This window comes from Bradyrhizobium sp. C9 (assembly GCF_002532045.1).
Lineage (GTDB): Bacteria > Pseudomonadota > Alphaproteobacteria > Rhizobiales > Xanthobacteraceae > Bradyrhizobium.
On record NZ_NWTG01000007.1, the window covers coordinates 276,250 to 358,380 of the forward strand.

Consider the following 82,131-nt stretch of genomic DNA (forward strand, 5'->3'; position numbering starts at 1 on the left):
TCGCGCGCTCGCTCGATGCCGTGGTGGAAGACTGCGTGAACGCGGTCGGCGTCGATGCCAATACCGCCTCGGTGCCGCTGCTTTCGCGGGTGTCGGGCATCGGGCAGGGGCTGGCGCAGAGCATCGTGCAGCATCGCGACGCCAACGGCCCGTTCAAGTCGCGCAAGGCGCTCAAGGAGGTGCCGCGGCTCGGGCCGAAGGCGTTCGAGCAGTGCGCCGGCTTCCTGCGCATCAGCAATGGCGAGGATCCGCTCGATTCGTCCGGGGTGCATCCGGAGGCCTATCCGGTGGTGCGTCGTATCCTCGAAGCGACCAAGAGCGACATCAAGGCGCTGATCGGCAACGCCGACGTGGTGCGCGGGCTCAGGCCACAATCCTTCGTCGACGACACGTTCGGTCTGCCGACCGTCACTGACATTCTGCGCGAACTGGAGAAGCCCGGCCGTGATCCGCGTCCGGCGTTCAAGGCGGCGGTGTTCAAGGACGGCGTCGAGGAAGTCAAGGACCTCAAGCAGGGCATGATCCTCGAGGGCACCGTGACCAACGTCGCCGCCTTCGGTGCCTTCGTCGATATCGGCGTGCACCAGGATGGCCTGGTGCACATCTCGGCGATGTCGCGGAATTTCATCAAGGACCCGCGCGAGGTGGTGAAGCCGGGCGACATCGTCAAGGTCAAGGTGCTGGACGTCGAGGTCGCGCGCAAGCGCATTGCGCTGACCTTGCGGCTCGACGACGAGGTCGGGCCGAAGAAGGACAATGCGGGACCGTCACGCGATTTCTCGCGCGGCTCGGCGAAGATGACGTCGTCGGCTCCGCGCAAGCCGCAGGAGCAGTCCGGCGGCGGCGCGCTCGCCGAGGCGCTACGCCGTGCGGCCGAGAAGAGCGGGCGCGGCAAGCCGACCTAGGCAGCGGTCAAGAGGCGGCGAGCCGAGCTCGCCGCCTCTTCATTTTCCCCTAAAGCTTGCTGTCGGCAAACCGCGCGAGCGCATCCGCGACGCCCTTGCCGTAGGCCGGATCGGCCTTGCTGCAATTCGCAACATGCCGTTCCTGGATGTGCTTCGACGCCTGGCCAGCCTGGCGGGCGGTGTTGTCGAACAGCGCCTGCTTTTGCGCGGCATTCATCTTGCGGAACAGATCGCCCGGCTGCTGCCAGTGGTCGTCATCCACGCGGTGATCCCAATGCGCGGCCGCGCCCGAGATCTCGAGCGGCGGCTCGTTCAGCTGCGGCTGGTCGGTCCACTCGCCGTGGCTGTTCGGCCAATAGGTCAGCGTGGCGCCCAGATTGCCGTCGGTGCGCATCGCACCGTCGCGGTGATAGCTGTGGAACGGGCATTTCGGCGCGTTGACCGGGATCTGGTGGTGGTTGGCGCCGAGCCGGTAGCGCTGTGCGTCGCCGTAGGAGAACAGGCGGGCCTGTAGCATCTTGTCCGGCGAATAGCCGATGCCGGGCACGACATTGGCCGGTGTGAATGCCGACTGCTCGACCTCGGCGAAGAAGTTCTCCGGGTTGCGGTTGAGCTCGAAGTGACCGACCTCGATCAGGGGATAATCCGACTTCGGCCACACCTTGGTCAGATCGAACGGATTGAACGAGAATGCCCTTGCCTGCGCATCGGTCATCACCTGGACGAACAACGTCCAGCGCGGGAAATCGCCGCGCTCGATGCTGTTGAACAGATCGCGCTGGTGGCTCTCGCGGTCCTTGCCGACTAGTGCTTCGGCCTCGGCGTCGGTCAGGTTCTGGACACCCTGCCGGGTGCGGAAATGGAATTTCACCCAGACGCGCTCGTTGTTGGCGTTGATCATGCTGTAGGTGTGGCTGCCGAAGCCGTGCTGGTGACGGAAGCTCTTCGGAATGCCGCGCTCGCTCATGACGATGGTGACCTGGTGCAGCGCTTCCGGCAGCAGCGTCCAGAAGTCCCAGTTCATGTCGGGGTCGCGTACGCCCGTGCGCGGATGGCGCTTGATCGCGTGGTTGAGGTCGATGAAACGCAGCGGATCGCGGAAGAAGAACACCGGCGTGTTGTTGCCCACCACGTCCCAATTGCCTTCGTCGGTGTAGAATTTCAGCGCAAAGCCGCGGAGGTCGCGCTCAGCGTCCGCCGCACCGCGCTCGCCGGCAACGGTCGAGAACCGCGCGAACATCGGCGTCTGCTTGCCGATCTGCGAGAAGATGCTGGCCTTGGTATAGCGCGTGATGTCGTGAGTAACGGTGAAGGTGCCGTGCGCGCCGGCGCCCTTGGCGTGCATCCGGCGCTCCGGGATCACTTCGCGGTGAAAGTGCGCCAGCTTCTCGATCAGCCAGACATCCTGCAAAAGCGCCGGCCCGCGTGGACCCGCCGTCATGATGTTCACATTGTCGGCAACGGGTGCGCCGGAGGCGTGGGTCAGAAACGGTCTCTTGATCTCGTCGCTCATCGAAAGCTCCTTGCTGAAGGTCAGCACCCGTCGTCCCGGCGCCGAGAGGAGCCGGGTGAAGGACGGTTGCATCGCGGATGGGTTACGGCGCCGCGACGAGGAGACCCGGTGATCGACAAATTGTGAACCGGATCTGCGATCCCGCCGCGACGAAGTCGCTTCTTGGATGGGCGCAGGATTAAGAAACCCGTCGGATCAATTCAACGCGCGGCACCCGCTGATTCCAGCCAAATGTCCGTCGATCCCGGCCAACGCCGTCGCGGCGTTCTATCCGGTCGTTTGCTGCGCGCGCCGGCGCGTTCGCCAATCCTAAATCCGGCGTCAGAATCTGGCGCATTTGTCAGTTGAAGTCGGCCTCACGCTTGCGTCTTCTGATCATGCTCTGCATGCGGCGACACGAGGTTCGCCGCGGTCCCAATCAGGGAGGATTTCATGACGAACAGGCTCTTCACGGTTCTCACGGCGGCGACGTTCGCTGTCAGCGTTGCGCTTGCACCCGTAGCCTTCGCCAGAGGTGGCGGCGGTGGCGGTGGTGGACACGGCGGCGGCGGCGGCCATGGCGGCGGTTTTGGTGCTGCCATGGGCGGCGGCATGCACGGTGGCGGTTTCGGTGGCGGGATGCATGGCGGTGGTTTCGGCGGCGGGATGCGCGGTGGAGGTATGGCATTCGCCGCCATGGGCGGCGGCGGACACTTTGTCGGTGGGCATTTTGGCGGCGCGCGCTTTGCAGGTGCACCGGCATTCGGCCCGCGGTTTGCCGGCGCCGGATTCCATGGCTCGCGCTTCTTCCATCATGGCGGTTTCTTCCACCACCACCGCTTCCATCGCTTCGCCTTCTTCGGCGGGCCCGCCATCTATGCCGATTACTATGACGGCTGCTACCGCAGGGTATGGACGTCTTACGGGCTGCAATGGGTCAATGTGTGCGGGGACTATTGGTGATCGCCCAACGAACCGCACCGTTGTCGCGGTCGTCGCCAGGCGTTCCATCCAGCCCCGGAATGGGATAGTCTGGCGGCGACCGTTGCGGGGCGCTCGGAGAGTTTGAGAACTCGGGGAGTTCAGGACAACTCGGAGAGTTCAAGGACATGACCGGAGCTCACCGCCGCATTCTCGTCGTCGAGGACGATCCGGAAACCGCGGGTCAACTCGTCGAGGAACTCACCACCAGCGGCTATGATGTGGATCTGGCAGCGAATGGCCGCGAGGCGCTGAGCCAGGGGGCGGCCCGCGATTATGCCGTGATCACGATTGATCGCATGCTGCCCGACATCGACGGCATCACGGTGATGCGTCAGATGCGCGACGACGGCATCGCGGTTCCGTTTCTCATCATCAGCGCGCTCGGCGAGGTCGATGACCGCGTGCGTGGCTTGCGCGCCGGCGGCGACGATTATCTGGTCAAGCCGTTTTCCTTTGTCGAGCTGCTGGCGCGGCTGGAGGCGCTCGGCCGCCGCAGCGAGACCGTCGCCAAGGAGACCATCCTGCGGGTCGGCGATCTCGCGGTCGATCTGATCGCGCGGACGGCGAGCCGCCGCGGCCGCAAGATCCCGCTGCTGCCCAAGGAATTTCAGCTGCTCGAATATCTCGCGCGCAACGAAGGCCGTGTGGTGTCGCGCGCCATGCTGCTGCAGCACGTCTGGGATCTGCACTTCGATCCCTCGACCAACATCATCGACGTCTATGTCGGCCGGGTGCGCCGCAAGGTCGACGACCAGCAAGCCTATCCGCTGATCCACACGATCCGCGGCATCGGGTACTGCCTCCGTGCTCCTGGCTAAAACCCTCAGATCGTCGACGTTTCGCCTGGCGTTGATCGCCATCGGTACGTTCGGCCTCATGGTGTCCGTGATCTTCGCCTATGTCTACTGGTCGACGCTGTCCTATGTGCGCGACAGGTCCGACCGCGCCATCATGACCGAGCAGGCAAGCCTCGATGATGCCTATGCGCGGTCCGGCCGCGATGGCCTGACTGCATTGATTGCGCAACGGATCGCGAACAAGGGTTTTGCCGATCAGGTCTATCTGCTGGTCGGCCCCGGCGCCGCGGTGCTTGCGGGAAATCTCACGCAATGGCCAGCGGACACCGTTGGGGACGGCTGGACGGAGTTTCGAACCTCGCTGCCTGCGCTGCCTTCAGGAACTGCGCTCGTGCGCGCCGTGGCGAAGACCTTGCCGGGCGGTGATCGGTTGCTGGTCGGCCGCGACATCAGCGATCTCGACGGCTTCATGGCGCAGATCAGGGCCGCGGGCATCGCGGTCGTCGTGCTGATCATCGGCCTTGCGGCGGCCGCCAGCATCGGGGTCACGCGGCGAACGGTCGGCCGGATCGAGTCGATCAATGCGACCAGTCGCGCCATCATGCTCTCCGGCCTCGACCAGCGCATCCCGCTCCACGGCAGTCATGACGAATGGGATCGGGTCGCCGAGAACCTCAATCTGATGCTGGATCGGATCCAGACCCTGATGGGCGACGTCAAGCAGGTCAGCGAGAATATCGCCCACGACCTGCGCACGCCGCTGACCCGGATGCGCGGCCGGCTCGAGAAGGCCTATCACGCCCCGCGCAACGGCGAGGGCGATGCGGCGCTGATCGGCGACACCATCGCCGATCTCGATGCGGTGCTCGGGATGTTCGCATCGATCACGCGGATTTCCGAGATCGAGACGCGAGCCCGCAAGGGCGCATTCCGCACCGTCAATCTGGTCGAGATCGCAGGCGAGGTGGTCGAGCTCTACGATGCTGCCGCCGAAGAGGTCACCACCCATCTCGATCTTGCCGGCGATCCGGCGGTGCTGGTCACCGGCGATCGCGACCTCCTGTTCGACGCCATCGCCAACCTCGTCGACAATGCCATCAAGCATGGCCGTCCGGGCGGACGGGTGACCGTGACCTGCGACAACGACGAGGGCGGGCCGGTGATTTCGGTCGCCGATGACGGCCCCGGTATTCCGGCCGAGCAGCACGATCGCGTCTTCAAGCGCTTCTACCGGCTCGAGCAGAGCCGCTACACGCCGGGCAATGGCCTCGGCCTCAGCCTGGTCGCGGCGGTCGCGAGCCTGCATGGCGCGCGCATCGAATTGCGCGACAACGCGCCGGGACTGTTGTGCAGGCTCGTGTTTCCGCCGACGGAATCGTAGCATAGGTTGGTGCTGTCGCGAGACGTATGGCTCATAACTCCGTCCACACGCTCGCCGTCGTCCTGGCGAAGGCCAGGACCCATTACCCCAAATGACAATTGTTGTGCAGCGCTGGAGCCACATCTCGTTCACAATCAAATGCGGTGGTTATGGGTCCTGGCCTTCGCCAGGACGACGATACGGTGAGAGCAGGTCAAAACCGCGCCGCCATCTCCGCGAGTCTCCGATGCGCAGCATCGCGGGCTGCGTGGATCGGCTCCATCGGCCCGGTGGTCGGACCGATCGGCACGAAGCGGACGTCGCTGATACCGATGAAGCGCAGCACCTCGCGCAGATAGGGCGTGGCCATGTCAATGCGGCCGCGGTTCATGCCGGTCACGAAGTCGCTGCCGCTGGCGATGATCGCGACCGTCGGGCGGTCCTTGAGCAGCGGCAGATAGCCTTGCGCCGGGTCGAAGCGGAAGGTCAGTCCGGGCTGGATGATGACGTCGAGCCACTGCTTGAGCTTGTAGGGAATCGAGAAATTCCACATCGGCGTCGAGATCAGCACGCGATCGGCCAGCGACAGCCGCAGCGCCAGGCGCTCGGCGACGGCGAAGGCGTCGTGCTGCGAGTTGGTGAAGGTCTTGCCGCCGATCCGGGCGTATTTCGCCTCGAGCAGATAACCCTCGAACTCCGGCAACGGCTCGCGCCAGAGGTTCATGGCGTCGATCTCCCAGTCCGGCCGCATCTCGCGGAAGCGATCGAGAAAGACGCGCGCGCCGGCTGCCGATTCCGAATCGGCGCGGGGAGAGCAGCTAAGATGCAGCAGCTTCGGCACTGCGCCTCCTCAGCCGAGCGCCTTGATGACGGTGTCGGCGTTAGTCACGACGGAGACGTTCTGCAGCGCGAAATTGATCGCCGCGTTGTGCCAGTCGGCGTTCATGGTCGAGCAGCAATCCTCCGGCACGATCATGAAATAGCCCTTGTCGGCGCCGGTGCGCGCGGTGTGCTCGACCGACATGTTCGTCCAGGCGCCGGTGTTGATGATCATGTCGCGGCCGGTGGCTTTCAGGATGGTCTCGAGCCGCGTGCCTTCCCAGGCGCTCATCCGCATCTTCTCGACCACGAAATCGCCCGGGCGCGGCTCGAGCCCGGAGACCGGCGCCGCGCCCCAGCTGCCGCGCACCATCGCCTTGCTGTCGACCAGCCCTTCGAACAGCGGGGCGTTCAGTGTCACGCCCGGCGCGCCCGGCTCGACCACGAACCAGACATGGATGATGGTGACGCCGCGCGCACGCGCTACCTCGGCGACGCGGCGAACATTCTCGACGACATGTTGTTGGCGGGCATGGGCGGGCGCACCGGACTCGGCGAACGCGCCGCCGTCCATGATGACGTCGTTCTGCATGTCCTGGATGATCATCGCGCAGCGTTGCGGATCGATCTGCATCTCGCCGGCGGCGAGATTGGGTGCGGAGGGGGACGTTGTGGCCCCAGCGCTGCCGCGCTTGCCGGTCATATGGGGCTCGTTGCGCGGCCCGACCTTGGTCGGGATCGCGTAGACTGAATGGGTCGCGGTCAGGTAGAGGGTGCGGAAGTCGGCGCCGCCCCAGGCGAGGTTGGCGACGAGCTCGGGCAGGCGGACCTTGCCGAGCAGGTCGCCAGCGGGCGAATAGACCCACACGCCGCCGGGCGCGGTGACCCAGACATTGCCGCGCTGGTCGCATTTCATGCCGTCGGGCAGGCCGGGCTCGAGCTCGGAGCGGATGCCAGAGGCGAACACGCGCGGATTGCCGAGCGTGCCGTCGGCGCCGACATCGAAGGCGCGGATCAGCGCCTGCACGGTGTCGTTGACATAGAGGATGCGCTCGTCGGGCGAGAAGCACAGTCCGTTTGGTTGCTCGAACAGATAACGGTCGACCAGCAGTTTCGGCGCGCCGCCGCCCGACGGCACGCGGTAGACGCCCTGGAAGCCGAGCTGGCGCGGCCGCTCGACGCCATAGACCGGCATCCGGCCGTACCAGGGATCGGAGAAATAGATCGCGCCAGAGGAATGCACGCAGACGTCGTTCGGACTGTTGAGCTCCTGGTTCTCATAATGCGAGGCCAGCACCTCGCGCCGCCCGTCGGGCCGCTCGCGGATCAGCGAAGAGGTCGCATGCTCGCAGACGATCAGGTTGAGATCGGCATCATAGGTCATGCCGTTGCATTTGTTCGACGGACGCTTGATCTCGACCACGCCGCGCCGCGCATCCCAGCGCCGGCGCACGTCGCCGGGCATGTCGGAGAACAGCAGGAAGTGATCGACCGGGTGCCAGATCGGCCCCTCTGTGAAGTCGAAGCCGGTGCCGACCTGGCCGACCGGCGCGTAGGGGTCGATCAGGTCTTCGAACTCCGCACGCAGCGTGACATGTGTCATCGCGTTCATCCTCCGCGTCTACGCCGGGAACCAGCTGCGTTGCGGCAGGCTCTGCACGACCGGCCCGGGCACCTGGTCGTGCAGGCGGCCGACCACCATGCCGCCCTCGATCTTGGCGGGACGATCGTGCACCGGCAGCAGATAGCGCGAGCTCGAGAGCAGCTTCTTGATCGCGGCCTTCTCGGCGCGTTTGCTGGTGCCGTGGTTGCCGGTGGTGCGCGGCTCGGCGTCCTGGATTTCGTTGAACGGCGTCACGATCTGGTCGTTGAAATCATAGATCACGTCGCCGCAGATCGTGGCGATGCCGTCGGCGGTGTGGACGTGGATGTTCATCGAGCCTTCGGTATGAGCGTTGGCGGCATCGCAATAGACGCCGGGCATCAGCTCGACCGGACCGGTGGTCTCGAGATCGAGGAAGCGCAACGCGCTCTTGGTGTGCAGGCGGTCGATCAAATGCTTGATGTCGGGTGCGGGATATTGCGGGTGCATCAGGCCGGAGACCGAATATTCCAGCTCCTTGCGGTTGACGACGACAGTCGTGTTCATCGGGAACAGATCGTCCTTGCCGGCATGGTCGATGTGCAAATGGGTGTGGCAGACGAAACGGACGTCGCCCATCCGCACGCCGTGGCGGGCGAGCTGGTTCTCGATCATGTTCTCGTGGAACTGAAGACCGCGCATGCCGAGCGTTTCCATGATCTGGTTGGAACGGTAGCCGGTATCGACCAGCACGGGGTAGGGGCCGCCGAGGATCAGGAAGCCGAGCGTCAGCACGCGGCGGGTGCGGCCGCAATTGTGCCCGAGCACGAGAAAGCTCGATTCCAGCTCGATATCGCCATAGTCCAGAATCTTGATCTCCAACGGCATCTTTCTCCCTCCCGATTCGTGTTCGTTGTTGTGTTCGTGTTCGTGTTCGCGGCGCGCCTATGGTCCCAGCCGATAGACCCGCGCTGCCGTCGTGCTGAAGATCGCCTCGCGCTGCTCGCGGCTGAGCCGTTCGGCGGCCGCCTTGAACGCGTCGATGAGATCGCGGTAGCTGGTCCACAGTTTCTCGATCGGAAAGTTCGAGCCGAACAGGCAACGGTCGGCGCCGAAGATTGCGACCGTGTCGATCGCGACGCCGGCGATATGCGCGGCATCGTTACGGTGGATGAAGGTGCCGAGTCCGGACAGCTTCGACACCACGTTGGGACATTGCGCAAGCCGTGCCATGCCGGCGCGCCAGGCAGCGCGGCCCTGCGGCGACAGATCCTCCAGCATCCCGGCGTGCTGCAGGATGAAGGTCACGTCGGGGCAGGCTGCGGCGAGACCGGCGGCATCGGCCATCTGCGGCGCGAACACCTGCAGGTCGAAGCTCCAGCCATAGTCGGCGAGGTAGCCGACATTGCGCCGGATCGCCGGGTCGGTGCAGAGATCGGGACGGGCAGCGAAGCGATAGAGCGGGTTGTCGTGCCAGTGCAGCTGCATGCGCACGCCGCGCACCAGCGGATAACGCTTCAACCGATCGAGCTGCGGCCGGACGTCGTCGACGGAAAAATCGGCATAGGCGACGAGGGCGTGCGGCCAGCCGTGCCGATCGGCGGTCTGCTGTACCCAGGCCGCCTCGTCCTCGAACTGGCCGTTCGGCCAGTTGGTCTGGACATAGACCGAGCGGGTGACACCGCTGCCCTTGAGGTCGTCGAGATATTCCTCGATCGGATAGTCGCGGCGGATCGGCTCGTAAGGGCCGAAGATGCGCGGCTGCATCGGGCCGGACAGCCAGGCGAGATCGGCCTGACGCCAGATGTGATGATGTCCGTCGACAATGCCGGTCACGCAGCTCTCCTTGTTGCAAGCGACAGCAGATGCGCGACGACCGCCGCGCTCGATCCGCCGTCCACGAGATCATCGACGAAGCGCTGGATCGCGATCAGCGCCTCGGTTTGCGGCTTGAAGCCGGGCGCGGTCGCGAGCGGCGTCAGCCAGCTCACCCGCCAGGCCCGGCGCGACAGTTTTGCAACTGCATCGCGCAATGCGGCCGGATCGCCGCGCTCCAGGCCGTCGGAGACGATCACGACCGCGGCGCCGCGGGCATATCCGCCGAACCGCGGCACCGCGAGGAACGCCTGCAGCGCGTCGCCGATCCTTGTGCCGCCGTCCCAGTCGCTGACCAGGAAGGAAGCCGCGTTGAGCGCCTGCTCGCGCCGCTTCAGCCGCAGCGCCGACGTGACGCGGGTCAGCCTTGTGCCGAAGGTGAACACCTCGACATTGCCGGCCGCCTGCACCAGCACATGCGCGAGCCTCATGTTCTCCTCGGTGCGCGCCTTCATCGAGCCGGAGACGTCGATCAGGAACAGGATCTTGCGCGGGCGCTGGCGGCGGCGCATCCGTCCGAGCCGCAGCACCTCGCCGTCATTGCGGACGCTGTCACGCAGGGTGCGGCGCAGGTCGGCAAATGGGCCGCTCCTCGCGCGTCGTCGCCGGTGGCCACGGCGCCGTGGCAGCCGCTTTGCTGCCTCGCGCGCCAATCGGCGCAGCGGATCGCTGGTTGTGGTCTGGGCAAAGCGGCGCTCGACCAGTGCCTCGGTGCGCGCCGCGGCGAGGCCGGACTCATTGGCCTCGTCGGCAAGCGGCGGCTCGTCCTCGCCGCGGCCCTCCTCCTGCAGGCGAACGGTCTCCTCGTCCTCGCCCTCGGCCTGCTCGATCGCATCAGCGCCGTGGAAATGGACGTCGAACAGCCGGTCGTACGTCGCGCGGCGCTCCGGCGGGGGCGCCAGCGTGGCAAGCCCGGCCCGGCGGATGTGCTCGAGGCTGCGTGGCCCGAGCAGTTCGATCGCGGCGAGGAAGCTCGTCGTCTGCTCCGGCGCGACCAGGAAGCCGTTGGCGCGCAGCAGCGCGACGAATGATACGAAGATCCGCGCGGCACGCGGCAACTGGCGATCGTCACTCACGCGGCTGCCTCCGCGATGATCGCATCGAGCCGGGGTGAGATGAAATGTAGGTCTTCCTCGTCCTTCAGCGCGACGCCGATCGAGCGCTTGAAGGCGTCCGGCCAGCGCGCGCCGCCCTTGTTGAGCAGGGTTGCGGCCTCGGCCCAGTCGACCGCTTCGGCAATGCCCGGCGCCTTGCTCAGCGGCTCGCGGCGCAGCCGGCCGACCGCGGCGACCACGGCGCGGGCAGTCGCCTCGGCGACGCTGGAGGCGCGCATCATCACGATCCGCGCCTCGCGCTCGGCGTTGGGATAGTCGATCCAGTGATAGACGCAGCGCCGCCGCAGCGCCTCGTGCAGGTCGCGCGTCCGGTTCGAGGTCAGTACGACGACCGGATGCTCGGCGGCGCGGATGGTGCCGCGCTCGGGGATCGAGATCTGGAAGTCGGAGAGGAATTCGAGCAGGAACGCCTCGAATTCCTGGTCGGCGCGGTCGATTTCGTCGATCAGGAGTACGGTCGCGTCAGGCGCGCGCAACGCGGCGAGCATCGGGCGCTCGATCAGGAACGATTCGCCGTAGATGTCGATGCTCTCTTCGCCCGCCTGCCGGATCGCCAGCATCTGGCGCGGATAGTTCCACTCGTAGAGCGCCGCCGCGGCGTCGATGCCCTCATAGCATTGCAGCCGGATCAGCCGGCGGCCGAGCACGGCGGCGATCGCTTTCGCTGCTTCGGTCTTGCCGACCCCTGGCGCGCCCTCCAGCAGCAGCGGCTTGCCGAGCGCCAGCGAGAGATAGGACGCCGTCGCGATGCCGTCGTCGGCGAGGTAATAGGCCGCGCGCAGCGCCTTCTCCAGCGCCTCGGGGCTGTCGATGCCGACGATGTTGCTGCGGACCGGCATGAGTTGACCTCAGCGACGTGGCTGCGGTCGCGCGCCGCCCTGCGCCTTGATTGCGCGCAACACTTTCTCTGGTGTGATCGGCAGATCGTCGATCCGGACGCCGACCGCGTTGAAGATCGCGTTGGCGACCGCGGGTAGCACCGGATTGGCGCACATCTCGCCGGGCCCCTTGGCGCCGAACGGGCCATCGGGTGCCGGGCGTTCCAGCACCGCGATGTCGTGCGGGCAGATGTCGCCTGGGCCCGGCATCAGGTATTCGACGAAGTCGCGCGGGCCATGCACCGGCTCCGGATAATAGGGCTCCGGCGTTTCGTAAAGCGCGTGGCTGACGCCCATCCAGGCGCCGCCGACGAGCTGCTGCTCGACCAGCCGCGGATTGAGTGCGCGGCCAAGCTCGTAGGCGGAATCCATCCTGACCATGTCGACCTCGCCGGTCTCGTCGTCGACCTCGACCTCGGCGACGAGGCAGGCATGCGCGTAACATGTCGCCGGCGACATCTCGCCGGTTTCAGGATCGACGTCGGACAACGGCACCAGGAAGATGCCGCGGCCGGAGATCGTCTTACCTTGCTTGAACTGCGCGGCGATCGCGACGTCCTTGGTCGAGATCGAGCGGTGCGGTGCGCCCTTGACGTGGATGTTGCCGCGCCCATCAGTCTCGAGATCGGCGGCGTTAACCTCCAGCTCCTCGGCCGCGGCTTCCATCATCACGCCGCGCGCTTCCCGCGCCGCCGCCATCACGGCGTTGCCGACGCGATGCGTGCCGCGCGATGCGAACGAGCCCATGCAGTGCGGGCCGGTGTCGGAATCCGCAGTGTCGACATAGACGTCCTCGACCGGCACGCCGAGCGTCTCGGCGCAGATCTGCCGCGTCACCGACTTCATGCCCTGGCCGAGATCGATCGAGGACAGCGCCACGGTGAACTTTCCGCTGGGGTTGGAATGCACCAGCGCCTGGCTCGGATCGCCGCCGAGATTCATGCCGATGGGGTAGTTGACCGACGCAATGCCGCGTCCGCGATGCCTGGTCATGGTCAGCGCCTCCTGGTGCCGAAGACGGATGAGAAGCGGGTGGCGCCGTGCGACGGCGCGGCCGGCCGCGGAGGCGGAGACGATGGTGGCGGTGAAGAGGGCGGTGGTGGTGGCGGCTCGCGGGTCGCGGCCGGCGCCCGGTCATACGTCGTACGCTGCTGGATCGGTGCCGCCGCCGGCGCATGCGTCTCGCGCGGCGTCAGCGTCACGGCGGCGCGGATCCCGCCACCATCCTTGCGCGACGACATCCGCTTGAAATCCTCACGGAGCGGCCATTTGGCCTTCTCCGCGGCGACCTGCACGCATTCGATCAGCGCGGTGTTCTTGGCCTCGCGCCGATGCGCCTTCATGTCGCCGTCGCGATACGCATTGAGGATCCGGAACTCCATCGGGTCCATGCCGACGAGGTGAGCGAGCTTGTCCATCTGGCATTCGATGGCGAAATCCATCGCCGTGACGCCGAAGCCGCGCATCGCGGTGGCGGGCGTCCGGTTGGTGAAGACGCAGTAGACGTCGCCATGGACGTTCGGGATCGTGTACGGGCCAGGCAGATGCGCGGCGCATTTCACCGCCGCATAACTCGACAGCCGCGTATAGGCGCCGCTGTCGAAATAGGCGCGCACCTTGCGGGTGACGACGCGGCCATCGCGCATCACGCCGTCCTTGATGTAGATGCGCTCGGCGCCGCGCGGCGGGCCGTATTGCATCTCCTCTTCGCGCCCGAACACGTAGCGCACCGGGCGTCCGGTCAGCATCGCACCGAGGATGCAGAGCGGCTCGGTCAGCGTATCGACCTTGCCGCCGAACCCGCCGCCGACCGTGCCGCCAATGAAGTGGAAGGTGTTGGAAGGCACGTCGAGGATCTTGGCACAGGTGTCGACCGAGAAGAACAGCGCCTGCGTCGAGGTGTAGACGATGTAGCGGCCATTGGTGTCGGGTGCGGCAATCGAACCGTTGGTCTCGGTCGGCGCGTGCTCGATCGGCGACATCTGGTAGCGCTGCTCCAGCACATGGTCGGCCGAGGCGAGGGCGCGGTCGGCGTCGCCGAAGCGCAACTGCTGGCGATCGTAGGTCTCGTGATAGGTGAAGGTGTTCTTGGGATAGACCTCGTTGACCACGGGCGCGCCCGGCTTCAGGGCGTCCTCGACATCGAACACCGCCGGCAGCGGTTCATAGTCGATCTTCACCTTGGCAATGGCCTCAAACGCCTCGCGCGGGCTGTCGGCGACGATGGCGACGATCGGCTCGCCCTTGTAGCGCACCTTGTCGACCGCGAGCGACGGCTCGTCGTCCTTGCCGAAATTGATCAGGCTGAGCAGCGTGTTCAAATTGCGCGGCACGTCGGAGGCACGGATCACGCGCCGCACGCCCTGCGACCGCTCGGCCTCGGACGTATCGATGCGCCGCAGCCTTGCATGCGAATGAGCGCTGCGGACCACCTTCAAATGCAGCATGCCCTGCAGCTTGTGGTCGTCGAAATAGGGCGAGGTGCCGGTGACATGGCCGAGCATGTCCTGGCGCTGCGTGCCCTTGCCGATTTCCTTCAAATTATCGTCGCGCTCGTCGGCGAAGAGGTCCTTGCGCAGTTCCAACATGGCACTGTTCCCTTACGCGCGGGCCCGGCCGCCGGAAGCGGCTGCCAGCACGGCATTGATGATCGGCTCATAGCCGGTGCAGCGGCAGATATTGCCGGAGATCGCCTCGACGACCTCGGCGCGGCTCGGCTGCGGATTGCGGTCGAGCAGCGCTTTCGCGGCCATCAGCATGCCCGGCGTGCAGTAGCCGCACTGCGCGGCGAAATTGTCGGCGAACGCGCGTTGCAGCGGGTGCAGGTTGGGGCCGTCCTTGATGCCGTCGAGCGTCTCGACCGAGCGGCCGGCGACCGTCTCGGCGAGCGTCAGGCAGGAGAGATGCAGTTCGCCGTCGATCAGCACGCTACAGGTACCGCAGCCGCCCTGGCCGCAGCCGAATTTCGGCGTCATGTCGCCGATCAGCTCGCGCAGCGCGACCAGGAGGTTGGTACCGCCGTCGACAAAGATCGCGACGTCGCGGCCGTTGTGGCTGAATTGCAGAGGTGTCTTGGCCATGACGATCTATTCCTGACCGGACAACAGGCGCCGGAGATGGACGCCGACGATCTCGCGGCGATACCAGGCGCTGGCGAGCGCATTGTCGCCGGGGGACGTTCCGTCGACCGCTGCGGCAGCGGCCGCGCCGATCGTGGAGGCATCGAGCGCGCGGCCTTCCAGCGCGCGTTCGGCGGCGCGGGCGCGGATCGGTGTCGGCGCCATCGAGCCGAGCGCGACGCGGGCGCCGACTATGCGGCTGCCGTTGACCGGCAGATGCACCGCGAGCGTGATCACCGCGCCGCCCTTGGGCTTGATCCGCGCGATCTTGCGGTAGCGGAAGGCCTCAGGGCTCCCGGGCTTGGCAAAGGAGATCGCGAGCACCAGCGCGCCGGTCTGCCGGTCGCGCGATTGCAGGAATTCATCGATTGGAATTTCGCGGCCGCCGAGCCCGCCCTGCACCGACACGACGGCATCGAGCGCAAGCATCGCGACCGTGAAGTCGCCATACGGCACCGGCGCGAACAGGTTGCCGCCGACCGTGCCCATGTTGCGCACCGCCGGTCCGCCGATCGAGCGTGCAGGAGCGTGCAGGAAGCCAAGATCGCGCTCCGCCAGGATGCGCGCGAAGGTGACGCCGGCGCCGAGCGTGATGCGCGAGCCCGAGGCGTCGATCCTTGTCATCGCCTGGTCACTGGCGCGCACGACGGTCGAGATCGAGATGTCGCCCTCGTTCAGCGCCCGCATCACCAGCGTGCCGCCGCCGAGATAGCGAGCGCTGCGATCCGACGACAGCGCCGCCGCGGCGTCTTGGGTGCTGGTGAAGGTCTTCACCGTGATTGGCATGATGTCCTACCCCGCTTACGCGGCCTCCTTGAGATGCCGGCGGATGGCGTCGAAGCCGGCCTGGTAGATGTCTTCCGAAACCATGTGCGTGATGCGGTCCCTGTCCTCGGTCCGTGTCGTGAAGCGCGACTCCCAGTGCCAGAAGGTGCGGTCGCCGTCCGTGACCGGCAGCAGGCGGACATGCGCCACGTAGTTGAACATCGGGACGGGCGTATCGAGCAGGCAGTAGCTGAACGATTGTTCGAGGTCGGACAGCGCCAGCAGCTGCTCGCGCAGCTCGGCGCCATCCTTCAGCTTGAAGCGCCTGACACAGCCGATCCTGTCGGGCGGTTGTGCCCGCTCGATGCCGCTGGTCGCGACCGCCGGGTGCCAGCGGTCATGGCCGTTGAAATCGCGCAGCAAGGCCCAGACCGCATCGGTCGGTGCATCCAGGATCGTGCTTTTGACGATATGCGGCACGGCCTATCCCCCGAATGCCCGCTTCAGCGCGTCGAACCCGCCCTGGAACACGCCGCCGCCGATGTTGTTGACCAGTTCCGCCTCGCGCTCCGGCGCACAATCGAACTCGGCCGTCCACTCCATGAACGTCTGGTCGCCGTCGGTGACCGGCGTCAGCCGCAAGGTCGCGACGTAGTTCTCGACGCCCATCGGCGATTCCAGGATCGAGTAGGTGCAGAACATGTCGTAGTCGGACAGGCCGAGCAGCTTTTCCCTGATCCGATCGCCGTTGCGCAGACGGAAATCCCTGACGCAGCCGATCTTGTCCGAGGGTTCGCCGCCCTCGATCCGGCTTTCGGCGATCGCGGGATGCCAGTTCGGCAGCCCATTGAAATCGCGGACACGAGCCCAGACCCGGTCGTTGCGGGCGTTGACGACAGTGGAGACATAGACGCGTGCCATGTTGCGAGCTCAGTCCTTCTTGCGCGGCGTGCGTTCGGGGCGTGGCTCGCCGCCGCCTTCGGGCGCTGCCGGCTTGGCCTCACCGCCGCTCTTGCGTGCGCTCTCCTTGATGCCCTGCATGTCCCGGGCCTCGCGGATCAGACCGGGCATCTTGGCGAGGCTGCCGCCCTCGACGCCGATGTCGGAGAGGATGGAGTCGATCAGCGGCGCCTGCACGCGGTAGCGCAGCGCCGAGTCGATCACCTCGTCGGTGGCGCTGCGGCCACTGCCGCCGCCATTGCCGTTGCCGTTGAGGCCGTCGACCTGGAGAATCCGAATGCCCTCGATCTTCTCCATCGGCTTGACGCTCTCGCGCACGATGCCCTCGATCCGGTCGAGCAGCTTGCGGCGGAACAGCGAGTAGCGGGCCTGATCAGTCAGCACGTTCTCGGCCTCGTTGAGCAGGCGTTGCGCCTCGGCCTCGACCGTGGCGCGGACCCGTTCGGCGCCGGCCGCGATCCTGGTTTCCTCGGCCTGCTTCTCGGCGAGTAGAACCTCGACGGTCTTGCGCCGCTTGGCGATCTCGCTCTCGCGCGCGGTGACGACACGCTCGGCCGCCTCGGTGGCGTGGACCCTTGCGTCCTCGGCAGCGGCGCGCGCCGCCGATTCCTCCAGCGACTTCTGGTGCAGCGCGATGGCCTTCTCCATCAAGGCGGTCTCGACGTCCTTCTCTCGGTTCACCTCGAGCTTGCGCAGCTCGCGTTCGCGGCCGATCCTCGCCTCGTCGAGACCGCGATCGGAGGCGATGCGGGCGCGCTCGACTTCTTCACGCGCCGCGATCTCGGCTTCCTGCAGCGATTGATTGCGGGCGACTTCGAGCTGCTCGATCGAACGGCGGCGTTCGATCCGCGCCGCCTCCAGCGCCTGCTCGCGGGTCACGTCGGTGGTCTCGACCTCCTTGCGGGCCGTGATCTCGGCCTGCTTCACCTGCCGGTCGGCATCGATCCGCTCCGAGCGCTTGGCGGCGAGCGCAATCACGCGCTCCTCGTCGGCGAGCTCGATCGCCCGCTTCTGGTCGATATTGAGCACCTCGCGAGTCCTGGAGGAGGTGATCCGCTCGCTCTCCAGCGCCAGCTCGACATCGATCCGCTGCCGCTCGACCGCGTCGCGGCGCTTCAGCTCGGCGGCTTCGATCGCCCCGGTGCGCTCGATCTCGAGCGCGCGGGTCTCGCGCTCGGCACGGATGCGCTGCGCGGCGACCGACTTCTCCTGTGAAATGCGTGCCGCCTCGATCGATTCGCGCGAAGCGATGTCGGCCTCCTCGATCGCACGGGTGCGCGCGATCTCGAGTGCCCGGACATGTTCCTCCTGCGCGATCCGCGACGCCTCGGTGGCGTCGCGCGCGGTGATCCCGGCGATCTCGATCGCCTGGTTGCGCTCGATCTCGAGCTTGCGGGTGGTGTGATCGGCGGCGATGCGCTCGGCAGCCAACGTCTTCTCTCTGATAATCCGGGCGGCCTCGACCGACTTTTGTGCCTCGATTTCGGCTTCCTGGATGGTGCGGACCTGCTGGATCTCCAGCGCGCGGGTGCGCTCGTCGGAGGAGATGCGCTCGACATTGACCGTCATGGTCTGGGCGATGCGCGCCTTCTCGGTGGCTTCGCGGGCGGCGATCTCGGCTTCCTCGACCGCGCGGGTGCGCTCGATCTCGCGCCTTCGCGTCTCTTCCTCATTGGCGATGCGGGCATCGGTGACGACGCGGTCCTGCTGGATGCGGGCCTTTTCAATCGATTCTCGGGCGGCGATCTCTGCTTCCTCGACGGTGCGCATCCGCTCGATCTCGCGCTGGCGCACTTCACGCTCTGATGCGATACGCGTGGTGTCGACCGAGCGCTGGTTGGCGATCCTGGCCTTCTCGATCTCCTCGCGTGCCAGCAATTCCCGCTCCTCCACCGCGCGGGTGCGCTCGATCTCGCGATGCCGGGTCTCGCGCTCGGAGGCGATCCTTGCTTCGGTGATTGCCTGCTCGTTGGCGATGCGGGCCTTCTCGATGGCTTCGCGCGCGGTGATCTGGGCCTGCTCGGCCTCAGTCTCGCGCAGTGCGCGCTCGCGGGCGACTTCGGTGCGCTGCAGGGCGCGGCGCATCTCGATGTCGCGCTCCTGCTCCAGGCGTGCGGTCTCGCTCTCGCGCTCGATGTCCAGCGCCTGCCGTTCGGCCTCGAGGTTGCGGGAGCGGATCTTGATCATCGAGTCCTGCTCGATGTCGTTGCGCAGCTTGCGCTTGGCCTCGATGTCCTCCATCAGGCGGGTCAGGCCCTCGGCGTCAAAGCGGTTCGAGGGGTTGAAATATTCGAGGTCGGTCTGGTCGAGATCGGTGATCGCGACCGACTCGAGCTCGAGGCCGTTCTGCGCCAGCGCTTCGGCGGCATTGGCCTTGACGCGGGCGACATAGTCGCCGCGCTGCTCGTGCATCTGTTCCATCGTCATCTCGGAAGCAACCGAGCGGATCGCAGAGATGAACTTGCCGGAGAGCAGGGTGTGGAGCTGTTCCGGTTCCATGGTGCGGCGGCCGAGCGTAGCGGCAGCGATCGAGACGGCCTCGCGGCTCGCCTGCACCCGGACGTAGAAATCGGCCTCGATGTCGACGCGCATGCGGTCGCGGGTGATCACGGCATCCTGCCTGGAGCGGACGATCGCCATCGGCAGCACGTTCATGTTGACAGGCGTGTAGTCGTGGATGAACGGCAGCACGAAGGCGCCGCCGTTGATCACCACGCGTTCGCCGAGGAAACCGGTCCGGACGAACGAGGTTTCCTTCGACGAGCGGTGGTAGAGCCAGTTCACCACATAGACGATGATGACGATCGCGACGATTGCGACGATGAGCCAGAGGATCAATTCACCGACCAGCATCCCCGACATCTCTTCCTCCCTTGGTCACGGCGCGTTAGCGCGCGCCGATCGCCTTGAACTTGCGAACCTGATCCGTCAGCGCCCGCTCGACCGGCAGGCGCTCCATCGAGGAGGCGCCGTAGAAGCCGTGGCAGTTGCGGGTCTGCTTCATGATGAAATCGGCATCTTCGGGGTCGGCGATCGGACCGCCATGCGCGAGCACGATGATGTTCGAATTGACGCTGAGCGCGGCCTCGGCCCAGGCCTCGATGCGGGCAGGGCAGTCGGCAAGCTTTGGCGCAGTCTGCGCCCCGATCGTGCCGCCCGTGGTCAGCCCCATATGGCAGACGATGATGTCGGCGCCGGCGATTGCCATCGCGGTCGCTTCCTGTTCGCTGAACACATAGGGCGTGGTCAGCATGTTCTTGTCATGCGCCTTCGCGATCATGTCGATCTCGAGCGCGTAGGACATCCCGGTCTCTTCGAGATTTGCGCGGAAGGTGCCGTCGATCAGGCCGACGGTCGGAAAGTTCTGCACGCCGGCAAAGCCGAGTGTCTTGAGCTGGTCGAGGAACACGTCCATGTCGCGGAACGGGTCGGTGCCGTTGACGCCGGCCAGCACCGGCGTCCTGGTCACGACCGGGAGCACTTCGCCGGCCATCTCGACGACGATGGCATTGGCGTCGCCATAGGGCATCAGGCCGGCGAGCGAGCCGCGGCCGGCCATGCGGTAGCGGCCGGAATTGTAGATCACGATCAGGTCGACGCCGCCGGCCTCCTCGCATTTTGCCGATAAGCCAGTGCCGGCGCCGCCGCCGACGATCGGCTCGCCGCGTGCGATCATGGCGTGAAATTTCTTCAGGAGCGCCGCGCGTTCAAACCTGGGCATGGGTCACCTCGCCACTCTCCGCCGGCCACCGGCGCGTCCGAGCAAGGGACGGAACGCGCTGACGATGGCGGCGGTGAACTCGGGATCGTTGATGTTGCGCTTGATGCGGATGATCTGCCGGTTGCCGGTCTGGCGCACGGTGCGCTCCAGCGCGCCGAACAGCGCTGTGTCGGCGTCCGGGTCCCAGAACGGCTGGCCGGGCGCATCGAGCGCGGAGACGCCGCCTTCAGCCAGGAAGAAGCGCACCGGCCCGTCCATCTGGTTGAGGCGTTCGCCGATCCAGCGGCCGATGCGCTCGCTCTCTTCCGGCGTCGTCCGCATCAAGGTGACCTGCGGATTATGGACGTGGAATTTGCGCTGCCGGTAGCGCTCCGGAATGGTGTCGGGCGCGCCGAAATTCACCATGTCAAGCGCGCCGACCGAGCCGACATAGGGTACGCGGCTGCGGATGATGGCGCCGAAGCGGTCGTCGGTCGCCGGGAATACGCCGCCCATCAGCAGGTCGCAGACCTCGGTCGTGGTGAGGTCGATGACCCCGGCGAGCTGGCCGGACTCGACCAGCTTCTCCATCGAGCGGCCGCCGACCCCGGTGGCATGGAAGACGAGGCACTCGAAATCCTCGCGCAGGTCCGCCGCGATCTTCTGCACCGCCGGCGTGGTGACGCCGAACATGGTGATGCCGATGGCCGGAAGATGAGCGCCGGTATCGCGCGGCTTGCCGGCCTGTTCCTCGAGCCGCGCCTTGACCATGCCGACCAGGGCATGGGCACCGTTGCCGAGCACCGTGCGTGAGATCGAGTTGAGGCCCTGCACGTCGGTCACCGAATACATCATGGTGATGTCGGCCGGACCGACATAGGGACCAACGTCGCCGGACGCGACCGAGGAGATGATGAGCTTCGGCACGCCGACCGGAAGCGCGCGCATCCCCGGTGCGACCAGCGACGCGCCGCCCGAGCCGCCCGCGGAGATGATGCCGGCGACATTGCCTTGGCGGCGCAGCCACCGCTCGAATGCCTCTGCCATCGCCGTCACCGACGCGCCGCGATCGGCACCAAATACGCCGGAGCCGCCGCGGCCGTGGTTCAGTGCGATTTCCTGGGCGGTGACGTCGCAACTTGCCGCCTTGCCGCTGGTCGAGACGTCGACCAGTCGGGTGCGCAGCCCGCTGCCCGCGATGATGTCGCGGATGAAGCGCAGCTCCGCGCCCTTGGTGTCGAGCGTGCCGACGACCAGCACGACGGGAGGTCCCGATATCCTCGACGTTGCCGATTCACGCCGCGTGCGCGTTGTCTCCTCGAGACGTGTGACGGCGGCGGATTGCGTCCGTGCAGCGGCCTCGATACGGGCGATCGGCACCTGTTGCGACCAGCGCGTCGGCAGCACGGGATTGGAGACGTAGATGCGAGCCGGACCCTTGTGGTCCGGCTGCGGCGTGCCGGCCGCCTCAGCCTTTGCCGGCGCCGTCTCGGCATCGATCTCATCAGCGCCGTGGGTGCCGACGCCGAGCAGCCGCTGCTGCAACTCGCGGTCGGTCGCAAGCCGCGCGGAGTCGATGATGCGGTTGACGCGGCCATTGACCATGATGGCGACGCTCTGCGACACCGCTGTCGCCACGCCGATGTTCTGCTCGATGACCAGCACGGACATGTCGCCTTCGTCACCGAGGCGCAGCAGCATCTCCTCGACCTGCGTTACGATGACAGGCGCCAGGCCCTCGGTCGGCTCATCCATGATCAAGAGCTGCGGATTGGTCAGCAGTGCGCGGGAGATCGCGAGCATCTGCTGCTCGCCGCCGGAGAGCTGGTTGCCGCCGTTGTTCTTGCGTTCGGCGAGGCGCGGGAAGGTGTCATAGATGCGCTCGATGGTCCAGGCGCCGCGGCGCAGGCCGCCGGCGAGCGCAAGATGTTCGTCGACGGTCAGCGAGCGCCACAGCCGTCGGCCTTGCGGCACGTAGCCGACGCCGAGCCGCGCGATCCCCGCTGGATTGAGCCGCGTGACTTCCTCGCCGCGAATCCGGATCGAGCCGCTGCTGGCGCGCACAAGCCCCATGATGGCCTTACACAACGTGGTCTTGCCCATGCCGTTGCGGCCGACCACCGAGAACACGCCGGCATCGAGCGTGAGGTCGACGCCTTGCAGCGCATGCGAATGGCCGTAATAGACGTCGAGGCCCTTGACCTCGAGCGCGGGCGCGGCGCGGCGGTCATTCATGGCCGCCTCCGAGATAAAGCTCCTGCACTTCGGGATCGGACTCGATCTCGCGCGGCAGGCCTTCCTTGAAGATGCGGCCGTTGTGCATCATCGTCACGCTCTCGACGACGCGCAGCGCGACGTCCATGTCGTGCTCGATGATGATGTAGCCGATATGCGCCGGCAGCGAGGTCAGGATCTCGATCAGCTCGCGCCGCTCGGTCGGCGACAGCCCAGCGGCCGGTTCGTCGAACAGGATGAAGCGCGGCGCGCCGGCCAGTGCCAGTGCGATCTCGAGCTGGCGCTGCTGGCCATGCGCCAGCTCGGCGACGCGCTGGTCCTTCACGCCGGTCAAGTGCACCGCCTGCACGAGCGTCTCGGTCGCGTGCATCAGGGCATCGTTCTGCCCCGGGCGGAGAAACGAGAAGCGGCCGCGCGAGACGCCGCGGCAGGCGAGGTAGACGTTGTCCTGCACGGTGAGGCCGGGGAACAGCGCCGAGATCTGGTAGGTGCGGCGCAAGCCGCGGCGGATGCGCTCATAGGGCGGGAACTGGGTGATGTCCTCGCCGAAGAAGCGGATCGTGCCGGAGGAGGGCGGAAAATCGCCGGTGATGCAGTTGAACAGCGTGGTCTTGCCGGCGCCGTTGGAGCCGAGCACCGCGCGGCGTTCACCGGGACGCACGGTGATGGTGACGTCGGTCAGCGCGGCCAGCGCGCCGAACAGCCGGGTCACGCCGCGCAGCTCCAGCGCCGCGCCGGCGCCGACCACGGACAGTCGCTGCGCGACGCTATCCATGGCGACCTCCGCCTGAGCGTTGCGTCGCGGTTGTGCTACGGCGTCGCCAGCGTTCCCAGAGGCCGATCACGCCGTCCGACGACCAGAACACGATGGCGAGGAAGCCGAGGCCGATCAGTAGCCGGAAGCGGTTGCCGTCGAGCCCGAACTTGATCAGCACGTCGAGTGCGAATGTGCGCAGCAGCACGAAGATCAGCGCACCGATGAACGGGCCGATCGGCCGCGTGATGCCGCCGACCACGGCGATGATCAGGACATCGATGCAGGCGCCGACGCTGACCGAGCCGGGCGAGATCTGCCGGTAGTTCCAGACTTGCAGCACGCCGCCGAGTGCGGCGATGAAGGCGGCGAAGGCGTAGGCGGCGATGCGGTGGGCATTGGGATTGAAGCCGAGTGCCGCCATGCGGCGGGGGTTGTCGCGAACACCTTGCAGCGCGAGCCCGAATGGCGCGCGCGAGACATACTGGACGGCAAAGTAGCAGATCGCGGCGACGCCGAGCGTCACATAGTAGAAGGCGATATCGGAACGCCAGTCAACGCCCCAGAAATGCGGCGTCGCGACGGTGTTGATGCCGGTATGGCCGTTGAAGATCGCCCAGTTCTGGTTGGTGAAGTAGTAGAACGCCGCGCCGATCGCGAGCGTGATCATGATGGTGTAGATGCCCTCGGTGCGCACCGCGAGCGCGCCGCCAAGCGTGCCGAACAGCGTCGCCAGCGCCAGCGCCATCGGGGTGGCGAGCCACCACGGCCAGCCGAGGCTGATATTCGCATTGCCGCTCATGCCGAACACCGCGACCATGTAGCCGGCGAAGCCCGCGATGGTGAGCTGCATCAGGCTCACCATGCCGCCATAGCCGGCGAGGAACATCAGGCTGAGCGCGATGACGCCGAGGATCAGCGTGGTGGCGAAGATCTCGATCAGGAAGAATCCGTTGGCGATCAGCGGCATGATCACGAGGATCAGTGCGACCAGCCAGGCCGCCGGATTCTGGAATTCCGGCCAGGCGCGGATCAGGGCGCGGCGGGTCGCGTTGGCGGATGGGTCGGGGCGGAACTGGGTGCTCTGGAGCAACGACATCTCATCGCCTCGCGAGCAGGCCCTGCGGCCGCAGCGCCAGCACCACGACCATGATCAGGAAGGTGACGACGATGGCGTAGGTCGGGATGTAGACCGAGCCGAGCTGCTCGGCGAGCCCGATGATGACGGCGCCGAGCGCAGCCCCCGGGATCGATCCCATGCCGCCGACGATTACGACCACGAGGGAAGCGAGCAGGAAGCGGGTGTCCTCGCCCGGCGACAGCGACTGGAAGGTGCCGCCGACCACGCCGGCGATGCCGGCGAGCCCTGCGCCGAGCGCGAACACCAGCACGAACACGAGCTGGATCCGGACCCCGGTCGCAGCCAGGATGTCGCGGTCGTCGACCCCGGCGCGCACGATCATGCCGATCCGCGTACGATTCAGCGCCAGCCACATCGCGATTCCGATCACGACGGAGGCCGCGAAGATCACCAGTCGCACCAGCGGATATTGCAGATAGACCGGCTCGCCGGATGATTTGATCGCCGTGAGCAGCGGCAGCTGGACCGGGCCGATCAGCCAGCTCGGGGTCTGGACCTGGTAGAAGTCGCCGCCGAACACCCACAGCATCAGATCGGCGAACACGATCGACAGCCCGATCGTCACCATAGTTTGCCTGAGGTCCTGGCCCTCCATGCGCCGGAACACCGCAAGCTGCAGGATCACGCCGACCAGCGCCGCCGCGATGAAGGCGACGATGAAGGACAGGATCCACGATCCGGTCCAGGTGCTGATGGCGTAGCCGATATAGCCGCCGAACAGGTAGAGCGAGCCGTGCGCGAGGTTGACGTTGCGCATCAGGCCGAAGATCAGCGTGAAGCCGCTGGCCACCAGGAAATACAGCCCGCCGAGCGTGATGCCGTTCAAGACGGCGTTGAGGAACACGCGCTTGCGGCCGATCGCGGCTTCCAGCCCCGGCGGCCAGATCGCGAACACCAGCCACAGCAGCACCGCGACCGCGATGATCACGATCAGCGCCCAGGCCGGATGGCGTTCGATGAACCTGGCCATCTCCGTCGCGTTCCCTCTGACGTCGCGACCGCCTGCCGGGCCGCGTGTCCTTGCATCCTACCGAGGGCAAAAGCGGCGGATTTGATCGAGAGTATCTTTTATCGTCTGCTCTGGAACCCGTTACGGCCGCAACACTTTGGCGGCGCGGCGATAGTCGGTCGGCGCCATGCCGACATTGGCGGCGAAGAAGCGGGTGAAGCCGCTTTGCGAGGAGAAGCCGAGGTCGAAGCCGATATCGGCGATTGGCGCTTCGGTCGCCACCAGCGCATCCAGCGCCTGCTCCATGATCAGGGTGTTCATGTAGAGGTGAGGGGTGACGCCGGTCTGGGTCCGGAACAGCCGGTAGAAGTGCGGCCGCGACAGGCCGGCCTCGCGCGCGATCGCATCGAGCTCGATCTCGGCGCCGGGGCTTTCCGACATCAGCCTGATCGATTTGCGGACCCGGAAATCGGTCACCGCGGCGGCAGTACGTGCGTCCTGCGCCGCCTGCCAGCTCTCCTCGTAGCAGGAGTCGATCAGTTGCCTGAGCTCGCAGTCGAGGCTGCGCAGCGACGGCGCGCCGCACACCAGTGCTGCGGTGCGGCGGATCAGCCGGTCGAGCGCCTCCGTGCGCGGAAAGAAGGTGCGGCCGAACCGCAGGCCCTGCGCACTCGCGGGCTGCGGCGCGAACCATTCGGCGTTGACATAGAGCACGAAGAAGATCGCGCCATGGTCCATGTCGGTCGGCAGAAAATTGTGCGGTTCCCACGGGTTGACCGCAACCACGGTGTCGTCCTTGAGCAGCAGGCGCTGCTCGGAGACATCGATCTGCGCCGGCGTCCCGCCGACATGAAAGATCAGGTGCCCTTCGCGGTGCGCATGCACGTTGAAGGGGCGGTTCAACTGGTAGACCGTCGCGCGACCGAACCGGCCGTGGAAGACGGCAAGCGCCCTGCTCATGCCTCCCCTCCCGCGGGATGTTCTTGTCTTTTCGACAAGCGTTCATCATCCGCCCGCGGAAAGCAAGGGCGAGCAGGGCTGTTCATGCAACCGCGCGCCCTGGTCACGGCTGGCTTGCTCGCACCTGCAACAAATACGTCAGTACTTCTTGCACTCCGGGACCGTGCGGCTCGGCAGGCCGATCTTGGCGAACACCGCCGGATCGTAGCCCAGCGTCTGGTTGACGTTCGGGATCACCTTCACGACCTTGCTGAACAGCGCGCCCTTGCCGTCGTCGACCACCTCGGTGACGAAATTGGTGCCGATCGCCTGGCGGTTGGCGTCGAGCTTGATCTTGCCGTTCGGAGCGTCGATCTCGATCTTCGCCAGTGCGTCCTTCAGCTTGGCCTGGTTGTTGGAGAGATCGCCGTTGACCTGCCGCAGCGCCAGGATCAGCGCCATGGTCGAGCCATAGTAATTGGTGGCGAGCAGCGACGGGCTCGGGAAGCGTTTGCTCTCCGGGAAGGAGTCCTGATAGGCCTTCACGAACTTCTGCCAGCCCGGATCTTCCCAGGTATCGGCCTGGCCGCTGGCCGCGATGGTGCCGATCAGCGCGTTCTTGGCGCTGCCCTTCGACGACAGGATGGTCTGGTCGATCATGATCGAGCCGCCCATCAGATGCGCCTTGCCGCCGGCCTGCTGATACTGGTTGAGGAAGTTGACGGCGTCGGCGCCGCCGAGGCCGAGATAGATCGCATCGACATCGTCGGGCAGCGCTGCGATGACCGAGGCGAAGTCCTTGGTGCCGAGCGGCACCCATTGCCGGTTGGTGACCTGGCCGCCGGCGCCGCAGAACTCGAGCACGAGCCCGAACACCTGGGTGTAGATGAAGGAGTAGTCCTCGCCGACGGTCGCGATCTTGCGATAGCCCTTGGTCTCGTAGGCGTATTTGCCGAGGCCGACCTGCCACTGGGCGCCATCCATGTTGTAGCGGAAGAAGTTCGGTGCCGGATCGACATAGGTCGTCTCCTGCGCGCCGGAGGCGGCGTTGACGAAGGTCAGCTCCGGATGGGTCTTGGCGAAATTCTTCACCGCGATGCCTTCGTCGCCGGACAACGGCGACAGCAGGATCTGCACCTTGTCCTGCTCGATCAGTTTGCGTACCGCGCGCACCGCCGAGTCCGGCGTCGCGTCGGTCGAGGCGACGATGAATTCGAGTTCCTTGTCGCCGATCTTCTTGCCGAGCACGTTGAGCGCGGTCTGGTGGCCGCGCATGCCATCCTCGCCGAGCACCGTGTAGGTGCCCTCGAGCGTCGCGGTAACGCCGACCTTGATCTTTTCCTGGGCGAATGCCGTGCCCGAAAGCAACAGGCTGCTCAACGCAATCAGTCCCAAACTGCTTTTCAACATCGCTCTCCTCCCTCTGTGTTGTCGCCGGCGTCCACATGGCCTGACGAAGGCCGATGGGCGTCCGGTTGTTGCGGGCAAAGCTAGCCGAAGGCAGGCGCGGCGCGGATGTCGTCGCGGCGGGGGTGCTTAACGGGCAGTCTCATTTTGATTGTTGCGCCGCAGCGCGGTTCGCGGCGCAATGTCGCGGAGCTCATTCGCTGTCATCATCCGCGCACGCCGGTGATCAGCATTCCAGAGGCCGCGGTTATTGAGCCGATGGGTCGCGGCGCACTGCATCGCCCGGTCGAGCCGGGCGATGCAGTTGCGGCCGGGATACGGGCATCGCCCTGCTACGGCATGTGGTGGCCTGCGGCCTGTCCGCCGTCGACGTGGAGCACCTCTCCGGTCACGAAGCCTGCGTCATCGAGGTAGAGCACCGCGTCGACGATGTCGGAGATCTCCCCCATCCGGCCGACCGGATGAAGCGCCGCCAGCGCCGCATGCGCCTCCGCCGGATGCATCGGGGTCTTGATGATTCCAGGCGACACCGCGTTGACGCGGATTCCGGTCTTTGCATATTCGATCGCGAGTGCACGGGTTGCGGCGTTCAGGGCGCCCTTGGTCAGCGAGGCGAGGGCGGCGGGAACGCTGCTCATCGGCTGGTCGACGAGACTCGTCGTGATGGTGACGATGTGACCGTGGCCCTGCTTGCTCATCAGGTCCAGGGCACGCCGGGTCATGTTGAAAAAGCCGGTCACGTTGGTCGAGATGTAGCTGGCGTAGTCTTCCTGCGTGTAGGCCGTGAACGGTTTCGCCATGAAGATGCCGGCGTTGTTGACCAGCGTGTCGACGCGGCCGAAGCGCTCCAGCGCCGCCTTGAACACGTTCTCCGCTGTTTCTGCTGCACCGACATCGCCCGCCACCGTGACGATATCCGCGTCAGTAGCCGGCTTGATCGCGCGCGAGGTCGCAACGACCCGATAGTTGCGATCCCTGAAGGCCCGAACGATGCCGGCGCCGATCCCCTGCGATGCGCCAGTGACGACTGCCACTTTCCGCTCTGCGCTCATGGTTGTGCTCCTTATTCGCGCTACGCCGCGCCGCTCGCGGCGAGCGGGCTGTAGTCACGGCTCTTGAACATCGTGTGCAGTTGCCGCCGCCGGATGCCGAGATTGCCGCCGTCGAAGATCGGCAACGCGAGCGCGTCCTGCAGCAGGCTGCCGAATGGCGTCTCATGATCGTAGCTGTCGATCCCGACCACCCGCATCAGGTCGGTGATGACGCGCACGGCAGCCTCCGAGCCGAAGATCTTGGCCTGCACCGCCAGCTCCTCGGCTGCCGGCGACTGGGTGTCGAGAGCATGGCAGGCGCGCCAGCTCAAATAGCGCGCAGCTTCGATCGTAGTCTTGGCATCGGCGAGCGCGTATCCGACCGCCTGATGCTCGATGATGGGGTGGACGCCGCCGCGCTTTTCGCTGCGGGCAAAATCCAGCGCGAACGCAAACGCCGCCCGCATCAGCGCGACGCCGAAGATTCCGACCAGGGCCGCGGTGCCGGTGAATGCCGCCGCGGTCAGCGCCAGGCCGGCACCTTGCTGTCCGAGCAGATTGTGGTGTGGCGCCGTGACATTCTGAAAGCCGAATTGCGGGACGAGGTGGGCGCGATGACCGATGCTGTCGATGGCCCGCTCGAACACGAGACCGGTCACAGGACCCTGTACGGCAATGATCGAGATGGCTGCATCGGGCGCTGCTGCCGGATCGGTCCGGCACACGATGGTCAGAAGATCGGCGCCCTCGCGATTCCAGCCGGTCGCCGAGGACACCCATTTCTTACGGCCGTTGATCAGCCAATTGTCGCCCTCGCGACGGGCGGTGGTGCGGACGCCCTCGCCGGGCGACGGCGAGGCGGCGTTGGCGCTGCCGCCCGGTTCGCTGGAGCAGAAGGCGGCGAGCGGCGCGCCGCTGGTCTTCAGGAACGGCGCGAGCAGCCGCTGGCACTGCTCCGGCGTGCCGCCAAGCAGCAGCGGCAGCAGGCCGAGCACGCTGCCGAGCATGGTGAGCGTCACGCTCGGGTTCACGCTGTAGAATTCCTCGGCAAGGATCGCCATGTCGATCATGCCGGCATTGTCGCCGCCGGCGGGCGCCGGAATGCATCTACGCAAGTAACCAGCCGCCACCATCGCCTCATAGGTCGGTTTGGTGGCGAGGAAGCGCTGCTCCGGCGTTGCCAGCTTTTCGGCGGCCCTGGCCTCGGCCAGCACCTCCCTGGCAAACTTGCGGGATGCGAGCTGTAACTCGCGCTGCTGCGCCGTGAGCGTGAAATCGATCGCCATGCCAATGCCCTCCGTGTCGGCGGTTCGGGCTATGGCTATCGCGGCGTGGTTGGGAAATCTTGGACGGCAGTGCCCGATTTCTTGGCTCGGAGTGAACCTAATCTCGCGGCGCCTCAGTGTGCGGCGGCGCGGCGGAATTCGCGCGGGGCGAGGCCGTTGTGGCGCTTGAACAGGCGGTTGAAATGCGAGATGTCGCGGAAGCCTGCGGTAAAGGCGATTTCGGCAATGGTCCTGTGGGCAGAGGTGTGGTCGAGCAAAGCGCGCGTGCATGCGGCGATCCGCTGCTCGTTGACGTGTTCGCCCACGGAGCGGCCGGTGCTCGCAAACAGGCGGTGCACGTAACGCTCGGAGCAGCGGAATTTCGTGGCCAGCGCCGGCGCACCGAGCTCGGGGTCGTCGCTGTGGCGGGCGATGTGGTCAAGCATCATCGAGAGCAGCACCGGCGTATGTACGCGCTCGGCCGACATGTCAGCGAGGATGTCGGGTGCGTGCGCGATCAGCTCGGTGATATGCGTGCCCAGCATCGCCGACGTCGTTGCGAGGCGACCGCCGCTCAGGCAGAGCTCGGCGTAGCTTGCCAGCGTCCGCGACAGCGCGCGGCCGGTTTCGGTCGCAGACAGGCCGAGCCGCGGGTGGTCGAACAGCGTGTCCGGCAGCAGGCGCCGCGGCACCGCAAAGCAGAACAGCTTGAAGTGATGCCGGTGGGCGATCTCGAAGGGTTGCGTCGTATCGGCAATTGCGAGATCTCCGGGCGCGCTGATCTGCTCGTGGCCGCATTGCGAGGTGCGCCCCAGCCCTTCGAGCTGCAGGTTGACGAAGCAGAGGTCGTCGGTGCTCGCGGCGATGTGCGAGGCGAGCCGGTGCACGATATGCCCGCTCGCCGTGACCCGCGATATCTGCAGCGGCGCGGCGTCGACCTTGCAGATCGCGCCGGCAAACGATTCCTCCGCAATCCGGCGCGGCTCGAGGCGCACGAAGGCAGCTGCGAGGTCGTCTGCCCAACTGCCGAAGGGTTGATCCGGACGGGCCGGCCTGGTCGACCATTCCATGTGCGCCTCGAATAGACCGTCACTGCGAAGGGCCCAGCGAGGTGAACGATATCGCCGGCCAAACCGGCGGTCAAACGCCGCCGGCGGCCTGTTCCCCTGCAAGGTATGGCGCGTGCATGCAGAAAACGGCGATTTCACTTCGTGGTGTAGCCGCCGTTGACCAGAATGGTCTGGCCGGTCATCCACCAGCCGTCCGACACCAGAAGGCGAATCCAGGGCACGATATCCTTGATGTCGGTGAGACCGGTCTTCGAGAAACCGGACAGCGCAGCTGCCGATTTATGATAGGCGACCGCATCGGCGCCTTCGGCCGGATAGAAGAACGGCGTGTCCATCGGGCCGGGGCCGATCGCGGTCACCGAGATGCCGCGTGCGCCGAACTCCTTCGACGCCGCGCGGGTGAAATGCTCGACCGGCGCCTTGGTGCCGGCATAGGCGGCATAGAACGGCGTGTAGGCGCCGAGCAGCGACGTCACCAAGGTGCAGATCTTGCCGTTGTCGTTGACGTGGCGGCCGGCCTCCTTGAGGAAGAAGAACGCCGACTTGGCGTTGACCGCGCTCATCGCGTCGTATTCGGCCTCGGAGATCTCGACCATCGGTTTCTTCAGCACCTTGCCGACGGTGTTGATCGCGATGTCGGGACGGCCGATCGCAGCGATGGCATCAGTGAACAGCTTCTCCATCGCGCCCGATGTCGTGAGGTTGGCCTGGAACGCGACCGCGTTGGCGCCGGCTGTCTTGATCGCGGCGACGGTCGCGTCGGCGTCGGCCTTGCTCGCGGCGCTGTTGTAGTGGATCGCGATCGCCTTCGCGCCGTGTGCCGCGAGATCGCGCGCGATCAGGCCGCCGAGGTTCTTGGCGCCGCCGGCGATGATGACGGTCTTATCCTTGATGCTGTGGTCGGTCATGGCGTTGCTTCTCCGGATCGTGCGACTGCGCCGTGCGGCCGCTTTCTGGAGGCAACGATATCGTCTAGGATTTCCCGATAAAGCTGTGCATTCTGACCTCACTTGTCAGAAATGGCGAACAATCGGGGCCCGATCTTGGACCGCATCGACCTCTTCCGCATCTTCGCCCGCGTCGTCGAATGCGCGAGCTTCACGCGGGCGGCGGACACGCTGGGCTTGCCGCGCTCGTCGGTCTCGTCTGCGGTCGCGGAGCTGGAGCAGCGCGTCGGCGCCCGGCTGCTACACCGGACAACGCGAAAGGTGTCGCCGACCCATGATGGCGCGGCGTTCTACGAACGGTGCCTGCGTGTCGTCGCCGATGTCGAGGAGGCCGAGACCCTGTTCCGCCATGCCGCCGCCGAACCGTCTGGTAGACTCAGGGTCGACGTGCCCGGTCGGATCGGCCGACTGATCATTGCGCCGGCGCTGCCGACTTTCCTCGATCGCTACCCGCAGATCGACATCGATCTCGGTGTCACCGATCGCGCCATCAACCTGATCGCGGACTCCGCCGATTGTGTGGTGCGCGTCGGCCCGCTCGGCGATTCCGGCCTGATCGCGCGGCCGCTCGGCAATCTCGCGCTGATCAATGTCGCGAGCCCGGGATATCTCGCGCGTCACGGCGCGCCGCAGACGCCCGACGATCTCGGCGCGCATTGGGCGGTCAACTATGCCTCGCCATCCACCGGCCGCATCGAGGAGTGGGAATGGCGCGAGCAGAGCACGTCGCGCACCATCGCGATGCGCGGCCGTGTCACCGTCAACAGTGCGGAAGCCTATATCGCCTGCTGCCTTGCCGGTCTCGGCCTGATCCAGATTCCGGCCTACGACGTGAAGCGACATCTCGATGCCGGAGAGCTCGTTGAGGTGATGCCGCAGCATCGCGCCACGCCGATGCCGATGACGTTGCTCTATCCGCACCGCCAGCATTTGTCGCGGCGGCTGCAGGTGTTTGCCGATTGGCTGACGGCACTGCTGAGAGAGCAGTTGCTGGTCGCGGGCTAGAGCTTCAGCGCAATGCGGGCCCGAAGCCGCAGCGCGTCACGGCCTGCTGTTGGTGCCGCGGATCGAGGCGGTCCTCGTCGCGCGCTTCGCTTCGGCCTTGGGTTGGAAAAACAGGCCGGGCATCACCGAGACCAGTCCGAAGGTCATTCCGAGGAATGCCAGGAACGTATCGAGATAATTGATCTCCATTTCAGTTGTCTCCATTCAGCTTGCACCGGGCTCACCCGGTGCAATGTGTTCGATGAACCTAGATATGGTCCGGTACATTGGTCGGTACAATAGAAACATTGATCTCGGAGCAATACTTTCAATGCTCCGCGTCGAGGCAGCGATCCGGCCTGTCGATGAGGCCCTGACCGCTGTCGCGCAACTAATTGGAGAGTGCGCCCGACTTGCGGATGGTCAGGCCGTCGCCGCTCCGGCTGATTTCCACTGCGCCCGCCTGGTTCGGCGTCGAGAGCAGCGCGCGCTCACCGGGCGCCAGCATCGAGACGAAGCGGACCGGCGTTCCGGCCTCGCCTTGTGCGAGCGTGGTCACGACGCGATATCCGTCGGGCTCGACCGTGTAGTAGGCGACGCCGGACACGTCGCCGAGATGGATGCTTTGGGCCTCGATTGGCTTGAGCCCGCGCGCCTGCGCGGCGCCAAGCGAGACTCCAAGTGAGGCGAGGGTGACGGCGGCGGCGAGAATGGTGCTGCGGATCGACATGCGATCCTCCATTGGCTTGAGTGTAGGAACCTGGGCGGCGAGCGATTGCCCGTCTGCTCCCTTGCCGGAGGAGATGGTGAGGCTATGATCATCGATCAAACAGATAGGATCGATAATGGCTATCGATGTTATCAATTTGGGTCGGGTCGACCTGAATCTGCTTGTTCATCTCGATGCGCTGCTCACCGAACGGAGCGTGACCCGGGCGGCGGCCCGCGTCGGCATCGGCCAATCCGCGATGAGCCACAATCTCGCCCGCCTGCGCGAACTGTTCGATGACGAGCTGCTCACGCGCGGGGCCGATGGCATGCGCCTCACCCCGCGCGCGATGACCCTCGTCGATCCGGTGCGGACCGCGCTCGCACAGGTCGAGGCGGTGTTGCTGCGCGACCAGTCGTTCGATCCGGCCACGGCGGTGCGCACGTTCAGGCTCGGCCTGTCGGACAGTATGGAAATCCTGATCGTGCCGCGCCTGCTGGCGCGCATGCGCGAGATCGCGCCGGGCATTCACCTGCGGCTCTACAACGTCGATACGTCCCGGCTGCTCGATGATCTCGACGCCGACGACGTGGATCTCGCGCTCTCTTACGGGCCGATCCAGCAAGGGCAATTGCATCACAAGCAGCGCCTGCTGTTCACCGAGAGCTTCCTTTGCATGTTCAATGCGGAGAAGACGGGTATCACGCCGCCGATCTCGCTCGAGGACTACATCCGGCTTCCGCATGTGCTGACCAGCCTGCGGCCGGGGCGCACCGTGCGCGGCTCCGTCGATGAGGCGCTCGAAGAACTCGGCCTGCAGCGGTCCGTTGCGCTGACCACGCCGCGCTTCCTCACCGTGCCGTATCTGGTGGCGCAGGCGCCCGTGATCGTCACCATGGGCGCGCGGCTGGCGCGCCGCTTCGCCGCCGATCTCGGGCTCAGCCTCAGTCCGCCGCCGGTGAAGGTGAAGGACGTCACGGTGTCATTGCTGTGGCATGCGTCCTACCATCACGACCCGGCCCATGTCTGGTTGCGGGACCAGCTGGTCCAGCTGGTCGCCGAATTGTGAGCCGGCACGGCGGGCGCGCCTGATGCAGCGCGCCCTGGCCTGGTCAGAACTTCTGCGTGATGCCGGCGTAGAAGCCGCGGCGCGGGCCGTATTGCGGCGCGAACACGCCGATGCCGGAGCCGTCGCGGATCTGGTAGACGGTATCGAACAGGTTGACGACGTCGAAGCGCAGCGTGGTGGGCTTGTTCGGCGCGACGATGTTGAAGTCGTGCGAGACGCCGAGGTTGACCTGCGTGTAGGGCGGCACCGTGCCGATGTTGGCGAAGCCGTCGCGCAAGCCTGAGCCGTAGATCATCGAGGCGCTGAACTTGGTGTCGCGCCATTGATACCAGCCGCCGACCGATGCGGTCAGCGTCTGGGCATGGTCGGTGTTGACGTAATTATTGGCGATGTAGGCCAGCTCGTCCGGATCGAATAGATACTGGTTCGAGACGACCTGGGTGGCGACCTGTCTTGCGATCGCGACATTGCCGTAGAGATGCAGATTGTCGTGATCATATCGCGCCGTCAGCTCGACGCCTTCATTGGTGCCCTTTGCGTAATTGAAGGCGGTGAGGACGTAGGCCTGGCCGAACTGGCCGTCGTCGAGCAGATCGGTTGCGATCTTGTAATAGGCGTCCATGCCGACCTCGAGGCCGGGGATCGCATAGATTTTCTGCGTGATGCCGATGTCGAACACGTGCGAGCGCTCCGGCAGCACTGGGTCATTGGCGGTTGTCGCCGGCTGCGCCGTCGTGTTCTGCACCAGTGAGAGGTTGGTCGGGGCCGCCAGCACCTGCTCGGGCGGCGTGAAGTTGCGGGCATAGCCGGCATGGATGGTCGTGCCGTCGTAGGGTTTCCATGTCAGGCTGATCCGTGGGTTCAGCTGGTTGGCATCGACATATTGCCACATCTGGTCGAAGCGCAGGCCGGCGTTGAGCGTCAGCTGGTTGGTGATCTTCCACTCGTCGGCGATGTAAGTGGAGAACAGATATCCGGTCTTGGCGCTGGTATCGAACACCGAGAGCGGCGCATCGACCGGGTTGCCGGAACCGTCGAGCGGCAGCACGGTCGACCCGTTGTTGACCAGCGAGCGCTCGGCGCTGAACGCGACGCCGAACTTCAGCGTGTGCGCGAAGCCCAGCCGGTAGGAGGTGTCCTCCTGGATGCCGTTGATGAAGCTCTGGCGGTACACATCCGACGCGACTCCGTTGAAGACGAGATCGCCGATCGGATCGGGCATGAAGTGCAACTGGCTGTAGCGATTGAAATAGGCGACCTGGTAATCGAACCCGTCGCCCGCCTTCTGATAGGCCACGACGTTGAACTGGTTGAACTCCTGTTGCCGCTCGTTGAGCAGCGCGGAATCGAAGTTCGAGACGCCGTAGGCGTTGAAGGCTGGCGTCTGGCCCGGATTGTTGGGGATCTGATAGGCGCCGTTGGAGACGCCGCCGATATAGGTCAGCCGGCTGGTCGGATCGATCGCGGTCGAGACATAGGCAAAGCCCTTCTCCTGGTCGGTCCGGTCGTGGATGGCGCTATAGGCCGGCGTCGGGTTCTCGATGCCGACATCGCTGCCGAAATAGCGACCGGAGATATAGTACTGGGTCTGCCCGATCGTGCCGCCATAGTCGACGCTGGTGGTGAAGGTGCCGTGGCTGCCGCCATAGACGCTGATGCTGCCGGAATTGTTGAAGGCGTCGGCCTTGGTCTGGATGTCGAGCACGCCGGCGGTGCGCAGGCCATATTGTGCGGGCAGCGCGCCCGTGATCAGCGCCATGCTGCCGACGATCCCGGTGTCGATGATCTGGCCGAAGGCGCCAACGCCGTCGGGCAGCATGATGCCGTTGATGCGGTATTGCAGGTTGGCGTGCTCGTTGCGCACGTGCAGTTCGCCGCTTGCGGCGGAGTCCTGCGAGACCCCGGGCACCTGCAGCAGCGCCTTGTCCAGCGTGGTGTTGGTGCCCTGTGGCAGCGCCTCGAGGGCTTGCCGGCTCATCTGGTAGCTGTTGGCGCCGGTCGGTGCCAGCAACGCGGCGCGGGCCTGGTCGAGCCGTGTGTTCTGGCTTGCGATGGCTTGCGCCTCGGTCTGCTCCGGAGATTCCGGCGTCGCCGATACCGCGCCGGTTCTGCGCGCGCGGTGACCGGTGCCGGTCGCAACGCGCGTCTTCGGCTTGTTCGGTCCTGGTGGCGCAGTATGGCGCTGCGGCGCCGTCACCGTGATGTCGGGCAGTTCGGTGGTCGGCGCGCTGGTCTGCGCGAATGCGGCGCCGTTGATCCCGTAGACCAAAAGCGATGCTGCGCCGGCAGCGGCGCGTCGTTTGATATGTCCTGACATGTTGGTTCTCGATCTCACGAGGCTGCGATCCGGATCCTCAGTGAAGGACGCGGTCGAGCCCGCCGTCGATGCGCGACGGCGAAATTCCCCGTTGCTCAAACGGCAGCCGACATGTGGCCGCGTTCGAAGTTCACTCGTGCAGGGAGGTCAGGAGATCGGAGGCGCGCGCGGCTGATAGTGCAGCCGGCCGATGTCGAGCGGGGCCGCATGATTGTCGATGTGCCAGGCGAGCAGAGCTGCGGCATCCGGCAGCTGCAGGGGTGGCAGCGCCGGTGCCGGCGTTGCCGAGTTGACCATCGCGACGACGGCGCAGATCGCGCAAAGGTCCGCGGCCTGATCGGTATCAGGATTGGAATAAGGTGCGTTGTGCGAGGTGTTCTCGACATACGCCGCTGGTGACGTCGTCGCCTGTGCCGACGTGATGGCATGGAAATGGCCGAACGACAGCACGAACTGGATCGACAGCGCGAGCAGCGCCAGCCGAGCCCCGTGCCTGATGTTCGAACGAAACCACTTCATGACGACGCCATTTCCGCGTCGGGAGGTCACATGACCGATGGACGGCGCCTGCGACGCGGTGTCGCACAGTTTCGAAAACGCGTCGGCCTGTCAATCCGCATTGCCGGGCAATGCGATCAAATTCCAGGCGATCGGACGATTTTGCAACATCGCGACGTTGGAAAAATGGGGGCCCGGCTCGCGCCGCGCCCCCATGCCTCACTCTACGATCGCGGTGACCACGCCGGCACCGACGGTGCGGTTGCCTTCACGGATCGCAAAGCGCGACCGCGCTTCGAGCGCGATCGGCTTGTTGAGTTCGATCGTGAACTCGGCGCTGTCGCCCGGCATCACCATCTCGGCGCCGTTGCCGAGCTGAACGATGCCGGTGACGTCGGCGGTCCGGAAGTAGAACTGCGGACGATAGTTGGCGAAGAACGGCGTGTGCCGTCCGCCTTCGTCCTTCGTCAGCACGTACACTTCCGCACGGAAGGTCCGGTGCGGCGACGCACCACCCGGATGCGACAGCACCTGACCCCGCTGCACGAGAGCCTTGTCGACCCCGCGCAGCAGGCAGCCGACATTGTCGCCGGCCTGCCCCTGGTCGAGGATCTTCCGGTAGCTCTCGATGCTGGTTACGACCGACTTCTTGGTCTCGCCGAGGCCAACGATCTCGACCTCGTCGCCGATCCTGACCGTGCCGCGCTCGACGAGCCCGGTCACGACGGTGCCGCGCCCGGCGATCGACTGCACGCCCTCGATCGGCATCAGGAACGGACGATCCTTCGGCCGCTCGGGCAGCTCGATATAGCTGTCGAGCGCCTCGAACAGTTTGAGGATCGCCTGATCCGCCAGCGGACCGTGCTCGCCGCGCAGCGCGGCCATCGCCGCACCGCGCACGACCGGCGCGTTGTCGCCGTCGTACTGGTACTTCGACAACAGATCGCGCACCTCGATCTCGACGAGATCGACCAGCTCCGGATCGTCAGCGACGTCGCACTTGTTCAGGAACACCACGATGCGCGGCACGCCGATCTGGCGCGCGAGCAGGATGTGCTCGCGCGTCTGCGGCATCGGTCCGTCGACGGCCGAGACGACCAGGATCGCGCCGTCCATCTGCGCCGCGCCCGTGATCATGTTCTTCACATAATCGGCGTGGCCCGGGCAGTCGACGTGCGAGTAGTGGCGTGCCGCCGTCGAGAACTCGACGTGGCTCGTCGCAATCGTCAGGATCTTCGAATCGTCACGCGTACCTTGCGCTGCCGACGCCCGGGCAACGTCCTGATAGGAGACGAACGCGCCCCAGCCGTGATCGGCCGAAACCTTCGTCATCGCTGCCGTCAGCGTCGTCTTGCCATGATCCACGTGGCCGATCGTACCAACATTGCAGTTGGGCTTGAGGCGGAGGAACTTCTCTTTGGCCATGGGACACCTGTGGTGTTCGAGCTCCCGTGCTGGTTTGCACGACTCGAGGCACCGCGAGAGCTCGTTCGGCGCCCGGAGCCGCTTCCGCTCCGGGCTGCCTCACATGTCAGGTGTGACGTTGGGTCAGGTCCAAAACGGAATAGCGGCGGACGAGGGCATTAGCCCTCCCGTCATCAGCACTGCTGCTCGCTGTGACTGCCGCATGTTGGAAACCTGGGTCGCTCGCTCTGTAAAAGGAGGCGTGTACATAAGGGGTGACCGCGCGATTGGCAAGAGGCGGGGTCGTCGCGCCGAAGCGGCGCGCTGGCGTAGTCGACGTCCGAAGGGTATAGTTCGCGGGCACAAGTGACGGTCTCCCGAATGTCGATCTTCGCAAGCAAATCCGGTCTCGCCATCATCGCCGCGGTGCTCTGTCTCGGCGCCCAGCAGGCCAACGCCCAGGCCGGACCCGTGCGCTACTGGACGCCGGGCTCGCTGTTCGGCTTCGGCGGCAGCCTAGCCGATGGCCAGAAGGCGGACACCTACGGAAACTTTCCGGGCTTTGACGCCACCGCCCCGAAAGGCGGTGACTTCTCGTATCTGAACGGCCGTCCGGATGGCTGGTTCATCGGCGGCGAAGGCGGCCGCGTCGGCTGGAACACGCTCGGTCAATCGGCGGCGTTCGGCTCGCTCGAATATCAGGGCGCGCAGGTCGGCTACAATTTCAAGGGCGTCGGTGATACGCCGGTGACGTTCTTCGCCGGCTTCGACTCGTTGAAATACAATCCCCCCGGCGCCGGCGGCCCGCTGGCGCCGTTCAGCGGCAATCCCGGCGTCAACGCCGGATACACGGCGCGCGCCGGCCTGGAGTTCCGCCCGACCTCGAATGTCACCCTGTCGTTCGGCGCCGGTTTCACCCAACAAGGGGCGGAGCGCATGGACAGCGACATCCATTCGCAGCTGTTGCCCGGCCAGTCACCGGTTCTGTTCGGCGGCCGCTAGCGCGAGGCCCCCAGCCTGACGGTAGCGCGTCAGCGCAAGACCACAGCGTTGCGATCCTGATCCAACCAGAACTTCAACCAGAACCAAGAAGGCTCGAGCTCGCGAGCACAGTCAGGATCGAACCATGGATATGCAAGGCAAGATCGCACTCGTCACCGCCGCAGCATCAGGCGCCGGCCGCGCCGGCGCGCTCATTCTCGCACGCGAGGGCGGAGCGGTCGCGGTCGTCGACCAGAACGAGGCCGCCGCGAAAGCGGTGGTCGAAGAGATCAAAAACGGCGGTGGACGTGCGCTGGCGCTGGCCGGCGATCTGCGCGACGACAAGTTTTCGCGCGATATCGTTGCTGCGACCGTGAAGGAGTTCGGCGCGCTCGATTGCGTCTGGAATCATCTCGGCATTCCCGGTCCGTCTGTCATCGACGATCTGGAAGGCTGGGATCTCAGCGTCGATCTCAATCTGCGCTCGCAGCTGATCACCACCAACGCCGCGCTCGGGCAGATGACGGCGCGGCGCAAGGGCAGCATCCTGTTCACCGCATCGACCTCGGGCTTGGTCGGCTCGCCGTGGAGCCCGACCTATTCGGCGGCCAAGGCCGGCGTGATCGGTCTCGCGCGGGCGCTCGCCAAGCGTCACGCCAAGGACGGCGTGCGCGTCAATGCGATCTGCCCTGGCGCGATCGACACGCCGATGCTGCGGGTGTTCGTCAACCGGCCGGACCAGCCGGGCCACAACGAGGCCGACCCCGAGGAACTGATCAAGGCCGCGGTGACCCGCAATCCGATGGGCCGGGCCGCGCGCCCGGAGGAGATCGCGGAGGTCGCGGTGTTCCTGCTGTCGGACAAGGCCTCGTTCGTCACCGGCATCGCGATGCCGGTCGACGGCGGGACGGTGGCGTAGTCGTTTGATGGAAGTCGAGCTGTTCCCTCGAAAGGAACTGCGCGCTCTCTCCCGCTAGCGGGGGAGGTGCAACGAGCCTGTGGCTCGACAATTAGCGAACGAGATTTCCTCTAGGACTAGAACTTCGCCCTGATGCCGGCATAGGCGGCGAGCGGCATGCCGGGCACGAAGGTGCGGGGATCGCTCAGCTGCGCCATCAAATTGGGCAGACCGCCGGCGCTGGCAAAGCCGCCCGTTTGATAGAAAGCGCCGCTCAGATAGTAGCGCTGGTTGAACACATTGTTGATCAGCCCGAACACCTCGATGTTCTTCGTGAGCTGATATGACGTGTGCAGATTGACGACGGAATAGGCCGGCACCTTCGGGCTCTGATTGGTATCGTCGTGGATGATCCACTGGCTGCCCACGACGTTGAGGTCGGCGCCGACTTTCCACGCATCTGTCACGTTGTAGTCGACGCCGGCTTTGAAGCGGTGCGCGGGAATGCCCGGGATGTGGTCGCCCGGCATGACGTTGACGAATTGCGCGCCGGCATCGTTGGTCAGGGCATTCGGATTGTTCGGCGAAGACAGTGTAACCGCACTTCGATAGGTCGCGTCGACATAGGTGTAGTTGGCGTAAGCGTTCCAACGATCGATGCGATAGTCGAGCTTGGCCTCGATGCCCTGGCGCAGGGTCTGCCCCGCATTCTGGAAGAAGCCGAAATTGTTGACGCCGAGCGGGCTCGTCACCTGGATGATGTCGTCGTCGGACAGGGTGTGAAACACGCCCAGGCCCCAGCTCAGCATGCCGGTCCTGGCGTCGCGGCCCCAGCTGCCGCGCAGGCCGGCCTCGACGGTGTGCGATACCACCTGCTTGAGCGGCGGGTCGGCCACCAGGAAGGTGTCGATCATGCAGGGATGGTTGGGATCGGAGCAGCCGAGCTCCAGCGGCGTCGGTGCGCGATTGGCCTCCGAATAGCCGGCATAGGCGGTGAGGTTCGGGGTGATCTTGAAGGTGCCGCCGATTACCGGGTTGAAGCGCTGGAAACGATTGCTGCTGTTGAGCAGATCGTTGGTCCCGGTCTGGTCCTGCAGGTCGATCTGGGCATAGTTGAATCGTCCACCGGCGGTGACCGAGAATCTGTTCGTCACGTCGAACGTGTCGGTGAGGTAGACGCCGGTGTAGGTGTTGGTGGCGCGCAGGTCGACCGGGCTGAGGCCGGCGTCGGGCTGGTTGATGAAGACACCGGTGCCGGTCACGAACAGATTCTGGTCGACGGTGCCGAGCTCGCTGGTCGCAGTAAACTTGGTGTTGCCATGGTCGACGCTGACGCCCATGACGACGTGGTTGTCGTGTCCGAACAGCTGATCCGAGTTGGTCAATTGCGCGGTGCCGCCAAAGCTGTTGGTCGCAGCCCGGTTACGATCGAGTTCGCCAAGGAAAGCGTTGCCCAGCGTGTTCGGGGTCGCGGGACCGTCCGCGGGACCGAAGACTGGAAGGCCGTCGCCGATGCACAAGGTGGTGGGATCGTCGCACGGCGCAACGTCGGTGCCGTTGCCGTCGACATGAGTCTGCCGGAAGCCGCGGAAATAGGCGTTGCCCTGGAATGACCAGGTGTCCGAGAAATTATGGCTCAGCGTGGCATTGACGAAGGCGAGCTGCAGCATCGTCGATTGCGGCCAGGTGTAGACGCTCGACCAGCGCTGGTTGAGCATCTCGACCGGGGTTGCGGCGACGTTGCCGAGCAGATTGCTGGCGCCGGTGAAATTGACGTGGAATTCGGTGTCGTCGTTGCGCGCGCCGATGTCGACATACATGCGGTTGACGTGCGACGAATTGGCGTAGTCGCGCCAGCCGCGATCGTAGGCGGATTCGAACGCCGCATAGGCCGAGATATTGTCCTTCTGGCCGCCGGCCTGCACGCTGCCCTGCACGCGCCCAAAGGAGCCGCCGAACACTTCACCCTCGACGCCCTGATAGGTGAAGCCGTTCTTCATCTGGATGCTGAGCGCGCCGCCGATCGCGTTGAGGCCGAACACGGGGTTGTTGGGCACCAGCGATACCCGGTCGATGGCCTTTTCCGGGATGAAATCCCAGTTGACCACGTCGCCCCAGGATTCGTTGATGCGGACGCCGTTCTGATAGACCGCGATGCCCTGCGGCGTTCCCTGAACCGGCGAGGCGACGAAGCCGCGATAGTCGAGATTGCGCTGGAACGGGTTGCCGGTCTGGTCGGTCAGCGTGACGCCGGGCAGCTTGCGGTTCACCGAGTCGAGAAAGTTCGTCGAATAGTTGCGGCTGAAATCCGCCGAGGTCAGCACCTCGGTGTTGGACGGAATCTTGTCGCGATCGAGCAGGCTCGAATCGCGCTCGGAGGGGCCCGGGACCCCGGTTCCGCCCTCGGGCGCCGCCGCGGTTTGCGCCGGCGCGGCCCGGGTTCGGGCGGTTCGCGAGGTCCGCACCACCGGCCGGGAGGCGGGCTTGATGCTGCGCGTACCCGAAAGCGGCGAGGGGGCAATCACGGTGACCGGCGGCAGTTCGGTCGGGGCGGGGGTCTGGGCTTGCACCGTCGTCAGCGGCGCCGCGGCGCCGATGGCTGTGAGCATGGCCGCAGCGCCGCGCGTCGTGACCGAACCAGACCAAAACCGTGTTGCTGCACGCAACAACGCACCAGCCATAACGCCCACCCTGTTGTCCCGGTTCGGCTTTTATCCCCGACGAACCTTGGCTTCGAGACTGCGGGAGCGCCTTGGCTTTGGCAAACAAGATGTGTCCCGGAGGTCCGGGATTCTTTTCCATCTGCAATCGGGAAAAATTCCCGATGCTGGTCGACGGACGCGCCAACCGTTCGCGCGGCGGTGATTCTCGCCGGTTTTACGGAGACTTATGCCCAAGAGGCAGGCATCCCGCCTGCCGGGTAGCGGTGGCAGATCAGTCCTTGAACTCGCAGCCGAGGCGCTGCAGGGCTTCATCGACCCAGCGGCGGTCGCTGGTACCGGCGAGGATCTGCTGGATGGCCTTCTCCTCGGTCGCCTTCTTGGCCTCGGTCAGCTTGCAGACGGCCTCGGCGTCGTCATGGGGCACGCAGAGCACGCCGTCATCGTCAGCCACGATGAGATCGCCGGGTTCGACGATCATGCCGTCGATCGAGATGGCGCAATTGATCTCGCCCGGGCCGTCCTTGTAAGGGCCGCGATGGGCGACGCCGGCGGCAAACACAGGGAACGATCCGGCGCGGATCGCGCCGGCATCGCGGATCGAGCCGTCGATCACGAAACCCGCGACCCCCTTTTTCTCGGCCAGCGTCGACATGATCTCGCCGATGATGGCGTTGACCAGGACGCCGCCGGCATCGACCACGATGACGTCGCCCGGCTGGGCCAGGTCGATCGCCTTGTGCACCATCAGATTGTCGCCCGGCCGGGTCTTCACGGTCAGCGCCGGGCCGCCGAGCCAGCCGCCGGCATGCATCGGCCGCAGCCGGTTGGTGCCTGCGATCCGCGACATCACATCGCTGATATTGGCGACCGGCAGCGTGCGGTAGCGCGCGACGAGGTCGGGCGACACGTTCCGCTTCGCCTTGTGAATTGCAAATCCTATGGCCATCGGTGTTCTCCGGTGTGTTGTCGGCGCGGTCGTTCAGTGCGCGCGGCGGTCGAGATGGGCGTTGAGGCGCGGATAAACGCGGCGGGCGTTGCCTTCGAAGATCTTGGCCTTGTCCGCCGCGCTCAGCGGCAGCGCGTCGATGTAGCGGCGGGTGTCGTCGAAGTGATGTCCCGTTTCAGGGTCGATGCCGCGGACCGCACCGACCATCTCGGACGCGAACAGGATGTTCTCGACCGGGATCACCCGGGTCAACAGCTCGATGCCGGGGAGATGATAGACGCAGGTGTCGAAGAACACGTTCTTCAGCAGATGCTCCGACAGCGGCGGCAGCTTCATATCTTGCGCCAGCCCACGGTAGCGGCCCCAGTGATAGGGCACCGCGCCGCCGCCATGCGGGATGATGAACCGCAGGGTCGGGAAGCGCTTGAACAGATCGGAGGTCAGGAATTGCATGAAGGCGGTGGTGTCGCCGTTGAGGTAATGCGCGCCGGTGCCATGGAAGCAGGGATTGCAGGACGAAGAGACGTGAACCATCGCGGGCACGTCGAGCTCGACCATCTTCTCATACAGCGGATACCACCATTCGTCGGTCAGCGGCGGATCGCACCAGTAGCCGCCGGCGGGATCGGGATTGAGGTTGCAGCCGACGAAGCCGAGCTGCGTCACGCAGCGCTCGAGCTCCTCGATGCAGTTGGCCGGCTTGACGCCAGGGCTCTGCGGCAGCTGGCAGACGGGGACGAAATTCTGCGGAAACAGCGCGCAGACCCGGTGCACCAGGTCGTTGCAGATCGTGGTCCATTCACGGCTGGTTGCTTCCTTGCCGACATGATGCGCCATGCCGGCGGCGCGCGGCGAGAAGATGGTGACGTCGGTGCCGCGCTCCTTCTGCAGGCGGAGCTGCGCACCCTCGACGCTGGTGCGGATCTCGTCGTCGGTGATGCCGAGATTGGTGGTGAGCGGCCGGCGTGATTTGTCGGCGAGGCCGGCGAGCTGCTTGTCGCGGAAGATCTGCAGCTTGGCCGGCTCGGTGGTGTAATGGCCGTGACAATCGATGATCATGGTTGCGTCCTTGTTGTTCCCCTTGGCAGGGTTGTCAGTGTGCGACGGTTGACGGGATCGCGCCCGTCAATTCCGTCTCGCGCGGCTTGACGCGCATGGTGGCGGCGATGGCGGATGCGACGAACAGGAAGCCGGCGATGCCGACCAGCGCCCAGGAGAAGCTTCCGGTGGAGTCCTTGATCAGGCCGATGCACCACGGGCCGATCAGCCCGCCGAACTGCGCCAGCGTGTTGACCATGGCGATCGCGGCGGCGCCGGCCGCGCCGGTCAGCAGCGAGGCGTTGATGCTCCAGAACAAGGGATTGCCGGCGTTCAGACTGAAGCCGACGATGCAGAGGAACACGAAGGCCAGCACCGGGCTCGCGACATAGGCGCTGCCGAGCATGGCGACGGCGGCGAGCAGATAGACGGCCGCAAGATGAAACTTGCGGTCGCCAGTCTTGTCCGAGCTGCGGCTCACCACGATGGTGCCGACGACGCCGAGTAGCGGCGGGATCGCCGAGAGGAAGCCGACCTCGATGTTGCTCAGATTGCCCATGCCCTTGATGATCTGCGGCAGCCACAGCAGCAGGCCATAGATGCCGACCAGCGCGCAGCCGAACAGCGCCGCCAGCAGCCAGACCCTGATATCGAGCACGCATTCGATCAACCTGTGCTGCCCCTGTTGTTCGATCTCGGCCCGCTCAGTGGCGAGCTCGCCTTCCAGCCAGGCGGCCTGCTCTTTGGTGAGCCAACTCGCCTTGGCGGGACGCTCGGTCAGATAATAGAGCGTGAACAGGCCGAGCAGAATGGTCGGCACGCCTTCGGCGATGAACATCCATTGCCAGCCGTGCAGGCCGGACGTGCCGTCAAACCAGGTCATGATGCTGGTCGAGATCGGCCCTCCAAGCACGGCCGAGAACGAGCCGGCGATGATATAGCCGGCGACCGCGCGGGCGCGATAGCGTGCGGGGAACCAGTAGGTCAGATACAGCACCACGCCGGGCATGAAGCCGGCTTCCGCGATGCCGAGGCCGAACCGCATCACATAGAGGCTGAGCGGATTCCAGACAAAGGCGGTCAGCGTGGCGACGAGGCCCCAGGTGATCAGGATCCGCGCCAGCCAGATCCGCGCCCCGAGCCAGTGCAGCATCAGATTGCTCGGCACCTCGAGCACCATGTAGCCGAGGAAGAAGATGCTGGCGGCAAAGCCGAAGATCGCGGGGCTGAGGCCGAGGTCCTTGTTCATCGTCAGCCCGGCGTAGCCGAGATTGATGCGGTCGAGATAGTTGAAGAACATCATGACGAAGAGGATCGGGATCAGCCGCCAATAGACCCGGCGGATGGTTTGCTGTTCGAGCTCGCTGACGGACGCTTGGCCCATTGGAATCCTCCCTTGCTTCTTGTTCTCGCGCTTGTGATCCGAACCGGGCGGAGCGCCTGTTATTCGCGGCGATTTCGCATGGCTGACCGGCTGCGCGTGTTGCCCCTTGGAGCATCGGCGTTTTGCCGCCAAGATCGGGAAACGGCCGTGGGAGGTCAAATACCGCTTTGACCCGTCACTTATAGGGAAACGGAATAAGCGATGGATTACAGGCAGCTTCGCTACTTCATCGCGGTGGCCGAAGAACTCAGCTTCAGCCGCGCCGCCAAGCGGCTGCACGTCAGCCAGCCGCCGCTGAGCACGCAGATCAAGGCGATGGAAGAGGAGCTCGGCACCCAGCTGTTGTCTCGGACGCGGCGTGCGGTCGAGCTCACCCAGGCCGGCCAGTTGCTGCTCGAGCACGCACGGCGGGCCGTCAGCGAGCTCGACCTTGCGTCGGAGACCGTGCGCCGCGCCGCGCGCGGGGAGGCCGGCGCCGTTCGTGTCGGCTTTACCGACTCGGTTCCGATGCTCGATATGTTCGCCGAACTGTTCCGCAGCTTCCGCGGCAGCTATCCGCGGGTGAAGATCGAGCTCAGGCACATGTCGACGGCGAAGCAGCTGCAGGCGCTGGCTGACGCCGAGCTCGACGTCGCGATCATGCGGCCGCCGCTGGATTTCCGGCCCGCGGCCGATCTGCAGGTTCATGTCGTCTGGCGCGATCGGCTGATGGTGTTCCTGCCGATCGATCATCCGCTCGCCGCCGCGCCCTGCAAGTTGAGCGTTGCCGACCTCGCCGAGCACGAATTCGTCGGCATGGCCGAGAGCGGTTGCGGCGTCGGCGACCAGGCGGCGATGTTGTGCCGGCGCGCCGGCTTTGCGCCGCGGATCGCGCAGGAAGCTCATGAACTGCGCACGGTGCTCAGCCTCGTGGCCGCCGGGATCGGACTTTCGATCCTGCCATCCTGTTACCAGCAGGCTGGCGTCATGAACGTTGTCGCCAAAGCGCTGGACACGCCGGATGCGGAGAGCCGTATGCTGGTGGCGATGCGCTCGAACGCCTCGCTGCTGCCGCGCCGGTTCGTCGAATGCGCGCTGCAGGCGGCCTCGCGAAGTGCGCCGCCGCTGGTCCCCGAGGCCGCTGCGGCGATCCGCTGATCGAGCTGCGCCGAAGCTGGCCGCGCGCACGAGCAGGCGACCTGCCGTGCGTGGCGCGCTGCGGTTCGCGCTCCCATACTTTCGTCGGCCGTAGTCTCCCGGAATGCAGTCTGGCGTCGCTCTTGCATACTTGAATTCAAAGTGCTGGGGCGCCGATTCGTCGTGTTTCGCCGGCAAAAGCCGGCGAACAGCAAGTGATGCGCGCCCGCAGCTGGATCGACACTTGCGGAGACGACACCATGCACGCCATCACGCGTGCGGCACTGCTGCTTGGGACGATGTGGTTGACATCGCCGACCCTGGCGCGCGACGACGGCCGCTACGCCAACTCACCTCTGAAACCCTGGTTTGAAAGCCTGCACAGCGGCTACGGACAATGCTGTTCCGACGCCGACGGATCCGTGGTCGCCGATCCGGACTGGGAATCGGATCACGGTCATTATCGCGTGCACATCGACGACGAATGGGTCGTGGTGCCGGACGAGGCCTTGATCACCGAGCCGAACAAGGTCGGGCGAACCATGGTGTGGAAGCACTATATCGACGGCCACCCGCGCGTGCGCTGCTTCATGCCGGGCAGCATGACCTGAGGCGTTGTCTCACACAGACGCGCGGCCGGTGAGAAAGCGCGTGACCACGCCGCCCAGCGTCGTGTGGTCGAGCGGCCCGGTGAGCGATGCCTTGGCGGTGTCGACCACGGCGTCCGGCGCGAGGCCGCGGCGCAGGTCGCACAGCGCGTCGGCGTAGTCGGCGGTGAACTCCGGATGCGGCTGCACCGACAGCGTCGTGCCGTTGGCGTAGAGCAGCCCGGCATGCGGGGTGAACTCCGACGACATGATGGTGCGCGCGGAGGCGGGCGGTGTGATCACCTGGTCCTGGTGCGAGGCGGCCGCCGCGATCGTCTCGCCCGCGAGCAGCCCATTGTCCGGCGTCAGCTGGTAGACGTGGCGGCCGATGCCCCAGCCCTTCTCTGACTTGCGCACGGTGCCGCCGAGCGCCTGCGCGATCAGCTGATGGCCGAAGCAGACGCCGACCATCGGAACGCGTTTGTCGTGGGCTGAGCGCACGAAGGCTTCGAGCGGCGCGATCCAGGCGACATCGTCATAGACGCCGGCCGCCGATCCCGTGATCAGGATCGCATCCAATGTGGCCGGATCCGGAAGCGGCTCGCCGTTGGCGACGCTGACGACGTCGCAGGCGATCGACGGATCTGAAGTGGCCACCATCCGCTGGAACATCTGCGGATAGCTGCCATGGCGCTCGCGGAATTGCGGACTGACGAGCCCGGTTTCGATGATGGTGATGCGGGGCATGGAACGCGCGGATGGATGAGCAGGGATGATCCAGCCTTTACTCCGAAAGCGATGACGGCCACAAGCCGCGCGCGGGACCGTCGTTCAATTCCGTGACGGCGCCGCCGCGTCGATCGTTGCGGTGTGCTGCGCCGCCGGCGTCGGATTTTCGATCGCCTGCGTCGTCGCGACGATCGCGGGCTCGGTACGGTAGCGCGGCAGCTGATCCTCGAGCGAATAGCCGACGCAGAGCGCGAGGCTCGACCACACCGCCATGCTGAAATACAGCGACATCCAGGCGATCTCCTCGCGCCACTCGGCGATGTCGTGGGTCACGACCCAGCGCCGGCTGACATCGCGCAGGCCGTCGAGCGGATGCAGCAGCGTGCCGCCTGCGGCGAGATTGGCGCGCCAGCGGTTCAGGTACATCGGGACGTCGATGGTCATCAGGAAGGCGAGGAAGGCGGCGATGCCGACGATCGCTGTGATGAAGGCCCAGCGCACCGGGCCGTGAAACTCGGGCAGCAGCCGGCACAGGGCGATCCCGACCAGGAAGAACACCACGGCCCAGATCGAGTTCTCGATCGCGTTGCAGAGATAATGGGTGGTCAGCACCGCATACCAGGAGAAGCATTCCGCGATCACGATCAGCGGCACGATGATCCAGGCGATGTTCATCGTGGTCTCGGCGCCGGTCATGGTGCCGAGCTGATGCAGGATGATCGCCCATTGCGCGGCGAAGCAGACCTCGGCGACGGTGGCGACGGTACGGCCGACCACGACGCTGGATAGCCAATGGTCGAACAGGCAGATGCGCTGCACGTCGGCGCGCGGCAGCACCGAGCGGAAGGCGCAGCCGAACACATAGGCCGCGCACAGCAGCATCATCAGGCCGATGCCGGACGTGTTGCTGAAGCTGCCGTTGGACTGCTCGTGGAACTGGCGATACAGCGCGAACCAAACAGCGATATTGGCGGCGCTGACCAAGCTCAGAAAGCCCCACCACCGGACCACTGGATTCGACCAAGCCAGCGTAACCGGCCGTGCCCGCCGCTCCATGCTCATTCACCGCTCCGCGTGTAACCGAACTGATATTGAATTGTAGTAATTCTGTCATAGAAGGTGGCGAATCACGACTAAAAAATACGTGTGGCACGGGGCCGGGCAGGCTCCGATTGTGACAGCGTTTGTGACAGCGGGCGCGGTTTGTGACAGCGGGCGCGGTTTGTGACAGCGCGGCGTTTGTGACAGCGCGGCGTTTGTGACAGTGAGCGCGTGGCTGCGCGGATCCTCTGTTCGTGATTCCGGGCCTGCGTGCTGCGCACGCATCCCGGAATGATGAGGGGGTACCGGCCCTCCAGCCTTCGCGATCGTGATCGAGGTTGGCGCCCGCCCCGGTAGGCAGGCCTCGCGCGATCATCTATGGAACGGCCTTCCTTTTTCGGCCGAACCCGCACGGGCGGCTTCAAGCGAAGGCGCTTTGTGACGACGGACATGACGGCCAGCTACGATCCGCTGCTCCGCCGGATTCACTGGGCGACGGCGGTGCTGTTCATCGCGGCGATGCTGATCGGGCTCTATTGCGGGCTGCAGCCGGCGGGGACGTCACCGCGGCGCGAGCTGCTCGAGGTGCACAAATCACTCGGCGTCACCCTGTTCTTCCTGGCGATCCTGCGGCTGATGGTGCGCGCTGCGACCACGGCGCCGCCGGAGCCGGGCTCGTTCTCTCCGCTGATCAGGATCGCCGCAAGACTCAATCACTGGGCGCTCTACGCCATCCTGTTCGTGATGCCGGTGACCGGCTACATGTTCTCGTCGGCCGGCGGCTATTCGCTGCGCTATTTCTGGACCTTCAGCTGGCCGCGCCTGTTCGCCGACAACAAGGCGGTCGCGGAGGCGGGCGAACTCGCGCATGGCCTGCTGGCTTACTTCGTGTATGCGGTGGTCGCGCTGCATATCGCCGCGACGCTCTGGCATGTCGTCGTCAAGAAGGACGAGACGCTGGCGCGGATGTGGCCGCGCGCGAGCCGCCATCCATCCTGAAGTCGAGATTAGATCAGTCTAGCGGCAAAGTCGCTGCACCTCCCTCGCAAGCGGGAGAGGGGGCGCAATCCCGTCGCGGTCACAAGTCGACCATTCCGGTTCAGCCGCGCAGCGCGGTTTCCGGAATGGTGCGGCGGACCACCTCGCGCATCGCGAAGCTGGAATGGATGCGGGCGACGCCCGGCATCCGCGACAGATGCTGCTTGTGGATGCGCTCGAAGTCAGCGATGTCGCGGGCGATGACCTGCAAATGATAATCGTCGCTGCCCGACATCAGATGGCAGGACACGACGTCGGGGCAGCGCGCGATCGCGGCCTCGAAGGCTGCGAGATAATCCTCGCTCTGCTTCTCCAGCGTGATGGTGACGACGACGGTCGTCACGAGGCCAAGCGCTGATGGTTCGAGGTCGACACGATAGCCGCGGATCACGCCGATCTCCTCGAGATGGCGGATGCGCCGCGCGCAGGCGGTCGGCGACAGCCCGACCTTCTCGGCGAGCTCGATCTGGCTGGCGCGTGCGTCGGCGACCAGCTCGGCAAGGATTCTGAGATCGATACGATCGAGACCGTCCACGCAGTTTTCCTTCAAGAGCCGAGCCAAGAGCGAAGGATATGAGCGTATTTGGTTGTGAGCAAGCCGGAATTCGCTGAGAAACGCCGTGTGTCGGGGCATAGCCTTGAGCGTGGCGGAAACGAATCCAATGCTTCAAGGAGCGGACCATGCGCATCGGCGTGCCCAAGGAAATCAAGGTCGAGGAATATCGGGTCGGGCTGACGCCTGCCTCGGTGCGGGAATATGTGGCGCACGGCCACGAGGTGGTGGTCCAGCGCGGCGCCGGTGACGGCATCGGCGCCGGCGACGACGTCTACACCCAGGCCGGCGCACGGATTGCCGATACCGCCGAAGAGGTGTTCTCGGTTGCCGAGATGGTCGTGAAGGTGAAGGAGCCGCAGCCGTCCGAATGGAGCAGGCTGCGCGAGGGCCAGATCCTCTTCACCTATCTGCATCTCGCGCCCGACGTGCCGCAGACCACGGGGCTGATCGCCTCCGGTTGCACGGCGGTCGCCTATGAAACCGTGACCGACGCGCATGGCGGGCTGCCGCTGCTCGCGCCGATGAGCGAAGTCGCCGGCCGGCTTGCGATCGAGGCCGCGGGCGCTGCGCTGCGTAAATCCGCCGACGGCATGGGCAAGCTGCTCGGCGGCGTGCCGGGCGTTCCGCCGGCGCGCGTTGCGATCATCGGTGGCGGCGTGGTCGGCACCCACGCGGCGCGAATGGCCGCAGGGCTCGGCAGCGACGTCACCATCCTCGACCGTTCGTTGCCGCGGCTCCGCGCGCTGGACGACCTCTTCCTCGGGCGCATCCGCACCCGTTACGCCACGCTGGAGGCGATCGAGCAGGAGGTCTTCGCTGCCGACGTCGTGATCGGCGCGGTGCTGGTGCCCGGCGCCAGCGCGCCAAAGCTGGTGTCACGCGCACAGCTTGGAGGTATGAAACGCCGTGCGGTGCTGGTCGACGTCGCGATCGACCAGGGCGGCTGCTTCGAGACCTCGAAGGCGACCACGCACCAGGCGCCGACCTATCTGGTCGACGACATCGTGCATTATAGCGTCGCCAACATGCCGGGCGCGGTGCCGGTCACCTCAAGCCACGCGCTCAACCACGCCACCTTGCCGTTCGGACTGGCGCTTGCGTCGAAGGGGCTGCGCGCGCTGGTCGAGGACCCGCATCTGCGTGCCGGCCTCAACGTCCATCGCGGCCGCATCACCAACCGCGCGGTGGCTGAGAGCCAGCATCTGTCGGCCGTGATGCCGGAGGAAGCACTGGCGTCGTGAGATAGTTTGGATTGAAGCGCTTCGGATACACCTCTCCTCCCGGAGGTGAACTCCGTAGCCCGGATGCCGGTAGCGAAATCGGGAGCAGGCCTCTACGTTGAGGAACTGATCCCGATTTCGCTTCGCCGCAATCCGGGCTACGGCTTTGTCTTCCACCCGACGCGTCAAGCGTCCTCAGAGGTCATTTCTCGACGAATCTTGGTCCGGCTTCGCCGGTTAGTTCTTTCAGCCGGCTCTGCATGACATCAATGATCTGCGCGCGCTTTGCTGCGATCCGTTCGATTGGTCCGCCGATGCCGATGGCGAGCGGCGCGCGTCGCTTCGGCAGAGGAACGAGCATGCCAATTGTGTTCGCGCCCGGCGTCGTGCGGCCACCTGTCTCGGAAAAGCCGCGGCGGCGAATGCGCTCGACCTCTTCGAGAAAGACTGCTTCGCGAACCCGCGCCGACTGACTCGGCTCCTCGGCGTTGTTGCGCCGGATAATGCCGCGAATTTTGGTGTTCGGCATCTGGCTCAGCAGCACGTGGCCGAGCGCGGTCCGAACCATCGGTCGTATCTGGCCGGCTTGGGCAGTGTACTGAAGCTGAGAGCCGCCGGGGACAACGTGCAGATACTGCATCCCGGCGGCGCCGGCCTGTTGTCCAAGCATGACGGTTTCGCCGCCTGTCGCGGTCCAGAGTTCCTCCATCAGATCGGTGAGCTTGGTATCGCGGAACGGAGAACGACGGATCCAGTCGCCGAGCAGATTGACCCGGTAGCTCGGGATGAAACGCCGGCTCTTTCGCTCGTATTCGAGGTAGTTCAATTCAACGAGACAGCGCAGCAGCACCGACGTGCTCGATTGCGGCATCTCCAGCGCGGAAGCGATTTCAGTCACGGAAGCCGCCCGCTTTGTTTTCCGAAAGAACTCCAGAACTGCAAACGTCCGCATGGCCGATTTGACGATGGCCGTCTTATTCGGATTCGGCATGGCTGGCTCCTCGGCGGGTCAAGACCCGCGCCTCCATCACATATGTGATGTTAGGGCAAAACTGCTTCACTTGACGACAACTTTGGCACAGATTGGCGCCCAACAAGACCAAGCCATGAAAACGCAGAGAGCAGGGGAAGGCGGATGCCCGGCCGAAGTTTGCTCGAGAAGATCTGGGATCAGCACGTCATTGCTCGTTTGAGCGAGGACACTGACCTTCTTCATATCGACCGCCATCTGCTGCACGATCTCGGCGGCTCGCGCGGCCTGCTCGATCTCAAGAGCCGCGGCCTTAAGGTTCACAATCCCGAACTGACATTCGCGACGCCCGATCACGCGCTGTCGACGGCGCCCGGCCGCGCCGGAACCAGCAAGATCGGACAGGAATTGCTCGCCGCGCTGCGGGTCGAGACGGCGGCGAGCGGCATCACGTTGTTCGATGTCGACCAGCCCGGCCAGGGCATCGTCCACGTCATCGGGCCGGAGCTCGGCTTGAGCCTGCCGGGCGCGACGATCGTCTGCGGCGACAGCCACACCTGCACCCATGGCGGCCTAGGGGCACTCGCTTTCGGCATCGGGTCGAGCGAGCTCACCCACGTGCTGGCGACACAGGCGCTGATCCAGAAGCGTCCGAAGACGCTGCGAGCGCGCTTCGAGGGCAAGCTGCCGCTCGGCGTCACTGCCAAGGACATGATCCTCGCACTGATCGGGCATATCGGCGCCGCCGGCGGTACCGGCTATGCGGTCGAATATGCCGGCAGTGCGATCCGCGCGTTGCCGATCGAGGGACGGCTGACGATCTGCAACCTCTCGATCGAGCTCGGCGCCAAGATGGGCATGGTGGCGCCCGACGAGACGACGTTCGAATTCCTGCGCGGCCGTCCCTATGCGCCGCAGGGCGAGATGTGGGATCGCGCAGTCAAGGCGTGGCGCGAATTGCCGAGCGATCCCGACGCGGTGTTCGACCGCGAGGTCGTGATCGACGTCGAAAAGATCATCCCGCAGGTGACCTGGGGCATCAGCCCCGAGCACGTTGTCGGCGTCGATGGCGTCATTCCCGATCCGAAGTCGGTCGACGATCCCTTGCGGCGCGCCGCGATCGAGACCGCGCTTGAGTATATGGGCCTGCAGGGAGGTGCGCCGATCGCCGGCACGCCGGTTGATTGGGTGTTCATCGGCTCCTGCACCAACAGCCGGCTCAGCGATCTGCGCGCCGCAGCCGAGGTCGCGCGCGGCCGCAAGGTCGCGCCCGGGGTCCGCGCCTGGGTGGTGCCGGGCTCGGAGAACGTCAAGCGCGAGGCGGTTGCCGAAGGGCTCGACAAGATCTTCATCGATGCCGGATTCGAATGGCGCGAGCCCGGCTGCTCGATGTGCCTTGCCGCCAACGGCGAGGTGGTGGCGCCCGGGCAGCGTTCGGTCTCGACCTCGAACCGCAATTTCGTCGGCCGGCAGGGGCCGCGGGCACGGACGCATCTGGCGAGCCCCGCGAGTGCGGCGGCCTCGGCCATTGCCGGCGCGATCGCCGATGTCAGGATGATGGGGCGCTAAGATGCCGAAACCGTTCGACAAGCTCACCGCGACCGCTGCGCCGATCATGCGCGCCAATATCGACACCGACGTGATCATCCGGATCGAGCGCCTGGTCGGCAACGGGGTCCGTGGCACGCTCGGCAAATGGGCGTTCGGCTCGCTGCGCTATCTGGCCGACGGCTCGGAGAATCCGGATTTCATCCTCAACCGCGAGCCGTACCGGGAGGCAGAGATACTGGTTACGGGGCCGAATTTCGGCTGCGGCTCGTCGCGCGAGGGCGCGGTGTGGTCGCTGCAGGAGCGCGGCATCCGCGCCGTCATCGGCTCCAGCTTCGGCGACATCTTCTTCGCCAACTGTTTCCAGAACGGCATCCTGCCCGTCGTCGTCGACAAGGCGGTGGTGGATCAGCTTGCCGCCGACATCGAGGCGACGCAGGGCGCCGGCAAGGTCTCGATAGACCTCGAGGCACAGACCATCGTCTCGCCGTCGGGCGCGCGGCATTCGTTCGAGATCGACCCGCGGCGGCGCGAAGGGCTGTTGAAGGGGCTCGACGAGGTAGCGCTGACATTGCAGCGCGACGACGAGATCCACGCCTTCCAGGCTGCCGACCGCACGACGCGGCCCTGGATTCATTTTCAGAAGACACCCGCTTCAAGGACACCGGCATGAGCACGCAATCGAACATGGTCAAGGTCGCCGTCGTCGGCGGCGAGGGTATCGGCCCCGAAGTCACCGCGCAGTCGCGCCGCGTGCTGGAGTGGTTCGCAGCCAAACGGAACGTGCCGATGACCCTGCGCGAGGCGCAATACGGCCTGATTCCGTATCTCGCCACCGGCAAGGTGCTGCCCGAGGACACCGCGCAGGCGATGGACGAGGCCGACGCCATCCTGTGGGGCGCGACCGGTGGGCCCGAGACGACCGAAGTGCCGGCGGCGGCGCGCAAGGCCGGCAGCCTCTTGGGGCTGCGCAGCAAATACGATCTCTACGCCAATCTGCGGCCGATCGTGGCGAGCCCGGCGCTGTCGGCGTCGGCGCCGCTAAAGCCCGAGGTGCTCGACGGTGTCGACTTCGTCATCATCCGCGAATTGACCAGCGGCATCTATTTCGGCGAGCCGCGCGGCATCGAGACCTTGCCGGACGGCCAGCGCCGCGGCTTCAACACCGAGCAATACACCACCAACCAGATCCGCCGCGTAGCGCGTTCGGCGTTCGAGCTGGCGCGGACCCGGCGCAACAAGGTCTGCTCGGTCGACAAGGCCAATGTGCTGGAGACCAGCGTGGTCTGGCGCGAGGAGGTGATCAGGCTGCACAAGGAGGAGTTCTCCGACGTCGAACTGACCCATCTCTATGTCGACAACGCCGCGATGCAGATCGTGCGCGAGCCGCGGCAGTTCGACGTGATGGTGACCGGCAACATCTTCGGCGACATCCTGTCCGACTGCGCGGCGATGGCCTCGGGCTCGCTGGGCATGCTGCCGTCGGCCTCGCTCGGTCCGGTCGATCGCTTCGGCCGGCGCAAGGCGCTGTATGAGCCGGTGCACGGCAGCGCGCCCGATATCGCGGGCAAGGGTATCGCCAATCCGCTCGGATCGATCCTCAGCGTCGCGATGCTGCTCCGCCTGACGCTGAACCGCCCCGAGGATGCCGACCTGCTGGAAAAGGCGGTGCAGAGTGCGCTTGCCTCCGGCGCACGAACGGCCGACATTGCGGAAGCGGGTGCGAAGAAGCTGTCGACCGTCCAGATGGGCGATGCGGTGCTCAGCGCGCTGGACAAGATCTCGGCCAAGGAGCACGCGTGATGCCTGATGTCGCCATGCCCCACATTTCGCGGCGGTCGGCCCTGACGGTAATCGCCGCGGGTGGCGCGGCGATGGCGACGGCGCGGGCATGGGCGCAGGCCGCGACGGGGCGCGCGATCTATCCGGTCGCGGTGCCGGTCTATCAGACGCAATTCGTCGCGGACCGGATCGGCTACTTCAAGGAAGCCGGGCTCGACTGCAAGCTGGTGCAGGGCGGCAGTGGCGTGAAGACTCGCGAGATCATCGCCTCGTCGCAGGGCGACATCGGGATCGGCGACGTCACCCATCCGATGCAGCTCACCAATCACGGCCGCGCCGCGCGTGTGCTGCTGCCGGTCGACACGCGGTCGAACTCGGTGATGTTCATCCTGCGCAAGGATCTGAAGGACCAGGGCGTCAACTCGCTGGAGGCCTTCACGCAATGGAAGCGGCCCGACGGCCGCAAGCCGATCGTCTCGGTCTCCTCGCTCGGCGGCACCAACCATGTCTGGGCGTCCTACTACATGGAAACCATGGGGCTCGACGACAAGGTGACCTGGATCGGCACCGGCAATGTCGACACCATGCTGGGATCGCTGAAGTCAAAGCAGGTCGATATTCTGGTGTCTTCGCTGTCGCTGCTCAACGAAGCGCAGCAGCAGGGCTGGGGCGAGTTGCTGTTCGACGGCACCGACGAGGCGATCTGGAACAAGCATATCGGCGGCAAGGTGCCTGTGACCGCGCATTTCACGTTGCAGGCGACCATCGACAAGGATCCGGCCAAGATGCAGGCCTATGTCACCGCGCTGTGGCGCGCCTCGCAATGGATCAAGGCGCACAAGCCGACCGAGGTCTACGACGCCATCGAGCCCTATGTCGGCAGCACCTCGCGCGACGCCAACCTGCTCGAGATCACTGCGATCCAGAAGGTCGCAGACTATGAGGGCTCGGTCGATGCGGCGAGCTTCGCGCGAGGCGAGAAAGTCTGGTTCCGCGAGATGACCGGCATCAAGCCGCTCAAGATCGCCGACGTGGTCAACTCCAATCTCATCGACGCGGCGCGAAAGGCCTATCCGGGTTGAGCGCGCTCGAGACGAGCGTAACCGTGTCGCCGCGCGCCTCGGCCGATCGTCGCGTCGAGGTCAGGGGCCTGAGCAAGTCGTTTCAGCTTGCGAAGACGACGATCGAGGCCGTGCGCGACGTCAGCTTCGACGTCCGCCGCGGCGAGTTCGTCGCGCTGCTCGGGCCGTCGGGCTCCGGCAAGAGTACCGTGCTCAACATGATCGCCTCGCTGATCCGCCCGACCGGCGGCGAGATCCTGATCGACGGTAAGCGCGTCGTCCCCGGCAAGGCGACGCCTGATGTCGGCTATGTGTTCCAGCGCGACACGCTGTTTCCGTGGCGAACCGTCGGCGACAATATCGGCTACGGGCTGGAGCTATCGGGCGTGCCGGCGCACGAGCGGAAAGAGCGCATCGTGCAATGCGTCGCGCAGGCCGGACTGAAGGGATTTGAGAACGCCTATCCGTCGGCGCTGTCCGGCGGCATGCGGCAGCGCGCGGCGCTGATGCGGACACTGATCGTCGAGCCGCAGATCCTCCTGATGGACGAGCCGTTCGGCGCGCTCGACACCCACACCAAGATCGACATGCACGAGGTGCTGCTGCGGATCTGGGAGCGCGAGCAGCAGACCGTGCTGTTCGTGACCCACGATCTCGGCGAGGCGTTGACCTTGGCCGACCGCATCATCCTGTTCTCGGCGCGGCCGGGCCGCATCAAGGACATGTTCGAGGTCGACTTCACGCGCCCGCGCGATGCGGTGAAGGTGCGCGAGACCCCGCGCTATGCTGAGCTGTTCCAGCACATCTGGCACTCGCTCGGCGAAGAATTCGTCAAGGGCCGCAGCGCATGAGACGATATGGCATGCTCGGCACGGTCGGCTGGCAGCTCCTGATCTGCGCGGTCGTGCTGTCAGTCTGGCAATGGGGCTATGATCTCCGCACCAAGCTGCCGTGGCTGGTGCCCGATTTGCTCGACCCGTATTTCATCTCGAAGCCGTCGATGATCTTCGACAACTTCCTGATCCAGAGCTGCCTGACCTCAAAACTCGGCGTCTTCAACGGCTGGTTCAACGGCGACTTCGCAAAATGCCTGGCGCGCAACGAGAACAATCTCTGGGCCGCGACGGCGATCACGCTGAAGAACACCTTCTTCGGTTTCGTCACCGGCGTGGTCTCTGGCTTCGTCGCCGGGCTGATCCTCGGGCGGTCCGATCGTTTGAGCGCGATCTTCCAGCCCTTCATCACCGCGGTGAATTCGATCCCGCGGATCGCGCTGGCGCCGATCATCGTGCTGGCGTTCGGGATCGGCGACATGTCGAAGATCGTGACGTCCTGGATCGTCGTTGTGTTCCTGGTGTTCTTCAACACCTTCGAGGGCGCGCGCTCGATCGATGAAGGCTTTACCAACGCGGCGCGGCTGCTCGGCGCCAGCGAGTGGCAGATCACCCGCACGGTGGTGATCCCCTCGACCATGGCCTGGGTGTTCGCCTCGCTGACGCCGGCGATCTCGTTCGCGTTGATCGGCGTGATCGTCGGCGAGTTCATCGGCGCCGAGCGCGGCATCGGCCGCCTCATCATCGAGTCCGAGGCGCGCGGCGAGGCCTCGGGCATGATGGTCGCGGTCGTGGTCTTGATGCTGGTCGGCGTCGTGCTGTCGGCGCTCATCTGGCGGCTGCAGGCCTATCTGCTGCGCTGGCAGCGGCAGCGCAGCGCCGAATAGAAAGCGGCCCGCGGCGACATTCGATTGTCGCAGCGGGCCATTTCCCGACCTAAGTTGGTTCAGATTCGTGCTGCGGGTTCCGGCGGAGCGGCGATTGCGGTCTCCGACGGCGAGGTCTCGCCGTCGAGCCAATCTTGCTCCTTGGCCAGCGCGCGCCAGGCTGCTTCCATGCGCTTGAATCGGTTGTAGGTCGGCTCGTCGTCGGCGCGCTCGGCGAGCTGCGCGCAGTTCTCCGCATTGTCGAGGAAGTGCTGCGATTGCTTCATGGATTGTCCTCCTGTTGATGAGGACGTGGGCCATCAAATCGGGCTATTCAACGCGTGGAACATGAGCATTTCGCCACACAGGTGAATGTCTGTTCAGCGAGGTTCCCCACGCATTGTTCCCGCATCAGCGCGTGAGCATCTACACCAGGATCGATATAGGAACGCTATGTCGCACCCGACGTTCCTCCCCACATCGCCACGCGAGGAGGAGAGACGTCATGAGAAAGTATCTGTTTGCTGCGGCCATGGTGACCGCGATCGCATCGCCTGCGTTCGCCGATGAAATCGGTGTTCGTGCCGGCCCCGTCGGCGCCGGCGTGACCGTCGGCGAGTCGCATGAATATCGCGACCGCGATCGTGACCGCACCACCGTGATCAGGGAGCGCGAGCCGCGTCACGACCGGACCACGGTCATCAAGAAGCAGGACGAGCTCGGCAATCGCAGCAAGACCGTGATCCATCACGACGACGATTGATGCCGATCAAGCCCAAGAGAAATGAAGAGGACATTGAATGAAAGTCCGCCGCTGACTGCGTCACGGCGGACTTTTCACGTGCAGGTTGGCCTGCGCCGCTCAGGTCACCGGCGCCGGGTTGAACAGCGTGAGATCGTTGTGGATGCCCCAGCGGTCCGACCACGGCTTAGTCCGTCCGCTGGCGACGTCGAGGATCAGGCGGAACAGGTCCCAGCCGGTTTCCTCGATCGTCTTCTCGCCGGTCGCGATGCAGCCGGCGTCGAAATCGATGAGGTCCTTCCAGCGTCGTGCGAGCTCGCTGCGGGTCGCGACCTTGATGACGGGGGCGGCGGCAAGGCCATAGGGCGTGCCGCGGCCGGTGGTGAACACCTGCAAGGTCATGCCGGAGGCGAGCTGCAAGGTGCCGCAGATGAAGTCGCTGGCCGGGGTTGCGGCAAACAGCATGCCCTTCTGCCGCGCTTTCTCGCCCGGCGACAGCACGCCGGTGATCGGACCGGAGCCGGATTTCACGATCGAGCCCAGGGATTTTTCGACGATGTTGGCGAGCCCGCCCTTCTTGTTGCCCGGCGTCGTGTTGGCGCTGCGGTCGGCGCCGCCGCGGGCGAGATAGGCGTCATACCAGGCCATCTCGCGGATCAGCGCGCGGCCGACATCCTCGCTCGCGGCGCGGCGGGTCAGAAGCTGGATCGCGTCGCGCACCTCGGTCACTTCCGAGAACATCACGGTCGCGCCGACGCGAACCAAGAGGTCCGCCGCGAAGCCGACCGCAGGATTTGCGGTGACGCCGGAAAACGCATCGCTGCCGCCGCATTGCAGGCCGATCACGAGATCGGCGGCCGGGCAGGTTTCGCGCGTGCGGGCGTTGAGCACCTTCAGGCGAGCCTCGGCCTGGGTCATGATGGCGTCGACGATGGCGCCGAAGCCGTCAAAAGCCTCGTCCTGCATCCGCACGATGGCGTCGCTGACGCCTTCCGGCACTAGCCGCTCCGGCGCGAGCTTCTCGCAGCCGAGGCCAATGACCAGGATCTCGCCGCCGAAATTCGGATTCAGCGCGAGGTTCTGCAGGGTGCGGATCGGCACCACGGCATCGGGCGCCGTGATCGCGACGCCGCAGCCATAGGCGTGGGTCAGCGGCACGACGTCGTCGACATTGGGATATTTCGGCAACAGCTCGGCGCGGATGCGCTTGACGGCATATTCCATCGTGCCCTTGACGCATTGCACGGACGAGGAGATGCCGAGGATGTTCTTGGTGCCGACCGAGCCGTCGGGATTGCGAAAGCCCTCGAAGGTGAAGCCTTCGAGCGGCGGCAGCGCGGGCGGCACCGCGGTTGCGATCTCGAGCTGATCGAGCGGCGGCGCGTCGGGCATGCAGATACGCGCCTCGTCGACCCATTCGCCGGCCAGGATCGGCGACAGCGCGTGGCCGATCACCTCGCCGTAACGGATGATCGGCGCACCCTCGGCGATGTCTTGCAGCGCGGTCTTGTGGCCCTGCGGCACGAAGGCGCGCAGCGTCAGGCCGCAGGCGAAATGCGAGCCGGCGGGCAGGCCGAAATCATTCACGACGATCGCGACATTGTCGCGCGCGTTGAGCTTGATGTAGCGGGGCTGCTCCTGCGCGCCGATCGACTGGTCCATGACGCTCTCCTCTTGGCCTGGCTTCACCTCCCCCGCAAGCGGGAGAGGGGGCGCACTTCCCGTGCAAAGCATATCACCCCGGGAACGTGTAAGCCGTCTTCACCGTGGTGTAGAACTCGCGGGCATAGGCGCCCTGTTCGCGCGCGCCGTAGCTCGAGCCTTTGCGTCCGCCGAACGGCACGTGATAGTCGACGCCGGCGGTCGGCAGATTGACCATCACCATGCCGGCCTCGCTGTTGCGCTTGTAATGCGAGGCGTATTTCAGGCTTGACGTGCAGATGCCCGAGGCGAGGCCGAACTCGGTGTCGTTGGAGATCGCCAGCGCCTCCTCGTAGTCCTTGGCGCGGATCACGCAGGCGACCGGGCCAAAAATCTCCTCGCGGGCGATGCGCATCTGGTTGGTCGCCTCGGTGAACAGCGCCGGCTGCAGATAGAAGCCGGGGGTCTCACGGTTCAACAGCTCGCCGCCCCAATGCAGGCGGGCGCCTTCGTCCTGGCCGATCTTGATGTAGCGCAGGTCCTGGTCGAGCTGGCTCTGGTCGACCACAGGGCCGACATGCACGCCGCTCTTCAGCGCGTCATCCACCGAAAGCCCCTTCATGCGCTCGGTCATCGCGGCGACGAAACGGTCGTGAATGCCCGCGGTGACGATCATGCGCGAAGACGCCGTGCAGCGCTGGCCGGTCGAGAAATAGGCGCCGTTGACCGCGACCTCGACCGCGACCTTGACGTCGGCATCGTCGAGCACGACCAGCGGATTCTTGCCGCCCATCTCGAGCTGGAACTTCTTCATCGGATTGGAGAGCACGCAGGCCTGCGCGATCTTGCGGCCGGTCTGCACCGAGCCCGTGAACGAGATCGCGGCAACATCAGGATGATCGAGCAGGGTCTGGCCGACCACCGAGCCCGAACCGACCACGAGGTTGAACACCCCGGCCGGAATGCCGGAGCGCGCGATGATCTCGGACAGCGCGTGCGCGGAGCCCGGCACCAGCTCGGCCGGCTTGAACACTACCGTGTTGCCGTAGCAGAGCGCGGGCGCGATCTTCCAGGCCGGGATTGCGATCGGGAAATTCCAGGGTGTGATCATGCCGATGACGCCGACCGGCTCGCGGGTGATCTCGACATCGAGGCCGGGGCGCACCGATGCTCCCTTCTCGCCCATCAGCCGCAGCGCCTCGCCGGCGAAGAACGCAAAGATCTGCCCGGCGCGCGCCACCTCGCCGATGCCTTCGGGGAGCGTCTTGCCTTCCTCGCGCGCCAGCAGGCGGCCGAGCTCTTCCTTGCGGGCGAGGATTTCGACGGAGATCTTGGTCAGCGCGTCAAAGCGCTCCTGCGGCGTCGAGCGCGCCCAGGCGGGGAAGGCGGCTTTCGCCGCGGCGATTGCCTTTTCAGTCTGCGCCTTGTCGGCCTTGGCGTATTCGCCGACCACGTCCTTGGTGTTGGAGGGGTTGATGTCCCGCGTAATGCCCGTTCCGTCGATCCATTCGCCGGCGATGAAGTTCTTCTGGTGAGCGGTCATGTTTCCAACCTTTCTTGTTAGCGCACGAGGCAGGGACGCTTGTCGTCGAAGGTCCAGCCCGGGATCAGGAACTGCATGGCCAGCGCGTCGTCGCGGGCGCCGAGGCCATGTTGCTTGTATAGCGCGTTCGCCGCCTCGATGGCACCGCGATCGAGCTCGATGCCGAGACCCGGCCGGTCCGGGATCGCGATCTTGCCGCCCTTGATCTGCAGCGGATCCCTGGTCAACGCCTGGCCGTCCTGCCAGATCCAGTGGGTGTCGATCGCGGTCACCTTGCCGGGTGCGGCGGCACCGACATGGGTGAACATCGCCAGCGAAATGTCGAAATGGTTGTTGGAGTGCGAGCCCCAGGTCAGGCCGTTGTCGCGGCAGGTCTGCGCCACCCGCACTGACCCTTGCATGGTCCAGAAATGTGGATCGGCCAACGGAATGTCGACCGCCCCGAGCCGCAGCGCGTGGCTGAGCTGGCGCCAGTCGGTCGCGATCATGTTGGTCGCGGTCGGTAGCCCCGTGGCGCGGCGGAACTCGGCCATGATCTCGCGGCCGGAGAAACCGGCCTCCGCGCCGCAGGGATCCTCGGCATAGGCCAGCACGCCATGCATGTTGCCGCAGAGACGGATCGCTTCATCCAGCGACCAGGCGCCGTTCGGGTCGAGCGTGACGCGCGCGTCCGGAAAGCGCTTTGCAATTGCGGTGACGGCCTCGATCTCCTCTTCGCCCTTGAGCACACCGCCCTTGAGCTTGAAGTCGGCGAAGCCGTAATGCGCCTGCGTCGCCTCGGCGAGGCGCACGATCGCTTCCGGCGTCATCGCAACCTGATGGCGCAGGTTGAACCAATCCGGCTTGCGGGTCTCGCCCTCGACGTAAGGCAGGCTGGTCTTGCTGCGGTCGCCGACGAAGAAGAGATAGCCGAGCGTTTCGACGCTCGCACGCTGCTGGCCTTCGCCGAGCAAGGCTGCGACCGGGAGATCGAGATGCTGGCCGAGCAGATCGAGCAGCGCGGATTCCACCGCGGTCACTGCATGGATGGTGACGCGCAGGTCAAAGGTCTGCTTGCCGCGGCCGCCGGCGTCGCGGTCGGCGAAGGTCTGGCGCATCGACGCCAGGATGTTGTTGCAAGCGCCGATGGTTTGGCCGACGACGAGGTCGCGGGCGTCCTCCAGCGTCTTGCGGATCTTCTCGCCGCCCGGCACCTCGCCGACGCCGGTGTGGCCGGAGTTGTCGGTGAGGACGACGAGGTTGCGGGTGAAGAACGGCGCATGCGCGCCGCTCAGATTGAGGAGCATGCCGTCGCGGCCGGCGACCGGGATCACCTCCATCGCCGTGACGACAGGGGCGCCGGCAAAGCCGGTGCGGATCGCGTCTTGAATCATCTGCTCCTCCCTTTGTCTTTTTGCCGTTCGGTCTATTCTGCCGCCTGTTGCGCGGCGGCCTGCGGCAGCTTTGCCACCAGTGCCGCGAGCTCGGCGATCTCCTGCTCGGAGAGATCAGTCAGCGGCGGGCGCACCGGACCGGAGTCGCGGCCGATCACCTTCATGCCGGCCTTGATGATCGACACTGCGTAGCCCTTCTTGCGATTGCGTATCGCGATCAGCGGCAGGATGAAATCCTTCAGGCCTGCATGGATGGTCTGATGATCGCGCCGACGTACCGCGGCGTAGAACCTGGTGGCGAATTCCGGCACGAAGTTGAACACCGCCGACGAATACGTCGTGACACCCATGTCGAGATAGGGCAGCGCAAAGGTTTCCGCGGTCGGCAGGCCGCCGATATAGGTCAGGCGGTCGCCGAGCCTGGTGTAGACGCGGGTCATCAGCTCGATGTCGCCGATGCCGTCCTTGTAGCCGACGAGGTTCGGGCAGCGCTCGCAGAGCCGCGCCAGCGTGTCGGGTTGCAGGATCGCATTGTCGCGGTTGTAGACGATGACGCCGATCTTCACCGACGAACACACCGCTTCGACATGGGCGGCGAGACCGTCCTGCTCGGCATGGGTGAGATAGGGCGGCAGCAGCAAGAGGCCGTCGGCGCCGGCCTTCTCGGCGCCAACAGCGATCTCGCGCGCGATTGCGGTGCCGTAGCCGGTGCCGGCCAGCACGGGCACCCGGCCCTTGGTCTCTTCGACCGCGATCTTCACGACATGCGGAACTTCAGCCGGCGTGAGCGAGAAGAACTCGCCGGTGCCGCCGGCGGCGAACAGGCCGGCGACGTCATAGCCGCACAGCCAGTCCATGTTGGCACGATAGGTCGCCTCGTCGAATGAATAGTCCGGCTTGAACGGGGTCACGGGAAAAGACAGGAGGCCGCCGCCGATTCTCGCGGCCATCTCCCGAGGGGTCATCTTGCTCATGGCGCCACTCCTTGAATGATGTTGGATAAGGGATGCGCGAGCAGCGCGCGTCCATGGCCGAATTTTTAGGGAATGCTTCGATGCGCGTCCAAGCCAAACGCGGTATCGAGCGATGCTAACTCTGCATCAATCGCCGCGCAGATGCGGGGCGGCGATTTCGGTGGCGATCTCGATCAAGGACGGCAGCAACTGGTTCTCGTGATCGCGCCGCCATACCATGAACAGCTCGACCGGCACCGGCGTGCGCAGCTTCAGCGGCTTCAGCCGGACGTCCGCGATCTTCAGGCTGGCGGCGGCCTCCGGCACGATCGCAACGCCGAGCCCGGCCCGCACCATGGCGAGAATCGAATGAATCTGGCTGAGGTGCTGCACATAGCGCGGCAGCACGTCGGCGCGCGTGAACAGCGATACCAGGAGATCGTGGAAGTAGCGCGCCTCATAGGGCGAATACATCACGAAGGGCTGGTCGTCGAAATCCTTGATGCTGACGGTGTCGGCCGTGGCCAGCGGATGCTTCTTCGGGATCGCGGCCAGCAGAGGCTCGGCGACGACGCGCCGGCTGGCGAATTCCGGCCGCGCGATCGGCGGGCGCAGCAGGCCGGCATCGATCTGGCCGGTGGTGAGCGCCTCGAACTGATCGCCGGAGACCATCTCCTTCAGGGAAAAATCGACCTCGGGCAGGCGGGAGCGGGCGGCTGCGATCAGATCGGGCAGGAAGCCGTAGGCGGCCGCGGCCGTGAAGCCGATCTTGAGCGAGCCGGTCTTGCCGAGCGCGATGCGGCGGGCGACCTGCGAAGCGGATTCCGCGAGCTTGAGGATGCGCCGCGCCTCGGGCAGGAAGCTGCGTCCCGCCGGGGTCAGCCGCACCGAACGGCTGGTGCGCTCCAGCAGCGGCGCGTCGATGATGTGCTCGAGAACCTGGATCTGCCGGCTCAGCGGCGGCTGCGTCATGTTGAGCCGCGCCGCGGCGCGGCCGAAGTGCAGTTCCTCGGCCACCGTGACGAAACAGCGGAGCTGGTTCAGGTCGAACATCGATGCTAGCCTGGAATGGATCGGTCGAGGATTTGTACGTTCTAGCATCGATGCCTCCCACTGGCCAAGAAGACAAAAGCAGACAACCAAGAAGACTAAGACGGCGGCCGAAGCCGCCGTTGATCTGTTGCTGCTGTTGCGGCCCGCTCAGGCCGCCTTCAGCTGCACCCGCTTGATCTCGCCGACGATGAACAGATAGGCGATCGCTGCGACCAGCGCGTTGGCGCCGACGAACACCAGCGCGCCGTTGAACGAGCCGGTGGCGGCGAGGATGTAGCCGATGATGATCGGCGTCGTGATCGAGGACAGATTGCCGAAGGTGTTGAACAAGCCGCCGGAGACGCCGCTGGCTTCCTTCGGCGAGGTGTCGGAGACGACGGCCCAGCCGAGCGCGCCGATGCCCTTGCCGAAGAAGGCGAGCGCCATGAAGCCGACCACCAGGGCCTGGCTGTCCACGTAGTTGCAGGCGATGATCACCATCGACAGCAGCATGCCGCCGACGATCGGAATCTTGCGCGCCATCGTCAGCGAGCCGGTGCGGCGCAGCAGGTAATCCGAGATCACGCCGCCGAGCACGCCGCCGACGAAGCCGCACAGCGCCGGCAAGGTCGCGACGAAACCGGCCTGCAGGATCGAGAGCCCGCGTTCCTTCACCAGGTAGACCGGGAACCAGGTCAGGAAGAAGTAGGTCAGCGTGTTGATGCAGTACTGGCCGATATAGACGCCGAGCATCATGCGGTTGGCGAGCAGCTGGCGGATATGGTCCCAGCCGGGGCCGCTGTCCTGCGTCTTGCCGGCCTTCGCCGCGTCCATGTCGACCAGCGCACCGCCCTGCTTGATGTAGTCGAATTCGGCCTCGTTGATCCCAGGATGGTCCTTCGGCTCGTAGATCGTCTTGATCCAGGCGATGCCCATCACGATGCCGAGCCCGCCCATCACGTAGAACACGTGGCGCCAGCCGTACTCGTGCGCGATCCAGCCCATCAGCGGCGCGAAGATCACGGTTGCGAAATACTGTCCGGAATTGAAGAACGCCGATGCGGTGCCGCGCTCATAGCCGGGGAACCAGGCCGCGACGATGCGGGCATTGGCCGGGAACGACGGTGCTTCGGCAAAGCCGACCAGGAAGCGCAGCCCGAACAGCAGCACCACGGCCGCGCCCGCGGAGAGGAACCCGACCAGGCCCTGCATCGCGGTGAAGATCGACCAGACGATGATGCTGATCGCATAGACCCATTTGGAGCCGTAGCGGTCGAGCAGCCAGCCGCACGGCACCTGCGCGATCACATAGGACCAGCCGAACGCCGAGAATACGTAACCCATCGCGACGGGGTCGAGATGCAGTTCCTTGGAGAGGGCAGGGCCGGCGATCGAGAGCGTGGCGCGATCGGCATAGTTCACGGTGGTGACGAGAAACAGCATCGTCACGATCAACAGCCGGACGCGGGATCGCCGCGCGTCCGTGGCGGACACTATTGCGCTCATTCGCGCCTCCTTGAAAGATTTCCTCAGGGTCTGTCCTAGAGAGATGACGGCAATGGGTCCAAGCCGAAACGGGTATTGATCGATGCCGATTTTGAATGGATCGGCCTGGTGTCATTCCACCTTCGGCGCTCTTGCTCCGGTTCCCAATTAGTGTACGATAAGTACAGTTATTGAGGGCGCAGTGTCGCGCCCTGCCGATCGAGGTCGAATGCGCATGACCACACCACGCAACTATGAGGTGTTCGAGGCAGGCAGGGTGACCTTGCAGGGTGGCGCGGTGTTTCCGCAGCTTGCGCTCGCCTACAAGACCTACGGCACGCTGAACGCGGCCAAAGATAACGTCATCCTCTATCCGACGTCGTTCGCCGCGCAGCATTACGACATCGAATGGCTGGTGCAGCCGGGCGGGGCGCTCGATCCCGAGCGTTACTTCATCATCATCGCGAACCTGTTCGGCAACGGCCTGTCATCCTCGCCGTCGAATTCGAGCGAACTGCTCGGCGGCGCACCGTTCCCGGCCTTCACCTATCATGACGCCGTCGCCATCCAGCGTAGGCTGCTGGTCGAGCGGTTTGGCGTGACCAAGCTCGCGCTGGTCTATGGCTGGTCGATGGGCGGCATGCAGGCCTATCACTGGGCCGCGCGCTATCCCGACATGGTGGAGCGCGCGGCGGTGGTGTGCGGCAGCGCGCGGTGCTCGCCGTATAATCATGTCTTCCTCGAAGGCGTGAAGGGCGCGCTGACCGCCGATCCCGCTTATCAGGATGGCTGCTTCGTCACCAAGCCGACCGCGGGCCTTCGCGCGATGGGGCGCGTCTACGCCGGCTGGGCGATGTCGCATGAGTTCTTTCGCGAGGAGGCCTGGCGCGAGGCCGGCTTCAACTCGCTGGAGGACTACCTCGCGGGATCCTGGGACGGGGCCTTCGCGCGGCGCGATGCCGACAATCTGCTGGCACAGATTGCGATCTGGCAGGCCGGCGACATCAGCCGCTGCGACGAATTCGGCGGTGACCTCGACCGCGCGCTGGCGGCGATCAAGGCGCATGTGCTGCTGATGCCCGGTCGCACCGACCGCTATTTCGATCCGCGCGACAACGAGGACGAGCTTGGCCGCCTGGTCAATGCCCGCTCCGCGGCACTGCACGCGATCCCCTCGGTCCACGGTCACCGCGCCGGCAATCCCGTCAACAACGCCGAAGACCGCGCCTTCATCAACGCCGAAATCTCGGCGCTGCTGCAACGCTGACAGGTGAAACGATCATGAGCACCGCCGAGACCAGTGATGCCGGACCTCGCCTGAAGCCGCTCAGCCCGCTGACCTTGCGCGACCTGTCGACCAAGTCGAACCTTGCCGGCGCGGTGCGCGCGGCCAGCCACTACGGGATGATCGTTGTGATCGGCGTGCTGACCTGGCTCATCTCGTCGCGCGATGGTCTCGCGTGGGCGTTGCCGCTGATTGCGATCCAAGGCTATTTCGTCGCGTTCCTATTCATGGTGGTGCATGAAACCGCGCACAAGACGGCGTTCCGCAGTCACGCACTCAATCTTGTGGTCGGCAACCTGTCGGCCTTCATGATCGGATTGCCCTACCAATATTACTGCCTGTTTCACTGGGATCATCATCGCTACACCCAGGATCCGGAGAAGGATCCGGAGCTGATCGTCGGTCCCAAGCCGGCGTCGGACACCCAGCTCGCGATCGCCTATTCGGGGCTATTGCAGGTGCTGGTGCGAATCCGGCTGATGTTTCGGCATGCACTCACCGGGAAAGTGATGGTGCCGTGGATTCCGCAGCACAAGCGCGCCGCGATCGTGCTGGAGGCAAGGCTTTATCTCGCGGGTTACCTACTGTTGCTGGCGGCTTCGCTCACGCTGCACAGCGCGATCCTGTTCTTTGTGTGGATCGTGCCGCTGCTGGCCGGTCAGCTCATCCTGCGCCCGTACCTTTACGCAGAGCATACCGGTTGCGAGCGGACGCGGAGCGCGTTCGAGAACACGCGCACCACGATGACGAGCCGGATCATGAAATGGTTTGCCTGGAACATGCCGTATCACGTCGAGCATCACGCCTATCCGACGGTGCCGTTCCATGCATTGCCGAAGCTGAATGCCATTGTCGATGGCCACATCGTGTATCGCGGTCGCAACTACCGCGCCGTGACACGCGAGACCTGGGCCTGGTTCCGCCGTCAGCAGCAACGCTCCGCTTGATATTCACGCGTCGGCGTGCGGCCGCAGCACCAGATTGACGAGGTTGCGGGCATAGGCCGGCGTCAGCGGCTTGATGCCGAAGACATAGCGATAGAACAGGCTGCCGTAGATCGCGTCATAGATATCGCCGGGCACGCCCGGCGCGCCGATGCTGCCGTCCTTCTGGCCGGCGGCGATGATTTCCAGCATCCTGGCGCGGCGAAGGCCGAGGTAGCGCTCGTAGAACAGTTCGGCCGTGCCGGTCTGCGAGATGCACTCAGAGATCACCGCAAGCTGTACCCGCCCGAATTCACCTTGCAACGCCTCGACATAGGTCGCGACATGACGGCGGATGCGGCCCACCGGATGGCCCGCCTCGGGCAGCGGCACCGCGCGTGAGGCCTGGTCGAGGAAGGCATCGATCAGCAGGGCTTCGCGCGACGGCCACCATTTGTAGATCGTCATCTTCGAGACGTTGGAGTGTCTCGCGATCGCGTCGATGGTGGTGGCGGCAAGGCCGGTGGTCGCCATCAGCGCATAGGCGCTGTGCAGGATCGCGGCCGTGGTCGCGGCGGAGCGCGGCCGGCCGCGCCGCCCCGTTGTCGTATCCTCCGTCTCCGCCTTGCTTCCCGCCATGGCTGGAATTCGCATCCTGCGTGCTTGAATCATTGCGCTGCCTGCGGACATAGCATGAAATCGCGCGCTGTTTCAGATCATCGCCGCCGCTGATACGGTACAGTTCGCCAGCGAAGGCTCAGCTCAACTGCTCATCCAACAGGAGTATCCCGTGAAGGCCGTCTACAGCGATCTGCACCGTAGCCATGATCCGCAATTCTTCCTGGTCCGCGGTGTGGTCCAGCGCACCACCGAGCAGCCCGAGCGCGCCGACCGTCTGCTGGCGGGGCTGAAAGCCGGCAAGCACACGCTGATCGAGCCCACCACATTCGGGCAGGGGCCGCGGGCGCGGGTGCACAGCCCGGAATATCTGAGCTTTCTCGAAGGCGCCTGGGACGAATGGTCGGCGCTCGGCAATGCGGGGCCGGAGATGATCGCGAACATGCATCCGGTGCGCAACGCCGGCACCTATCCCACCCACATCGTCGGCAAGCTCGGCTGGCACACGGTCGACACCGCGGCGCCGATCGGCCCCGGCACCTGGGCCGGGGCCTGTGCCTCGAGCGACGTCGCGGTCACCGCCGCGCAGATGGTGCTCGATGGCGAGGAGGCGGTTTACGCGCTGTGCCGTCCGCCCGGTCATCACGCCTATCGCGATCTCGCCGGCGGCTTCTGCTTCCTCAACAACAGCGCGATCGCGGCCGAGCACCTACGCCAGAAGCACGAGCGTGTCGCGATCCTCGATGTCGACGTGCATCACGGCAACGGCACGCAGGGCATCTTCTACGAGCGGGGAGACGTCTTCACCGTCTCGATCCACGCCGATCCGTCGTTCTTCTATCCGTTCGTCTGGGGCTATGCGCATGAGCGCGGCGCGGGCGGAGGCCTCGGCACGAACCTCAATATTCCCCTCGCCAAGGGCACCGGCGACGATGACTACATCAAGGCGCTCGCGGCGGCCGAGAAGGCGATCCGTTCCTTCGCGCCGACTGCGCTGGTGGTTGCGCTCGGGCTCGACGCGTCCGAGCAGGATCCGCTCGCGGGCCTCGCGGTCACCACCGACGGCTTCCGCCGGATCGGCGAGGCGCTCGCCCGGTTCGGCCTGCCGACCGTGCTGGTGCAGGAAGGTGGCTATCTCTCCGACATCCTCGGTGCCAATCTGACTGCGGTGCTCGGCGGATTCGAAGCCGTGCGCTAGCGCGGTTTCGGACGAGGGCGACCGGGTCCGCGTGGGGAAAGCCTGTCAAAACAACGATCTAGAGCATCGATTTTGATCGATCAGAACCGATGCCCCCGCCGCGCGCCGTACAACAAAACGTCGTGGATTTGCGCCTTTGCAACCAAAGCCGGATCAAGCCGTTGGTATCCTGTGCTGGCTTATGATCCAGCCTGGCGGCATCGGCCGGCCCGGCGGGCTGCAACGCGAGGACGGCCATGAGCGATCTGCTTCGTATCGCCATCGTCGGGTTCGGCGAGATCGCGTGCCGGCAGCACGTGCCTGCGATCGCGAAGACATCGGGCGCCGCACTCGTCGCGGTGGCCGATCCGGCCAAGAGCCCATCCGGCCTGCCGCATTTCCGCGATTTGCAGGAGTTGTTGCGCGACGGACCGGAGATCGATGCCGTCGCGCTGTGCACGCCGCCGCAAGCGCGTCATGCGCTGGCCTCTGCTGCGCTCGCTGCTGGCAAGCATGTGCTGCTCGAGAAGCCACCTGGGTCCACGTTAGGCGAACTCACGTCGTTGATCGCGGCCGCACATGAGGCGGGCCGGACATTGTTTGCGGCATGGCACTCGCGCCACGCACCCGCGGTTGGACCGGCGCGGCAATTGCTCGCCGGACGCGCCATCAGCAAGGTGACCATCATCTGGAAGGAAGACGTCCGCGTCTGGCATCCAGGCCAAGCCTGGATATTCGAGGCCGGTGGCTTCGGCGTGTTCGATCCCGGCATCAATGCTCTGTCGATCCTGACCGAGATCCTGCCGCGCTCCGTGTTCGTCAGGAGCGCGGTCCTGGATTTTCCTTCCAACCGGGAGGCGCCGATTGCTGCAGCAATCGAACTGTCCGATGAGAACGGCCTGCCGATCCATGCCGAATTCGATTTACGCCAGACCGGGCCGCCGAGCTGGGACATCCTGTGCGAGACCGAGGCCGGGCCTGTGACGCTGTCGAAAGGCGGACGGCAGCTGCGCGATGGCACAAGGTTGGTGGTCGATGCCACGGATGAGGAATATCCGGCGCTGTACCGTCGCTTCGTCGCGCTGACGTCGGACGGAAAGTCCGAGGTCGACCTCGCGCCCTTGCGGCTCGTCGCCGATAGCTTCATGCTGGGGCGACGGCGCCTTGTCGAGGCGTTCGGGGACTGACCATGACATCAGCCAACATTGCTCGCGCGCCCTTCGGCAAATTGCCCGACGGCACCGTGGTCGAGCGCGTGACGCTGCGCGGCGAACACGGCTTCGAGGCCAGCATCCTCACCTTCGGCGCCACGCTGCAAGCGCTGCTCGTGCCCGATCGCGGCGGGCATTGCGACGACGTCGTGCTTGGCCATGACGAGTTCGACGGCTATCTCGCGCAGCGCAAATTCTTCGGCGCGACCATCGGACGTTACGCCAACCGGATCGCCGGCGGGCGCTTCGTGCTCGATGGCGAGACGGTGAATCTCGCCGCCAACAACGGCCCCAACGCGCTGCACGGTGGCCCGCAGGGCTTCGATCGCAAGCTGTGGCGGATCGTCGAACTGTCAGATCAACCGGGGCCGGCGCTGGTGCTGGAGCGCGAAAGCCCGCATGGCGAAGAGGGCTATCCGGGCAATCTTCAGACCCGGGTGACCTATCGCCTGCGCGACCCGATGGATCTCGTGGTGATCTACGAGGCGACCACCGACCGGCCGACCTGCGTCAACCTCACCAATCACAGCTTCTTCAATCTCGACGGCGCGCGCTCGGGCACGCAAATCCTCGATCACAGGCTGACGATCGCCTCAGACCATTTCCTCGCGGTCGACGCTACGGCGATCCCGTTGCCAGAGCCGCCGCGGCCGGTTGGCGGCACCCCGTTCGACTTCCGCAAGCCGACCTCGATCGGCGCGCGGATCAGGATGAATGACGAGCAGCTGCGGCTCGGGCGCGGCTATGACCACAATTTCTGTCTGGCCTCGGGGACAGGCGTTCGCTTCGCCGCGCGCCTCGAGGCGCCGCACTCTGGCCGCGTGATGGAGCTGTTCACCGATCAGCCGGGGCTGCAATTCTATTCCGGCAATTTCCTCGATGGCTCGAGCGCCGGCAAGGGCGATCGGCTCTACCGCCAATCCGACGCGCTATGTCTGGAGCCGCACGCCTGGCCGGATACGCCGAACCGGCCCGACTTCCCGTCGGCGCGGCTCGATCCCGGGCAGATCTATCGACGCACCGCAATCTATCGATTCTAGACCATGTGAGTGACGCCATGACCGACCGTGCCGCCGAGCCGCTGATCGAACAGGTGCCGACATCGGTGCTATCCACCGAGCGCTGTCATCTCGGCGAGGGGCCGACCTATGACGCGGCGACCGACACCGCATGGTGGTTCGACATCCGCGAGCGTCGCCTGTTCGAGCATCGTTTTGCAAACGGCCGCACCGTCATTCACGCGCTGCCGAAAATGGCGAGCGCGCTGGCGCGGATCGATGGCGAGCGGCAGCTGATCCTCACCGAAGATGGGCTTTACGTCCGGCAGGTCGCCGGCGGCCGGCTGGAGCTGTTCGCCGCACTCGAAGCCGACAATCCGGTGACGCGCTCCAACGATGCGCGCGTGCATCCGTCCGGCACCTTCTGGCTCGGCACCATGGGGCGCCAAGCCGAGCACGGCGCCGGCGCGATCTACGCGCTGCATCACGGCCAAATCACGCGGCTCTATCCCGGCATCACGATCCCCAATGCGATCTGCTTTTCGCCCGCAGGCGACGTCGGCTATTTCGCCGATACCGCGACCAATGTGCTGCATCGCGTACCGCTCGATCCATCGACGGGATTGCCGACCGGCGAGCCGATCGACCTGATCAGACATCGGGGCCCCGGTGGGCTCGACGGCGCGATCGTCGATGCCGATGGAATGATCTGGAACGCGCGCTGGGGCGGCGGCTGCGTCGATGTCTACGATCCGAGTGGCCGGCACCTCCGCTCGCTGAAGGTGCCGGCGAAGCAATCGAGCTGTCCGGCCTTTGTCGGTCGCGATTTTGCGCGCGTGCTGGTTACCTCGGCCTGGCAGGACATGGACGAGGCCCAGCGCGCGGCCGATCCCGGCCACGGCCAAACCTTTCTGCTCGATGCCGCGGCACGCGGCCGTGCCGAGCCTGACGTCAAACTGACCTGAATGCGGGCTTGGCGCCGCGTCGTTGACGCGACCTGAATATTTGGACGATAGTACAAATATGGTCCGTAAACCTGCCAAGTCCGGCATCAAGTCCGGCGTCAAGGTCGCCAGCACGCGGAAGCCGAACATGCGCGAGGCGATCCTCGCCGCAGCGGAGGAATTGTTCTCGACCTACGGCTTCAATGCCGTGTCGGTACGCGACATCGCGCAGGCCGCCGGCGCCAATCCCGGCAGCGTGACCTATCACTTCAAGACCAAGGACGGCCTGCTACTGGAGATCTATCGGCGGCATTGCGGCCCGATGAACCGGCGTCGCTCCGAGCTGTTGGCGGCGGCGCGGCGGGTGCGCGACCTGCAGGACCGGCTGGAAGCGATCGTGCGCGCCTATGTGCTGCCGGCCTTCACCTCGGGCAGCGACCTCGCCGGCGGCGGAACGCGGTTCACGCGGCTGCGCGCGATCATGTCGGCCGAGGGCAACGAGGTGGTGCGCAAGATCATCGCGCAGACCTTCGACGACACCAGCCATGCCTTCATCGACGCGATCCATGAAAGCCTGCCGCACATTCCGCGCACCGATCTGGTCTGGCGCGGCCACTTCCTGCTCGGCGCGCTCTACTACACGCTGGTGACGCCGGAGCGCGTCTCGCGCCTGTCGCGCGGCAGTGCCGACGGCACCGATGCCGGCCACGCCATCGAGGAGCTGGTGCGCGCGACCGTCGCCGCGCTGCAGGCCGCGCCGCTCGATCAAGGCGCGCCCGCGCCGCGCAAGATGGCGGGCGCGAATCCAGGGCGCGCACTGACCTGACCCCGCGGAGTTCGTCGCCATGGAGAAACTTCGGCTGCGTACGGTGCTTGGCAACCACCCGCACGTCCAAGCGGTGAAGCGCGGCGAGCTGCGCTCGGAGCTGTTCGATCTCGACTTCACCGAATTCATGCCGACCAACGCCGCGTTCAAGCCGATGGTGCGCGAGCAGGCGTTCGACGTCTGCGAGATGGCGATCGTGACCTATCTGATGGCAAGGGCGCACGGCAAGCCGCTGATGCTGCTGCCGGCCGCGATGGTCGGCCGCTTCCAGCATGGCCATGCGCTTTATCGTGCCGACCGCGGCACGCTCGCGCCCGCCGATCTCGAGGGCAAGCGGGTCGGCATCCGCTCGTTCACCACCACGACCGGCGCATGGATGCGCGGCATCCTTGCCAACGATCATGGCGTCAACCTCGACCGGATCAATTGGGTGACGTTTGAAGATCCGCATGTCGCCGAATATCTCGACGGCACCGAACGTGCCCCGAAGGGCAGGGCCATCATCCAGATGCTGAAGGATGGCGAGCTCGATGCCGTGCTGGGCGAGACCTCGAGCGATCCGGCGCTCAAGCCGTTGTTTGCCGATCCGGCCGCAGAGGCGGCGCGGTGGTACGCGCGGCATGGGGTCGTGCCGGTCAATCATCTGGTGGTGGTGACCAGGCAGCTCGCAATGTCGCGCCCGGACGTGGTGCGGAGCCTCTACGAACTCCTCAAGCGCGCCAAGGCAAACGCCGATCCGGCCGATGTACCCGACCTGCTGCCGTTCGGCGTCGATGCGAACCGCAAGCCGCTCGAACGGATGATCGACTATTGCGTCCAGCAGGCATTGATCCCGCGGCGCGTCACGGTCGACGAACTGTTCGACACAACACGGGACTTGAACTGATGACAATCTCCAGCGATCCGCGGCAGTGGCAGGTCGGCATGCTCGGCTATGGCGAGGTCGGCCGCATCCTCGCCGAAGACCTGCGCAAGCAGGGCGTGAAGGTCGTTGCCTACGACATCAAGCTCGACCGCGACCACGGCGCGCCGCTGCGCGCGCACGCGGCGGAGACCGGTGTCACGCTCGCGCAGTCCCATGCCGATCTCGCGGCGCGCGTCGATTTCATCATCTCGGCGGTGACCGCGAGCCAGGCGGTGCCGGTGGCCGAAGCCTGCGCGCCCACGATCCGGAGCGGCGCCTGGTTTCTCGATTTCAACTCGGCCTCGCCCGGCGCCAAGCAGCGCGCGGCGGTCCACGTCGATAGCGCCGGCGGCCGCTATGTCGAGGGCGCGGTGATGACCTCGCTGCCGCCCTACCGGATCAAGGTGCCGCTGCTGCTCGGCGGTCACGGCGCGCAGGAACTGGCGCCGCTCCTGGTCGCGCTCGGTTTCGCGGCGAACGTCGCCAGCGACGAGCTTGGCGTGTCCTCCGCGGTCAAGATGTGCCGCAGCATCATGATCAAGGGCCTCGAGGCCATGGTGATCGAGAGCTTTACCACCGCACGCGCCTATGGCGTCGAGGATGCGGTGCTCGCCTCGCTCAAGGAGACCTTTCCCGGCATCGATTGGGAGAAGCAGGGCGCCTACTTCTTCCAGCGGGTGATCGAGCATGGCCGGCGGCGTGCCGAGGAGGTGCGCGAGGTGGCGGAGACCGTGCGCGAAGCCGGGCTGACGCCATGGTCTGCGTCCGGCACGGCCGAGCGGCAGGGCTGGATCGCCGGTCTTGCCGACGAGGGCGTGTTCGGACCGAAGGGAACGCCGGACTTCGCCCGCAGCGCCGATTGGCGCACCGAGGCCGACCGGATTCTCGCGCGCATCAAGCCGTGACGTCTCGCGCGGAGAATCCGCCGCGTTCCCTGCCGACGCGCAATGCGCTATTGCTCTGTGAACAGCTTTTGCTCTGGAGGCACTCCCATGAAGAATTCCGGCAAGGTCGTCGCCATCACCGGGGCGGCGCGGGGCATCGGCAAGGCCTGCGCCGCGCGCTTCCTGGCCGATGGCGCCAGGGTCGTGATCTCGGATGTCGACGCCGCGGGGCTCGTCCACACCGCCCAGGAACTCGGGCATGAGGATCGGTTGCGGGCGGTCGAGGCCGATGTCAGCAAGCGCGCCGATGTCGATCGCATCGTCGCTCACGCGGTGAAGGAGTTCGGCCGGCTCGACGTCATGGTCAACAACGCCGGCGTCGCGCGCAACCGCGACTTCCTCGATATCAGCGAGGCCGAATTCGACGACGTGATGGGGATCAACCTCAAGGGCGCGTTCTTCGGCGTGCAGGCGGCGGCGCGCCAGATGATCGCGCAGGGCGGTGGCGGCGTCGTCGTCAACATGTCCTCGGTCAACGCGCTGCTCGCGATCCCCTCGCTTGCGACCTATGCGATGTCCAAGGGCGCGATGAAGCAGCTCACCTCGGTGGCCGCCGTGGCGCTGGCGCCGCACGGCATTCGCGTCGTGGCGGTCGGGCCCGGCACGATCCTGACCGAGATGGTGGCGACCGCGATCTTCTCGTCGGAGGACGCGCGGCGCAGCGTGCTGTCGCGAACCCCGGCCGGGCGCTGCGGCGAGCCGAGCGAGGTGGCCTCGGTGGTGGCGTTCCTCGCCAGCGACGATGCCTCCTACATCACCGGCCAGACCATCTATCCCGACGGCGGGCGGTTGATCCTCAACTACACGGTGCCGGTCAACGAGAAGAAGTAGGCGGCAGGTTCAATCCTGAGCCCACCGCCAAAATATTGAAAACAACCCCATGCACAGTAGCCGGCGGCAGCCGGCGTTCGACCTGGCAACTTGACATGTCGGGCAAATCAGGGATATTCTTCTATTATTCCGAAATAGTGCCGGCGCTTGCTCAGTGTGATCACCCGCGCATGCGGGTGATCAGTATTGCAGAGACCGCTGTGCTTGAGCCGAGAGGCCGCGGCGTACTGGATCGCCCGGTTGAACCGGGCGATGACAGCGGTGGACGAGGACATAGCCCCACATCCTCTCGGGGTAGCCGGCTGCTTGCTCAGCGTCATCACCTCCGCGAGCCGGGCGATGACAGGTGAGGATGGGGACGCCGCTACCGCCCCTGGAACCGCGGCTTGCGCTTTTCCATGAAGGCGTTGCGGCCTTCGCGGAAATCCGCGCTGTCCATGCAGTCGATGCCGATCTGCTTGATCGCGGCCATGTCGCGATCGGCGGGATCCCTCAGCACCTGCGCGATGGTGATCTTGGCGGCCTTGATCGCCAGCGGCGCGTTGACCGAAATGGTGCGCGCGATCTCCATGGTCGCGTCCCACAGTTCGGCGTCCGGCAGCACGCGATCGACGAGGCCGATCCGCAGCGCCTCCGTGGAGTCGATCCGCATGCCGGTATACATGATCAGCCGCGCCCAGGACGGGCCGACCAGCGACACCAGATGGCGCAGCCCGTCATAGCCGTAGGCGATGCCCAGCTTGGCGGCGGGAATGCCGAACTGGCCGCTGGCGCCGGAGATGCGGATGTCGGTCAGCATCGCGACCTGCATGCCGCCGCCGAGGCAGAAGCCGCGGATGCAGGCGATGGTCGGCTTCGGATAGTCGGCAAGCAGGGCGCGCTGGGCTGCGCTGCGCCGTGAATATTCCTCGGAGGCCTCGGCGTTGTGGCGGGTCTTCTCGAATTGGCTGATATCGGCGCCGGACACGAACGCCTTGTCGCCGGCGCCGACCAGGATCACGACGCGAACCGCCGGATCGTCGCGCAGGGCGATCAGCGCCTCGCCGAGCCCTTCCCACATCTCCAGCGACATCGCATTGCGCTTGTCGGGATTGTTGAAGGTGATGACGCCGACGCCGTCGACCACGCTTTGCAGGATCTTGCCGTCGGCAAGCGACTTGTCTGAGATGGTTGGCATGGGAGGATCCGGTCTGATTTCGGCCAGGGCTATGAGCAGGCTAGCACCCGGTTGCGAGCCGGGGCAGGGCGTTTGGAGCGCGGCGCGATTGCGTCGGCGTGTGGCAGCTCTCCCGGTAGTTGTACGGCTCGCAAAATAAACTGCCGCGTAAGGGTTGCGCCATAGAGTGCACCGCCCGCGCTCTGTCCCGGCTTAACGTTTTCCTAGTGTTTCGACGGTACGACTGTACGCACCTGCGCGCCAGGACGATGCGCGACGCGCTGGGACGCAACCCGCAGCCCTCCCGCTGCAATCGCGTCGGTAACGGATGTCCCCGCCACCAGACCGACCACGGATGTCGGTCAACCCCAGACCTCCGTGCACTCAGATCGCCTCGGGCGAAGTCCAGTCGTGTCTGTCGAAAAGTTTCTCAAGCAACGCGCGGTCAGGATCATCGTCAACGGCAGCTACACGTTGCCGAACTGGTACGATGCGCAGGGCAGACTGCGCACCTTCGCCTGCCGCACCACGCGCGTCTCGCCGTTCCGGATGATCGTGGACGTACCTGTCGTCGGCAAGGTCGGCGACCGGCTGACGTCGTATTTCGAGGAGTTCGGCAAGTTCGAAGGCTGCATCACCGACACGATGAGCGGCAGCTTCCTGGTCGAGCTCGAGATGACGCATGCGAGGCGCGAGAAGTTCGCCGACAAGTTGACCTGGATCGAGAAGAAGCAGAAGGATCCGAGTGTCCGCGAGGCGCGCAACAATCCGCGTTTTGTGCCCGTCGCGCCGCATGCCATGCTGACGCTGGCGGACGGCACCATGCAGAGCTGCTTCATCATCGACATGTCGCTGTCGGGCGCGGCGGTGTCCTCCGAGTTGCAGCCGCCGGTCGGCATGCCGCTGGCGATCGGCGCCTGCGTCGGCCGCGTGGTCCGGCATCTGCCGAACGGCTTCGCCATCAAGTTCGTCGAGTCCTACAGGCAGGGCGATCTCGGCCGCCTGATCGCGCGCAAATCCAAGGACCTGCTGCTGGCGTCCGAAGACGCGGATCCTGTTGCCTAGGGCGTGTGCTCATAAATCTGGTACGCGCGTCCGGAGATAGCGAGGTCCGAGTTGTCCTCCAAAGCAGACATCGACGGATGCCTAAGTGATGTCCGCAAAGGGCCGATTTTGTTGCAAAAGTCGGTTGCTCGCGATGGATCGTTCGGTCATGTC

At 65.6% G+C, this 82,131-nt stretch carries 77 protein-coding genes (1 of these 77 only partly in view); 30 read left to right on the top strand and 47 right to left on the bottom strand.

What is annotated here, in order from left to right; translation table 11 throughout:
• A protein-coding gene (locus CO675_RS18185) for a Tex family protein (protein WP_097673259.1) crosses the window boundary here: on the top strand, positions 1 to 905 show its 3' portion. Its footprint begins 1,435 nt before the window's first position; the window shows 905 of its 2,340 coding nt (coding positions 1,436-2,340); its start codon lies beyond the left edge, outside the window; it ends in the stop codon at positions 903 to 905.
• Between the two features lie 49 nt (positions 906 to 954).
• Here the strand turns inward: CO675_RS18185 and CO675_RS18190 are convergent, their stop codons facing one another.
• The gene (locus tag CO675_RS18190) at positions 955 to 2,418 is read right to left on the bottom strand and encodes a catalase (RefSeq protein ID WP_097673353.1); all 1,464 of its coding nucleotides are present in this window, start codon (positions 2,416 to 2,418) and stop codon (positions 955 to 957) included.
• A 432-nt stretch (positions 2,419 to 2,850) separates the two neighbouring features.
• Here CO675_RS18190 and CO675_RS41030 point away from each other — a divergent pair, with 432 nt between their 5' ends.
• From CO675_RS41030 to CO675_RS18210, 3 genes are all read left to right on the top strand, one after another.
• Positions 2,851 to 3,360, top strand: coding sequence for a hypothetical protein (locus tag CO675_RS41030; RefSeq protein ID WP_198964646.1), 510 nt, complete (start codon positions 2,851 to 2,853; stop codon positions 3,358 to 3,360).
• 146 nt (positions 3,361 to 3,506) lie between these two features.
• A complete protein-coding gene (locus CO675_RS18205) occupies positions 3,507 to 4,199 on the top strand; it encodes a response regulator transcription factor (RefSeq protein ID WP_021075850.1) in 693 nt (230 codons plus the stop codon).
• Positions 4,200 to 4,467: 268 nt separating this feature from the next.
• A complete protein-coding gene (locus CO675_RS18210) occupies positions 4,468 to 5,559 on the top strand; it encodes an ATP-binding protein (RefSeq protein ID WP_198964655.1) in 1,092 nt (363 codons plus the stop codon).
• A gap of 193 nt (positions 5,560 to 5,752) precedes the next feature.
• Here the strand turns inward: CO675_RS18210 and CO675_RS18215 are convergent, their stop codons facing one another.
• The 24 genes from CO675_RS18215 to CO675_RS18330 form a co-directional block, all read right to left on the bottom strand.
• Entirely contained in the window at positions 5,753 to 6,379 is a 627-nt protein-coding gene (locus tag CO675_RS18215; RefSeq protein WP_097673262.1) for an FMN-dependent NADH-azoreductase, read from the bottom strand.
• Between the two features lie 9 nt (positions 6,380 to 6,388).
• On the bottom strand, positions 6,389 to 7,960 hold the full coding sequence (locus CO675_RS18220) for an isochorismatase family protein (RefSeq protein ID WP_097673354.1): 1,572 nt from the start codon (positions 7,958 to 7,960) through the stop codon (positions 6,389 to 6,391).
• A gap of 18 nt (positions 7,961 to 7,978) precedes the next feature.
• A complete protein-coding gene (locus tag CO675_RS18225) occupies positions 7,979 to 8,827 on the bottom strand; it encodes an MBL fold metallo-hydrolase (RefSeq protein ID WP_097673263.1) in 849 nt (282 codons plus the stop codon).
• Between the two features lie 57 nt (positions 8,828 to 8,884).
• On the bottom strand, positions 8,885 to 9,775 hold the full coding sequence (locus CO675_RS18230) for an amidohydrolase family protein (protein ID WP_097673264.1): 891 nt from the start codon (positions 9,773 to 9,775) through the stop codon (positions 8,885 to 8,887).
• Positions 9,772 to 10,890, bottom strand: coding sequence for a vWA domain-containing protein (locus tag CO675_RS18235; RefSeq protein ID WP_097673265.1), 1,119 nt, complete (start codon positions 10,888 to 10,890; stop codon positions 9,772 to 9,774). The genes CO675_RS18230 and CO675_RS18235 overlap by 4 nt, the downstream gene beginning before the upstream one ends.
• Complete coding sequence (locus tag CO675_RS18240) at positions 10,887 to 11,768, bottom strand: AAA family ATPase (protein ID WP_021075857.1); 882 nt, start codon at positions 11,766 to 11,768, stop codon at positions 10,887 to 10,889. The genes CO675_RS18235 and CO675_RS18240 overlap by 4 nt, the downstream gene beginning before the upstream one ends.
• A 9-nt stretch (positions 11,769 to 11,777) precedes the next feature.
• Positions 11,778 to 12,800 (bottom strand): xanthine dehydrogenase family protein molybdopterin-binding subunit, encoded by a 1,023-nt coding sequence (locus tag CO675_RS18245; protein WP_028333322.1) that lies wholly within the window; start codon positions 12,798 to 12,800, stop codon positions 11,778 to 11,780.
• Between the two features lie 2 nt (positions 12,801 to 12,802).
• Positions 12,803 to 14,395, bottom strand: coding sequence for a xanthine dehydrogenase family protein molybdopterin-binding subunit (locus CO675_RS18250; RefSeq protein WP_097673266.1), 1,593 nt, complete (start codon positions 14,393 to 14,395; stop codon positions 12,803 to 12,805).
• 12 nt (positions 14,396 to 14,407) lie between these two features.
• Positions 14,408 to 14,887: a (2Fe-2S)-binding protein gene (locus CO675_RS18255; RefSeq protein WP_097673267.1), complete on the bottom strand. Its 480-nt coding sequence runs from the start codon at positions 14,885 to 14,887 to the stop codon at positions 14,408 to 14,410.
• Positions 14,888 to 14,893: 6 nt separating this feature from the next.
• The gene (locus CO675_RS18260; protein ID WP_097673268.1) at positions 14,894 to 15,712 is read right to left on the bottom strand and encodes an FAD binding domain-containing protein; all 819 of its coding nucleotides are present in this window, start codon (positions 15,710 to 15,712) and stop codon (positions 14,894 to 14,896) included.
• 15 nt (positions 15,713 to 15,727) lie between these two features.
• On the bottom strand, positions 15,728 to 16,171 hold the full coding sequence (locus CO675_RS18265) for an SRPBCC family protein (RefSeq protein WP_097673269.1): 444 nt from the start codon (positions 16,169 to 16,171) through the stop codon (positions 15,728 to 15,730).
• A 3-nt stretch (positions 16,172 to 16,174) separates the two neighbouring features.
• A complete protein-coding gene (locus CO675_RS18270; protein WP_092124412.1) occupies positions 16,175 to 16,612 on the bottom strand; it encodes an SRPBCC family protein in 438 nt (145 codons plus the stop codon).
• A gap of 9 nt (positions 16,613 to 16,621) precedes the next feature.
• Entirely contained in the window at positions 16,622 to 19,513 is a 2,892-nt protein-coding gene (locus tag CO675_RS18275; RefSeq protein WP_097673270.1) for a flotillin family protein, read from the bottom strand.
• Positions 19,514 to 19,538: 25 nt separating this feature from the next.
• Positions 19,539 to 20,372: a phosphoenolpyruvate hydrolase family protein gene (locus tag CO675_RS18280; protein ID WP_097673271.1), complete on the bottom strand. Its 834-nt coding sequence runs from the start codon at positions 20,370 to 20,372 to the stop codon at positions 19,539 to 19,541.
• 3 nt (positions 20,373 to 20,375) lie between these two features.
• Positions 20,376 to 22,586, bottom strand: coding sequence for an ABC transporter permease (locus tag CO675_RS18285; protein ID WP_097673272.1), 2,211 nt, complete (start codon positions 22,584 to 22,586; stop codon positions 20,376 to 20,378).
• Positions 22,579 to 23,361: an ABC transporter ATP-binding protein gene (locus tag CO675_RS18290; protein WP_097673273.1), complete on the bottom strand. Its 783-nt coding sequence runs from the start codon at positions 23,359 to 23,361 to the stop codon at positions 22,579 to 22,581. The genes CO675_RS18285 and CO675_RS18290 overlap by 8 nt, the downstream gene beginning before the upstream one ends.
• Positions 23,354 to 24,439 (bottom strand): branched-chain amino acid ABC transporter permease, encoded by a 1,086-nt coding sequence (locus CO675_RS18295; protein ID WP_097673274.1) that lies wholly within the window; start codon positions 24,437 to 24,439, stop codon positions 23,354 to 23,356. The genes CO675_RS18290 and CO675_RS18295 overlap by 8 nt, the downstream gene beginning before the upstream one ends.
• A gap of 1 nt (position 24,440) precedes the next feature.
• Positions 24,441 to 25,451, bottom strand: a complete 1,011-nt coding sequence (locus tag CO675_RS18300; protein ID WP_097673275.1) for a branched-chain amino acid ABC transporter permease — start codon at positions 25,449 to 25,451, stop codon at positions 24,441 to 24,443.
• A 120-nt stretch (positions 25,452 to 25,571) separates the two neighbouring features.
• Positions 25,572 to 26,390, bottom strand: a complete 819-nt coding sequence (locus CO675_RS18305) for a helix-turn-helix transcriptional regulator (RefSeq protein ID WP_097673276.1) — start codon at positions 26,388 to 26,390, stop codon at positions 25,572 to 25,574.
• 138 nt (positions 26,391 to 26,528) lie between these two features.
• Entirely contained in the window at positions 26,529 to 27,779 is a 1,251-nt protein-coding gene (locus tag CO675_RS18310) for an ABC transporter substrate-binding protein (RefSeq protein ID WP_050425097.1), read from the bottom strand.
• 329 nt (positions 27,780 to 28,108) lie between these two features.
• Positions 28,109 to 28,828: an SDR family NAD(P)-dependent oxidoreductase gene (locus tag CO675_RS18315; protein WP_097673277.1), complete on the bottom strand. Its 720-nt coding sequence runs from the start codon at positions 28,826 to 28,828 to the stop codon at positions 28,109 to 28,111.
• A 20-nt stretch (positions 28,829 to 28,848) separates the two neighbouring features.
• Positions 28,849 to 30,093: an acyl-CoA dehydrogenase family protein gene (locus CO675_RS18320; protein WP_097673278.1), complete on the bottom strand. Its 1,245-nt coding sequence runs from the start codon at positions 30,091 to 30,093 to the stop codon at positions 28,849 to 28,851.
• Between the two features lie 113 nt (positions 30,094 to 30,206).
• Positions 30,207 to 31,142: a helix-turn-helix domain-containing protein gene (locus CO675_RS18325; protein ID WP_097673279.1), complete on the bottom strand. Its 936-nt coding sequence runs from the start codon at positions 31,140 to 31,142 to the stop codon at positions 30,207 to 30,209.
• Between the two features lie 134 nt (positions 31,143 to 31,276).
• A complete protein-coding gene (locus CO675_RS18330) occupies positions 31,277 to 32,050 on the bottom strand; it encodes an SDR family oxidoreductase (protein ID WP_097673280.1) in 774 nt (257 codons plus the stop codon).
• Between the two features lie 135 nt (positions 32,051 to 32,185).
• Here CO675_RS18330 and CO675_RS18335 point away from each other — a divergent pair, with 135 nt between their 5' ends.
• Complete coding sequence (locus CO675_RS18335) at positions 32,186 to 33,094, top strand: LysR family transcriptional regulator (protein ID WP_097673355.1); 909 nt, start codon at positions 32,186 to 32,188, stop codon at positions 33,092 to 33,094.
• Positions 33,095 to 33,130: 36 nt separating this feature from the next.
• Here the strand turns inward: CO675_RS18335 and CO675_RS40600 are convergent, their stop codons facing one another.
• Both CO675_RS40600 and CO675_RS18340 read right to left on the bottom strand, forming a co-directional pair.
• Positions 33,131 to 33,283, bottom strand: coding sequence for a hypothetical protein (locus tag CO675_RS40600; protein WP_158231268.1), 153 nt, complete (start codon positions 33,281 to 33,283; stop codon positions 33,131 to 33,133).
• 181 nt (positions 33,284 to 33,464) lie between these two features.
• Entirely contained in the window at positions 33,465 to 33,803 is a 339-nt protein-coding gene (locus tag CO675_RS18340) for a hypothetical protein (RefSeq protein WP_097673356.1), read from the bottom strand.
• Positions 33,804 to 33,918: 115 nt separating this feature from the next.
• Between CO675_RS18340 and CO675_RS18345 the strand changes: the two genes are divergently transcribed.
• The gene (locus tag CO675_RS18345; protein WP_097673281.1) at positions 33,919 to 34,851 is read left to right on the top strand and encodes a LysR family transcriptional regulator; all 933 of its coding nucleotides are present in this window, start codon (positions 33,919 to 33,921) and stop codon (positions 34,849 to 34,851) included.
• A 43-nt stretch (positions 34,852 to 34,894) separates the two neighbouring features.
• Here the strand turns inward: CO675_RS18345 and CO675_RS18350 are convergent, their stop codons facing one another.
• From CO675_RS18350 to tuf, 3 genes are all read right to left on the bottom strand, one after another.
• Positions 34,895 to 37,168 carry a TonB-dependent receptor gene (locus CO675_RS18350; protein WP_097673282.1) on the bottom strand — a complete coding sequence of 758 codons (2,274 nt, stop codon included), beginning with the start codon at positions 37,166 to 37,168 and terminating at the stop codon, positions 34,895 to 34,897.
• Positions 37,169 to 37,315: 147 nt separating this feature from the next.
• Positions 37,316 to 37,687 (bottom strand): hypothetical protein, encoded by a 372-nt coding sequence (locus tag CO675_RS18355; RefSeq protein ID WP_097673283.1) that lies wholly within the window; start codon positions 37,685 to 37,687, stop codon positions 37,316 to 37,318.
• Positions 37,688 to 37,885: 198 nt separating this feature from the next.
• On the bottom strand, positions 37,886 to 39,091 hold the full coding sequence (gene tuf / locus CO675_RS18360; RefSeq protein WP_097673284.1) for an elongation factor Tu: 1,206 nt from the start codon (positions 39,089 to 39,091) through the stop codon (positions 37,886 to 37,888).
• 360 nt (positions 39,092 to 39,451) lie between these two features.
• Between tuf and CO675_RS18365 the strand changes: the two genes are divergently transcribed.
• Positions 39,452 to 40,072, top strand: a complete 621-nt coding sequence (locus CO675_RS18365; RefSeq protein WP_097673285.1) for a hypothetical protein — start codon at positions 39,452 to 39,454, stop codon at positions 40,070 to 40,072.
• A 124-nt stretch (positions 40,073 to 40,196) separates the two neighbouring features.
• Positions 40,197 to 40,970: an SDR family NAD(P)-dependent oxidoreductase gene (locus CO675_RS18370; RefSeq protein WP_097673286.1), complete on the top strand. Its 774-nt coding sequence runs from the start codon at positions 40,197 to 40,199 to the stop codon at positions 40,968 to 40,970.
• A gap of 116 nt (positions 40,971 to 41,086) precedes the next feature.
• On the opposite strand, the gene CO675_RS18375 is transcribed toward CO675_RS18370, so the two are convergent.
• From CO675_RS18375 to CO675_RS18390, 4 genes are all read right to left on the bottom strand, one after another.
• On the bottom strand, positions 41,087 to 43,558 hold the full coding sequence (locus tag CO675_RS18375; protein WP_283808110.1) for a TonB-dependent receptor: 2,472 nt from the start codon (positions 43,556 to 43,558) through the stop codon (positions 41,087 to 41,089).
• 325 nt (positions 43,559 to 43,883) lie between these two features.
• Positions 43,884 to 44,558 carry an RraA family protein gene (locus CO675_RS18380; RefSeq protein ID WP_097673287.1) on the bottom strand — a complete coding sequence of 225 codons (675 nt, stop codon included), beginning with the start codon at positions 44,556 to 44,558 and terminating at the stop codon, positions 43,884 to 43,886.
• A gap of 33 nt (positions 44,559 to 44,591) precedes the next feature.
• The gene (locus CO675_RS18385) at positions 44,592 to 45,617 is read right to left on the bottom strand and encodes an amidohydrolase family protein (protein WP_097673288.1); all 1,026 of its coding nucleotides are present in this window, start codon (positions 45,615 to 45,617) and stop codon (positions 44,592 to 44,594) included.
• 34 nt (positions 45,618 to 45,651) lie between these two features.
• Positions 45,652 to 46,980 (bottom strand): MFS transporter, encoded by a 1,329-nt coding sequence (locus CO675_RS18390; RefSeq protein WP_097673289.1) that lies wholly within the window; start codon positions 46,978 to 46,980, stop codon positions 45,652 to 45,654.
• 201 nt (positions 46,981 to 47,181) lie between these two features.
• On the opposite strand from CO675_RS18390, the gene CO675_RS18395 reads away from it, so the two are divergent.
• Positions 47,182 to 48,117: a LysR substrate-binding domain-containing protein gene (locus CO675_RS18395; protein WP_097673290.1), complete on the top strand. Its 936-nt coding sequence runs from the start codon at positions 47,182 to 47,184 to the stop codon at positions 48,115 to 48,117.
• Positions 48,118 to 48,356: 239 nt separating this feature from the next.
• A complete protein-coding gene (locus CO675_RS18400; protein ID WP_198964647.1) occupies positions 48,357 to 48,707 on the top strand; it encodes a hypothetical protein in 351 nt (116 codons plus the stop codon).
• Between the two features lie 9 nt (positions 48,708 to 48,716).
• Here CO675_RS18400 and CO675_RS18405 read toward each other — a convergent pair whose 3' ends face one another.
• The gene (locus CO675_RS18405; protein WP_097673291.1) at positions 48,717 to 49,430 is read right to left on the bottom strand and encodes a type 1 glutamine amidotransferase; all 714 of its coding nucleotides are present in this window, start codon (positions 49,428 to 49,430) and stop codon (positions 48,717 to 48,719) included.
• A gap of 84 nt (positions 49,431 to 49,514) precedes the next feature.
• Positions 49,515 to 50,468: a hypothetical protein gene (locus CO675_RS18410; protein WP_097673359.1), complete on the bottom strand. Its 954-nt coding sequence runs from the start codon at positions 50,466 to 50,468 to the stop codon at positions 49,515 to 49,517.
• A 435-nt stretch (positions 50,469 to 50,903) separates the two neighbouring features.
• Between CO675_RS18410 and CO675_RS18415 the strand changes: the two genes are divergently transcribed.
• Positions 50,904 to 51,452, top strand: a complete 549-nt coding sequence (locus CO675_RS18415) for a cytochrome b (protein WP_097673360.1) — start codon at positions 50,904 to 50,906, stop codon at positions 51,450 to 51,452.
• Positions 51,453 to 51,552: 100 nt separating this feature from the next.
• On the opposite strand, the gene CO675_RS18420 is transcribed toward CO675_RS18415, so the two are convergent.
• On the bottom strand, positions 51,553 to 52,041 hold the full coding sequence (locus CO675_RS18420; RefSeq protein WP_097673292.1) for an Lrp/AsnC family transcriptional regulator: 489 nt from the start codon (positions 52,039 to 52,041) through the stop codon (positions 51,553 to 51,555).
• A gap of 131 nt (positions 52,042 to 52,172) precedes the next feature.
• Between CO675_RS18420 and ald the strand changes: the two genes are divergently transcribed.
• On the top strand, positions 52,173 to 53,288 hold the full coding sequence (gene ald / locus CO675_RS18425; RefSeq protein WP_097673293.1) for an alanine dehydrogenase: 1,116 nt from the start codon (positions 52,173 to 52,175) through the stop codon (positions 53,286 to 53,288).
• 181 nt (positions 53,289 to 53,469) lie between these two features.
• Here ald and CO675_RS18430 read toward each other — a convergent pair whose 3' ends face one another.
• Positions 53,470 to 54,258 (bottom strand): IclR family transcriptional regulator, encoded by a 789-nt coding sequence (locus CO675_RS18430; protein WP_097673294.1) that lies wholly within the window; start codon positions 54,256 to 54,258, stop codon positions 53,470 to 53,472.
• A gap of 144 nt (positions 54,259 to 54,402) precedes the next feature.
• Here CO675_RS18430 and leuC point away from each other — a divergent pair, with 144 nt between their 5' ends.
• Genes leuC through CO675_RS18460 form a run of 6 tightly spaced genes read left to right on the top strand, consistent with a single transcriptional unit; the run spans position 54,403 to position 60,348 of the window.
• The gene (leuC, locus tag CO675_RS18435) at positions 54,403 to 55,806 is read left to right on the top strand and encodes a 3-isopropylmalate dehydratase large subunit (protein WP_097673295.1); all 1,404 of its coding nucleotides are present in this window, start codon (positions 54,403 to 54,405) and stop codon (positions 55,804 to 55,806) included.
• Position 55,807: 1 nt separating this feature from the next.
• On the top strand, positions 55,808 to 56,458 hold the full coding sequence (gene leuD, locus CO675_RS18440; protein WP_097673296.1) for a 3-isopropylmalate dehydratase small subunit: 651 nt from the start codon (positions 55,808 to 55,810) through the stop codon (positions 56,456 to 56,458).
• Positions 56,455 to 57,588, top strand: a complete 1,134-nt coding sequence (leuB, locus tag CO675_RS18445; RefSeq protein ID WP_097673297.1) for a 3-isopropylmalate dehydrogenase — start codon at positions 56,455 to 56,457, stop codon at positions 57,586 to 57,588. Before leuD ends, leuB begins: the two co-directional genes overlap by 4 nt.
• A complete protein-coding gene (locus CO675_RS18450) occupies positions 57,588 to 58,649 on the top strand; it encodes an ABC transporter substrate-binding protein (RefSeq protein WP_097673298.1) in 1,062 nt (353 codons plus the stop codon). Before leuB ends, CO675_RS18450 begins: the two co-directional genes overlap by 1 nt.
• Positions 58,646 to 59,479 carry an ABC transporter ATP-binding protein gene (locus tag CO675_RS18455; RefSeq protein ID WP_198964648.1) on the top strand — a complete coding sequence of 278 codons (834 nt, stop codon included), beginning with the start codon at positions 58,646 to 58,648 and terminating at the stop codon, positions 59,477 to 59,479. Before CO675_RS18450 ends, CO675_RS18455 begins: the two co-directional genes overlap by 4 nt.
• Positions 59,476 to 60,348, top strand: a complete 873-nt coding sequence (locus CO675_RS18460) for an ABC transporter permease (protein ID WP_097673299.1) — start codon at positions 59,476 to 59,478, stop codon at positions 60,346 to 60,348. Before CO675_RS18455 ends, CO675_RS18460 begins: the two co-directional genes overlap by 4 nt.
• 59 nt (positions 60,349 to 60,407) lie before the next feature.
• On the opposite strand, the gene CO675_RS18465 is transcribed toward CO675_RS18460, so the two are convergent.
• Entirely contained in the window at positions 60,408 to 60,614 is a 207-nt protein-coding gene (locus CO675_RS18465) for a hypothetical protein (RefSeq protein ID WP_097673300.1), read from the bottom strand.
• Between the two features lie 218 nt (positions 60,615 to 60,832).
• Between CO675_RS18465 and CO675_RS18470 the strand changes: the two genes are divergently transcribed.
• Positions 60,833 to 61,090 (top strand): hypothetical protein, encoded by a 258-nt coding sequence (locus tag CO675_RS18470; protein WP_097673301.1) that lies wholly within the window; start codon positions 60,833 to 60,835, stop codon positions 61,088 to 61,090.
• Between the two features lie 99 nt (positions 61,091 to 61,189).
• On the opposite strand, the gene garD is transcribed toward CO675_RS18470, so the two are convergent.
• From garD to CO675_RS18500, 6 genes are all read right to left on the bottom strand, one after another.
• Positions 61,190 to 62,731: a galactarate dehydratase gene (gene garD / locus CO675_RS18475; protein WP_097673302.1), complete on the bottom strand. Its 1,542-nt coding sequence runs from the start codon at positions 62,729 to 62,731 to the stop codon at positions 61,190 to 61,192.
• Positions 62,732 to 62,804: 73 nt separating this feature from the next.
• Complete coding sequence (locus CO675_RS18480; protein ID WP_097673303.1) at positions 62,805 to 64,253, bottom strand: aldehyde dehydrogenase family protein; 1,449 nt, start codon at positions 64,251 to 64,253, stop codon at positions 62,805 to 62,807.
• Between the two features lie 17 nt (positions 64,254 to 64,270).
• Complete coding sequence (gene gudD, locus CO675_RS18485) at positions 64,271 to 65,626, bottom strand: glucarate dehydratase (RefSeq protein WP_097673304.1); 1,356 nt, start codon at positions 65,624 to 65,626, stop codon at positions 64,271 to 64,273.
• A gap of 32 nt (positions 65,627 to 65,658) precedes the next feature.
• Positions 65,659 to 66,600, bottom strand: coding sequence for a 5-dehydro-4-deoxyglucarate dehydratase (gene kdgD, locus CO675_RS18490; RefSeq protein WP_097673305.1), 942 nt, complete (start codon positions 66,598 to 66,600; stop codon positions 65,659 to 65,661).
• 126 nt (positions 66,601 to 66,726) lie between these two features.
• A complete protein-coding gene (locus CO675_RS18495) occupies positions 66,727 to 67,632 on the bottom strand; it encodes a LysR family transcriptional regulator (RefSeq protein ID WP_097673306.1) in 906 nt (301 codons plus the stop codon).
• Between the two features lie 147 nt (positions 67,633 to 67,779).
• Complete coding sequence (locus CO675_RS18500; RefSeq protein WP_097673307.1) at positions 67,780 to 69,117, bottom strand: MFS transporter; 1,338 nt, start codon at positions 69,115 to 69,117, stop codon at positions 67,780 to 67,782.
• 214 nt (positions 69,118 to 69,331) lie between these two features.
• Here CO675_RS18500 and CO675_RS18505 point away from each other — a divergent pair, with 214 nt between their 5' ends.
• Both CO675_RS18505 and CO675_RS18510 read left to right on the top strand, forming a co-directional pair.
• Positions 69,332 to 70,363: an alpha/beta fold hydrolase gene (locus CO675_RS18505; protein ID WP_097673362.1), complete on the top strand. Its 1,032-nt coding sequence runs from the start codon at positions 69,332 to 69,334 to the stop codon at positions 70,361 to 70,363.
• Positions 70,364 to 70,377: 14 nt separating this feature from the next.
• Positions 70,378 to 71,328: a fatty acid desaturase gene (locus CO675_RS18510; protein WP_097673308.1), complete on the top strand. Its 951-nt coding sequence runs from the start codon at positions 70,378 to 70,380 to the stop codon at positions 71,326 to 71,328.
• Positions 71,329 to 71,331: 3 nt separating this feature from the next.
• Here CO675_RS18510 and CO675_RS18515 read toward each other — a convergent pair whose 3' ends face one another.
• Complete coding sequence (locus CO675_RS18515) at positions 71,332 to 71,943, bottom strand: TetR/AcrR family transcriptional regulator (RefSeq protein WP_097673309.1); 612 nt, start codon at positions 71,941 to 71,943, stop codon at positions 71,332 to 71,334.
• A 151-nt stretch (positions 71,944 to 72,094) separates the two neighbouring features.
• Between CO675_RS18515 and CO675_RS18520 the strand changes: the two genes are divergently transcribed.
• The 8 genes from CO675_RS18520 (at position 72,095) to CO675_RS18555 (ending at position 79,757) form a co-directional block, all read left to right on the top strand.
• A complete protein-coding gene (locus CO675_RS18520; RefSeq protein WP_097673310.1) occupies positions 72,095 to 73,120 on the top strand; it encodes a histone deacetylase family protein in 1,026 nt (341 codons plus the stop codon).
• A gap of 236 nt (positions 73,121 to 73,356) precedes the next feature.
• Positions 73,357 to 74,286 (top strand): Gfo/Idh/MocA family protein, encoded by a 930-nt coding sequence (locus tag CO675_RS18525; protein WP_097673311.1) that lies wholly within the window; start codon positions 73,357 to 73,359, stop codon positions 74,284 to 74,286.
• 2 nt (positions 74,287 to 74,288) lie between these two features.
• Positions 74,289 to 75,350 (top strand): aldose epimerase family protein, encoded by a 1,062-nt coding sequence (locus CO675_RS18530; RefSeq protein WP_097673312.1) that lies wholly within the window; start codon positions 74,289 to 74,291, stop codon positions 75,348 to 75,350.
• A 44-nt stretch (positions 75,351 to 75,394) separates the two neighbouring features.
• Positions 75,395 to 76,273, top strand: a complete 879-nt coding sequence (locus CO675_RS18535) for an SMP-30/gluconolactonase/LRE family protein (RefSeq protein ID WP_097673363.1) — start codon at positions 75,395 to 75,397, stop codon at positions 76,271 to 76,273.
• 58 nt (positions 76,274 to 76,331) lie between these two features.
• Positions 76,332 to 77,078, top strand: coding sequence for a TetR/AcrR family transcriptional regulator (locus CO675_RS18540; protein WP_097673313.1), 747 nt, complete (start codon positions 76,332 to 76,334; stop codon positions 77,076 to 77,078).
• 19 nt (positions 77,079 to 77,097) lie between these two features.
• On the top strand, positions 77,098 to 77,964 hold the full coding sequence (locus CO675_RS18545) for an ABC transporter substrate-binding protein (protein WP_097673314.1): 867 nt from the start codon (positions 77,098 to 77,100) through the stop codon (positions 77,962 to 77,964).
• Entirely contained in the window at positions 77,964 to 78,887 is a 924-nt protein-coding gene (locus CO675_RS18550) for a DUF1932 domain-containing protein (RefSeq protein WP_097673315.1), read from the top strand. Before CO675_RS18545 ends, CO675_RS18550 begins: the two co-directional genes overlap by 1 nt.
• Before the next feature lie 87 nt (positions 78,888 to 78,974).
• Complete coding sequence (locus CO675_RS18555) at positions 78,975 to 79,757, top strand: SDR family NAD(P)-dependent oxidoreductase (protein WP_097673316.1); 783 nt, start codon at positions 78,975 to 78,977, stop codon at positions 79,755 to 79,757.
• A 364-nt stretch (positions 79,758 to 80,121) separates the two neighbouring features.
• Here CO675_RS18555 and CO675_RS18560 read toward each other — a convergent pair whose 3' ends face one another.
• Positions 80,122 to 80,934, bottom strand: coding sequence for an enoyl-CoA hydratase (locus tag CO675_RS18560; protein ID WP_097673317.1), 813 nt, complete (start codon positions 80,932 to 80,934; stop codon positions 80,122 to 80,124).
• Positions 80,935 to 81,324: 390 nt separating this feature from the next.
• Between CO675_RS18560 and CO675_RS18565 the strand changes: the two genes are divergently transcribed.
• Positions 81,325 to 81,978: a PilZ domain-containing protein gene (locus CO675_RS18565; protein ID WP_097673318.1), complete on the top strand. Its 654-nt coding sequence runs from the start codon at positions 81,325 to 81,327 to the stop codon at positions 81,976 to 81,978.
• Positions 81,979 to 82,131: the final 153 nt, after the last annotated feature.

Excerpts from the sequence above, each read along its gene's own strand:
- CO675_RS18330 (WP_097673280.1), bottom strand. The coding sequence starts at position 32,050 with ATGACCGACCACAGCATCAAGGATAAGACCGTCATCATCGCCGGCGGC.
- leuB (WP_097673297.1), top strand. The coding sequence starts at position 56,455 with ATGAGCACGCAATCGAACATGGTCAAGGTCGCCGTCGTCGGCGGCGAG.
- CO675_RS18325 (WP_097673279.1), bottom strand. The coding sequence starts at position 31,142 with ATGGAATGGTCGACCAGGCCGGCCCGTCCGGATCAACCCTTCGGCAGT.
- ald (WP_097673293.1), top strand. The coding sequence starts at position 52,173 with ATGCGCATCGGCGTGCCCAAGGAAATCAAGGTCGAGGAATATCGGGTC.
- CO675_RS18555 (WP_097673316.1), top strand. The coding sequence starts at position 78,975 with ATGAAGAATTCCGGCAAGGTCGTCGCCATCACCGGGGCGGCGCGGGGC.
- CO675_RS18430 (WP_097673294.1), bottom strand. The coding sequence starts at position 54,258 with ATGCCGAATCCGAATAAGACGGCCATCGTCAAATCGGCCATGCGGACG.
- CO675_RS18400 (WP_198964647.1), top strand. The coding sequence starts at position 48,357 with ATGCACGCCATCACGCGTGCGGCACTGCTGCTTGGGACGATGTGGTTG.
- CO675_RS18415 (WP_097673360.1), top strand. The coding sequence starts at position 50,904 with ATGACGGCCAGCTACGATCCGCTGCTCCGCCGGATTCACTGGGCGACG.
- CO675_RS18250 (WP_097673266.1), bottom strand. The coding sequence starts at position 14,395 with ATGTTGGAACTGCGCAAGGACCTCTTCGCCGACGAGCGCGACGATAAT.
- CO675_RS18270 (WP_092124412.1), bottom strand. The coding sequence starts at position 16,612 with ATGGCACGCGTCTATGTCTCCACTGTCGTCAACGCCCGCAACGACCGG.
- CO675_RS18365 (WP_097673285.1), top strand. The coding sequence starts at position 39,452 with ATGTCGATCTTCGCAAGCAAATCCGGTCTCGCCATCATCGCCGCGGTG.
- CO675_RS18220 (WP_097673354.1), bottom strand. The coding sequence starts at position 7,960 with ATGACACATGTCACGCTGCGTGCGGAGTTCGAAGACCTGATCGACCCC.
- CO675_RS18550 (WP_097673315.1), top strand. The coding sequence starts at position 77,964 with ATGACAATCTCCAGCGATCCGCGGCAGTGGCAGGTCGGCATGCTCGGC.
- CO675_RS18515 (WP_097673309.1), bottom strand. The coding sequence starts at position 71,943 with ATGGCGGGAAGCAAGGCGGAGACGGAGGATACGACAACGGGGCGGCGC.
- CO675_RS18500 (WP_097673307.1), bottom strand. The coding sequence starts at position 69,117 with ATGAGCGCAATAGTGTCCGCCACGGACGCGCGGCGATCCCGCGTCCGG.
- CO675_RS18405 (WP_097673291.1), bottom strand. The coding sequence starts at position 49,430 with ATGCCCCGCATCACCATCATCGAAACCGGGCTCGTCAGTCCGCAATTC.
- leuC (WP_097673295.1), top strand. The coding sequence starts at position 54,403 with ATGCCCGGCCGAAGTTTGCTCGAGAAGATCTGGGATCAGCACGTCATT.
- CO675_RS40600 (WP_158231268.1), bottom strand. The coding sequence starts at position 33,283 with ATGGAGATCAATTATCTCGATACGTTCCTGGCATTCCTCGGAATGACC.
- CO675_RS18380 (WP_097673287.1), bottom strand. The coding sequence starts at position 44,558 with ATGGCCATAGGATTTGCAATTCACAAGGCGAAGCGGAACGTGTCGCCC.
- CO675_RS18540 (WP_097673313.1), top strand. The coding sequence starts at position 76,332 with ATGGTCCGTAAACCTGCCAAGTCCGGCATCAAGTCCGGCGTCAAGGTC.
- CO675_RS18285 (WP_097673272.1), bottom strand. The coding sequence starts at position 22,586 with ATGAATGACCGCCGCGCCGCGCCCGCGCTCGAGGTCAAGGGCCTCGAC.
- CO675_RS18240 (WP_021075857.1), bottom strand. The coding sequence starts at position 11,768 with ATGCCGGTCCGCAGCAACATCGTCGGCATCGACAGCCCCGAGGCGCTG.
- CO675_RS18470 (WP_097673301.1), top strand. The coding sequence starts at position 60,833 with ATGAGAAAGTATCTGTTTGCTGCGGCCATGGTGACCGCGATCGCATCG.
- CO675_RS18545 (WP_097673314.1), top strand. The coding sequence starts at position 77,098 with ATGGAGAAACTTCGGCTGCGTACGGTGCTTGGCAACCACCCGCACGTC.
- CO675_RS18340 (WP_097673356.1), bottom strand. The coding sequence starts at position 33,803 with ATGTCGATCCGCAGCACCATTCTCGCCGCCGCCGTCACCCTCGCCTCA.
- CO675_RS18525 (WP_097673311.1), top strand. The coding sequence starts at position 73,357 with ATGAGCGATCTGCTTCGTATCGCCATCGTCGGGTTCGGCGAGATCGCG.
- CO675_RS18295 (WP_097673274.1), bottom strand. The coding sequence starts at position 24,439 with ATGTCGTTGCTCCAGAGCACCCAGTTCCGCCCCGACCCATCCGCCAAC.
- CO675_RS18460 (WP_097673299.1), top strand. The coding sequence starts at position 59,476 with ATGAGACGATATGGCATGCTCGGCACGGTCGGCTGGCAGCTCCTGATC.
- CO675_RS18560 (WP_097673317.1), bottom strand. The coding sequence starts at position 80,934 with ATGCCAACCATCTCAGACAAGTCGCTTGCCGACGGCAAGATCCTGCAA.
- CO675_RS18480 (WP_097673303.1), bottom strand. The coding sequence starts at position 64,253 with ATGACCGCTCACCAGAAGAACTTCATCGCCGGCGAATGGATCGACGGA.
- leuD (WP_097673296.1), top strand. The coding sequence starts at position 55,808 with ATGCCGAAACCGTTCGACAAGCTCACCGCGACCGCTGCGCCGATCATG.
- CO675_RS18320 (WP_097673278.1), bottom strand. The coding sequence starts at position 30,093 with ATGGCGATCGATTTCACGCTCACGGCGCAGCAGCGCGAGTTACAGCTC.
- CO675_RS18280 (WP_097673271.1), bottom strand. The coding sequence starts at position 20,372 with ATGCCCAGGTTTGAACGCGCGGCGCTCCTGAAGAAATTTCACGCCATG.
- CO675_RS41030 (WP_198964646.1), top strand. The coding sequence starts at position 2,851 with ATGACGAACAGGCTCTTCACGGTTCTCACGGCGGCGACGTTCGCTGTC.
- garD (WP_097673302.1), bottom strand. The coding sequence starts at position 62,731 with ATGGACCAGTCGATCGGCGCGCAGGAGCAGCCCCGCTACATCAAGCTC.
- CO675_RS18315 (WP_097673277.1), bottom strand. The coding sequence starts at position 28,828 with ATGAGCGCAGAGCGGAAAGTGGCAGTCGTCACTGGCGCATCGCAGGGG.
- CO675_RS18465 (WP_097673300.1), bottom strand. The coding sequence starts at position 60,614 with ATGAAGCAATCGCAGCACTTCCTCGACAATGCGGAGAACTGCGCGCAG.
- kdgD (WP_097673305.1), bottom strand. The coding sequence starts at position 66,600 with ATGAGCAAGATGACCCCTCGGGAGATGGCCGCGAGAATCGGCGGCGGC.
- CO675_RS18260 (WP_097673268.1), bottom strand. The coding sequence starts at position 15,712 with ATGCCAATCACGGTGAAGACCTTCACCAGCACCCAAGACGCCGCGGCG.
- gudD (WP_097673304.1), bottom strand. The coding sequence starts at position 65,626 with ATGATTCAAGACGCGATCCGCACCGGCTTTGCCGGCGCCCCTGTCGTC.
- tuf (WP_097673284.1), bottom strand. The coding sequence starts at position 39,091 with ATGGCCAAAGAGAAGTTCCTCCGCCTCAAGCCCAACTGCAATGTTGGT.
- CO675_RS18190 (WP_097673353.1), bottom strand. The coding sequence starts at position 2,418 with ATGAGCGACGAGATCAAGAGACCGTTTCTGACCCACGCCTCCGGCGCA.
- CO675_RS18495 (WP_097673306.1), bottom strand. The coding sequence starts at position 67,632 with ATGTTCGACCTGAACCAGCTCCGCTGTTTCGTCACGGTGGCCGAGGAA.
- CO675_RS18395 (WP_097673290.1), top strand. The coding sequence starts at position 47,182 with ATGGATTACAGGCAGCTTCGCTACTTCATCGCGGTGGCCGAAGAACTC.
- CO675_RS18530 (WP_097673312.1), top strand. The coding sequence starts at position 74,289 with ATGACATCAGCCAACATTGCTCGCGCGCCCTTCGGCAAATTGCCCGAC.
- CO675_RS18410 (WP_097673359.1), bottom strand. The coding sequence starts at position 50,468 with ATGGAGCGGCGGGCACGGCCGGTTACGCTGGCTTGGTCGAATCCAGTG.
- CO675_RS18350 (WP_097673282.1), bottom strand. The coding sequence starts at position 37,168 with ATGTCAGGACATATCAAACGACGCGCCGCTGCCGGCGCAGCATCGCTT.
- CO675_RS18450 (WP_097673298.1), top strand. The coding sequence starts at position 57,588 with ATGCCTGATGTCGCCATGCCCCACATTTCGCGGCGGTCGGCCCTGACG.
- CO675_RS18300 (WP_097673275.1), bottom strand. The coding sequence starts at position 25,451 with ATGGCCAGGTTCATCGAACGCCATCCGGCCTGGGCGCTGATCGTGATC.
- CO675_RS18255 (WP_097673267.1), bottom strand. The coding sequence starts at position 14,887 with ATGGCCAAGACACCTCTGCAATTCAGCCACAACGGCCGCGACGTCGCG.
- CO675_RS18375 (WP_283808110.1), bottom strand. The coding sequence starts at position 43,558 with ATGCTCACAGCCATCGGCGCCGCGGCGCCGCTGACGACGGTGCAAGCC.
- CO675_RS18355 (WP_097673283.1), bottom strand. The coding sequence starts at position 37,687 with ATGAAGTGGTTTCGTTCGAACATCAGGCACGGGGCTCGGCTGGCGCTG.
- CO675_RS18345 (WP_097673281.1), top strand. The coding sequence starts at position 33,919 with ATGGCTATCGATGTTATCAATTTGGGTCGGGTCGACCTGAATCTGCTT.
- CO675_RS18510 (WP_097673308.1), top strand. The coding sequence starts at position 70,378 with ATGAGCACCGCCGAGACCAGTGATGCCGGACCTCGCCTGAAGCCGCTC.
- CO675_RS18290 (WP_097673273.1), bottom strand. The coding sequence starts at position 23,361 with ATGGATAGCGTCGCGCAGCGACTGTCCGTGGTCGGCGCCGGCGCGGCG.
- CO675_RS18225 (WP_097673263.1), bottom strand. The coding sequence starts at position 8,827 with ATGCCGTTGGAGATCAAGATTCTGGACTATGGCGATATCGAGCTGGAA.
- CO675_RS18370 (WP_097673286.1), top strand. The coding sequence starts at position 40,197 with ATGGATATGCAAGGCAAGATCGCACTCGTCACCGCCGCAGCATCAGGC.
- CO675_RS18305 (WP_097673276.1), bottom strand. The coding sequence starts at position 26,390 with ATGAGCAGGGCGCTTGCCGTCTTCCACGGCCGGTTCGGTCGCGCGACG.
- CO675_RS18205 (WP_021075850.1), top strand. The coding sequence starts at position 3,507 with ATGACCGGAGCTCACCGCCGCATTCTCGTCGTCGAGGACGATCCGGAA.
- CO675_RS18310 (WP_050425097.1), bottom strand. The coding sequence starts at position 27,779 with ATGTTGAAAAGCAGTTTGGGACTGATTGCGTTGAGCAGCCTGTTGCTT.
- CO675_RS18385 (WP_097673288.1), bottom strand. The coding sequence starts at position 45,617 with ATGATCATCGATTGTCACGGCCATTACACCACCGAGCCGGCCAAGCTG.
- CO675_RS18505 (WP_097673362.1), top strand. The coding sequence starts at position 69,332 with ATGACCACACCACGCAACTATGAGGTGTTCGAGGCAGGCAGGGTGACC.
- CO675_RS18275 (WP_097673270.1), bottom strand. The coding sequence starts at position 19,513 with ATGTCGGGGATGCTGGTCGGTGAATTGATCCTCTGGCTCATCGTCGCA.
- CO675_RS18390 (WP_097673289.1), bottom strand. The coding sequence starts at position 46,980 with ATGGGCCAAGCGTCCGTCAGCGAGCTCGAACAGCAAACCATCCGCCGG.
- CO675_RS18245 (WP_028333322.1), bottom strand. The coding sequence starts at position 12,800 with ATGACCAGGCATCGCGGACGCGGCATTGCGTCGGTCAACTACCCCATC.